This window comes from Tepidimonas aquatica (assembly GCF_007556585.1).
In the GTDB taxonomy this organism is placed as follows: Bacteria; Pseudomonadota; Gammaproteobacteria; order Burkholderiales; family Burkholderiaceae_C; genus Tepidimonas; species Tepidimonas aquatica.
In genome coordinates this window covers 1-112,963 of record NZ_VJNA01000004.1, presented here as the reverse complement: position 1 = coordinate 112,963, position 112,963 = coordinate 1, and the positions used below count along the sequence as shown (strand labels likewise).

Below are 112,963 nucleotides of genomic sequence, written 5' to 3'. Positions count from 1 at the left end.
GAAGGTGCTGATGAGGCTGCGCGCGCGGTTGGGGTTGCGCAGGTTGAAGTCCGGGTGCTGCAGCAGCGCCTGCACGCGTGGCAGCGCGTCGCCGTCGCGGTCGGGGGCGCCGGCTTGCAGCGCAAACCACTTGTCCAGCACCAGCTCTTCGGCGTGGAAGCGGTCGTGGAACTGCGCCAGCGCGCGCTGCCCCAGTTCGTGGCCGGCCGTCACCAGCGCGCTCAACGCCTGGTAGCGGTCGGTCATGTTGGTCGCGTCCTTGAAGCGCTGGTAGGTCTTGCCCGGCCACACCGGGTTGCCGTTGTCACGCGCGGCCAGGCACAGCATGTGCAGCGCCAGGCCCGTCAGCGCGCGTCGGCCAGCGCTGAAGGCGTCCGGGCGGTAGGCGCCGTTGTCCTTGTGCTGCTCGTAGGCCCACACCCAGTCGTCGTGCAGGGCGTGCGCCAGTTGACGCCGCATCGCTTCACGCACGGCGTGGATGCGCTGCGGGTCCACCTCGTCGAGCTGCTCGGCGATGTAGGTCTCGGCCGGCAGCGTCAGCACCAGCTCCTTGAAGGCCGCATCCAGCGCGGGGTGACGCAGCACGGCGCGCATCGCCTCGAGGAAAGCGCCGTCGAGCGGCTCGTGCACGGGGCCCGCGGCGCGCACCGCGGCCAAGGCACGGCGCAGCGCGAGTTGCTGGCCGGCTTCCCAGCGGTTGAACGGGTCGGTGTCGTGCGCCAGCAGCACCAGCAGCTCATCGTCGCTGAGGTCATGCTCCAGGATCACCGGCGCGCTAAAACCCCGCAGCAGCGACGGCACCGGGGCGGCGTCCATCCCCTCGAAGACGACGGTGGTCTCGGGCTCGTGCAGCACCACCAGCCGTTCGGTGCCGGGCAGGGCGTGGCCTTGATGGTCCAACAGGCCCATCGCCACGGGAATGACGAACGGCGCTTTGGTCGGCTGCCCCGGCGTCGGTGGGCAGCTTTGGCGCAGTGTCAGTGTGTAGGTGCCCCGCTCGGGGTCGAACTGGCCCTGGGCGCGCACGCGCGGTGTGCCGGCCTGCGCGTACCAGCGCTTGAACGCCTCCAGGTGTTGCGCCAAGGGGCTGTCGGGGTTGGCGTCGGCCATGGCCTGGGCGAAGTCGTCGCAGGTGACGGCCTGGCCGTCGTGGCGCTCGAAGTACAGCTTGAGTCCGCGCGCAAACCCCTCGCGGCCCACCAGGGTTTGCATCATGCGCACCACCTCAGCGCCTTTTTCGTAGACGGTGACGGTGTAGAAGTTGTTGATTTCGGCGTACTGGTCCGGGCGCACCGGGTGCGCCATCGGGCCGGCGTCCTCGGGGAACTGGGCGGTGCGCAGCACGCGCACGTCTTCAATCCGCTTGACCGCGCGCGCCGAGGGGCTGCCCGCCATGTCCTGGCTGAACTCCTGGTCCCGAAAAACGGTCAGGCCTTCCTTGAGGCTGAGCTGGAACCAGTCGCGGCAGGTGACGCGGTTGCCGGTCCAGTTGTGGAAGTACTCGTGCGCCACCACCGACTCGATGTTGGCGTAGTCGGTGTCGGTGGCGGTGGCCGGGTTGGCCAGCACGAACTTGGTGTTGAAGATGTTGAGGCCCTTGTTTTCCATCGCGCCCATGTTGAAGTCGCTGGTGGCGACGATCATGAAGCGCTGCAGGTCCAGCGGCAGGCCGAAGCGGGTCTCGTCCCACGCGATGGCGGCCATCAGCGACTGCATCGCGTGTTCGGTTTTGTCCAGGTCCGCCTGGCGCACGTAAATTTGCAGCAGGTGCTCGGTGCCGCTGCGGCTGATGATGGGCTGGCTGCGGCACACGAGCTTGCCCGCCACCAACGCAAACAGGTAGCACGGTTTGCGGTGCGGGTCTTCCCAGCGGGCGTAGTGGCGCCCGCCGTCCAGGTCGCCGCTGTCCACCAGGTTGCCGTTGGACAGCAGCACGGGGTACTTGGCTTTGTCGGCGCGCAGCGTCACGGTGTAAGTGGCCATGACGTCGGGCCGGTCCAGGAAGTAGGTGATGCGCCGAAAGCCCTCGGCCTCGCATTGCGTAAAAAACGTGCCCTGGCTGACGTACAGGCCCATCAGCTGGGTGTTTTTTTCCGGGCAGCAGGTGGTGAAGATCTCCAGCTCGAACGGCTCGGTGCCTTCGGGCAGCGCCTCCAGCACGAGCTGGCCGCCGTCCATCTTGAAGCTGGTGCCCTGGCCGTTGACCAGCACCCGGGCCAGGTTGAGCTCTTCGCCATCCAGGCGCAGCGGTTGCGCCGGCACGTCGGGGTTGCGGCGCACGCGCATGCGGTTGAGCACGCGGGTTTTGGCCGGGTCGAGGTCGAAGGTGAGATCGACGCTGTCGATCCAGTACGCCGGCGGCGCGTAGTCTTCGCGGCGCACGATGCGGGGGCTGCCTTCACGCAAAGCGGTCATGGGGTGGTTCCAGTGGGGGCGGTTGGGGGTCACACGCCTTGCTTGAGCGAGGCTTCGATGAACACGTCGAGGTCACCGTCCAGCACTTTTTGCGTATTGGAGACTTCGACGTTGGTGCGCAGGTCCTTGATGCGGCTTTGGTCCAGCACGTAGCTGCGGATCTGGTGGCCCCAGCCGACGTCGGTCTTGGTGGCTTCGAGCTGCTGCTGCGTTTCCATGCGCTTGCGCATCTCCATCTCGTACAGCTTGGAGCGCAGACGCTGCCACGCCAAGTCGCGGTTGGAGTGCTGGCTGCGGCTGTCCTGCGCGGTGACGACGATGCCGGTGGGGATGTGCGTCAGGCGCACCGCCGAGTCGGTTTTGTTGATGTGCTGACCGCCGGCGCCGCTGGCGCGGTAGGTGTCGACGCGCACGTCGGCGGGGTTGATCTCGACCTCGATCGAGTCGTCGATTTCAGGGTAGACGAACACCGAGGCGAACGAGGTGTGGCGCCCGCCGGAAGAATCGAACGGCGACTTGCGCACCAGCCGGTGCACGCCGGTTTCGGTGCGCAGCAGACCGAAGGCGTAGTCGCCCTCGACCTTGATGGTCGCGCTCTTGATGCCGGCGGTGTCACCGGGCTGCTCGTCTTCGACCGTGGCCTTGAAGCCCTTGCGCTCGGCGTAGCGCAGGTACTGGCGCAGCAGCATCTGCGCCCAGTCGCACGCTTCGGTCCCGCCCGCACCGGCCTGGATGTCGATGAAGCAGTTGTTGGGGTCGGCGGGGTTGTTGAACATGCGCCGGAATTCGAGCTTTTCGACCTCCGGCGCGATGCGCGCCACGTCGGCCTCGATGGTTTCCAGCCCGGCGTCGTCACCCTCGGCGCGCGACATCTCGAACAGTTCGGTGTTGTCGGCCAGCTCCTGTGCCAGCCGGTCCAGCACCAGCACCACGTCTTCGAGCGACTTCTTTTCTTTGGCCAGTTCCTGCGCGCGCTTGGGGTCGTTCCACACGCCCGGGTCTTCCAGCGCGGCGTTGACCTCGGACAGCTTCAGCGCCTTGGCATCGTAGTCAAAGAAACCTCCGCAAGTCGGCGACGCGCTGCGTCAGGTCTTGCAATCGGTTGGCAAGGGCGTTGAGGCGTTCGGCTTCCATCGTGCGTGTTCCCGTCGCAAACTGAGTCTGTGTTCAGTGGCTTGACAAACGTGCAATTTTCGCACGGCGTCCGCAGCCTTGCACGCCCCGTGCAGGGCGTGCCGGCGCACCACGGTGAAGCGGCGCGGGTCAGTCGCGCTGTCCGAGCTGCGCCACCACCATGCCTGCCACGATCAGCGCCGCGCCCGTCCAACCGCGCAGGCCGATGGCCTCACCCAGCACCCACCAGCCACCCAGCGCGGAAAACACCCCCTCGCTGCTGTAGATGATGGCCGCGTGGGTGGGGTGGGCGTGGCGCTGCGCGACCACCTGCAGGGTGTAGGCCACCCCGATCGACAGCACACCACCCCAGGCGATGGCGCCCGCGGCCGCCCACAGCGCCTGCGGTCCCATCGGCTCGGCGCGCAGCGCAGCCACCCCCCCACGACAACGCCGCCGCCACCGCGTACTGCACGACGGCCAGGCGCAGGGCGTCGTGGCGCCGTGCGTAGCGGCCCACCAGCAGTACATGCACCGCCCACAGCAGCGCGCCGCCGAGCTGCAACCAGTCCCCCGGGGCGATCGAGGCGTCGGGCTGCACACTGAGCAGGTACAGCCCCGCCGTGGCCAGCGCCACCGCCAGCCACACCGGCGCCGCCACGCGTCGCCCGCCCAGCGCCAGCAGCAGCGGCACCAACACCACGTACAGGCCGGTGATGAAGCCGGCGTTGGACACGCTGGTGCCCAGCAGCCCCACCTGCTGCAGGTTGATGGCGGCAAACAGCACCAACCCCAGCAGCGTGCCGTCGCGCCACAGCCCGGTGCTGTCCACGCGCGGCACGGCTGCAAACGGGCCGCCGCGCCACGACCACAGCGGCGCGATCAGCGCCAGCCCCAGTGTCATGCGCGCGGCGGTGTAGGCAAACGGCCCAACGCTGGCCATGCCCAGTTGCTGGGCCACGAAGGTGGAGCCCCAGATCGCGGCGGTCAGCAGCATCAGGACGTCGGTGCGCCAATGGTGTGTGTTGGGCAAGGTGCGGTCCTCGGTCGGCGCGCGGCCACGGCGCGCGGCAGATGGGATGCCGTCCCGCGGTGCGCGCTGCGCGGCGTCACGCCAGGTGTTGTTCGATCAACTCGGCCACGCGCTGCGGCTGGTCGTGGTGCAGCATGTGGCCGGCGTCGTTCACGTGGGCGATGCGGCAGTGCCGAACCACCTGCAGGCGCCGATGGTACTCGGCCAGCGAGTGCTCGCCGCGTGGAAACCACTGCGCCAGGCTGTCGTCGCTGGCCTGTACCGCCAGCACCGGCGCTTCGATGGCGGCCCAGATGGCCAGCACCTCGTCCAGCCGGTACGGCTGGCTGCCGCGCACCTTGTGCGCCACGTCACCCAGGATGACCCATTCGCCGTCGGGCTGCGTGGGGTCGGTCGGGCGCGCCCAGTGCTGCGCCAGCCACAGCGCGCGCTCCGGCGGCAGGCGGCGGTTGGTCTTCATCAGGCGTTGCGCCACGCCGTGCCGTCCGCGGTAGGTTTTCAGCACGATGTCGCCACGCCGCAGGGCCGCCAGCTCGTCCAGCCAGCGGGCCAGGTGGCGCGGCGCCTGGGCCGGATCGGTGGCGGGCAGCCCAAAGCCCTCCAGGTTGACCAGCCGGCGCACCCGCTGCGGACGCACCCCGGCGTACAGCATGGCCACGTTGCCGCCCATGCTGTGGCCCACCAGGTCTACCGGCGCGTCCAGCGCACGCCCCAAGCGTTGGTTGACCCGCTCGATCAGCGCGTCCAGGTCACCCAAGTAGTCGGCGAACAGGTAGTGGTCGCCCAAGCCGTAGGGCGGGGGTGCGTGCGCGACGTCCAGGTGGGCGGCGGTGCTGAGGCCAAAGCCGCGCCAGTCGGGCGCGATGCACAGCCGGGGTGTGCGCAGCGCATCGACGACGAACTGCCACGACGCCGACACGTCCATCCAGCCGTGCAGCAGCAGCACGGGGGGCTGCTGCGCCTGTGGCTGGCCCCAGTGGCGCAGGTGCAGCCGCACGCCGCGCAGCGTCTCGAAGGTGCTGTGCGAAGGTCGCAGGACTTGGTACATTGGCACCATTATCCCCACACCATGGAGCGCGTGCTGCCATGCCACGTCAACTGCACGACACCCCTGCTGCGGCGCCGGACCTGTACGCGGCGTTGCACGCCAACTTCCGCTGGCACGTGCCAGCGCGCTTCAACGTCGCGCAAGCGTGCGTGCACCGCTGGGCGCAGCGGCGCCGCCACGCTGGGGCGGTGGCCATCATCGAAGACGGCCCCGACCAGCGCCCGCAGCGACACACCTACGCCGAGCTGGCCGCCGAGGCCAACCGGCTGGCCAACGCGTTGCGGTTGCTGGGCGTGCAACGCGGCGAGCGCGTGGCCATCGTGTTGCCGCAGCGCTTCGAGACGGCGGTGGCTTACACCGCCGTGCTGCAACTGGGCGCGGTGGCGGTGCCGCTGTCGCAGCTGTTTGGCCCTGAAGCGCTGGCGTTTCGCTTGCAAGACAGCGCCGCGGTGGTGGCGCTGGTCGACGACGCCACCGGCCCCGGCGTGCAGGCGGTGCGCGCCCGCTGCCCGGCGCTGCGCCACGTGGTGGGGCTGACCGGCGCGTTCGAGCCCGACGTCATCGACTGGCCACGCGCCCGCGTCGGCCTGCGCAAGCGGGCCGCAGTCGAGGACACCGCGGCCGACGACCCCGCGGTGCTGATCTACACCAGTGGCACCACCGGCAACCCCAAGGGCGCGCTGATCCCTCACCGCGCGTTGATCGGCAACCTGAGCGGCTTCGTGTGCAGCCAGAACTGGTTTGGCTTCGACCCCTGGGACCCGCGTGTCAAGAGCGAGGCGGTGTTTTGGAGCCCGGCCGATTGGGCCTGGACCGGTGGTCTGATGGACGCCTTGCTGCCGACGCTGTATTTTGGGCGGCCAATCGTCGCGTGGCGGGGGCGGTTCGACCCGGTGCAGGCGTTTGCGTTGTTGCAGCGTCACCGCGTCACCCACACCTTTTTGTTCCCGACGGCGCTCAAAGCGATGATGAAGGCGGTGCCTGAGCCGCGCCGCCACCACCGCTTGCACCTGCAAGCCATCATGAGCGCCGGCGAGGCCGTCGGTGACGCCGTGTTCACCTGGTGCCAGGAGGCGCTGGGTGTCACCGTCAACGAGATGTTCGGTCAGACCGAAATCAACTACGTCGTGGGCAACTGCGCGCGCATCTGGCCGGCGCGCCCCGGCAGCATGGGCCGGGCTTACCCTGGCCACCGGGTGGCGGTGCTGGATGAAGCGGGCCAGCCCGTGCCGCCCGGCACGGTGGGCGAGGTGGCGGTGCACCGCCGCGACGTGCACGGTGAGCCCGATCCGGTGTTTTTCCTCGGTTACTGGGGCAACGACGCCGCCACCCGGGCCAAGTTCACCGGCGATCCGGCCGACAGCTGGTGCCGCACCGGCGACTTGGCCATCCAGGACGCCGACGGTTACCTGTGGTACCAGGGCCGCGCCGACGACGTGTTCAAGTCGGCCGGCTACCGCATCGGCCCCAGCGAAATCGAAAACTGCCTGCTCAAGCACCCGGCGGTGGCCAACGCCGCCGTCGTGCCCAAGCCCGACCCCGAGCGTGGCGCGGTGGTCAAGGCTTACGTGGTGCTGGCCCCAGCGTGGGCCGAGCGCCGGGCGCGCTGCGCCAACCCCGCCGAGACGTTTGACGCGCCGCTGGAGGCCGAGCTGCAACAGCACGTTAAAGGTCGGCTGGCGCCGTACGAGTACCCGAAAGAAATCGAATTCATCGACGCGCTGCCGATGACCGCCACCGGCAAAGTGCAGCGCCGCGTACTGCGCCTGCAGGAAGAGGCGCGCGCCCGCGAGCGCGCCACCCCCCAACCAAACCCTGACCGAACATGACGCAACCCACCGAGGACTCCGTGACGATGGCCATGACCCCTGTGACGCTGGCGCCCGACCTGCGCGTATCGCCCATTTGCCTGGGCACGATGACGTTTGGCGAACAAGTCGGCGAGGCCGACGCCCATGCCATCCTGGACCAGGCGCTGGCGTTGGGGATCGACTTCATCGATACCGCCGAGATGTATTCGGTGCCGGCACGCGCCGAAACCTACGGTGCCACCGAAACCATCATCGGTCGCTGGCTGGCCCAGCGGCCTGGCGTGCGGCAACGCATCGTGCTGGCCACCAAAGTCGCTGGCCCCTCGCGCGGCATGCCCTGGATTCGCGGCGAACAGGCTGGCCTGACCAAGGCCGAGATCATCGCCGCCTGCGAGGGCAGCCTGCGCCGGCTGCGCACCGACGTCATCGACCTGTACCAGATCCATTGGCCGGCGCGCAACGTGCCGATGTTTGGCGCGCTGGCGTTCGACCCCAGCAAAGACAAACCCTGCGCCAGCATCCTGGAGCAACTGGAAGCGATGGACACGCTGGTGCGCGCGGGCAAGGTGCGCTACGTCGGCCTGTCCAACGAGACGCCCTACGGCGTGCACGAGTTCGTGCGGTTGGCCGAGCAGCACGGGCTGCCGCGGGTGGTCAGCGTGCAAAACCCGTATTGCCTGATCAACCGCAGCTACGAAAACGCGCTGGACGAGACCTGCCACCGGTTGGGCGTGGGGTTGCTGGCGTACTCGCCGCTGGGTTTTGGGTTGCTGACCGGCAAGTACGACGACACGGGGTTGGCGCACGCCGGTCCGCCACAGGGTCGGCTGGCGCTGTTTGAGAGCATGCGCAAGCAGCGCTGGGGCCGTCCCGAGGCGCTGGCCGCGGCGCGCCGCTACAACGCGCTGGCGCGCCAGCACGGGCTGACGCCCACGCAGATGGCGCTGGCGTTTTGCTACCGCAACTGGCGCGTGGCCAGCACCATCATCGGTGTGACGTCGCTGCAGCAGTTGCACGACTGTGTTGCGGCCTGGCCGGTTGCGTTGTCGCCGGAGTTGCTGGGGGCCATCGACGCCATCCGCTGGGAGCTGCGCGACCCCGCGCAGTGAGCGCACGCTGGCACAATCGCGCCATCGCTTGGGCAACCGCAGGAGTATCGTTCGTGCCCGACCTGACCTCGTGGACCGCCGTGCTGGCGGTCGTGCTCGCCTACGCGATCGGTTCGTTGTCGTTTGCCGTGTTGGTCAGCCGCCTGATGGGGTTGGCCGACCCGCGCACCTACGGCAGCGGCAACCCCGGCGCGACCAACGTGCTGCGCTCGGGCAGCAAGGCCGCCGCGGCGCTGACCTTGCTGCTGGACGCTGCCAAAGGCTGGCTGCCGGTGTGGCTGGTGGCGCGCTGGGGCGCGGCGTGGGGCCTGGGCGATGGCGTCGTCGCCGCAGTGGGGTTGGCGGCGTTCGCGGGGCACTTGTTTCCGGTGTTTTTCCGCTTCCGCGGTGGCAAGGGCGTGGCCACCGCGGCCGGTGTGCTGCTGGCGCTGCAGCCCTGGCTGGGCGTGTTGGTCGTCGGCACCTGGATCGCGGTGGCGCTGACCACGCGCTACTCGTCGCTGGCGGCCATCGTGGCGGCGGTGGCTGCCCCGTTGCTGTACGGGTTGCTGGACGGCACGCTGTGGGATGCGCGCGGTCCGCAGGGGTTCACCGTGGCGGCGATGGCGGTGCTGCTGCTGTGGCGCCACGCGGGCAATATCCAGCGCCTGCTGGCCGGGCAGGAAAGCCGCATCGGCCAGCGCAACGGCGCGGCGTCACCCCCCGGCCCGCGCCGTTGAGGCACGGCGCGCCAGCCGCAGCAGGCTGGCGTGCGGCAGCCGCAGCCGTACCTCGGCGGCAGGCAGCGCCTCGGCGATGGCGTGCGCGGGGTCGGACGTGTCGAGCCACTGCGGCTCGGGCAGCGGTCGACCCTCGGCGTCCTGCACCCGCGCCACCCACGGTTCGGCAGGCCGGCCGCTGCGGCGCAGCACCACCGCCAGCGTGCCGTCGTGCAGCCGCACGAACGCCCCCGGCGGGCACACCCCCAACGTGGTCACCAAGGCGCGGTGGATCGGGTCGTCGGCGGGGCCGTGGGGCTGCAATTGCCGTGCCCCCTGCACCGCGTCGTGCCCACTGCGCGACACGCGCGGGCTCAGCAGGGCGGCGTAGCGGTCGATGCGCTGCAGCACCTGCGTGGGCAGGTCCGTGACGTCGGGCTCATGGTGGTGCTCGACGATGTGCAGCCAGGCCGCGTCGCGCACGCCGCACTCGCGCAGGCACTGCGCCCCGCGTGCCGCGTGGGTATCGATCAGCGCACGCTGTTGCGCGTCGGGCGGGTAGGGTTGCGCCGCCAAGGCGTCCTGCAGCGCCGTCATGCCAATGTTCATCGTCAGGGCCGCACGCTCCAGCGCGTCGGCCTGCTGCTCCGTCAGACCCAACGGCGCCGCCAGCAGCCGCGCCAGCGCCCAGCACGTCAAGGCATGGGCGGTGCTGTAGCCCACCGGTGTGGTGGCGCTGACGTGCAGCAGCCAATACAGCCCCGCATCTTCGTCCTCGCCCAGCAGGGCGCGGGCCTGCTGCAGCACGGCGTCCAACGCCGTGCTCCAATCGGCGCCGCGTTGCGGGTTGTGCAGCAAAGCGGCCAGGCGCAGCTCCAGCGTCAGCCAGCGGTCGGTCGGGTCGTCCATCGGTCAGCGGTGGGTTTGCGACAATGCCGTGCATGGTAGTCGAGAATCACGTGCCGCTGCAGCGGCTCAACACGTTCGGCATTGCCGCGCGCGCCATGCGGTTGGCGCGCGTACGCAGCGACGCCGATGTGCTGGCGCTGGTGCGCCACCCCGACTGGCGCTGGCAGGATACGTTCATTCTGGGCGGCGGCAGCAACATCGTGCTGACGGGCGACGTGCGCGCGCTGGTGCTCAAGGTCGAAATCCCAGGGCGGCGGCTGGTGCACGAGGACGCGCGCGGCTGGTTGGTCGAGGCGGGGGCTGGCGAGCGTTGGCACGACTTCGTCGCGTGGACCCTGCAACAGGGTTGGCCCGGCCTGGAGAACCTGGCCCTGATTCCCGGCACGGTAGGCGCGGCCCCGGTGCAAAACATCGGCGCCTACGGGGTGGAATTGCAGGATCGCTTCCATTCGTTGGACGCCATCGACCTGGAAACAGGGGCGCCGTTGACACTGCGCCATGAGCACTGTGCCTTTGGCTACCGTGATTCGGTGTTCAAGCACGAGCGCCCCCACGCCGGCGGCATGGGGCTCAAGGGCCGGGCGCTGATCACACGCGTGCGTTTTTGGTTGCCCAAGCGTTGGCGGGTCGAGCTGGGCTACCACGACCTGCAACGCAAGGTGGCCGAGACGGGCATCACCGAACCCTCACCGCAACAGGTGTTCGACTGGGTGTGCCAGATCCGGCGCGCCAAGCTGCCCGACCCGGCGGTGCTGGGCAACGCGGGCAGTTTTTTCAAAAACCCGACGGTCACGCCCGAGCAGTGCGCCGACATCATCGGGCGCGACCCGCACGTCGTGCACTACCCGATGCCCGACGGCAGTGTCAAACTGGCCGCCGGTTGGTTGATCGATGCCTGCGGCTGGAAGGGCAAAACCGTGGGCCGTGCCGGGGTCTACGAAAAACAGGCGCTGGTGCTGGTCAACCTAGGTGGCCCCACCAACCCCTGCACCGGGGGGGAGGTGATGACGCTGGCACGGCTGATCCAGACCAGCGTCTATGAACGTTTTGGTATTCGTCTGGAGCCTGAACCCGTCGTGGTCGGTTGAACGCGGGTCCGGGCGGACCATGGCGCAGTGGCCGCTGGTGGCCGCGTGCGTCAGGCGGCCAAGGCCAGTTCGGTGTCGGCGCCGGTGCTCACGCGCGGCGCCATCGCTTCCAGGGTGTCCACCATGGGCTGCGCGCTGAGCTGACCGCCCCGCACGAGGCGACGGAAGTCGTCCAGCGCGCTTTGCCGCGTGCGCTCAATGCGCATGGCCTGGGCGGCGGCGGACACATCGCCGGCACGCTCAGCCTGCCGCAGCACCGCGGCTGGCAGCCAGCTTTGCACATGGCCGCACGTCGGGCATACCAGCCCTTGCCGGTGCGCCACCAGCGTGCCCACGTAACCACCGGCCAGGGCGTGGCGGCCATCGCGTGCCTGCAGACAGACCAATGGGTGAACCGGGTCGGCCACCACGCCGGCCTGGGCGCGGTTGATGCGGTCGACGGTGGCGGGGTCAAACGGGGCGGTGAGCCACATGGATGCAATCTCCTGAAACGGGGCGTTTTGCCTTCACAATGATTGTTGGCGGCCGGCGCGCCGTTGCCAAGAGGAGGCTTGCAATGCGAAAGGCTTGTTACACGCGGTTACCCGGCCAGCGCGCCCAGCGTGGGTCGCTGCGCTGGGCGCGCTGGCTGTGGGTGCTGCCACTGGCGCTGGCGGCGCTGTGGTGGCTGGGGCCGCGCTACGACGCCGGCCCCGAGGCAGCGACTGCCCGGCCGGTGCCCCCATTGGCTGCGGCCGAACTGGACGCTTGGCTCGCAACGCAGGAAGCCCAGCACATGGGGCTGCGGCCCGGTGCGGCCAAGGGCATCGTCTGGCACGGTCCACCGGGGCAGCGCACACCGTGGGCGGTGGTGTACCTACACGGCTTCACCGCCAGCCGGGTGGAGACGGCCCCGTTGGCCGAGCAGGTGGCGCAGGCGCTGGGGGCCAACCTGTTTTATACCCGCCTGGCTGGTCACGGGCTGCCGCCGGATGCGCTGGGGGTGGCCACGATGCAGGACTGGTTGGCCGACGCCGTGGAAGCGGTGCGCATCGGCCGCGCGCTGGGCGAGCGTGTGCTGGTCATCGGTACCTCCACCGGGGCCACCCTGGGGGCGTGGTTGGCGCTGCACCCCGAGCTGGTCGACGCCACGGTCCACGCTCAAGTGTGGATCTCGCCCAACTTTGGCCCGGCCGACAAACGCACCGAGTGGCTGCTTGGCCCGTGGGGGCGGCAGATCGCCCACGCCATCACCGGCGGCACTGTCGGGGCGCCCAGCGGCGACGCACGTATCGACGCCGGTTGGACACGGGTTTATCCGGTGGACGCGCTGTTGCCGATGATGGCGCTGGTGCAGCGCGTGCGCGAGGCGGATCTGGGGCGGGTACGGACGCCGATCCTGTTGCTGTACAGCCCCGCCGACCGCACCGTGGACCCGGCGCTGACGCGCGCCGTGTTCAACCGGTTGGGTAGCCCGACCAAGCTGCTGGAGGAAGTGCACGACAGCACCGACCGCGACCAACACGTGTTGGCCGGCGCGCTGCGCTCGCCCGGCAACACCAAACGCCTGGCTCAGCGCATCGTGGCGTGGGTGCAGTTGGGTCAGTGAAGACGCTCGGCGGCACGCGTGGCCGCCCAACCATCACCCACCCAGCTTCAGCAAATCGCCGTCCTGGCCGATGGCCAGCAGCCCGGCCTGGGTGTAGATGGTGAGCTTGTCGCGCGTGTCGCTGATGTCGAGGTTGCGCATCGTCAGCTGGCCGATGCGGTCGCGCGGGGTGAACGCCGACGCGCCTTTTTCCATCGTCAGCCGCTCGGGGTGGTAGGTCAGGTTGGGGCTTTCGGTGTTGAGGATCGAGTAGTCGTTGCCGCGGCGCAGCTCCAGCGTCACTTCGCCGGTGATGGCGCGCGCCACCCAGCGTTGGGCGGCCTCGCGCAGCATGATGGCTTGCGGATCGAACCAGCGGCCTTGGTACAGCAGCCGCCCCAGCTTACGGCCGTTGTCGCGGTACTGCTCGATGGTGTCTTCGTTGTGGATGCCGGTGACCAGCCGCTCGTAGGCGATGAACAGCAGCGCCATGCCCGGGGCCTCGTAGATGCCGCGGCTCTTGGCTTCGATGATGCGGTTTTCGATCTGGTCGCTCATGCCCAGACCGTGGCGCCCGCCGATGCGGTTGGCTTCCATGAACAGCTCGACCAGGTCCGGGTATTCGCGGCCGTTGAGGGCCACCGGACGGCCTTCTTCGAAGCGCACCGTCACCTCTTCGGGCTGGATGACGCAGTCCTCGCGCCAAAACGGCACGCCCATGATCGGGTTGACGATGCGGATGCTGGCGCTCAGGTGCTCCAGATCCTTGGCCTCGTGCGTGGCGCCCAGCATGTTGCTGTCGGTGCTGTAGGCCTTTTCGACCGACATTTTGTAGTCGAAGCCGTTGCGGATCAGAAACTCGCTCATTTCCTTGCGGCCACCCAGCTCGTCGATGAACGCCTGGTCCAGCCACGGCTTGTAAATCTGCAACGCCGGGTTGGTCAGCAGCCCGTAGCGGTAAAAGCGCTCGATGTCGTTGCCCTTGTAGGTGCTGCCGTCGCCCCAGATGTGGACATCGTCTTCCTTCATCGCCGCCACCAGCATCGTGCCGGTGACCGCGCGTCCGATCGGGGTGGTGTTGAAGTACGTCACGCCCGCGGTGCTGATGTGGAACGCCCCGCACTGCAGCGCCGCCAGCCCCTCGGCAGCGAGCTGCGGGCGGCAGTCGATCAGGCGTGCCTTTTCGGCGCCGTAGGCCAGCGCACGCTGGGGGATGGCGTCGTAGTCCGGTTCGTCGGGCTGGCCCAGGTTGGCCGTGTAGGCGTAGGGGATGGCGCCCTTTTGGCGCATCCACAGCAGCGCGGCGCTGGTGTCCAGGCCGCCCGAGAAGGCGATGCCGACCTTTTGGCCGACCGGCAGGGATTGCAAAATGGTGGACATGGGACGTGCTCCACGGTTGGAAGCCAAACGGGGCCGCTGGCGCGGCGGCCGGGGGGCTTCAGCCGAAGTGACAGATGTAGTGGTACGGCTCGCCCTCGACGCGGATCTGGAAGCTGGACTGGCCCGGCACGGCGAAGCGCTCACCAGGGCCGAAGCGCTGCCACTGGGAGGCGCCGGGCAGCAGCACTTCGCAGTGACCGGCCACACCTTCCATGATCTCCGGCGCGCCGGTGTTGAAGGTCAGCGTGGCGGGCAGGATGACACCGACCGATTTGCGTGTGCCGTCGGACAGGGTGACGGTGTGGCTGACGCATTGGCCGTCGAAATACACATTGGCGCGCGCGCTGACGGCGACGCCGGACAGGGTTTCGGTGATGGCGTTCATGGTGCGCCGATTGTAGGCGTACCCACCGCCGCAGCCGACGCCGGGGTCAGACCCGGCGCGCCCAGTCTTCGGGGTCGAAGCCGGCGCTGACCGTGCCATCAGGCCACTCCACCACCGGACGGCGCACGACGCTGGGCTTGGTCAACATCAGCGCGCGGGCGCTGGCGGTGTCGGTCACGGCGGCGCGCGTGGCCTCGCCGAGCTGGCGCCACGTGGTGCCGCGGCGGTTCAGCAGCGCTTCCCAGCCCAGGGTGGCCAACCAGGCGTCGAGCCGCTCGGGCGGCAGCCCTTGTTTTTTGAAGTCGTGAAAGGTGTGGGCCACGCCTTGCGCCTGCAGCCAGGCCCGTGCCCGTTTGACCGTTTCGCAGTTGGGGATACCGTACACGCGCACCATGCGCCGATGGTACCCGACCCCGCGGTGGGCGTGCACCGCGTGGCGTCGGGCACAATGCGCGCTGCCTGCATGACCAAGCCGATGATCCCGCCCACCATGACCGCACCGATCGACCCGCCCACCGCCGATGCGTCGCTGGCCGACTGGCTGGCGCACCTGGAACGGCTGCATGGCCAGCGCATCACGCTGGGCCTGGAGCGCGTGCAGGCGGTGGCGCAGGCGCTGGGCGCCGCGGTGCGCCCGCGCTGCCCCGTGGTGACGGTGGCCGGCACCAACGGCAAGGGCTCCACCTGCGCGATGCTGGAGGCGATCGCGCGTGCAGCCGGCTACCGCACCGCGCTGTACACGTCGCCGCATCTGGTGCAGTTCGAAGAGCGCGCGCGCTGGCAGGGCGAGCCGCTGGCCAGCGCACGCCTGACTCCGTCGTTCGCGGCAGTCGAAGCGGCGCGGCGCCAAGCAGGCGACGTGCCGCTGAGCTACTTCGAGTTCACGACGCTGGCCTGTGTGCATGCGCTGCTGGCGTGCCAGCCCGATGTGCTGATTGTGGAAGTGGGCATGGGCGGGCGGCTCGACGCCGTCAACCTCTGGGACGCCGACTGCGCCATCATCACCAGCATCGACCTGGACCACATGGAGTACCTCGGCCCCGACCGCGAGGCCATCGGCTACGAAAAGGCTGGCATCCTGCGCACCGGGCGGCCCGCCATCGTGTCCGACCCGGTGCCGCCGCGCAGCGTGGTGGCGCGCGCCACCGAAATCGACGCCGACCTGTGGCTGGTGGGGCGTGACTTCCGCCACAGTGGTGATCGTCAGCAGTGGCACTGGCAGGGGCGCACGCGGCGCTACGCGGGCTTGGCGTACCCGGCGTTGCGCGGTGCCAACCAGCTGCTCAATGCCGCCGGCGTGTTGGCCGCGTTGGAGGCGTTGCACGCGCAGCTGCCCGTGCCGGCGCAGGCGGTGCGGCAAGGCCTGGCCAGTGTGCAGTGGCCCGGGCGCTTTCAGGTGGTGCCTGGCGAGCCGCTGTTGGTGCTGGACGTGGCGCACAACCCCCATGCGGTGGCGGCGCTGGGGCACAACCTGGACGACCAGGGGTATTACCCGCAGACGCTGGCGGTGTTTGGCGCGATGGCCGACAAGGACGTTGCGCCGATGCTAGCGCGCATGGATGCGCTGGTGGACGGCTGGTTTTTTTGTGACCTGCCGACCCCACGCGCCGCCCGTGCCGAGGCACTGCGCGAGCAGTGGCAGCGGTTGACGCAGCGGCGTGACCGTGTGGCCGAGGTGTATGCCGACCCGGTGACGGCGCTGCACGCCGCACTGGCCCAAGCCGACCCCGCTGGTAGAATCCTTGTTTTTGGATCGTTTTACACGGTGGGTGGCGTGTTGCAACATGGGTTGCCCCGCCTGGGCGCCAAGCACCTGCAGGCCTAAAGGCATGTTTCCATTCGGCTCGCGCGCGTCGCGCAACACCGCGGCCACAACCCCGGAAGCGGGCGGTCAAGCCCCCAGCGTCGACGCGCTGCGTCGGCAGGCGCGCCAGCGGCTCATTGGCGCTACGGTGCTGGTGGTGGCGGCACTGGTGTTGCTGCCTTGGCTGCTGGAAGCGCAGCCGCGCCCGGTGCCGGTCGATGTGACGATCGACATCCCTGCGCGCGAGCCGGCGTCCCCGTTGCCGGCGCCGGTGCTGCCGCCAGCGACCAACCCTGAGCCCGCACAGCCTGCGGCCAGCCCGAGTCCGCCCTCCACCCACGCTGCGGCCAGCGGCCAACCCGCGCAACCCGTGGCGGCACCGCAGCCGCCCGCCGCGCCGCCAGCGGCGGTCGCGCCCGCGCCCACACCACCCCAGCCGCCGCCGCCGCGGCCCGCCGAGGCCGCGGCCGAGCAGGTCAAGGTTCGCATCGTCGTGCAGGTGGGCGCCTACGCCGACCCAGCCCGCGCCCAAGAGGTGCGCAAGCGTCTGGAAAGCGCCGGGCTCAAGACCTACACCCACGTCGCCGACACCCCGCAAGGGAAGCGCATCCGGGTGCGCGTCGGGCCGTTTGAGAGCCGCGCCGAAGCCGACAAGGTGGCCGCCAAGGTCAAAAGCTTGGGGCTGCCGGCGGCGGTGTTGACGCTGTGAGCATGGCCGCCATCGACGTCGTGCTGCTGGTGGTGCTGGCCGCCTCGGTGCTGATCGGTGCATGGCGCGGCTTGGTGTACGAGGCGATCGCGCTGCTGGGCTGGGGCGCGGCGTTCGTGCTGGCGCAGCGCTGGGGATTGCAGGTCGCGCAACAGTTGCCGATGCACGACTGGGGTGAGCCGCTGCGCTACGCCGCGGGGTTTGCGTTGGTGTTCGTCGGCGTGGTGCTGGCTGCGGGGCTGTTGGCCTGGCTGGCGCAGCGCGGCGCGGCGGCGCTGGGTCTGCGGCCGGTGGACCGGTTGCTCGGTGCTGCGTTTGGGGCGTTGCGCGCCGTGGTGCTGCTGCTGGCGGTGGCGCTGCTGGTGCACCAGACGCCGCTGGCGTACGCCGCAGCCTGGCAGGCGTCGGTGGGGGCGCGCTGGCTGGCGGCCGCTTTGGCGGCGCTGCGCACGCTGGTGCCGGCTGACGTGGCGGTGTATTTTCCGTGAACTTATGGTGTGAAGGGACCAGGCCATGTGTGGCATCGTCGGGGTGGTCAGCACCCAACCGGTCAACCAGCTCATCTACGATGCGTTGCTGCTGTTGCAGCACCGCGGCCAGGACGCCGCCGGCATCGTGACGCAGCTTGGCTACAAATTTTTTATGCACAAAGCCAAAGGCATGGTGCGCGACGTCTTTCGCACGCGCAACATGCGTGCGCTGCCGGGCAACTGCGGCCTCGGGCAGGTGCGCTACCCCACCGCTGGCAACGCTGCCAGCGAAGAAGAAGCCCAACCCTTCTATGTCAACGCCCCCTTTGGCGTGGTGCTGGCGCACAACGGCAACCTGACCAACGCCCACGCGCTGCGGCGCGAGCTGGTGCAGACCGACCATCGCCACATCAACACCGAAAGCGACTCCGAGGTGCTGCTCAACGTGCTGGCGCACGAGCTGGGGCGTGCCTCGCGTGGGGCGGTGCTGCAGGTGGAGGAGATTTTCGAGGCCGTGCGCGCGCTGCACCGGCGCGTGCGAGGCAGCTACGCGCTGGTGGCGCTGATCGCCGGCCACGGCATGCTGGTGGTGCGCGACCCGTTCGGCATCCGGCCGCTGTGCATCGGGCGCGGCCCCGACGGCACCGTGATGGCCGCCAGCGAGTCGGTGGCGCTGGAGGGCACCGGTCACCGTTTCGAGCGCGACGTGGCCCCCGGCGAGGCGATCTTCGTGACGCTGGACGGCCAGATCCACGCCCGCCAGTGCGCCGACGACCCACGTCACCACCCGTGCATTTTTGAATTCGTTTACCTGGCGCGGCCCGACTCGGTCATCGACGGCATTTCGGTGTACCGGGCGCGGCTCAACATGGGCGAGGCGTTGGCCACGCGGGTGATTTCGACGGTGCCCCCACCCGACATCGACGCCGTCATCCCGATTCCGGAGTCCAGCCGTCCGGCGGCGATGGAGGTGGCGCGCTTGATCGGCCGCCCGTACCGCGAGGGTTTTGTCAAAAACCGCTACGTCGGGCGCACCTTCATCATGCCCGGGCAGGCGGTGCGCAAAAAGTCCGTGCGGCAAAAGCTCAACGTCATCGCCAGCGAATTCGCTGGCCGCAACGTGCTGCTGGTGGACGACTCCATCGTGCGTGGCACCACCAGCCGCGAGATCGTGCAAATGGCGCGTGAAGCGGGCGCGCGCAAGGTGTACCTGGCCAGCGCCGCGCCGCCGGTACGCTACCCCAACGTCTACGGCATCGACATGCCGACGCAGGAAGAACTCGTGGCGCACGGTCGCAGCGTCGAGGAAGTGCGCCAACTGATCGGCTGCGATGCGCTGATTTACCAGGATGTCGAGGCGATGAAGCGCGCCGTCGGTGCCCTCAACCCCACGCTGGCGGGGTTCGAGGCGTCGTGCTTCGATGGCGATTACATCACCGGCGACGTGACGCTGGAGACGGTGGCGGCCCTCAACGCCCCGCGCAGCGGCGCGGGCGACGACGATGACAGCGCCGCTGGCACGCGGCTGACGCTGCCTAACGCGCAGGAGGTGTGAGTGGAGCCAAGCCAACACCCGCCGGCGCCCGCGCCGGCGAACACCCCCTGCGCCTGGCACCCGCAAACCGCCGCGGTGAGGGTGGCGGTGCCGCGCTCGCCGTACGGCGAAAACGCCGAAGCGCTGTACCTGACCAGCGGTTACGTGCAGCCCAGCGCCGAAGCTGCCGCGGCGCGGTTTGCCGGCGACGAGGAGGGTTACACCTACGCCCGCTACGGCAACCCCACCACCAGCAGTTTCGAACAGCGCCTGGCGGCGCTGGAGGGCACCGAGGCGGCGATCGCCACATCATCGGGCATGGCGGCGATTCTGATGCTGTGCCTGGGCTTGCTGAAGGCCGGGGACCACGTGGTGTGCTCGCAGTCGATGTTCGGTGCCACGATCAAACTGATCGGCACCGACCTGGCCAAGTTCGGTGTGCAGTCCACCTTTGTGCCGCAGACCGACCTCGACGCATGGCGCGCCGCCGTGCGGCCCGAAACCCGCTTGCTGCTGGCCGAAACCCCCACCAACCCGCTGACCGAGGTGTGCGACATCGCCGCGCTGGCCGACATCGCGCACGCCGCCGGCGCGCTGCTGGCGGTGGACAACTGCTTTGCCACGCCGGCGCTGCAGCGGCCGGTGCAGTGGGGGGCTGACATCGTTGTGCACTCCGGCACCAAGTTTCTGGACGGGCAGGGGCGCGTCATGGCGGGTGCCCTGTGTGCCCGCCGAGCGCTGGTGGACGAGACCTTCTTGCCCGTGCTGCGCAGCGCCGGCATGACGCTGGCACCGTTCAACGCCTGGGTCGTGCTCAAGGGGCTGGAGACGCTGCAGATCCGCATGCAGGCGCAAAGCGCCACGGCGCTGGCGCTGGCGCAGTGGCTGCAGGCGCATCCGGCGGTGGCGCGGGTGCACCACCCCGGCCTGCCAAGCCACCCGCAGCATGCGCTGGCCATGCGCCAGCAGTCCGGCTGCGGCGGCGCCATCGTGGCCTTCGAGGTGCGCGCCGACACGCCCGAGCAGGGGCGCGTGCGGGCCTTTGCGGTGCTGGACGCGCTGCGAACCCTGTCGCTGTCGACCAACCTGGGCGACACCAAAACCCTGTGCTCGCATCCGGCCAGCACCTCGCACGGGCGCCTCAGCGAAGCGCAGCGCCAGGCCGCGGGCATCTCGCAGGCGCTCATCCGCATCTCGGTCGGCCTGGAGCACCTGGACGACATCGTGGCCGATCTGTCACGCGGCCTCGACGCGCTGGTCTGACGCTCCCTCCCATGCCCCAAGCGTAGCCATCATGACAACCCGTATCCGCACCCGATTTGCCCCGTCACCCACCGGCTTCATCCACCTGGGCAACATCCGCTCGGCGCTGTACCCGTGGGCGTTTGCGCGCCGCCATGGTGGCGACTTCATCCTGCGCATCGAAGACACCGACCAGGAGCGCTCCACGCAAGAGGCGGTGGACGTCATCCTGCAGGCCATGCAGTGGCTGGGCCTGACGCCCGACGAGGGGCCGTACTACCAGATGCAGCGCATGGCGCGCTACAAGCAGGTCATCGCCGAGATGCTGCAAGCCGGGCTGGCGTACCACTGCTACATGACGCCCGAGGAGCTCGACGCGTTGCGCGAGCGTCAGATGGCCGCCAAGCTCAAACCGCGCTACGACGGCACCTGGCGTCCGGAGCCGGGCAAGGCGCTGCCCACGCCGCCCGCTGGCGTGCTGCCGGTGATCCGCTTCAAAAACCCCCTGGGCGGCAGCGTCGTGTGGGTCGACAAGGTCAAGGGCCGCATCGAAATCCGTAACGACGAGCTGGACGACCTGGTGATCGCGCGCCAGGCGCCGCTGGGTGACATTGGCACGCCCACCTACAACTTTTGCGTCGTCGTCGACGACATCGACATGCGCATCACGCACGTCATCCGCGGCGACGACCACGTCAACAACACGCCGCGCCAGATCAACATCTTTCGCGCGCTGGGGCACGAGCCGCCGGTGTACGCGCACCTGCCCACGGTGCTCAACGAACACGGCGAAAAGATGAGCAAGCGCCACGGCGCCAAGCCGGTCACCTGGTACCGTGACGCGGGCTTTTTGCCCGACGCCATGATCAACTACCTGGCGCGCCTGGGCTGGAGCCACGGCGACGACGAGATCTTCACGCGCGAGCAGTTCCTGCAGTGGTTCGACCTCGACCACCTGGGCAAGAGCGCGGCGCAGTTCGACGAAGCCAAGCTGCGTTGGGTCAACGCGCAGCACATCAAGATGACGCCGGACGAGCGGCTCGCCCCGCTGGTGGCCGAGCAGCTCGCCCGCCGTGGGCTCGCGGCCGACGAGCGGCTGGCTGCCATTTGCGGCCTGTTCAAAGACCGCTGCGACACCACGGTGGCGCTGGCCGACTGGGCGCAGCCGTACTACGCCACGCCCACGCCGCGCGCCGAGGACCTGGCGCAGCACGTGACCGACGCCGTGCGCCCGGCGCTGGCCGAGCTGCGCCAGCGTTTGAGCGACGTGCCGTGGACGGCGGCCGACATCGCCGCGGCGCTGAAGGCCACGCTCGCCGCGCATGGCCTCAAGATGCCGCAGCTGGCCATGCCGGTGCGCGTGCTGGTGATGGGGGTGGCGCAGACGCCGTCGGTGGACGCGGTGCTGGCGCTGCACCGGCGCGAGGACGTGCTGGCGCGGCTGGCCGCGGCGTGAGGGCGCCTCGACCGTATTTGTGCCGCCCGCACGAAAAACGCGTCGATTTATGGCTATAATGCAAGTCTCGACAGCGCACAACGCTGCAGCGCTACAAGCAGCAGCCGCGTGCAAGCCATCGAGGCCCGTGGGGGTATAGCTCAGCTGGGAGAGCGCTTGCATGGCATGCAAGAGGTCAGCGGTTCGATCCCGCTTACCTCCACCACAGGATACATGACCCTATCGTCTAGAGGCCTAGGACATCACCCTTTCACGGTGAGTACCGGGGTTCGAATCCCCGTAGGGTCGCCACACAACTGGAGCGGTAGTTCAGTTGGTCAGAATACCGGCCTGTCACGCCGGGGGTCGCGGGTTCGAGCCCCGTCCGCTCCGCCAACGTTTTCGCATCGTCGACGACCCTATCGTCTAGAGGCCTAGGACATCACCCTTTCACGGTGAGTACCGGGGTTCGAATCCCCGTAGGGTCGCCACACAACTGGAGCGGTAGTTCAGTTGGTCAGAATACCGGCCTGTCACGCCGGGGGTCGCGGGTTCGAGCCCCGTCCGCTCCGCCAACGTTTTCGCATCGTCGACGACCCTATCGTCTAGAGGCCTAGGACATCACCCTTTCACGGTGAGTACCGGGGTTCGAATCCCCGTAGGGTCGCCACACAACTGGAGCGGTAGTTCAGTTGGTCAGAATACCGGCCTGTCACGCCGGGGGTCGCGGGTTCGAGCCCCGTCCGCTCCGCCAACGTCGTGGCCCTGCATGGGCCCACGGTGATCGCAAGCCGCCCCGCCGGGCGGCTTTGTGTTTTGTATTGGGGGCGCTGGGTTACGCGGCGACCACACCGGTGCGTCCGACGTAGTCAACCAAGCCGTCCCAGGGCAACGGGCGGGCGAACTGAAAGCCTTGCACGTCCAGCGGCGCGCGCGGTGCCAGAAATTCGAGCTGCGCCGCGCTCTCCACCCCCTCGACGACGACGCGGGCCTGCAGCGCGGCCGCCAGCTCCAACACCGCGGCCACGATGCGTTCGCTGGGGCCGCCCGTGCCCACGTGGTCGGTGAAGCGTTTGTCGACCTTGAGCACATCCACCGGCGTGCGCAGCAGGTACGCCAGGCTCGAGTACCCGGTGCCGAAATCATCGAGCGCCACGCGGCCACCGCCTTCGCGCACGCGCTGCAACCACGCCAACGTGGAGGGGCTGTCGGCCATCCACACGGATTCGGTGACTTCGATCGTCAGGTGCGGCAGCGCTGCACGGTGTTCCTCCAGCCAGTCGCGCAGCGTGCTGTCGCCAAACTGCGCCCCCGAGACATTGACCGCCAGCCGGAAACCCGGCCCCCAGCGCTGCGCGGCCTGCAGGGCCAGCCGCGCGCTCTCGCGCAGCACCCACGCGCCGATGCGGCGGATCTGGCCGCTGGCTTCGGCCACCGCGATGAACTCCACCGGTGACACCAAGCCCCGGGTCGGGTGGCGCCAGCGCAACAACACCTCGGCGCCACGCACACGCTGCTCGGGCAACGAGACCACCGGCTGAAACAGCAGCTCGAAGGCGCTGTCGGCCAGCGCTTGCTCCAGGCCGGTCTTGATTTCGGCCAGGTGGCGCGCCCGGCTTTCCATCTGCGGCGAGTAAAAGCGCATGCGGTCGCGCCCGCCGTTTTTGGCGGCGTACATCGCGGTGTCGGCCATGCGCAGTAGCTCTTCGGAGGTTTCGCCGTCTGAGGGATAGGCCGCCACCCCGATACTGGCGCTTAGCCGCAGCACGTTGCCGTGCAGGGTGTAGGGCTGGCGCAGCGCCTGCAGGATGTTGTCGGCCACCCGTTCGACCACCAGCGGCAAGTCGGCCGCCTCCAGCATCACGACGAATTCGTCACCGCCAAAGCGCGCCACGGTGTCGTTGGCTCGCAGGGCGCGGCGGATGCGCCCCGCCGTCTCCACCAACACTTCGTCGCCCAGCTCGTGGCCGTGGATGTCGTTGACCTCCTTGAAGCCATCAAGGTCGATGAACATGACGTACACCGCGCGCAGTTCGCGCTGGGCACGCAGCAGCGCCTGCTCCAGCCGGTCGCGGTACAGGGCGCGGTTGGGCAGCCCGGTGAGCGCGTCGTAGTTGGCCTGGCGGAAGATGGTCTGCTCGCGCGCCTTGGCCTCGTCGATGTTTTCCAGCAGCACCACCACGACGTCGTCCAGTGGCGCGGGGTGGCGCGCCAGCGACACGTGCTGGCGTGCCCAGCGCAGCGTGCCGTCGCGCGCCAGCAGGCGCTGTTCCTGCGCCGCCGGTTGACGGCTGCCCAGCATGGCGCGCCACTGGTGCTGCAGCGTGTCGCGGTCGTCGGGGTGGATCCACTGCTGCCACGGCGTGCCACGCATGTCTTCCGCGGGACAACCGAGCCGTTGCGCCAGCGCAGGGTTGCTTTCCATCACCGTCCCGTCGGGCGAGCACACCACCATGCCGACGCTGGGGTTGTCCCACGCCGCTTGCAGGCGGCTGTGCGCCACCTGTTCGCGGCGCTCCAGCACCATCAGCTCGGTCACGTCCAGCAGCGACACGGCGATCGGCCGTGCTGCGCCTTCGTCCGCAGGCAGGCGGGCGGCGCGTTCCTGCACGCAGCGCCAGCCCCCGTCCGGGGTGCGCAGCCGGTAGCGCTGGGTCCAGTGGTCACTGCGCTCGTCGTGCCAGCGCGCCTGCACGCGTCCTTGCTCCTCGGGGTGGATCGATTCCAGCAGCCAGGCCAGGGTGCCGGCGTCGGCCGGCGGCTGCGGCGGCGGCAACCATTCGCCCAACCGCCGCGAGGCGTATTCGATGCGGCCGTGCAGCGCGTCCATCAACACCACGGCTTCGTGCAAGGCATCGGTCAGCGCCGCCAGGCGTCGCTGCCATCCAGCAGCCGATGCATGGCCAACTGCACATCGCGTTGCCAGGCGGCATCGACCAGGTTGGGCATCGTCAGCGCGACGGTGGCCCCGGCCGGCCAACGCATCAGCCCGTCCATCGACCCGACCACGTGCAGCGGGTGGCCATCGCGGTCGAGCAACACGGTGGGGGGTGCGTGGCGCTGCAGCAGGTGTTGCAGCAGCCGCTCACGCAGGTCGGCTTCCAGGTGATCCACGGGGCGCAACTGGGGCGGCGCCGGGTGCACCGGGGTCGCCTTGGCGGCGGGACGCCGCGCGCGCATGGCCAGCGGCGGGGCGTGCGCGTCGGGGCGTTTGCGCCACAGGTGCTCCTGGGTCGAGACGGCTGTGAACAGCGTGCGTGTGCGCGCACTCAGCGCCTCGGAGCGGCCCAGCATCAGCAGCCCGTCGGGCAGCAGGGCGTGGTGCAGGCGGCGCAGCACCTCGTCCTTGGCGCTGCCCTTGAGGTAGATGAGCACGTTGCGACACGCCACCAGATCCATGCGCAAAAACGGCAAGTCCTGCAGCACGTCGTGGCGTGTGAAGATGCAGCGTCGGCGCAGCTCTTGCTGCAAGCGCAAGGTGTGGCCGATGCGGCTGAAGTAGCGTTCGCGCCACGCGGCGGGCAGGGCGCTGGCGCTGTCTTCGTCGAACAGCCCGCTGCGCGCCTGCTCCAGCGCCGCCGCGTTGACGTCGGTGCCCAGCACCATCCAGTCCAGCGATACGCCCAGCTCACCCAGCAACTCGTCGGTGAGCATGGCCAGCGTGTAGACCTCTTCGCCACTGGAGCAGCCCACCGACCAAAGGCGCAGCGTTGCGGCGCCGGCCGCGGCGCGGGCGCGGATGTGGTCACGCCACGCCACCCGCAGCGCCGCAAAGGCGCTGGGGTTGCGCAACCACTCGGTGACGCCGATCGTGACCGACTGCTGCAGGGCCTGCAGCAGCTCCGGGGTGCGTTCGGCTTCGGCGGCCAGTTGCACCAGGCTGGTGGCGCCATGCTGGCGCATCACGCGCTCGAACTGGCGCCGCAGCGTGGCCTCCTGGTACTGGCCCAACTCCAGCCCGGTGCTCGTGGCGACGCGATGCACCAGGGCCGCCATGGCCTGGCGTTCGTCGGTCATGGCGCTGTCGCTGGGCGCTTGGGGCGTGGCGGGTTTGTCCACCGCTTGCAACAACGTGCGCAGCCGCCGACCCAGCGCGACCGCGGTGTCCACGTGGTCGGCCAGGCCGCGTTCGATGATGGTTTGGGGCATCGAGGCAAACGGTGCTTCGGCAGGGGTTTCGGCCCATATGGCCCCCCCGCATCGCGCAGCACCCGTGCACCGACCGCACCGTCTTGCCCCGTGCCGGACAACACGATGGCTAGCGCGCGCGTGCCCAGCGAGCGGGCGGCGCTGGCAAACAGCCGATCCAGCGAGGGCGCTGGGCCTTGCCCCGGCACCGAGGCTTGCAGCCGCAGCCGCCGGCCATCGAGTTCCACATGGTGACCGGACGGAGTGACGTAGATCACGCCACCTCGCAGCTCCACGCCGTCACGCACCGTTTCGACCGGCGTGCTGGTGACCGATTGCAACAACCTCGCCAAGGCGCTGGGCTCGGCGGCGGCGATGTGCTGCGCGACGACGCAGCTCAAATGGGGGTCGCGCGGCATCGCTGCCACCAGTTCACGCAGCGGCTCCAACCCACCGGCCGATGCGCCGAGCAGGGCCACGAAGCGGGGAGCACGGGTGCGGTTCACGGTGGCCGTCCTGTTGCGGCCATTGTAGACCTGTTCCCCGCGCTGCGGCGCACGGAGCGCCTCGCGGCGGTGTCACGCGCGCCGAGGTAGCACGGTGGACGGGTCGTCCATCGCCAGCACGGCTGCGGCACGCACGACATCGCCGACGATGATGACGGCCGGGCTGCCCAGGCCCGAGTTTTGCAGCGTCGACACCAAGCGCTCCAATGTGGTGACGGCGTGCCGCCGTTGCGGCAGCGTGGCGTGCTGCGCAATCGCCACCGGTGTTGACCCCGGCATCGCCCGCAGCAGCTCGTGCTGAATGTGCGCCGCTTGCGCCACCCCCATGTAAATGATCATGGTCAGACCCGCTTGGCGCGCGCAGGCGCCGAGCGCCGCCCAGTCCAGCGGCGGCTCACCCGCTTGGCGGTGCCCTGTCAGCAGCATCACACCGTGGGCGAGTTGACGATGCGTGGGGGCGATGCCCAACTCGGTGGCCGCCGCCAAACCCGACGTGATGCCATTGACGCAGCGTACGGGGATCCCAGCGGCACGCAGAACCTCGTACTCCTCGCCACCGCGGCCGAACACGAACGGATCACCTCCTTTGAGTCGAACCACCGTCTCGCCGCGGCGCGCTACCCTGACCATGAACCGGTGGATGAACGACTGGGGTGTGCTCTTGCAGCCACCGCGCTTGCCGACACGCACGACGCGTGCTTTGGGGTTGGCGTAAGCGAGCACGGCGTCGTTGACCAAATCGTCGACCAGCAGCAACGTGGCGGCCGCGATGACACGTGCTGCTTTGAGGGTCAACAAATTGGGATCGCCCGGGCCGGCGCCCACGAGGGTTACGGTGCCCGGGGCGGGTGGGTCGTCGAGGTCGAGGTGGTGCGTTGGCTGGGCCATGGTCAGGATCCGTAGCGGGGTTGAGGGTGTGTCGCCGCCGCGGGCGCACGGACATGCAATTGCTGCAGAATGTGCTCCACCTGAAGGGACAGGGGGTGGGGGAGGGGGCGTTGTCCGTCGAGGATGGCGCGGATGAGATCCGCGTTGGCCTCGGGCGTGAGCTTGAGCGGCAGCGGCGGCACCGCGACAACCGGGCCTTCTTCGCCAACCTGCACGACACGCCGCGTGCCGTGCTCAATGATGTCGATCTGGGGGACACGGCGTGGGTCGGCCACCGGTTCCCCCTCACTGCCCCGCAGCAGCATGGCGTGTGCGCCCGCCGCCATCAGGGTGTCCGCGTAGACGGTGGCGTAGTCGGGGTGGGTGTAGCTGACCACCAGCAAGGCGCGGCCCGCACAGGGGTTGATGAGCTTGACCAGGCTGTGGGCGGGGTTGCGCACGCCCAAGGCACGCCGCAGATCCAACAAGCGCTGCAGCGCAGGGCACAGCACGTGGGTCGGGATGTATACACACTGGCCTGGCCCGGGCGCTTGCATGGCCCGGGCTGGCGTGATACCCAGCGCCTCGAAAACCTGGGCACTGCACACGCGGCCATCGACGGTTTGGCTGCCATGCACCACCACCGGCACCCCCGCGCGTGCCAACAGCAGTGCCAACAGTGGCGTGGCCAGGGGCAGACGGCGCGCGCCGTTGTGGCTGGGCAGCACCACGGTGGTGACGCCGAGGTCGGGCAGCCGCGCCAGACGAGCTTGCACGGCGTCCAGAAAACCCAGCATCTCGTCGCGCGTTTCGCCCTTGATGCGCATGGCGATGGCAAAGGCGCCGAGTTCGACGTCACTGACGCGGCCATCCAACACCCGGCTCAGCAGATCGTTGGCTTGGTCACGGCTGAGCGCGCGAGCGCCTTTTTGGCCGCGGCCGATCTCCTTGAGGTATGCAGCGATGCTCATGGGGTGGTGTGTCCAAGTCGGGCCATGCAAACGAGTTTCATGCGTCAGGCGACCTGCAAACTGGCTCGCACCAGACGGCGCAGCTCCGGCAAGCAAGAGCCGCACTGGGTGCCGCAGCGGCGCTGCGCCTGCAGCTGGGCCAGACGCTCCTCAGCGCTGCCGTGGCACTGCGCCAGGGTGGCGACGATGTCGGATTCGGTGACGTTGAGGCAGGTGCAGACCTGACGGCTGCGCGGGGCCAACGCCGAGGGCGGCTCGGCGCTGGGCACGAGCAAAGCGCGCCCATAGGCCTGCGCGGGCAGCTCGTCGTGCAGCAAGGCGCGCACCCAGCGCTCGGCGCGGGTGTCGCCGGCGAGCAAAAAAGCCTCCAAAAGCAGGTCGGGCTGCCCCTCGGCGCGCGGAACCAGGCGCATCGCGCGGCGTTGCCCACGGCGGCGGTCGGCGTAGCGCAGCACGTCGCTGGCATCCAGGCCCATGATCGCTTCGATGTGTGCCAGCAGCTCGTCGGCCGCGGGCTCGTAGGCCGCGGCACGCAGCTGCACGCCCAGCACGCCGCGCTCGTGGGGTTCGCGGCCAAACGGCACGCAAGTGGCGTAGGCGAACCGCGGCATCAGCGCCCGCAGCGCGGCCAGGGCCCGATGGGCCTGATCGAGCGGCAGCCAGGCAGCGGCCAGCAAGGTCCATGGCAGCTCGGCTTTGAGCACCTTGACAGCGGCGTGCTTGAGTTCGGGCTGTTTGGCGGTGGGGCAAAAGGTCGGCAGCGTCAGCGCATTGACGCCAGCAAGCCGCTCGCCGCTGCTGCTGGCGCCGCTGAGGCACTCCTCGCCCCAATGCATGGCCATGAAGGCTTGGCAGGGGCCGACTTGCTCGCTGCCTTGCGCCGGCAACACGATGGAGCCGCGCCGCGAGGTGAGGTGCACGAGGTCGCCATCTTGCAGCCCCAGCCGTGCCATGTCCTGCGGATGCAGTTGCACCGCTGGTTCGCTGACATGGCCAAACAGCCGCCCCAGCAGGCCGGTGCGGCTCATGCCATGCCAATGGTCGCGCAAGCGTCCGGTGATCAGGCTGAAGGGGTAGCGGGCGTCGCGCGGCTCGGCCACGGGGACGAAGTCCACGTCGGCAAAACGGGCACGGCCGTTGGCGGTGGCAAAGCGGCCGTCCATGTACAGACGTGCTTGCGGGCCGCCACCTTCCGGACAGGGCCACTGCTGTGGCGCGTGCTCCAGCAGCGCATAGCTCAGGCCGGTGATGTCCAGGTCGCGCCCGCGGGTGGATTCGCGGTGCTCGTTCCAGATGGCTTCGGGGCCGTCGTAGGGAAAGAGGGTGTGGCGGCCGTTGAGGCGCTGTGGCCAGCGCGCTTCGAGCCGGCGCGCCACGTCGACGACGATGCGCCAGTCCGGGCGGGCCTGACCGGGGGCGGGAATGGCCGCACGCACGCGGCTGATGCGCCGCTCGCTGTTGGTGACGGTGCCCTCCTTTTCGCCCCAGGTGCTGGCCGGCAGCAGCATGTCGGCGTAGGCGCCGGTGGCCGTGGTGGCGAAGGCTTCTTGCACCACCACGAATTCGCAGCGCTGCATCGCCCGGCGCACGGCGGCCTGGTCGGGCATGGATTGCGCGGGGTTGGTGCAGGCGATCCACAGCGCCTTGATCTCGCCGCGGGCGGCGGCCCCGAACATTTCCACCGCCGTTGTGCCGGGGGTGGCGGGGACCTCGGCCACCCCCCACAGGCGCGCGACTTCGGCGCGGTGTTCGGGGTTGGCCAGGTCGCGGTGTGCCGACAGCAGGTTCGCCATGCCGCCGACCTCGCGTCCGCCCATGGCGTTGGGCTGCCCGGTCAGCGAAAATGGCCCGGCGCCTGGGCGGCCGATGTGCCCCGTGGCCAGGTGCAGGTTGATGAGGGCGGCGTTTTTGGCGGTGCCGCTGTGACTTTGGTTGAGGCCTTGGCAGTACAGCGACAGCGTGGCGTGCGATTGCCCGAACCAGCGCGCCGCCTGGACCAGCGCAGCGGCGTCGATGCCACACAGCTGCGCGGCGCGGGCCGGGGGAAAGTCCAGCACACGCTGGCGCAGCGCGTCGAAGCCCTCGGTGTGCGCGGCGATGTAGCCGGGGTCGATGAGCTGCTCCCAAATCAGCACGTGCAGCATGCCGTGAAAGAGGGCGACGTCGGTGCCGGGCTGGAGCGGCAGGTACAGATCGGCCAGCTCGGCGGTTTCGGTGCGCCGCGGGTCGGCCACGATGAGGCGCAGCCGTGGGTTGGCGCGTTTGGCGTCTTCCAGGCGCCGAAACAGGATCGGGTGGGCCCAGGCAGGGTTGGCGCCCACGATGAAGATCACTTCGGCATGGTCGATGTCCTCGTAGCACGCCGGCGGCGCGTCGGCGCCCAAGGTGAGCTTGTAGCCGGCCACGGCGCTGCTCATGCACAGGCGCGAATTGGTGTCGATGTTGTTGGTGCCGATGAGCCCCTTGGCCAGTTTGTTGAAAACGTAGTAGTCCTCGGTGAGCAACTGGCCGGAGATGTAAAAGCCCACCGCATCCGGGCCGTGGCGGTCGACGATCTCGCCCAGCCGTTGGGCAACCTCGTCCAAGGCGCTGTCCCAGTCTATCGGCTGCGGAGGGTGCCCGCGCTGCGGTCTGCGCATGGGCTGCAGCAACCGGGTCTGTCGCGCCAGCGTTTCGGTGGCGGTCAGGTGCAGGGTGCTGCCCTTGGTGCACAGCCGGCCGAAGTTGGCCGGGTGGTCAGGGTCGCCGCGCACGCCGATGATCTGCGCCCCGCGGGACTCGATGATCACGCCGCAGCCCACGCCGCAGTAAGGGCAGGTGGAGCGCGTCAGCTGCACGGGTGCGGTGGTCATGCCGTTGCCTTGGCCTGGTCCACGGCCACGGTGTCGAGCTCGTGTTGGTCGAGGAAGACCTGACCGGCGTCGACCTTGACCGAAAAGCGCGGCGTGCAGCCCTCGTCGGGCGCCTTGGCGCAGCCGTCGTCCAAGCCAATGGTCCAGTTGTGCAGCGGGCAGGCCACGCTGGTGCCAAACACGATGCCCTGGCTGAGCGGACCGCCCTTGTGGGGACAGCGGTCCAGCAGGGCCAAGACCTGGTCGTCGGCGTTGCGGAAGACGGCCACGGCCTCACCGTGGCGGCGCAGTACGCGGCGCGCGCCCAGCACGGGGATGTCCTCGACGCGGCAGATGGGTTTCCACTGGTTCATGGGGGCTCCTTGACTCAGACGCTCAGCGCTTCGAATTGACGGGTGTCGACGCGGGCTTTGTCGAACTCGAACCAAGGGTCGGGTTCGCCGTCAAGGGCGAACTGCAGCCGCTCCCATAGGGCGCGGCGGCCTTGCGGATCGTCCAGCACCCGCTTTTTGACGTAGTCCAAGCCGACCCGGGCGACGTAGTGGCAAGTGCGCTCCAGGTACCAGCCTTCTTCGCGGTACAGCTGCAAAAACGCCCCGGCGTACTCCAGCACCTCTTGCGCGGTGCGCACTTTCACCAGGAATTGGGCGACTTCGGTTTTGATGCCGCCGTTGCCGGCCACGTAGATTTCCCAGCCGGAGTCGACACCAATCACGCCGACATCTTTGATGCCTGCCTCGGCGCAGTTGCGCGGGCAGCCGCTGACGGCGAGTTTGACCTTGTGCGGGGCGTACATGCGCCACAGCGCACGTTCCAAGTCTTTGCCCATTTGGGTGCTGTCTTGCGTACCGAAGCGGCACCATTCGCTGCCAACGCAGGTTTTGACCGTGCGCAGCGCCTTGGCATATGCGTGGCCCGAAGGCATGCCCAGGTCGCGCCACACTTTGGGCAGGTCTTCTTTTTTCACGCCCAGCAGGTCGATGCGCTGGCCACCGGTCACCTTGACCGTGGGGATCTTGTACTTGTCCACCACATCGGCGATGCGGCGCAGCTCTGCGGCGCTGGTCTCGCCGCCCCACATGCGCGGCACCACCGAATAGGTGCCGTCTTTTTGGATGTTGGCGTGGCTGCGCTCGTTGATGAAGCGCGATTGCGGATCGTCTTGCGCCTCTTTGGGCCAGGTGGAGATCAGGTAGTAGTTGAGGGCAGGGCGGCAGGTGGCGCAGCCGTTGGGCGTGCGCCAATTGAGCTGACGCATCACCGCAGCGATGGTCAGCAGCTTGCTGCCGTCCGGCAGCAGTGTGCGAATGGCTTGGCGCACGTCGTCGTGGCTGAGGTCGGTGCAGCCGCACAGGGCCTTTTTCTTCGGCGTGGCCGAGTAGTCTCCCCCGGCGGCGAACATCAGCAGCTGCTCCACCAAGCCGGTGCATGAGCCGCACGAGGCACTGGCCTTGGTGTGTTTGCGCACTTCTTCCAGCGTGAACAAGCCTTTTTCTTTGATGGCTTTGCAGATGGTACCTTTGGTCACCCCATTGCAGCCGCACACCTCGTCGTCATCGGCCATGGCGGCGGCTTTGTTGTGGCCCTCGTGGCCGGTGTCGCCGATGTTGGTTTCGCCAAACATCAGCCGGTCGCGGATGTCGCGGATCGGGCGTCCTTCGCGCAACAGCTTGAAGTACCAGGCCCCATCGACCGTGTCGCCGTACAGGCACGCGCCCACGAGCTTGTCGTCTTTGATCACCAGTTTTTTGTACACCCCGGCGTAGGGGTCGCTCAGCACAATGTCCTCGGTGCCTTCGCCGCCCATGAAGTCACCCGCCGAAAACAGGTCGATGCCGGTGACCTTGAGCTTGGTGGAAACTTGCGAGCCCAGGTAGCGGCCGATGCCAAGTTCGGCCAGGTGCGTGGCCAGCACCCTGGCTTGCTCGAACAACGGGGCCACCAAACCGTAAGTCACGCCGCGGTGTTCGGTGCATTCGCCGACGGCGTAAATGCGCGGGTCGGTGACGGTTTGCATCGTGTCGGTCACGACGACGCCACGTTGGCAATACAACCCCATGCTGCGTGCCAGCTCGATGTTGGGGCGTATGCCAGCCGCCATGACCACAAGGTCGGCCGGTATTTCCGTGCCGTCTTTGAACTGCACGGCCATGACGCGACCGTCCATGCCACCGATCAACGCCTGGGTTTGCGCACCGATCAGGAACTTCAGTCCCCGCTCCTGCAGCGACTTTTGCAGCATCTTGCCGGCCACCTCGTCGAGCTGGCGCTCCATCAGCCACGGCGCGATGTGCACCACGGTGACCTGCATGCCACGCAACATCAAGCCGTTGGCCGCCTCCAACCCCAGCAAACCCCCACCAATGACGACGGCGTGCTTGTACTTGGCCGCCGCCTCGATCATGGTGTTGGTGTCGGCAATGTCACGGTAGGTGATCACGCCGTCCAGCTCGCGGCCCGGCACCGGCAAGATGAAGGGGTTGGAACCGGTGGCCAGCAGCAAGCGATCGTAAGTGGCTTCGGTGCCATCGGCCGCGCGCACGATGCGGTGGCTTCGGTCGACCTCCACCACTTTCTTGCCCAGGTGCAAGATGATGCCGTGGTCTTCGTACCACGACACGGGGTTGAGGATGATCTCCTCCAACGTCTGCTCGCCGGCCAGCACGGGCGACAGGGCGATGCGGTTGTAGTTCGGGTACGGCTCGGCGCCAAAGACCGTGATGTCGTACAGATCGGGAGCGATTCTGAGCAGCTCCTCCAGGGTGCGGATACCGGCCATGCCGTTGCCGATCAGCACAAGCCGCTTGCGGGAGGGGCAGTGCGCGCGCATGTCCATGGGGCGATGCTCCTTTAGGCCACTTTTTCCACGTGACGTTGGCGGGTGTAGAGAAAATCGATGACGGCTTTGCGGCAGCGCACATACGTGTTGTCCACCGCCAGGCGTAGCCGATCGCGCGGCCGGGGCAGCGGCACCTCAAGCACCTCACCGATGGTGGCCGCTGGGCCATTGGTCATCATGACGATGCGGTCGGCCAACAACACGGCTTCGTCCACGTCGTGCGTGACCATCACCACCGTGCTGTGCGTGCGTGCCACGATGTCGAGCAACTCGTCTTGCAGCTTGGCGCGGGTCAGCGCGTCCAATGCGCCAAACGGCTCGTCCATCAGCAGCACTTTGGGCTCCATCGCCAGGGCGCGGGCAATGCCTACCCGCTGCTTCATGCCACCCGAAATTTCCCCCGGGCGCTTGTGGGCGGCGTGCGCCAGGCCCACCAGCTCCAGCGCGGCGCTGGTGCGTTCGCGTAGGCGGGCCTTGGGCTCGTTGGCGCCAAAGACGCGCTCCACCGCCAGGTACACGTTGTCAAAGCACGTCAGCCAGGGCAGCAGCGAGTGGTTTTGAAACACCACGGCGCGCTCCGGGCCTGGGCCGGTGATTTCCCGCCCGGCGCACAGCAGCACCCCCGCGCTGGGGCGGGTCAACCCGGCGATCAAGTTGAGCAGTGTGGACTTGCCGCAACCCGAATGCCCGATGAGCGCCACAAATTCGCCTTTGGCAATCGTCAGGTGGATGTCGCGCAGCGCCACGAACGCGCCTTTGGGGGTGCTGAACGTCTGCCCCACACCTTCGATTTGTATGTATTTGTTGTCGTTCATGGTTTGACCTCGTCGTAGGTGAAGGCGGTGGCGATTTTGATCAGCGCCAGCTCCAACAGCAACCCAACTGTACCGATGACAACGATGGCCACGATGATGTGGTTGACGTTCAGGTTGTTCCATTCGTCCCACACCCAAAAGCCAATACCCACGCCACCGGTCAACATTTCAGCTGCCACGATCACCAACCAGGCGGTACCGACGGCCAAGCGCACACCGGTTAGCATGTAGGGCAGTACGGCCGGCATCAAAATGCGGGTGATGATTTTCCATTCGTTTAGGTCGAGCACCCGTGCCACGTTGAGATAGTCCTGGGGCACACGTTGCACGCCGACTGCGGTGTTGATGATCATCGGCCAAATGGAGCAAATAAAAATCGTCCAGATGGCGGCTGGGTTGGCCGCCTTGAAAGCAAGCAACCCCAACGGAAGCCAGGCCAGTGGCGACACCGGGCGCAGCAAGCCGATGATGGGGCTGAACATGCTACCCAGGAATCGAAAACGTCCGATCAAAAAGCCCAGCGGAATGCCAACCAAGGCCGCCAGACCAAACCCCAGCGCGACCCGTTGCAACGACATCAACACGTTCCAGCCGATGCCCTGGTCGTTGGGCCCGTTGCGGTAAAACGGATCAGAAAAGAGCTCGACGGCGGCATCGAAGGTGGCTGCCGGCGTGGGAAAAGATCCACCAGGCTGCGTCAGCAGCGCCCAAACGCCCACCAGCAAGGCGATGCCCGCGCACGACGCGACAATGCGCGCCAGCGTACCGTTCGGGTTCGGACGCCGCGGCGGTGGCGCGCTGTCGGGCGCCGCACGGGGCACGGGCACGCTTGAGTCGGGTGCCGTCGGGTTGGGGGTCGAGCGGCTGTGCTCGGATGAGGCCGTGTCGTACCACGGACCGTGAAAAACGGCGCTGACCATGTGGATTCTCCTGTGGGCTCAGGCTTTGGCACGGATGGCAAAGCTGTCGGCGTACTGGGCAGGGTTTTTGCCATCCCAGACCACACCGTCGATCAATTTGTTGCTGCGCATCGGGTCTTTAGGAACACTGATGCCCAGCGCGCCGGCTACGCTTTTGTACAGCTCGATCTGGTTGATTTGTTTGGCAATGCCCAGGTAGTCGGGGTGATCTTTGATCAAACCCCAGCGTTTGTGCTGGGTCAGGAACCACATGCCGTCGGACAGGTACGGGAAATTGACCTTGCCATCGTTGAAGAATTTCATGTGGTTGGGGTCGTCCCAGGTTTTGCCCAAGCCGTTTTGGTAGCGCCCCAAGATGCGCTGGTTAATCGCGTCGACGCTGGTGTTGATATAGGACTTTTGTGCCACCACTTCGGCCATTTTGAGCTTGTTTTGCAGCCCGGCATCGATCCAGCGGCTGGCTTCCAGCACCGCCATCATCACTGCACGGGTGGTGTTGGGGTATTTTTTGACGAACTCGACGGTCGTGCCTAAAACCTTTTCAGGATGGTCCCGCCAAATGTCCTGGGTGGTGTTGGCGGTGATGCCGATGCCGTCCATGATGGCGCGGTGGTTCCATGGTTCACCCACACAAAAGCCATCCATGTTGCCCACCCGCATGTTGGCCACCATTTGCGGTGGCGGTACGGTGATCAGCTTGGCATCGGTGAGCGGGTTGATGCCAAACGAAGCCAGCCAGTAATGTATCCACATGGCATGGGTGCCGGTGGGGAAGGTGCCGGCAAACGTGTACTCGCGCCTGTTGGCGCGCATGTGTTTGGCCAGCGATGGGCCATCGGTAACGCCTTGGGTGGCCAGGGCCTTGCTCAACGTGATGGCCTGGCCGTTGTGGTTGAGTCCCATCAGGACGGCCATGGCTTTTTTGGGGCCAGCGGTGCCCATGTGCACGCCGTACACCAGGCCGTACAGCACGTGGGCCATGTCCAACTCGCCATTGACGAGTTTGTCGCGCACGCCTGCCCAACTCGCTTCTTTGGTGGGGATGATCGTGACGCCGTACTTTTTGTCGAAACCGAGCACGTTGGCCATCACGACACTGGCGCAGTCGGTCAGGGGGATGAAGCCGATCTTGACTTCGGTTTTTTCTGGCGCGTCGGAGCCTGCGGCCCACACGCCGTGGTGGCCTAGGCATGCAAACAAGGCAGCTCCCGTTTGCCCGAGCCATTGGCGGCGGTTGGGGCCCGCAGCCTGCGGCGCTGCCGCCGGGGCGGCGCCGTTGTTGGTGACGTTGGCATCATCAATGTGGGTCATGGCGTAGGCTCCAGGAAGGGTGTCGCAACAAAAAACGGCGTCGTTGCCCGTGCGCGCCGAAGCGCTGCCGGTGCAAGGACGCCGTTGTCCAAAATGCCCCCTCGTCGGGGCGCAGCGAGGTCGCCGTTGACCTGTGCTTGCTTGGTATCAAGCAAATGACGTGCCAGCCTTGCGGCCTATGCGCGCGCGCGTCATCGCCTCTTGCCTTGCTCCGCGTTGGTGCGCCGCGCTCAACGGTGGTGGCTGCGTGGCGCCGGGGTGCACTGCAGCAGTGCACCGTCGAGCACATCCGGCAGCGCCGCGGCGGTGGCGAGGATGGACTGGGCGACGTCGACCATGCGCTTGCCTTGGTTCATGGCCAGCTGACGCAGCGTGCGGTGCGCCTGCTCTTCGCTGAGGCGTCGGTGAGCCATCAGCAACCCTTTGGCGCGCTCGATCACTTTGCGGTCTTGCAAACTGGCGCGCACGGCGTCGAGTTCGGTGCTGAGGCGCTGCAGGCGTTGTTGTTGCTCATGCAGCAAGCCGGGCAGCGAGCGGTACGGGTAGCGCGCCACGGTGTCGGTGCAGGGCCAGTCGGCATCCGGGGGTTGTGAGGTCAGGCAGCTCAAGTCCTCGTCGGGGTCGTTGTCCAGGCCTGATGGCGGCAGGGCCTCGAGCTGGCGCAGCGCCGCCTCGGCCTGGGCACGCTTGTCGCGGCACAGGCGCTGCAGCGCTTCGCACAGCGCTTGCTCGACGTTGCGCAGTTGGTCGATGCGCCGACTGCACACGTCGAACCATACGGGACCGAGTTCGTTGGGGGCTGTTTGGCCAGGTGTGGACGTGCACAGGATGCGACGCAGACGTTCGTGTTCAGCGCTGTCCAGGGCGTTCAGCGGCCACGCGCCGCAGCGGTGCAAGTCGTCTGCAGCGTGCGTTTCGACCAAATCGAAACAACATTGCTGCGCGTCCATCAGGTGCAGCAACCGCCGCTGCAAGGCGGCGTCGAGGCGCTGAGCTGCCAGCATAGCCGTGCCCATCGCGCGCTCTTGCCCCAGGTATTCCTTGCCTTGCATCAGGTTGAACAGCGCAACCAGCCAGCGGGTGATGTCGGGATCGGCGGCGGTGTCGGCCGCCTCGAACACCCAGTCCAACAACACCGCCACCAGTTGGGTGTAGGCGCTGGTGCTGTGGGCGCTGTCCCACTGCCGCTGATCGATGCGCCGCCGCAACGCCGCCAGCGCCCCCAGACCTTGCAGCGCACGCGCGGCCTGGCTGTACAGGCGCGCGCCTTGCAGGGCGCGCAGCCGCTGGCCACGCAGCGCCTCGACGTGCGTGTACAGGTGTTGGATGGCGCGGTCGCTAACCTGACGTTGCCGCTGCAATTCGGTCTGGCCGCGTCGTCCGCCGGAGCCGAGGTACAGGTTGCTGAGGCCCCGCTCGCGTTGCAGAGCATGGATGACCTGAGCGATGACATCGACCCATTGGCTGGTGCGTTCGAGCTGTTCCAGTTCGGCCATTTCACACTGCCGCGCCGCGATCAACAACTGCAACGCATCGGGGGTGGTCATGGTGGTCGGTCTCCTGGTGATGCGGCATAGGTGTACGCAACATCCATGCCAGCCGCATCGCGGGGTTGTGGCGCGTCATCGGAGGACGCGACTACACTCGGGCCCCATGTTGATTTTGGGCATCGAATCCTCCTGTGATGAAACCGGCGTGGCGCTGGTGGACGCGGCGGCGCAAGGCGTGCCGCGGCTGCGCGGGGCGGCGTTGCACAGCCAAGTGGCCATGCACGAACAGTACGGTGGCGTGGTGCCGGAGCTGGCCAGCCGTGACCACATCCGCCGCATCCTGCCACTGACCGAGCGTGCCCTGGCCGAGGCTGGGGCGGCGTTGCACGACGTGCAGGCCGTGGCCTACACCCGTGGTCCGGGGCTGGCCGGCGCACTGCTGGTGGGCGCGGGCGTGGCGTGCGCGTTGGCGGCGGCCTTGGAGGTGCCAGTGGTCGGGATGCATCACCTGGAAGGGCACTTGCTGTCGCCGTTTCTGAGTGCCGATCCGCCGGAGTTTCCGTTCGTGGCGCTGCTGGTGTCCGGCGGGCACACGCAGTTGATGCGGGTGGATGGCGTGGGGCGCTACACGCTGCTGGGGGAAACCATCGACGACGCCGCCGGCGAGGCGTTTGACAAGTCGGCCAAGCTGCTGGGGCTGGGCTACCCCGGGGGGCCGGCGTTGGCGCGGCTGGCCGAGCAGGGCGACCCCGAGGCGTTTGCCCTGCCTAGGCCGCTGCTGCACAGTGGGGACCTGGATTTTTCGTTCGCCGGCCTCAAAACCGCGGTGTTGACCCAGGTGCGCAAGCTGGGCGACGCGCTGCCGCTGCGGCGGGCCGACCTGGCGGCGGCCACCCAGGCCGCCATTGTGGACGTGCTGGTGCACAAGGCGTTGGCGGCACTGCGCACCACCGGGTTGCGGCGGTTGGTGGTGGCCGGCGGGGTGGGGGCCAACCAGCGGCTGCGTGCGCAGCTGGGGCAAGCGGCCCAGCGCATCGGGGCGCGCGTGCACTACCCGGAGCTGCACTTGTGCACCGACAACGGGGCCATGATCGCGTTGGCCGCGGCGCTGCGCTGGCAAGCCGGGCTGTGGCCGGACGATGGGCGCAGCTACCGCTTTGATGTGCGACCGCGCTGGCCGCTGCAGGAGCTGGGTCACGCGGTGACCTGACAGCGCGCCGTGATGTGTCGGTTCGGGCGGACGCCCGGTGGCGACGATCGACGTCGGCTGGAACTTGATAATTATGAATTATAAACCCGGTTTCCCGCTACAATGCGGCTCCACGTTCTTCTCTACTGGCTGTGTCGATCATGAAGACATTCACTTGCGACGTGTGGGATCGCCGCCGTGCCATGGCGGCCCTCGTGAGCCTGGCGGCCGCGACCGCCACCTCGCCGCTGGGTGCGCAGGGCCGCGGCGGCGCGCCGATCCGTGTCGCCCTCATCGAGGGTCTGTCGGGGCCGTTTGGCAACACCGGTGAGGCGGTGTTTCGCAACCTGGTGTGGGCGTGCGAGCGCGTCAACGCCCGCGGTGGCGTCGACATGGGCGGCGGTGTGCGCCGGCCGTTGCAGATCGTGCGCTACGACAGCAAAAGCCAGCCGCAAGAGGCCCTCTCGGCGTTGCAGTCGGCGCTGGACGACGGCATCAGCCTGGTGGCGCAGGGCAACTCGTCGGCGGTGGCCGCCGCGCTGATCGAGGCGATCAACCGCCACAACGAGCGCGAGCCGCAGCGCCAGGTGGTGTTCCTCAACTACTCCGCCGTCGATCCGGTGCTGACCAACGAGCGCTGCAGCTTTTGGCACTTCCGCTTCGACGCGCACGCGGACATGCGCATGGCCGCGCTGATGAGCGTGCTCAAAGCGGATTCCGAGGTCAAAAGCGTGTACCTGATCGGGCAGGATTACAGCTTTGGGCAGGCGGTGTTGCGCGAGGCGAAGCGCCAACTCGCCGTGCAACGGCCGGACGTGCGCATCGTCGGCGAGGAGCTGCACCCGATGGCGCGCATCAAGGATTTCATCCCCTACGTGACCAAGATCAAAGCCAGCGGAGCGCAGGCCGTTATCACCGGCAACTGGGGCAACGACCTGACCCTGTTGGTGCGTGCCGCGCGCGAGCTGCAGTACGAGGGCAAGTTCTATACCTTTTATGGCAACGCGCTCGGCGCACCCGCCGCCATTGGTGAGGCCGGCGTGGGCAAGGTGCTGGCTGTGGCCGACTGGTTCCCCAACGCCCCCGGCGAAGCGTCGCGCCAGTTGGTGGAGGCGTTCCGGCGCCGCTTCCCAAATCCGGCCGACGACTACATCCACCTGCGCATGCAGTTGATGATCGAGGCGCTGGCGCAAGCCCTGCAGCAGGCCGCGCGCAACGGCGGCACCGGCGGCCCCGATGGCGTGTCGCCGGCATTGGCCGTGGCGCGGGCGCTGGAGCGGGCCGACGTGACGCTGGCGGGGCAGCGGCTGCGCATGCGGGCCGACGACCACCAGGCCCAACAACCGCTGATGGTCGCGGTGATGGAGCGCCAAGGCGCGCCCGGCGTGCCGTTCGACGTCGAGGGCTCGGGCTACGGCTTTCGCGTCATCCAGCGGCTGGAAGCCACGGCGGCCGAGCAACCGCACACCTGCCGCATGGCGCGGCCGTGAAGCACGGCCCGCGCTCGGGCCCGCTCAGCGGCTATAATCGGCGGCTGCCCTGCGAGCAGGGCTCACGCTGGTGGCGGCCCGTGATGCGCTGCTGCCTGACGCAAGTCCCTAAGGAGTTTTTTTGATGATTTCGTCCGAAGCCAAAGCCAAGGTGATCGCCGAGCACGCGCGTGGCGAGCGCGACACCGGCAGCCCCGAGGTGCAGGTGGCGCTGTTGACCGCCCGCATCAACGAGCTCACCCCCCACTTCAAAACCCACGCCAAGGACCACCACGGTCGCCGTGGCCTGCTTAAGCTGGTCAGCCGCCGTCGCAAGCTGCTGGACTACCTCAAGGCCAAGGACGCCGACCGCTACGTCGCGCTGATCAACAAGCTCGGCCTGCGCAAGTAACGTCTGACCGGTCTGCACGGGTGTGTGCCCGCGTCACCACCGCCGGCGCCCCGGGCCGCAGCAGGCCCTGGGCGCCGTTTGCCATGTGCAGCCGGCGTCATCGTTTTTTGTCGTCGCCGCCCAGAGCGAAGCTGTGTCATTCCAACGCCCGCCACGCGTCGGGCGCGCGCTGGAATGGCATCGTGTTCTGAGCTGGCGGCCCTACCCACCAACCGGAGTTTGAGCATGAGTCTCTTTCAAAAACACACCAAAACCTTCCAGTGGGGCCGCCACACGGTCACGATGGAAACCGGTGAAGTCGCCCGCCAGGCCACCGGCGCCGTGCTGCTGGACATGGACGGTACCGTGGTGCTGGCCACCGTCGTGGCCCGGCCCGAGGCCAAGCCCGGTCAGGACTTTTTCCCGCTGACCGTCGATTACGTCGAGAAGGCCTACGCCGCCGGCAAGATCCCGGGCAGCTTTTTCAAGCGTGAGGGGCGCCCCAGCGAGTACGAGACGCTGACCAGCCGCCTGATCGACCGCCCGATTCGCCCGCTGTTTCCGGACGGCTTTTTCAACGAGGTGCAAATCGTCGTCCATACGCTGTCGCTCAACCCCGACGTGGACGCCGACATCCCGGCGATGATCGCCTCCAGCGCGGCGCTGGCCATCAGCGGCATCCCGTTCAACGGCCCGATTGGCGCGGCGCGCGTGGGCTACATCAACGGCGAATACGTGCTCAACCCCAGCCCCAGCGAGCGCACCAACTCGCGCCTGGACCTGGTGGTGGCGGGCACTGAAGCGGCGGTGCTGATGGTCGAGTCCGAGGCCGACCAGCTCACCGAAGAGGTGATGCTGGGCGCGGTGGTGTTCGGCCACGAGCAGGGCAAGGTGGCCATCGACGCCATCCACGACCTGGTGCGTGTGGCCGGCAAGCCCGCCTGGGATTGGCAGCCGCCGCCGCGCGACGAGGCGCTGATCGCCAAGGTCACCGAGCTGGGCGAGGCGCGCCTGCGCGCCGCCTACCAGATCCGCAACAAACAGGCACGCACGCAGGCCTGCCGCGAGGCCTACGCGGCGGTCAAGGCGGGCCTGACCGAGCAGGGCATCGCGTTCGACGAGGTCAAGGTCGATGGGCTGCTGTTCGAGATCGAGGCGCGCATCGTGCGCCAGCAGATCCTCAATGGCGAGCCGCGCATCGACGGGCGCGACACACGCACTGTGCGTCCGATCGAGATCCGCACGGGCGTGCTGCCGCGCACGCACGGCTCGGCGCTGTTCACGCGCGGCGAAACGCAGGCGCTGGTCATCGCGACGCTGGGCACCGAGCGCGACGCGCAAATCATCGATGCGCTGTCGGGCGAGTACCAAGACCGCTTCATGCTGCACTACAACATGCCGCCGTTTGCCACCGGCGAGACGGGGCGGGTCGGCGCGCCGAAGCGGCGCGAGATCGGCCACGGCCGCCTGGCCAAGCGCGCGCTGGTGGCCTGCCTGCCGAGCAAAGATGAATTTCCGTACACCATCCGCGTGGTGTCGGAAGTTACCGAATCCAACGGCTCGTCGTCGATGGCCACCGTCTGCGGTGGCTGCCTGGCGCTGATGGACGCCGGGGTGCCGATGAAAGCGCACGTGGCCGGCATCGCGATGGGCCTGATCAAGGAAGGCAACAAGTTTGCCGTGCTGACCGACATCCTCGGCGACGAGGACCACCTGGGCGACATGGACTTCAAGGTCGCCGGTACCACGCAGGGCGTCACGGCGCTGCAAATGGACATCAAGATCCAGGGGATCACCAAAGAAATCATGCAGGTGGCGCTGGCGCAGGCCAAGGAGGCGCGACTGCACATCCTGGACAAGATGCAGCAGGCCATTGCCGGTGCGCGCGAGGACATCTCGGTGTACGCGCCGCGCCTGTACACGATGAAGATCAACCCGGAGCGCATCCGCGACGTCATCGGCAAGGGCGGCGCCACCATCCGTGCCATCACCGAAGAGACCGGCACCACCATCGACATCGCCGAAGACGGCACCATCACGATCGCGTCTACCGACCCCGACCGTGCCGCCCAGGCGCGCAAGCGCATCGAAGAGCTGACCGCCGACGTCGAGGTAGGGCAGGTGTACGAGGGGCCGGTGACCAAGATCCTGGACTTCGGGGCGCTGGTCAACATCCTGCCGGGCAAAGATGGCTTGCTGCACATCAGCCAGATCGCCAACCAGCGCGTCGAAAAGGTCACCGACTTCCTCAAGGAAGGACAAATCGTCAAGGTCAAGGTGATCGAGACCGACGACAAAGGGCGCATCAAGCTGTCGATGCGCGCGCTGCTGGAGCCGGGGGCGCAGCCCGAGGCTCCAAACGGGCAGTAAGCACCCGAACGGCATCTGCCGACACAGGGGGGCACACGATGGCCATGATGAACGCAATCGAGATCAGCGCCTACGGCGGCCCCGAGGTGTTGCGCCTGGTGCAGCGGCCGCGCCCCCAGCCCGGTGAGGGCGAGGTGCTGATCCGCGTCAGTGCCAGCGGCATCAACCGCCCGGATGTGCTGCAGCGCCGCGGCCACTACGCGCCGCCGCCGGGGGCGTCGGACCTGCCCGGGCTGGAGGTGGCCGGCGTCATCGAAAGCGGTGACGTGGAGGCGATGGAAGCCGCCGGGCTTCGCATCGGCCAGCGCGTGTGCGCGTTGCTGGCCGGTGGCGGCTACGCCGAATACTGCGTGGCCCCGGTGGGCCAGGTGTTGCCCGTGCCGCACGGCTGGAGCGACGTCGAGGCCGCCGGTTTGCCGGAGACGTTTTTCACCGTCTGGAGCAACGTGTTCGACCGCGGGCGGCTGCAAGCGGGCGAAACGCTGCTCGTACACGGCGGCGCCAGCGGCATCGGCGTGACGGCGATTCAAATGGCGCGTGCGATGGGCGCGCAGGTCATCGTCACCGTCGGCAGCCGTGACAAGGCCTCGGCCTGCCTGCGACTGGGGGCGGCGCACGCCATCCTGTACCGCGAGCAGGACTTTGTCGCCGAGGTCAAGCGTCATACCCAGGGGCGTGGCGCCGACGTGATTCTGGACATGGTGGCTGGCCCGTACGTGGCGCGCGACATCGAATGCCTGGCCGACGACGGCCGGCTGGTCATCATCGCCGTGCAGGGCGGCACCGACGCGCGCTTCGATGCGGGGCAGGTGCTGCGGCGGCGGCTGACCATCACTGGCTCGACGCTGCGGCCGCGTCCGGTGGCGTTCAAGGCCGCCATCGCGCGCGAGCTGCGCCGCCACGTGTGGCCGCTGATCGAGCGCGGCGCCATCCGTCCGGTGGTGCACCGGGTGCTGCCCGCCGCGCAGGCGGCCGAAGCGCATGCGCTGATGGAGGCCGACACCCACGTGGGCAAAATCATTCTCGACTGGACCCAGGCGCGCTGAGCGCCACACCCAAGGAGACCGATCCGTGACCCGCAAGCTGATCGCCGGCAACTGGAAGATGAACGGCTCGCTGGCCGACAACGAAGCCCTGCTGCGCGCGGTGCTGGCCGGGCTGCCCGCAACACCGACGGCCGACGTGGCCGTGTGCGTGCCGGCGCCGTACCTGGCGCAGGTGCAGGCGTTGTGCCAAGGCACGGCGCTGGCGTGGGGCGCGCAGGACGTGTCGGCGCACGAGCGCGGCGCCTACACCGGCGAAGTCAGTGCCGCGATGCTGCGTGACTTTGGTTGCCGTTACGTCATCGTTGGCCACTCGGAGCGGCGGCAGTACCACGGTGAGACCGACGAGGCGGTGGCGGCCAAGGCGCAGCGCGCGCTGGCCGCCGGCATCACGCCGATTGTCTGCGTGGGGGAAACCGAAGCCCAGCGCAACGCCGGGCAGACCGAGGCGGTGGTCAAGCGGCAGCTGGCCGCCGTGATCCACACCGTGGGGCACTGCGTCAGCGAAATCGTCGTGGCGTACGAGCCGGTGTGGGCCATCGGCACCGGCCGCACCGCGACCCCGGAGCAGGCCCAGGCCGTGCACGCGGTGCTGCGCGCCCAACTGCGCGCGGCCACGCCATCCGAGCGCCGTGTGCGTATCCTCTACGGCGGCAGCATGAACGCGGCCAACGCCGCGGCGCTGCTGGCACAGCCCGACATCGACGGCGGGCTCATCGGGGGCGCGTCGCTGAAGGCTGAGGACTTTTTGCGTATCGTCGCTGCGGCCGCCTAAAGCGTGGCCGGCGCCGGACCGGTGGGCGTGCTTCAGCCCGCCGTGGGTTGGTTCCATCAGGAGCTTTGAAGATGAATGTTTTGCATACCTTGCTTGTCATCGTGCAGGTGCTGGCGGCGCTGGCCATGATCGGTTTGGTGCTGATGCAGCACGGCAAAGGCGCCGACGCCGGTGCGGCCTTCGGGGGCGGCGCGTCGGCCAGCCTGTTCGGCGCCAGCGGCGGCGCCAACTTCCTGTCGCGCAGCACGGCGGTGCTGGCCACCGTCTTTCTGGCTTCGACGCTGGCGTTGGCGTTTATTGGCTACCAGCGCCCCAGCGCGCCAGCGGCGTCGGGCAGCGTGCTGGAAAGTGTGCCTGCCGCTCCCTCCACACCGGCGGCCGAGGGCGCGGCCGGCGGCGCCAACCAAATCCCCGGCAAGTGACGCCAGCCACGCCCCGGGCTGGTGCAGCCGAGGCTGACAGGCGCACGAAGCCGGGGCGTTTTGCAGGTACAATGCGCAAGTTGTCGTCGAGAACGCAGTGACCAGGCCGGTGAGGTGCAGCCAGATCCGGCGCTCGACGATGCTCCCCCTGCCGACGTGGTGGAATTGGTAGACACGCTATCTTGAGGGGGTAGTGGCGAAAGCTGTGCGAGTTCGAGTCTCGCCGTCGGCACCAAAGCGATCATCACCACAGGCGCCTCCAGGGCGCCTTTTTCCGGAGACACGACCGTGAGTCTCGAGCAGTACCTGCCCGTTCTCCTGTTTCTCCTCGTGGGCTTGGCGGTCGGGGTACTCCCCCAGGTATTTGGCTACCTGTTGGGGCCGAACCGTCCCGATCCGGAAAAAAACTCCCCCTACGAATGCGGCTTCGAGGCCTTCGAGGACGCGCGCATGAAGTTCGATGTGCGCTACTACCTCGTGGCCATCCTGTTCATTCTGTTCGACCTGGAAATCGCCTTCCTGATCCCCTGGGCGGTGGCGTTTGCCGACATCGGCGCCACCGGCTTTTGGGCCGGGGTCATGTTCCTCATGATTCTGGTGGTTGGCTTTGTCTACGAATGGAAAAAGGGCGCGTTGGACTGGGAATGACCGACCACGCCGCCGCGCGCTGCCGTTGGTAAGCGCCCGCACACTGACCAGGAGCAGCCCATGATCGAAGGTGTGTTCAAGCAAGGCTTCGTCACCACCAGCTACGACGCGGTGATGAACTGGGCCAAAACCGGCTCGCTGTGGCCGATGACATTCGGCCTGGCCTGCTGCGCCGTGGAAATGATGCACGCGGCCACCGCGCGCTACGACATCGCGCGCTTTGGCGCCGAGGTGTTTCGCGCCAGCCCGCGCCAGTCCGACCTGATGATCGTGGCCGGCACGCTGTGCAACAAGATGGCGCCGGCGCTGCGCAAGGTGTACGACCAGATGGCCGAGCCGCGCTGGGTGTTGAGCATGGGCTCGTGCGCCAACGGCGGTGGCTACTACCACTACAGCTACAGCGTCGTGCGTGGCTGTGACCGCATCGTGCCGGTGGATGTGTACGTGCCGGGTTGCCCGCCGACGGCCGAAGCGCTGCTGTACGGCATCATCCAGCTGCAGCACAAGATCCGTCGTACCCACACCATCGCGCGGGTGTGAGCGCCGCGCACCCACTGAGGAGGGAAATCCGATGACCACGAGCTTCGACGCCGCACGCTGGTCGGCGCTGGCGCAGCAAACCGAGCGGCCGGCGCCCGAGGCTGTGCGCGACGCCGTCGCGGCGGCCTTGCAGGGCGTGGCCGAGCGCGTCGAGCTGCAGCGCGGCGAGGTCACCGTCGTCGTGCCCGCGGCACGCTACCACGACGCCATGCAGACGCTGCGCGACGCGCCAGGTTGCCGCTTCGAGCAGCTCATCGATCTGTGCGGCGTGGACTACTCCGCCTATGGCAACGGCGCGTGGGAGGGGCCACGCTTTGCCGTCGTCGTGCACCTGTTGTCGGTGACGTTGAACCAGCGCGTGCGCGTGCGCACCTTTTGTCCGGATGACGACTTCCCGGTCGTGGACTCGGTCATCGACGTGTGGCCGTCGGCCAACTGGTTCGAGCGCGAGGCGTTCGACCTGTTCGGCATCGTCTTCGAAGGCCACCCGGACCTGCGCCGCATCCTGACGGACTACGGCTTCATCGGCCACCCGTTCCGCAAAGACTTCCCGCTGTCGGGGCACGTCGAAATGCGCTACGACCCCGAGCGCCGGCGCGTGGTGTACGAGCCGGTGACGATCGAGCCGCGCGAAATCACCCCACGCATCATCCGCGAAGACGCCTACGGAGGCCTGCACTGACGCGCCCGCCGCGCCGCAGTCGGATCGCACATGGCAGAGATCAAAAACTACACCCTCAACTTCGGTCCGCAGCACCCCGCCGCGCACGGTGTGTTGCGCCTGGTGCTGGAGCTCGACGGCGAGGTGGTGCAGCGCGCCGACCCGCACATCGGGCTGTTGCACCGCGCCACCGAAAAGCTCGCCGAGCACAAGACCTACATCCAGGCGCTGCCCTACATGGACCGCCTGGACTACGTGTCGATGATGTGCAACGAGCACGCGTACTGCCTGGCGATCGAAAAGCTGTTGGGCATCGAAGTGCCGATCCGCGCCCAGTACATCCGCGTGATGTTCGCCGAAATCACCCGGCTGCTCAACCACCTGATGTGGTTGGGCTCGCACGGCAACGACTGCGGCAGCTCCACGATTTTGCTGTACTGCTTCCGCGAGCGCGAAGACCTTTTTGACATGTACGAAGCGGTGTCGGGCGCGCGCATGCACGCGGCGTACTTCCGCCCCGGCGGGGTGTACCGCGACTTGCCCGACACGATGCCGCAGCACAAGCCCAGCCGCGTGCGCAGCGCGCGCGCCACCGAGGCGCTCAACCGCAACCGCCAGGGTTCGCTGCTGGACTTCATCGACGACTTCACGCAACGCTTTCCGAAGTACCTGGACGAGTACCACACGCTGCTGACCGACAACCGCATCTGGAAGCAGCGCACGGTGGGCATAGGCGTCGTGCCGCCGGAAAAGGCGCTGGCCATGGGCATGACCGGGCCAATGCTGCGCGGCTCGGGTATCCCGTGGGACCTGCGCAAAAAGCAGCCCTACGAGGTGTACGACCGCCTCGAGTTCGACATTCCGGTGGGCACCAACGGCGACACCTACGACCGCTACCTGGTGCGCATGGAGGAAATGCGCCAGTCCAACCGCATCATCAAGCAGTGCGTTGACTGGTTGCGTGCCAACCCCGGTCCGGTGATCACCGACAACACCAAGGTGGCGCCGCCGCCGCGCGAGCGCATGAAGGCCGACATGGAGGCCTTGATCCACCACTTCAAGCTGTTCACCGAAGGCATGCACGTGCCGCCGGGTGAGGCGTACGCAACGGTGGAGCACCCCAAGGGCGAGTTCGGCATTTACATCGTCAGCGACGGCGCCAACAAGCCGTACCGCCTCAAGATTCGCGCGCCCGGCTTTGTGCACCTGTCGTGCCTGGACGAAATGGCACGCGGGCACATGCTGGCCGATGCGGTGGCCATCATCGGCACGCTGGACATCGTGTTTGGAGAGATCGACCGATGAGCACCGACACCCGCACCGTGGAGCCGATGGTGCTGTCCGAGGCCACGCTGGCGCGCTTCGCGCGCGAGGTGGCCAAATACCCGCCGGACCAAAAGCAGTCGGCCGTGATGGCGTGCCTGGCCATCGTCCAGCAAGAGCAGGGCTGGGTCAGCCCCGCCGCGGAGCTGGCGGTGGCGCAGTACCTGGGCATGGCGCCAATGGCCGTGCACGAGGTCACGACCTTTTACAACATGTACAACCAGCAGCCGGTGGGGCGCTTCAAGCTCAACGTCTGCACCAACCTGCCGTGCGCGCTGCGCGATGGCGCCAAGACGTTGCGCTACCTGGCGGACAAGCTGGGTGTCGAGCCCGGCGGCACCACGGCCGATGGCTGCTTCACGCTGCAGCAGTCCGAGTGCCTGGGGGCGTGCGCCGACGCGCCGGTGATGCTCGTCAACGACCGCCATATGTGCAGCTTCATGACGCCCGAGCGCCTCGATCAGCTCATCGACGGCCTGCGCGCGGCCGCTGCGGAGGACAAGGCATGAACGTCGAGCGACTGCTGCAGCAGTTTCAGGCCACGGGGGTGCAGACGTGCTTCCACGGCCGCCACATTCAGCCCCAAATTTACGCCGGGCTGGACGGCACCAACTGGCGCCTGAAGGATTACGAAGCGCGCGGCGGCTACCAGGCGCTGCGCAAAATCCTGGGCAAGGACGGCGGGCCCGGCATGACGCCGGACGAAGTGATTGCCGAGGTCAAGACCAGCGCGCTGCGCGGTCGCGGCGGTGCCGGCTTCCCCACCGGCCTCAAATGGAGCTTCATGCCGCGCCAGTTCCCGGGCCAAAAGTACCTGGTGTGCAATTCCGACGAGGGCGAGCCCGGCACCTGCAAGGACCGTGACATCCTGATGCACAACCCGCACATCGTCATCGAGGGCATGGCGATCGCGGCGTACGCCATCGGGGCCAGCGTCGGCTACAACTACATTCACGGCGAGATCTTCCAGGTCTACGAGCGCTTCCAGGAGGCGCTGGAAGAAGCCCGCGCCGCCGGCTACCTGGGCGACAACATCCTGGGCAGCACGTTCAGCTTCCAACTGCACGCCCACCACGGTTGGGGCGCCTACATCTGCGGCGAGGAAACCGCGTTGCTGGAGTCGCTGGAGGGCAAAAAAGGCCAACCCCGCTTCAAGCCGCCGTTTCCGGCCAGCTACGGCCTGTACGGCAAGCCCACCACGATCAACAACACCGAGACGTTTGCCGCGGTGCCGTGGATCATCCGCCATGGGGGGCAGGCCTACCTGGAGGTCGGCAAGCCCAACAACGGCGGCACGAAAATCTTTTCCGTCAGCGGCGACGTCGAGCGCCCCGGCAACTATGAAATCCCGATGGGCACCCCGTTTGCCAAGCTGTTGGAGCTGGCCGGCGGCGTGCGCGGCGGGCGCAAGCTCAAGGCGGTGATTCCGGGCGGGTCGTCGGCGCCGGTGCTGCCGGCCGACATCATGATGGACTTGACGATGGACTACGACGCCATCGCCAAGGCGGGTTCGATGCTGGGCTCGGGGGCCGTCATCGTGATGGACGAGACGCGCTGCATGGTCAAGTCGCTGCAGCGGCTGAGCTACTTTTACATGCACGAATCCTGCGGCCAGTGCACCCCGTGCCGCGAGGGCACCGGTTGGCTGTGGCGGGTGGTGGACCGCATCGAGCGCGGTTTGGGCCGTCCGCAGGATTTGGAACTGCTGGACAACGTGGCCGAAAACATCATGGGCCGCACCATCTGCGCGCTGGGCGACGCGGCGGCGATGCCGGTGCGCGGCATGATCAAGCACTTCCGCCACGAATTCGAATACCACGTCGAACACAAGACCTGCATGGTCCCGGCGTATGTCTGAGGGAAGCCCCACCATGGTGGAAATCGAACTCGACGGCAAAAAGGTGGAGGTGCCGCCCGGCAGCATGGTCATGCATGCGGCCGAAAAGGCGGGCGTGTACATCCCGCACTTTTGCTACCACAAGAAGCTGTCCATCGCGGCCAACTGCCGCATGTGCCTGGTGGACGTCGAAAAGGCGCCCAAGCCCATGCCGGCGTGCGCCACCCCGGTGACGATGGGCATGGTGGTGCGCACCAAGAGCGACAAGGCCATCAAGGCGCAAAAGGCCGTGATGGAGTTTTTGCTCATCAACCACCCGCTGGACTGCCCGATCTGCGACCAGGGCGGCGAGTGCCAACTGCAGGATCTGGCGGTGGGTTACGGCGGCACCCAGTCGCGCTACGAGGAAGAAAAGCGCGTCGTTTTCCACAAAAACGTCGGCCCGCTCATCTCGATGGAGGAGATGAGCCGCTGCATCCACTGCACGCGCTGCGTGCGCTTCGGTCAGGAGATCGCGGGGGTGATGGAGCTCGGCATGAGCCACCGCGGCGAGCACTCCGAGATCGAAACCTTCGTCGGGGCCACGGTCGACTCGGAGCTGTCGGGCAACATGATCGATCTGTGCCCGGTGGGCGCGCTGACCAGCAAACCGTTCCGCTACGCCGCGCGCACCTGGGAGCTGGCGCGGCGCAAGAGCATCAGCCCGCACGACGCTACCGGCGCCAACCTGGTGGTGCAGGTCAAGGGCGACCGCGTGCTGCGCGTGGTGCCGCTGGAAAACGAAGAGGTCAACGAGTGCTGGATCGCCGACCGAGACCGCTTCAGCTACGAAGCGCTCAACAGCCCTGATCGCCTGACGCAGCCCATGGTCAAGCAAGGCGGCCAGTGGCACACGGTGGACTGGAAGACGGCGCTGGAGTTTGTCGCCAACGGCCTGCGGGGTGTCCGCGAGCAGCACGGCGCCGCCGCCATCGGGCTGCTGGCCAGCCCCCACGCCACGGTGGAGGAGCTGGCGCTGGCGCGCGCGTTGATGGAGGGGTTGGGCAGCCCCAACATCGACCATCGGCTGCGCGCGCACGCGTTCGACAACGTGGCCCCGGCCGGCAAGGCGCGCTGGCTGGGCCTGCCGATTGCGCAGCTGTCGACGCTGGAGCGCGCGCTGGTCGTCGGCTCCAACCTGCGCAAAGACCACCCGCTGTTCGCGCAGCGCATCCGCCAGGCGGTGCGCCATGGCGCGCAGGTGTCGGCGCTGGTGGAGGCGCAACCCGACTGGGCCATGCCGCTGCACGCGGTGTTGACCGCGCCCGCCACCGACTGGGCGGCGGCGCTGGCGCGCGTGGCGGTGGCGGTGGCCCAGGCGAGCGGGGTCGCCGCGCCGGCGGGCACCGAGGGTGTCCAAGCCGACGACGCGGCGCAGCGCATCGCCGCCAGCTTGATGGGCGGGCAGCGCAAGGCGGTGCTGCTGGGCAACGCGGCGGCGCACCACGAACGGGCCGCCACGCTGCTGGCGTTGGCCCAGTGGATCGCGCAGCACACCGGCGCGGCGTGGGGCTACCTGACCGAAGCGGCCAACACCGTGGGCGCACAGCTCGTCGGCGCCGTGCCGGGCGCTGGCGGCTTGGATGCCGCCCACATGCTGGACGGTGGCACGCTGAAGGCGGCGCTGCTGCTGGGGGTGGAGCTGGGCGCCGACACCGCCAGCGCCGGCCAAGCGCTGGCGCAAGCCGATCTGGTGGTGACGCTGAGCCCGTTCAAGACCAACCTCGACGTCAGTGACGTGCTGCTGCCGGTGGCGCCGTTCACCGAAACGTCGGGGTCGTTCGTCAACGCCGAGGGTCGGTTGCAGAGCTTCGCCGCTGTGGTCAAGCCGCTGGGCGAAACGCGGCCGGCCTGGAAGGTGCTGCGCGTGCTGGGCAACATGCTGCAACTGCCGGGCTTTGAGCAGACGTCGTCGCAGGAGGTGCTCGCTGCGGCGCTGCCCGGCGTGGCCGACGGTGCGTTTGTGCCCGCCGAGCGGCTGGACAACACCACCACCGCGGCGCTGAACCTGGCGCCGGCGCGTCGCGCGCCGTGCGTGGCGTCGATCTACCAGCTCGACGCCCTGGTGCGCCGTGCTCCGGCGCTGCAAGCCACCGCCGACGCCCGCGCCGCGCGCGCGGCGGCCGCTACAGGAGTGTGCGCATGATCGACGCGATTTACCAAGGTGGCCTAGGCCTGAGCAACGCCGCGTGGTGGACGCAGGCGGGCTGGCCGGTGGTGTGGATCCTGCTGAAAATCGTGGTGCTGCTGGTGCCGCTGATGCTGCTGGTGGCCTACCTGACGTGGTGGGAGCGGCGGCTGCTGGGTTGGATGCAGGTGCGGCTGGGGCCCAACCGCGTCGGGCCGTTTGGCCTGTTGCAGCCAATCGCCGACGCGCTCAAGCTGCTGACCAAAGAGCTGATCCGGCCCACCGCCGCCAACGGCGGGCTGTTCCGGTTGGGGCCGGTGCTGGCCATCATGCCGGCGCTGGCGGCCTGGGTGGCGGTGCCGTTCGGTCCGGACGTCGTGCTGGCCAACATCAACGCGGGCTTGTTGGTGATTTTGGCCATCACCTCGATCGAGGTGTACGGCGTCATCATCGCCGGCTGGGCGTCCAACTCCAAATACGCGTTCCTCGGCGCGTTGCGCGCGTCGGCGCAAATGGTCAGCTACGAAATCGCCATCGGTTTTTGTTTCCTGGTGGTGGTGATGACCGCGGGCAGCCTGAACCTGGCCGATATCGTCGCGTCGCAGTCGCGCGGGGTGGCGGCCGACATGGGGCTCAACTTCCTGTCGTGGAACTGGCTGCCGCTGTTGCCGATTTTTATGGTGTACCTGATTTCGGCCGTGGCCGAAACCAACCGCCACCCGTTCGACGTCGTCGAAGGTGAAGCCGAGATCGTGGCCGGTCATATGGTCGAGTACTCCGGCATGGGCTTTGCAATCTTCTTCCTGGCCGAATACGCCAGCATGTGGCTGGTGTCGATCCTGGCGGTGCTGATGTTCCTGGGCGGCTGGCTGCCCCCGATCGACAGCGAGCTGTTCAACGCCATCCCCGGCTGGGTGTGGCTCGGGCTCAAGACCGCCATCGTGGTTTCGATGTTCATCTGGATCCGCGCCACGTTCCCGCGGTTCCGCTACGACCAGATCATGCGCCTGGGCTGGAAGGTGTTCATCCCGGTGACGCTGATTTGGCTGCTGGTGGTCGGCGCCGTGATGCAGACCGCCTGGAACCCGTGGAAGTGAAGGAGGGCTGTCGCATGTCCCCCACCGCCGTTGCCCCGTTTTCGCTGAAAGATTTTTTCAAGAGCTTTTTGCTGCTGGAGCTGTTCAAGGGCATGGCCCTGACCGGGCGCTATGCGTTGCGGCCCAAGGTGACGCTGCAGTACCCGGAAGAAAAGACGCCGCTGTCGCCGCGCTTCCGTGGGTTGCATGCCCAGCGCCGTTACCCCAACGGCGAGGAGCGCTGCATCGCGTGCAAGCTGTGCGAAGCGGTGTGCCCGGCGATGGCCATCACGATCGAGTCGGCGCAGCGTGACGACGGCACCCGCCGCACGACGCGCTACGACATCGACCTGACCAAGTGCATCTTTTGCGGCTTTTGCGAAGAAGCGTGCCCGGTTGACGCCATCGTCGAGACGCACATCTTCGAGTACCACGGCGAAAAGCGCGGCGACCTGTACTTCACCAAAGAGATGCTGCTGGCCGTGGGTGACCGCTACGAAAAAGAGATCGCGGCGGCCAAGGCGGCCGACGCCAAGTACCGCTAATACGACAAGGGGCCTGCGGGCGAACAGACCATGGATTTCGTCGCTGGATTTTTCTACCTGTTTTCAGCGGTGCTGCTGCTGGCGGCGCTGCGCGTCGTCACAGCGCGCAACCCCGTGCACGCGGTGCTGTACCTGATGCTGGCGTTTTCGCAAGCCGCGGCGCTGTGGCTGCTGCTGAAGGCGGAGTTCCTCGGCATCGCGCTGGTGCTGGTGTACCTGGGCGCGGTGATGGTGTTGTTCCTGTTCGTCGTGATGATGCTCGACATCAACGTCGACGCGATGCGCGCGGGCTTTTGGAAACACCTGCCCCTGGCGCTGCTGCTGGGCGCGGTGGTCAGCGCCGAGCTGATCGCGGTGGTGTGGGCGGGCTTTCCCACCGCCACGGCCGACCCCGCGGTGGCCAGCCGCGCGATGCACGCGCCGGACCACAACAACACGCTGGAGCTGGGTCGGCTGTTGTACCGTGACTACCTGTACCCGATCCAGGTCGCCGCGGTGATCCTGTTGGTGGCCATGATCGCGGCCATCGCGCTGACGCTGCGCGGCCGCAAAGACACCAAGACCGTCGATCCGTCGCTGCAGGTGCGCGTCAAGGCGACGCAGCGGCTGCGCGTGCTGTCGGTGCCGCCGGCGCGCGTGGCGAGCGCACCCGCCGCCGGCCAGGAGGAGGGGGCATGAACACATTGGGCAGCCTGGGTATCGGGCACTTTCTGTCGGTGGGCGCGATCCTGTTCGCGCTGTCGGTGGTGGGGATTTTTCTCAACCGCAAAAACCTCATCGTGCTGTTGATGGCCATCGAGCTGATGCTGCTGGCGGTCAACCTCAATTTCGTCGCGTTTGCCCACTACCTGGGTGACTTGCACGGGCAGGTGTTCGTGTTTTTCATCCTGACCGTGGCGGCGGCCGAGTCGGCGATCGGCTTGGCGATCCTGGTGCTGTTGTTCCGCAACAAGTCGTCGATCGACGTCGAAACGCTCAACACCCTCAAGGGTTGAGCCCACCACCCGAGCCTCTGTACAGACCATGACGACACTTTCCGCAAGCATGCTGCTGGCCGTGCCGCTGGCCCCGCTCGCCGGGGCGGCCGCGGCCGGCATCTTCGGGACCCGCCTGGGGGGCAACTGGATCGGGCGGCGCTGGGCGCACAGCCTCACCATCCTGGGGGTGCTGGTCGCGTTCATCCTGTCGGCCATCACGCTCAAGCGTGTGGCGCTGGACGGCGCGTATTTCGACCAGACGATCTACGAATGGATGGTCATCGGCGGCCTCAAGATGGAAATCGGCTTCCTGGTCGATGGCCTGACCGCGATGATGATGTGCGTGGTGACCTTCGTGTCGCTGATGGTGCACATCTACACCATCGGCTACATGGAAGACGACCCGGGCTACAACCGCTTCTTCGCCTACATCTCGCTGTTCACGTTCTCGATGCTCATGCTGGTCATGAGCAACAACCTGCTGCAGCTCTTTTTCGGCTGGGAGGCGGTGGGCCTGGTGTCGTACCTGCTGATCGGGTTCTGGTTCAACAAGCCCACGGCCATCTTTGCCAACATGAAGGCGTTTTTGGTCAACCGCGTGGGTGACTTCGGCTTCATCTTGGGCATTGGCCTGCTGGCGGCGTACACCGGCACGCTGAACTACAACGAAATCTTCGACAAGGCGCCGCAGCTGGCCGGTATCGAGTTTCCGTGGTACGTGCTGGGGCAGGACGTGATGCTGGTGACCGTCATCGGCATCTGCCTGTTCATCGGCGCGATGGGCAAAAGCGCCCAGTTCCCGCTGCACGTCTGGCTGCCCGACTCGATGGAAGGCCCCACGCCGATCTCGGCGCTGATCCACGCGGCGACGATGGTGACGGCGGGCATTTTTATGGTCGCGCGCATGTCGCCCATTTACGAGCTGTCCGATGCGGCGCTGAACTTCATCCTGGTCATCGGGGCGATCACGGCGTTTTTCATGGGGCTGCTGGGCATCATCCAAAACGACATCAAGCGCGTGGTGGCCTACTCGACGCTGTCGCAGCTGGGCTACATGACGGTGGCGCTGGGGGCGTCGGCGTACTCGGTGGCGGTGTTTCACCTGATGACGCACGCGTTTTTCAAGGCGCTGCTGTTCCTGGCGGCCGGCTCGGTCATCATCGGCATGCACCACAACCAGGACATCCGCTACATGGGTGGGCTGCGCAAGTACATGCCGATCACGTGGATCACCTTCCTGCTGGGCACGCTGGCGCTGATCGGCACGCCGCTGTTTTCGGGCTTTTATTCCAAGGACGCGATCATCGAGGTGGTGCACGCCAGCAACCTGCCGGCCTCGGGCCTGGCCTACGCCGCGGTGCTGGCGGGTGTGTTCGTGACGTCGTTTTACTCGTTCCGGGTGTACTTCCTGGTCTTCCACGGGCCTGAGCGCTACGACCAAAACCCCGACGCGCACCACGGCCATGACGACCACCACGACGACCACGGCGACGGCAAGCCGCACGAGTCGCCGTGGGTCGTGACCGCGCCGCTGCTGTTGCTGGCGGTGCCGTCGGTGGTCATCGGCTACTTGACCATCGAGCCGATGCTGTTCGGCGAGTTCCTCGCCGCGTCGATCGAGGTCCATGCCGACAGGCACCCGGCGATGGCGGCGTTTGCCGAAGCGTTCCACGGCCCGCTGGCGATGGCGCTGCACGCCTTCAGCACGCCGCCGCTGTACCTGGCGCTGGCCGGCGCCGTCAGCGCCTGGTACCTGTACCTGGTGCGCCCGGACTTGCCAGGCCGCATCGCGCAGGCGCTGCGTCCCATCGTTGTGGTGCTGGAAAACAAGTACTACATGGACTGGATCAACGAGCACATCATCGCCCGCGCGGCGCGCGCGCTGGGCGTGGGACTGTGGAAGGGCGGCGACCGCGGGGTCATCGAGACCGGCGTCGTCAACGCCAGCTGGAAGCTCGTGGGCGCGCTGGCCAGCGTGGTGCGGCGGCTGCAAACGGGCTTTTTGTACCACTACGCCTTCGTGATGATCCTGGGCGTGTTGGCGTTCATGATGTACTTCGTCTGGCTCGCCCGATAAGGAGAACGACAGCATGGGTTTGTTGAGTCTGGCGATTTGGACGCCGATCCTGTTTGGCGCGGTGCTGCTGGCGCTGGGGCGTGACGAGCATGCCGGCGCCGTGCGCTGGACCGCGCTCATCGGGGCGCTGCTCGGGCTGGCCGTGACGGTGCCGCTGATCACCGGCTTTGACACGAGCACGGCGGCGATGCAATTCGTCGAAAAGGCGCCGTGGATCGAGCGCTTCAACGTGCACTACCACCTGGGCGTGGACGGCATTTCGCTGTGGCTGATCCCGCTGACCGCCTTCATCACGGTGATCGTTGTCATCGCCGGCTGGGAGGTCATCACCGAGCGCGTCAACCAGTACATGGGGGCGTTTTTGATCCTGTCGGGGTTGATGATCGGCGTGTTCGCGGCGCTGGACGCGATGCTGTTTTACATCTTCTTCGAAGCCACGCTGATCCCGATGTACATCATCATCGGTATCTGGGGTGGCCCGAACAAGATTTACGCGGCGTTCAAGTTCTTCCTGTACACGCTGCTGGGCTCGCTGCTGATGCTGGTGGCGCTGCTGTACCTGTACAACGTGTCGGGTGGCAGCTTTGACCTGGCCACCTGGTGGAAGCTGCCGCTGGGCGCGGACGTGCAGTCGGCGCTGTTCTTCGCCTTCCTGGCGGCGTTTGCCGTCAAGGTGCCGATGTGGCCGGTGCACACCTGGTTGCCGGACGTGCACGTCGAGGCGCCCACAGGTGGCTCAGCGGTGCTGGCGGCCATCATGCTCAAGCTGGGCGCGTACGGGTTTTTGCGCTTTTCGCTGCCGATCACGCCGGACGCCGCGCATCAGTGGGCGCCGCTGATCATCGGCCTGTCGCTGGTGGCGGTGATTTACGTCGGCCTGGTGGCGATGGTGCAGCAGGATATGAAAAAGCTCGTGGCCTACTCGTCGGTGGCGCACATGGGCTTCGTCACGCTGGGGTTGTTCCTGTTCAACGACCTGGGCGTCAGTGGTGCGCTGGTGCAGATGATCGCGCACGGGTTTGTGTCGGCGGCGATGTTCCTGTGCATTGGCGTGCTGTACGACCGTGTGCATTCGCGCGAAATCAAGGACTACGGCGGTGTGGTCAACACGATGCCGGCGTTTGCCGCCTTTGCCGCGCTGTTCGTGATGGCCAACGCGGGGCTGCCGGGCACGGCCGGCTTTGTCGGTGAGTGGATGGTGATCCTGGCCGCCGTGCGTGAAAACTTCTGGATCGCGATGCTGGCTGCAACGTCGCTGATCCTGGGCGCCGCGTACTCGCTGTGGATGTTCAAGCGCGTGTACCTGGGCGCACCGGTGCATGAGCACGTCAAGGCGCTCAAGGACATCAACGCGCGCGAATACCTGATCCTGGCGCTGCTGGCGGTGATGGTGCTGTACCTGGGCATCCACCCCAAGCCTTTCACCGACGCAATGGACCCGGCGGTGCAGCAACTGCTCAAGCATGTGGCCGTGTCCAAGCTGGGCTGACCGTTGCCTAACCTTTTGCAAGAAAGCGACCTCACGATGATCGATGCCGTCAGTTGGGCCACCGCCACGCCGGAGCTGCTGTTGCTCGGCATGGCGTGCGTGATCGCCCTGTACGACCTGTTCGTCGACACGCCGCTGCGCGATGCCACCTACCGCTTGACCCAGTTGACGCTGGCGGTGGTGGCGGTGTTGGAAGGCTACCTGGCCAGCAGTGGCCAGACGCTGGTGGGCTTTGGTGGCATGATCGTCAGTGACCCGCTGGCCGCGTGGCTCAAATGCTTTGCCACCGTGGCGCTGATGGTGACGCTGGTGTACGCGCGGCCGTACGCCGGCGCGCGCGACATGCTGCGTGGCGGCGAGCTGTTCACGTTGTCGATGTTTGCGCTGCTGGGCATGTTCATCATGATCAGTGGCCACCACTACCTGGTGCTGTACCTGGGTCTGGAGCTGTTGACGCTGTCCAGCTACGCGCTGGTGGCGTTGCGCCGCGACGAGGTGCGCGCCACCGAGGCGGCGATGAAGTACTTTGTGTTGGGGGCGCTGGCCAGCGGTTTCCTGCTGTACGGGTTGTCGCTCGTGTACGGTGCCACCGGCAGCCTGCACGTACCCGCGGTGGCGCAGGCGGTGGCCGGCGGCGTGCGCGAGCCGCTGGTGTTGACGCTGGGCATTGTGTTCGTCGTTGCCGGGCTGGCGTTCAAGCTGGGCGTGGTCCCGTTCCACATGTGGGTGCCGGACATCTACCACGGTGCGCCCACGGCGGTGACCTTGCTGATCGCCGGCGCGCCCAAGCTGGCGGCGTTCGCCATCGTCGTGCGGTTGCTGGCCGAGAGCCTGCCGCTGGCCGCGGCGCAGTGGCAGCCCATGCTGGCCACGCTGGCGGTGGCGTCGTTGCTGGTGGGCAACCTGGCCGCGATCGCGCAGCGCAACGTCAAGCGCATGCTGGCGTTTTCGACGATTGCGCAGATGGGCTTCATGCTGTTGGCGCTGGTGGGCGGTGTGGCCGATGGCGGCCGTGGCGGCATGGCCGACGCCTGGGGCGCGGCGATGTTTTACATCGTTACCTACATGCTGACGACGCTGGCGACCTTCGGCGTGCTGTTGCTGCTCACCCGCGCCGGCTTCGAGTCCGAGGACATCGAGGACTTCGCCGGGCTCAACCAGCGTAGCCCCCTGTACGCGGGCGTGTTGGCGGCGTGCCTGTTTTCGCTGGCCGGTGTGCCGCCGCTGGTGGGCTTTTACGCCAAACTGGCCGTGCTGCAGGCGCTGCTGGCTTCGGGTGCCGAAGCGGCCGTGGGCTTGGCGGTGTTTGCCGTGCTGGCCTCGCTGGTGGGGGCGTTCTACTACCTGCGCCTCATCAAGGTGATGTACTTTGATGCGCCGGTGCAGACCGCGCCCATCGAAGCGCCACTGGCCACCCGCGCGGTGCTCACCGTCAACGGCGCGCTGGTGCTGGTGCTGGGGGTGTTGCCGGGCGGCCTCATGACCCTGTGTGTCCAGGCGCTGCGCGCGGTCTTGTAAGCCCCGCTAGACTAAGGGCATGGGGCTACAAACCGCCGTCTGGACCGTGATTGGGTTGGCCATCGTGGGGGCCAACCTGCCGTTTGTCAACCAACGCTGGTTGGCGTTGCTGCCGGCCCGCGGCGGCGTCAAGCCGTTGTGGGGGCGCTTGCTGGAGCTGGTGCTGCTGTATTTCGCCGTGGGTGGCGTGTCGCTGGCGCTGGAAGCGCAGGTGGGCCAGATCTACCCGCAGCGTTGGGAGTTTTACGCCGTGACCGCGGCCATGTTTGCCACGCTGGCCTTTCCCGGCTTCGTGTGGCGCTACCTGGTGCGCCACTGACGTGCCGTGGAGCCACCCGCGTGCACCCGCAACCCGACGACCTGACTGAGACGCCGCTGCTGCAACGTACGTTGTGGCAGGGCAGTTTTCTGTCGTTGCACCAGGATGACGTGCGCCTGCCGGACGGTGGGCAAGCCCGGCGCGTCTATGTGCGCCACCCGGGCGCGGTGATGGTCGTGCCTATGCTGGATGCGACGCGGCTGGTGGTGGAGCGGCAGTTCCGTTACCCCGTGGGGCGGGTGTTCATCGAGCTGCCCGCCGGCAAGCGGGACCCCGGTGAGACGGGCTGGGCGTGCGCCGCGCGCGAGCTGCGCGAGGAAACCGGTTACGAGGCCGACGAGTGGGCGCGCGCCGGCGTGCTGCACCCGTGCATTGGCTACTCCAACGAGGTGATCGAAATCTGGTTTGCCCGTGGTTTGCGGGCCGGAGCGCGCACGCTCGATGAGGGCGAATTTTTGGACGTGTTGACGGTGTCGGGCGACGAGCTGCTGGCTGCGGTGGCGCGCGGCGAACTGACCGATGGCAAAACACTGGTCGGCCTGCTGTGGTGGCAACAGGTTGTGGCGGGCCGCTGGGCGCTGTCCTGGCGGCCGACGTCGGCCTGGATGCAGGAGACGCGTCCATGAAGGTGCTGGACTTGGTCTGCGAGCACGGGCACATTTTCGAAGGCTGGTTTGGCTCGGAAGACGATTACACGCACCAACGCGAAACCGGCCTGTTGGCGTGCCCGGTGTGTGGCAGCCGCGCCGTGCACAAGGGGGTGAGCGCCCCGTACGTCCAAACCCGCCGGGCCGCTGAGCGTGCGCCCGCGCCGTCGGCCGAGGCGCCCGCTGAGCCCGTCGCACCGATGAGTCGCCAGGCGCAGGCCGAGCTGCTGCGGCGCCTGCGGGCCTGGGTGCGCAGCGCGGAGGACGTGGGCGAGCGCTTCGTCGACGAAGCGCGGGCGATGCACGCCGGCCAGGCGCCCGAGCGCCGCATCCGCGGCCGCGCCACGCTGGCCCAGGCCGCCGAGCTGTGGGAGGAGGGCATCGCGGCGCTGCCGCTGCCCGACACCCCCTTGCTGGACGACGGCGCGCTGCATTGAGGCTCAGGGGTACAACCCGCGTAGGTCGCGCGCGCGCAGGATGCGCTCGCAGGCCACGATGAAGGTGGCCGTGCGCAAGGTGACGCCCTTGTCGTCGGCCACGTGCCACACGGCGTCCAGCGCGTTGTTCATCACCGCCACCAGGCGCTGGTTGATCTCCTCCTCGGTCCAGAAAAAGCTGGAAAAATCCTGCACCCACTCAAAGTAGCTCACCGTGACGCCACCGGCGTTGGCGATGACGTCGGGCACGATCAGCACGCCGCGCTCGTTCAGGATGTCGTCTGCCGTGGGGGTGGTGGGGCCGTTGGCGCCTTCGATGATCAGGCGCGCCTGGATGCGGTGGGCGTTGGCTTCGGTGATTTGCTGCTCCAACGCGGCGGGGATCAGGATGTCGCACGGGGTGTCCCAGAACTGCTCGCGCGGCAGCGCCTGCGCCCCCTCGAAGCCCGCCACCGACCCGGTGGCTTTGGCATGGCGCAGCAGCGCGGGCACGTCCAGACCCGCCTCGGCGTAAACGCAGCCGGCGTGGTCTTGTACGGCGACGACGCGCGCGCCCGCTTCGGCAAACAGTTTGGCGGCGATGCCGCCCACGTTGCCAAAACCTTGCACAGCCACGCGCGCGCCGGCGATGTCGAGCCCCATGCGCCGCGCCGCTTGCACACCCACCGTGTACACGCCGCGCCCGGTGGCTTCGTGGCGGCCCAGCGAGCCACCGAGGCTGATGGGTTTGCCGGTGACCACGCCGGTGGCGGTTTCGCCGACGTTCATCGAGTAGGTGTCCATCATCCAGGCCATGACGCGCTCGTTGGTGTTGACGTCCGGGGCCGGGATGTCTTTGGTGGGACCGATGATGATGCCGATTTCGCTCGTGTAGCGGCGTGTCAGCCGCTCCAGTTCGGGCAGCGACAGCTTGCGCGGGTCAACCCGGATGCCTCCTTTGGCACCTCCGAAAGGCACGTTGACAGCGGCGTTTTTGATCGACATCCACGCCGCCAGCGCCATCACTTCGGACAGGGTCACATCCTGGTGGTAGCGCACGCCGCCCTTGCCCGGGCCGCGCGAGGTGTTGTGCTGCACGCGGTAGCCTTCGAAGTGCGCCACCGTGCCGTCGTCCATCTGGATGGGGACATCGACGACCAGGATGCGTTTGGGGCGCTTGAGGGTTTCGACCCAGCGCGCCAGGTTGCCCAGGTAAGGTGTGACGCGGTCGACCTGTTGCAGAAAAATCTCCCACGGACCCAGGTGGTGCGGGTCGAGGTAGGAGGGCAGGGCGTGGCTGGTGGCCACGCGGATTGGGTTGTCGCTCATGGCAGACGTCTACAGGGTTGAACACGGCGCGCAGCATAGCCGCGCGGTGGGGCGCTGTCCAGCGCCGTTGGGGGATGGCGTTATGCACGGCATGCATGGGTGTGCCCTGCGGTGGGCAGGGCACAATGGGGGCCCCAGGAGCAAGCGATGAGCAGGCCCAGTTTCGACCCGCGCCAAGTGCCCGTGGTGGCGGTGGACACGCATTTGCCGCGTGTGGCGGTGGAGCGCCTCACGCCCGCGTGGTTGCGGCAGGTGTTTCAGGCCCCCCCTGCGTGGACCCCGGAGCTGCGTGCCGAGCCACGCTGGGTGGACGGACCGGCGCGCCCGGCGGCCGTGCTGGTGCCGCTGGTGTGGCGCGCGGGCCCGCAGGTGCTGCTGACCCAGCGCCCGTTGCACCTGCCCACCCACGGGGGGCAGGTGGCGTTTCCGGGTGGCAAGCTCGACCCGGCCGACGGCGGCGACCCGGTGCGCTGCGCGCTGCGCGAAGCGGCCGAGGAGGTGGGCATGCCGCCGGCGTGGGTTGAGCCGCTGGGGGCGCTGCCGACGTATAGCACCGGTTCGGGCTTTGATATCACGCCGGTCGTCGCACTGGTGCGTCCCGAGGGGGCTTGGCGGCCCGACCCGCGCGAGGTGGACGACGTGTTCGAGGTGCCGCTGGCGCATCTGATGGACCCGCGCCACCACCGGCACCATGAGCTCGTGCTGGGCGATGTGCGCCGGCGCTGGCTGTCGATGCCGTACGACGACGGTGGCACCGAGCGCTTCATTTGGGGGGCCACCGCCGGCATGCTGCGCAACCTGTACCGGTTTTTGCTGGCGGCCAGCACCGCTATCATGCAGCCATGACGTTGTTTGCCCTGCTGTTGGCGTTGCTGATCGACCAGGCCTGGCGGCCCGCGGCGCCGCTGTCGGCCTCGGCCCCGTTGGCGGGCTGGGCGGAGACGGTGCGCCGCCAGCTCGACGCGGGGCACAGCGCCCAGGGGTGGTTGGTGTGGGCGGTGGCGGTGGTGGTGCCGGCGCTGTTGGTGGCGCTGGTGCATGGGTTGCTGTGGCAGCTGCACGGGCTGTTGGCGCTGGCCTGGAGCGTGGCGGTGTTGGTCAGCTCGCTGGGGTTTCGGCATTTCAGCCACCCGTTCACCGAGATACGCTTTGCCCTGGAAAGCGGTGACGAGGCACGCGCCCGCACGCTGTACGCCCAGTGGCGTGGCGTGCCGGCGGTGGATTGGCCGCGCGAGGAGCTGCTGCGCCGGGTGATTGCCCATGGCGTGCTGGATGCGCACCGGCACGTGCTGGGGGTGGCGGTGGCCTACGTGGTGTTGGCGGCGTTGGGCCTGGGGCCGGCGGGGGCCGTGCTGTACCGGCAGGCCGAGCGCCTGGGCCGCGCGTGGGCAGGCGAGGCATCCTGCGCACCGATGGAGCCGGTCAGTCCGGCGGTGGCGTCGGCGGCGCGGCAGGGCTGGTGCTGGGTGGACGCGTTGCCGGCGCGGGCCACCGCATTGGCGTTTGCCGTCGTCGGCCACTTCGAGGATGTGCTGGAGCGCTGGCGCGCACACGCCACGCCCTGGAACACGCCCAGCGATGCGCTGCTGCTGGCCGCCACCGAAGGTGCGATCCACGTGCGCTTGCTACCGGGCGAGCTGGCCGAGCTCGACACCCAGGCGTGGCCCGCACCGCAGTTGAGCCATCTGGCGGCCCTGGTGGGGTTGGTGTGGCGCAGCGTGGTGCTGTGGATGCTGCTGTTGGGCCTGACGGTGCTGGTGCGGCTGTTCTGAGCGCGGGGCTGGCGCGTCAGCCGTGCGCCCGGGCGCGGCTCAGCTCGTCGTACAACGCCTGGTACAGCTGCCAGCGGCGTGGGGACAACGGGCCCTGCGGCGCCAGCGCTGCGCGCACGGCGCAGCCCGGTTCCTGGCGGTGGGTGCAATTGGCAAAGCGGCACCCCCCGACCAGCGCGGCGATGTCCGGCATCAGGCTGGCCAGGCGGCGCGGCTCGATGTGGTGCAGCCCAAACGCGTGGAACCCGGGCGAGTCGACGATGGCGCCGCTGCGCGCCTCGTCCAGCCAGTACCACGTGGTGTGGGTGGTGGTGTGGCGCCCGGTGCCGAGCGCGCGCGAAATGGCCTGGGTTTGCGCCTGCGCAGATGGCACCAGCCGGTTGACCAGCGTGCTCTTGCCCACGCCTGAAGCGCCGATGATCAGCGTGGCGCGTCCGCGCAGATGGGACACCAGCGTATCGAGGCCGTCGTCGGGCAGCGCGCCGCCCACGCACAGCGGCAGCACCGTTTCGCCCATCGCGCGGTACGGCTCCAGACGCTGCCAGGCGTCGTCGAAGGCGGGTTGCACGTCGCGTTTGTTCAGCACGATCAGCGGTGCGACGTCGGCGTCGCGAGCGGCGATCAATGCGCGCGTGAGGTGTTCGTCGGAAAACACCGGCTCGGCCGCCAGCATGATCAACACCTGGTCCATGTTGGCCGCCAACGTCTTGGTGCGCAGCTCGTCTTGGCGCCGCAGCAGGCTGCGGCGCGGGTGGATGGCGGTGATGACGCCCTCATCCCCGGAGGGCAGCCAGTCCACCATGTCGCCGACCACGGCATCGGTGCGTTTGCCGCGCGGGTGGCAGCGCACGCGCCGGCCATCGTCCGTTTCCACCAGCAGGTGCCGTCCGTAGCTGGCGACCACGCGCCCGCGGGCGCTGGTGACGTGGATGGGGCTGTGGGGGCGTGCACTCATGCGGCGTTGGGCAGCCGTTGCAGGCGCTGCAGCAACGGTGGGTGGGTGTAAAAAAAGCGCACGTACCACGGGTCGGGCGTGACCGTGGCGGCGTTGTCACGGTGCAACCGCAGCAGCGCGTCACGCAGCGCCCGGGCGTCGGCGTGCCGGGTGGCGTAGGCGTCGGCGGCGAACTCGTCGCGGCGTGACCAGGCGGCCATCAACGGCGCGGCCCAAAAGCCCGCCTGCGGCAGCACCAGCAAAAACAGCAGCAGCGCGCGGGCAGCGTTGCCCCCGGCCAGGTCGGGCGTGACGCCCAGCCCGAAGTAGAACCACGGCTGCTGCCCAAGCCACGCCAGCAGTGCCAACGCCGCGGCGCTGCCGGCCCCGAGCAGGGCCAGCCGCCGTGGGATGTGGCGCAGTTGGGCGTGGCCCAGTTCGTGCGCCAGCACCGCCTCGATCTGCGCGGGAGCCAGTTGCTGCAGCAGCGTGTCGAACAGCACGACGCGCTTGGATCGCCCCAGGCCGGTGAAATAGGCGTTGGCATGGGCGCTGCGGCGGCTGCCGTCCATCACATACACCCCTTGCGCCTGCAGCCCGCAGCGTTGCAGCAGCGCGGTCAGGCGCTGGTGCAGCTCACCGTCGGGCGGCAGGGGCTCGAAGCGGTTGAACCACGGCGCGATCCAGCGCGGCCACACCACCATCAGCAGCAGGTTGAAGCCCATCCACAGGCCCCACGCCCACACCCACCACCACGGGCCGGCATGCTCCATCAGCGCCAGCAGGCCCAGCACCAGCGGCAACCCCAGCAGCGCCGCCACCACGGCGGCTTTGAGGCCGTCGGCCAGCCACAGCGCCAGCGTCGTGCGGTTGAAGCCGAAGCGCGCTTCCAGCCGGAACGTGCGCCACCATGCCAGCGGCAGCTCCAACAGCGCCCCGATCAGCGTGAACGCGGCCACCAGCGCCACCTGTTGCAGCAGCCCCGGCCCGAGCCAGGCCAGCAAGGCCTTGTCCAGCGCTTCCAGCCCCCCCAGCAGTGTCCAGCCGACCACGATGGCGGTTTGCGCGGTGGCTTCCCACAGCGCAAGCCGGCTGCGCGCCAACGTGTAGTCCGCCGCGCGGCGGTGCGTGGTGAGGTCGAGGTGATCCGCCAGCGGGGGCGGCACGTGCGCGCGGTGGCGGGCCACGTGGCGCATCTGGCGCGTCAGCAACCAGGCGCGCACCAACCACTGCGCCAGCAGCAGCGCGGCAAAGGCTGCGCTGCACAGCAACGCTGCAGGTATACCATTGTCCATGGGCAAGAAGTCTAGTGCAAGCCCGGGGCGGGGGCGCCATCGGCGACAATCGCCCCATGGACAACCCGCAACACCTGCCTGAAACCTTGGACACCGAAGCGCTGGCGTTGCCGCGCAGCGACCAAAACCTGGTGTGGATCGATTGTGAGATGACCGGGCTGGACCCGGAGCGCGACCGTCTGCTGGAGGTGGCCGTGGTGGTCACCGGTCCCAACCTGACGCCGCGCATCGAGGGGCCGGTGCTGGTGATACACCAAGACGACGCCGTGCTGGACGCCATGGACAGCTGGAACAAGGGCACCCACGGCAAAAGCGGTCTGATCGACAAAGTGCGCGCCAGCACCACGACCGAGGCCGAGGCCGAGGCGTTGCTGCTGGATTTCATCGCCCGCTACGTGCCCAAGGGCAGCTCGCCGATGTGCGGCAACAGCATCGGGCAGGACCGCCGTTTTCTGGTCAAGTACATGCCGCGGCTGGAGGCGTTTTTCCACTACCGCAACCTGGACGTCAGTACGCTCAAAGAGCTGGCCAAGCGTTGGCGGCCCGAGGTGTACAAGGCGTTCCAGAAGCAGCAGCGCCACACGGCGCTGGCCGACGTGCACGAGTCGATCGACGAGCTGCAGCACTACCGCGATCACTTTTTGCGTTTGCCGGGGTGAAGCGCCGCGCTGCGGCCGGGGTTTCAGGGTAAGCTTGCGCGTTTTTTGACAAACGCGTGACGTGTCATGACACCCATTTTGACCCCCGTGACCCGCTCCGGGCGGGAGCATTTGGAACAATCGCTGCGCTTGGCGGCGGCGGTGGCGGCGCTGGTGGCCGCCGGGCTCGTGGCTGCCCTGATGGTGCGCGGCACACCTGGCCTCAGCCCCCAGGCGCTGTGGTTTTTGGTCATTGCCGCCGCCGTGGGCGGCTACATGGCCATGAACATCGGGGCCAACGATGTGGCCAACAACATGGGGGCGCCCGTCGGGGCTGGCGCCATCAGCCTGGGCGGTGCGGTCATGCTGGCGGCGTTGTTCGAGGCGCTGGGCGCCATCATCGCCGGCGCTGAGGTGGTGGGCACCATCAAGGGCGGCATCATCGATATGAAGGCCTTTGCCCAGGCCGAACGCTTCACCTGGCTGATGCTGGCAGCGCTGCTGGCTGGCGCCCTGTGGCTGAACCTGGCCACGGTTCTGGGCGCGCCGGTGTCGACCACGCACTCGATCATCGGCGCGGTGGCCGGCGCCGGCATTGCGGCGGGGGGCTGGGGCATCGTCAACTGGGGCACGATCGGCTCCATCGTGGCCAGCTGGGTGGTGTCCCCGCTGTTTGGCGGGGCGGTGGCGGCCGGGGTGCTGTACGTCAGCAAGCGCCTTATCACGTACCAGGCTGACATGGGTGCGGCGGCCGCGCGGCGTGTGCCGCTGCTGATCGCCGCGATGGCATGGACCAGCGCGACGTACCTGCTGCTCAAGGGCCTCAACAACGTGATGAAGATCTCGTTTGGGCAGGCGCTGTTGGCGGGCCTGGCGGTGGCGGTGGTGGTGTTTGCCGCGCTGCGCGGCCCGGTGGCGCGGCTGGCGGCGCAACTGCCCAGCAGCAAAGACGGGGTCAACCAACTGTTCACCTGGCCGCTGGTGTTTGCCGCGGCGCTATTGAGCTTTGCGCATGGCGCCAACGACGTGGCCAACGCCATTGGTCCGCTGGCGGCCATTTACGAGGCCGTGCTCAGCGGGGTGGTGGTGGCCAAGGCGGCCACGCCGATGTGGATCATGGTGCTGGGGGCGCTGGGCCTGTCGATCGGGTTGGCGCTGTACGGCGGCAAGTTGATCATCACGGTGGGCAAAGAAATCACCGAGCTCGACCGCATGCGTGCGTACGCCATCGCGATGGCGGCCACGATCACCGTCATCATCGCCTCGCAGCTGGGCATGCCCGTGTCGACGACGCACGTATCGATCGGTGCGGTGTTCGGCGTCGGGTTTTTGCGCGAGCTGCTCAAGGTCAACTACGCCAAGATGGAAGCGGTGGTGCGCGCCGCCCACCAGGGCGAAGACCGCGAGATCGTCGAAGCCTACCTGCAGCGCTTCGAAGCGGCGCCGGTGCACGAGAAAAAGCGCATGCTGGCCGAGATGAAAAAGCGCGCCAAGGAGATGGAGCGTCGGGGCGAGCTGGCGCCGGGCTGGTTCAGCAAGAAAGAGCGCAAGGCGTTCAAAAAAGCTTACAAGCAAGAAGTCGTCAAGCGCTCGGTGGTGATGCGCATCATCGCGGCCTGGATCGTCACGGTGCCGGCCACGGCCGTGCTGGCGGCGGTGTGTTTCCGCGTGGTGGAGTGGCTGCTGACTGCCTGAAGCGGTTTCGTGGCATAATGCGCGCAGCCGACCACGTTGGTGTGGTCGGCTTTTTCGTTGCATCTGCTGCTGGCGTGCCTGGTTGAGTTGGGTTTGCGTGGGGTGGTCGATGTGATGTTGCCCACCCTCCCAACGGAGTCATCAGGATGACCAGCCTAGCCCTCCAGGCGGCCGCCGTGCGCGCGTCTGCCGACACTTCCTTTGCCACGTTTGACCAACTCGGGCTGCACCCGGCGCTGTTGCGCGCCGTGGCCGACCTGGGTTTTGCCACCCCAACCGCCGTGCAGCAGGCTGCCATCCCTGCGGCGTTGCCCGACGCGACCGGCGCTGCAGCCGACCTGATGGTGTCGAGCCAGACCGGCAGCGGTAAGACCGCCGCCTACCTGCTGCCGCTGCTGCACGCGTTGCTGCAGGCTAGCGTCGACGCCGCCCCGCGCAGCGCACCTCGCCGCGGTGCCCGTTGGCAGCCGGCCCGCCCGCGGGTGCTGGTGCTGTGCCCGACGCGTGAACTGGCGCAACAGGTCAGCGCCGACGCCATCGACCTGCTGCGCCACGCCCGTGCCTTGCGCGTGGCCACGGTGGTGGGCGGCTTGCCGTACCAGCAGCAGTTGCAGCGCCTGCAGGGCGCCGACGTGCTGGTGGCCACGCCCGGCCGCTTGCTCGACCTGCAGCGCGGTGGACACGTGGAGCTCGACGCCGTGCAGCACCTGGTGCTGGACGAGGCCGACCGCATGCTCGACCTGGGCTTTGCCGACGACCTGGCGGCGATCCACGCGCTGACGCAGTCGCGCGGCCAGACGCTGATGTTTTCGGCCACGTTCGCGCCGCGCGTGCAGCAACTGGCTGCGGGCATCATGCGCGAGCCGCGCCAGCTGACGTTGGCCACGCCACAGCAACGCCATCAGCACATCGAGCAGCGCCTGCACTGGTGCGACGATGCCGGCCACAAGCGCCGTTTGCTGCAGCACTGGCTGCGCGACGGCGAGCTGCAGCAGGCCATCGTGTTTGCCAGCACCCAGGTGGAATGCGACGCCTTGGCCGACGAGCTGCAACAAGCGGGCTTTGCTGCCGTTGCCCTGCACGGCGCGATGCCGCAAGGGGTGCGCCAACGCCGCCTGCAAGCGCTGCGTGAGGGGCGTGTGCAGATCCTGGTGGCCACCGACGTGGCCGCGCGTGGCATCGACGTGCCCACCATCACGCACGTCTTCAACTACGGCTTGCCGATGAAGGCCGAGGACTACGTGCACCGTATCGGCCGCACCGGTCGCGCCGGGCGCAGCGGCATCGCGGTCACGATGGCCGAACCGCGCGATCGGCGCCGCATCGCGGCCATCGAGGCGCTGCGCCGCGAACCGATCCCCGAGCACACCATCGCTGGCCTGGAGCCGCGCCTGCGCCCGCAGGCGCACCGTGGCACAGGCGCCGGCCGTGGCCGTGGCCGCCCCGGCGCTGGTGGTTGGCGCAGCGAGGGCGCCCGGCGGGCTACATCAACAGGTGCTCGCCGGCGTTATTGACGCCCAGGATCACGTAGTTGACGCGGCGGATGTCCATCAGCTGCGTGCCGCCGGCGTAGCTGATCGAGCTTTGCAGGTCTTCGCGCATCTCGCGCAGCGTGTCGGCCAGCTTGCCCTTGATCGGCTCCAGGATGCGCTTGCCTTCGACGTGGCGGTACTCGCCCTTGTTGAAGTCGCTGGCCGAGCCGTAGTACTCTTTGTACAGCCGCCCGTCGACCTCGACGGTTTGGCCGGGGGACTCCTCGTGGCCGGCCAGCAGCGAGCCGATCATCACCATCGTAGCGCCAAAGCGAATGCTTTTGGCGATGTCGCCGTGCTCGCGGATGCCACCGTCGGCAATGATCGGCTTGGTGGCCACGCGCGCGCACCACTTCAGCGCGCTCAATTGCCAGCCGCCGGTGCCAAAGCCGGTCTTCAGCCGCGTGATGCAGACCTTGCCCGGCCCGATGCCGACCTTGGTGGCGTCGGCGCCCCAGTTTTCCAGGTCGATGACCGCCTCGGGCGTGCCAACGTTGCCGGCGATGACAAAGCTGCCCGGCAGCTTCTCTTTCAGGTGCGCGATCATGCGCTGCACGCTGTCGGCATGGCCGTGAGCGATGTCGATCGTGATGTACTGCGGCGCCAGCCCTTCGGCCACGAGCCGGGCCACGGTGTCGTAGTCGCCTGCCTTGACGCCCAGCGAGATCGAGGCGTACAGCCCCTGCGCGTGCATGCGCCGCACGAACGCCACGTTGTCGACGTCGAAGCGGTGCATCACGTAAAAGTACCCGTTGGCGGCTAGCCACTCGGCGATCGGCTCGCTGATGACGGTTTTCATGTTGGCCGGCACCACCGGCAGCACGAAGCGGCGCGGCCCGAACTGCACGCTGGTGTCGCACTGGGAGCGGCTTTCCACGCGGCACTTGCGCGGCAGCAACAGGATGTTGTCGTAATCGAAGATTTCCATGACAGGCACAAAAAAACCGGGCGCTGCCCAACGCAGGCCCGGTGTCTGATTCTAGTCCAGCGGTGCTAGGATGGGGGCTGTCCGTGGCTGCCGTCGATCGCTTACCCATGAACCCGTCCACCCTCATCGGCATGATCGCCAGCGTCGTGTTGCTGGCGGTGCTGATTCTGTTCGCCGCCGACGATCCGTGGCTGTTCATCGACCTGCCCAGCATCGGCATCGTGCTCGTGGGCACGATGGCGGCCACGTTCCTGTCGTACCCGATGAAGGAAGTGTTGCGCGTGTTCGGGCTGATCCGCATCGTCATGCGCAACGAGCGGCTGTACACGCAAAAGGACATCGAGGAGCTGGTGGACATCTCGCGCCTGTGGATGCGCGACGACCCGGTGGCGGTGGAGCGGGCGCTGCCGCGGGTGACCAACCCCTTTTTGCGCACCGGCGTGCAGTTGGTCATCGACCGCATCCCCGAGGAGGATATTCTGGACCTGCTGCAGTGGCGCATTTCGCGCATGAAGGCCAAGGAGGCGGCCGAAGCGCAGTTGTTTCGCGTCATGGCCAGCTACGCCCCCGCGTTTGGCATGATCGGTACCCTGGTCGGGCTGATCAACCTGATGGACGTGGTGGCCAGCGGCGACCTGGTGGTGATCGGGCGCCACCTGGCCGTGGCGCTGATGACGACGTTTTATGGCATTTTGCTTGCCAACCTGGTGTTCAAGCCCGTGGCGGTCAAGCTGGAGCGGCGCACCGAGCAGCGCATCGTGCTGATGAACATGGTGCTGCAGGGCATCTCGATGATGTGCGCCAAGCGCAGCCCCTCGCTGATGCGCGAAACGCTCAACTCGTTCGTCGCCCACGTGGACGATGAAATCTACGACTCGAGCGGTGCCCGGGGTGGCGGTGGGGCTGCGGGGAGCCAACGTGCGGCGCCACGGCGGGCACGCCCCGTGGCGCCGGGCGGCCCGGCGGCTAGCCCCAAAGGCGCGGCCGGTGGTGCCATACCCCCCCCACCGCCGCAGGGGTGATGAACGATGGCGCTGGCATCCAACCCCAACAACGGCGCGCTGCCCGGCCGCAACGGTGCTGCTGCGGCCACGCCCGGCGGCGCGCCGGTGCGCACCAGCCCGCTGCAGCGTGGCCGCTACCAGCGCTGGCACGCCGAGCCCGACCCGCCACAGGAGGAGGAAACGTGGCTGATCACCTACCTGGACGTGATGACGCTGCTGCTGGTCATGCTGGTGGTGATGCTGGCGTTTTCCGAGCCGATTTCGCGCAAGCCCCCGCTGGGCCGCCCGCAGGCGCAGGGGCAGGCCGCGCCCGCCGTGGGTCAGCCGTTGCCTGGTGGTGGGGGCAGCATCGTGCCGCCGGTGGGCCTGCCAGCTCCTTCGCCGGGGCCGGGTGAGCAGCCGGTCGAGCGCCGCGCCGAGCAGGCCGCGCCGGTGCCGGGGGCGGCCTCGGCACCCTCGGTCTCGCCGGAGCCCCTGGCGCTGCCCGCGGACGAGGAGGTGCAGCTGCTGCGCCGCGAGGACGGGTTGATCTTTCGCATCCCGTCGGAGGTGCTGTTTGCCGTCAGCGAGGCCGAGCTGACGCCGGCCGGGCGCGCCGTCATCGACCGCCTGCTGCCGACGATCAACCGTCTGCCGGACTACACCATCGTCGTCGAGGGACACACCGACAACGTGCCGATCCAGACGGTTCGCTTCCCCTCCAACTGGGAGCTGTCGGCCGCGCGCGCCGGCAGCGTCGTGCGTCACTTGGAGGCGCGCGGCATCAACCCGACGCGGCTGCGTGCCACCGGCTACGCCGACACGCGTCCCATCGCGCCGAACGACACACCCGCCAACCGGGCGCAGAACCGGCGCGTCGAAATCACGCTGGAGCCGCCGTTGCGGCCCGCGGCGCCGGCGCGTTGAACCACCGCGCCCCCCGGCAGTTGGGCCGGGCGGTGCTGTGCTGTGCTGTGCCTACAATGCCGCCCATGCATGACGCTTCGGCTTGGGCGAGCGAGGACCGTCCACCCACCCCCGCACTCGATGCCAGCCACCCGTTGTTGGCAGGTCTCAACCCGCAGCAGCTGCGCGCCGTGACGCTGCCGCCGGTGCACGCGCTGGTGCTGGCCGGCGCTGGCTCCGGCAAGACGCGCGTGTTGACGCACCGCATCGCCTGGTTGCTGGCCACCGGGCAAGTCAGCCCCGGCGGGGTGCTGGCGGTGACGTTCACCAACAAAGCCGCGCGCGAAATGTTGGCGCGCCTGGGGGCGTTGCTGCCGCTGAACCCGCGTGGCCTGTGGATCGGCACGTTCCACGGGCTGTGCCACCGGCTGCTGCGGGCGCACGCCCAGCGCGCTGGCCTGCCGCCCACGTTCCAAATCCTGGACGTACAAGACCAGCTCAGCGCCATCAAACGCCTGCTCAAAGGCCTGGGCATCGACGAGGAGCGCGTCGCGCCCAAGGCGTTGCAGGGGTTGATCAACAACGCCAAGGAAGAGGGCCAGCGACCGCAACATCTGGCGGCACGCGACCCCGACACGCGCCTCAAGATCGAGCTGTACCAGCGCTATGAGGAGCAGTGCCAGCGCGAGGGTGTGGTGGACTTTGGCGAGCTGATGTTGCGCAGCTACGAGCTGCTGCGCGACCACGCCGAGCTGCGCCAGCACTACCAGCGGCGCTTTCGCCACATCCTGGTGGATGAGTTCCAGGACACCAACCGCTTGCAGTACGCATGGCTCAAGCTGCTGGCGGGGCAAACGGACGACGCGGGCCGCTTCGTGCCGGGCGACAACGCCGTGATGGCCGTCGGCGACGACGACCAAAGCATTTACGCTTTCCGCGGCGCGCGCGTGGGCAACATGGCCGACTTCGTGCGCGAGTTCGGCATCGATGTCCCGATCCGCCTGGAGCTGAACTACCGCAGCGTCGGCCACATCCTGCACGCGGCCAACCACCTGATCGACCACAACCGCCAGCGCCTGGGCAAAAACCTGCGCACCGAACGCGGCGACGGCGAACCGCTGCGCGTGGTCGAGCTGCCCAGCGACTTCGATGAAGCGCAGTGGGTGGTGGATGAAATCCGCCAGTTGCGGCGCGACGGTGTGCCTGCGCGCGAAATCGCCGTGCTGTACCGCAGTAACGCGCAAAGCCGTGCGCTGGAGGGTGCCTTGTTCCAGGCCGGGGTGCCGTACCGTGTCTGGGGCGGGCTGCGCTTTTTCGAGCGCGCCGAAATCAAGCACGCGCTGGCCTACCTGCGCTTGTTGGACAACCCGCGCGACGACACGAGTTTTTTGCGCGTGGTCAATGTGCCGCCGCGCGGTATCGGGGCGCGCACGGTGGAACAGCTGCAGCAGGCTGCGCGTGAAGCCGGCTGCGCGCTGGCCGACGCCGTCACGCTGGTCGGTGGGCGCGGCGGCGCCGCGCTGGGGGCCTTCGTGGCGCGGCTGGAGGTGATGCGCGAGCGCTGCGCCGACATGCCGCTGGGCGACATCGTGCGCACCGTGCTGCACGACAGCGGCTTGCTGGAGCACTACCGTGCCGAGCGCGAGGGCGCCGAGCGGGTGGAAAACCTGCAAGAGCTGGTGGCCGCGGCGCACAGCTTTGTGCAACAGGAGGGGTTTGGGCACGGCACGCAGGACGCCGCCGCCGATGCGGCCGGCGAGACCCTCAGCCCGCTGGCAGCGTTCCTTACCCATGCCGCGCTGGAGGCGGGCGACCACCAGGCCAACGCCGGGCAGGACGCGGTGCAGCTGATGACGGTGCACGCCGCCAAGGGGCTGGAGTTCGACGCCGTCTTCATCACCGGGCTGGAAGAGGGCTTGTTCCCGCACGAAAACAGCCTGGCCACCCACGATGGGCTGGAGGAAGAACGCCGCCTGATGTACGTGGCGATCACGCGCGCGCGCCAGCGCCTGTACCTGACGTGGGCGCAAACCCGCATGCTGCACGGCAGCACGCGCTACCACATCCCGAGCCGCTTTCTGGATGAATTGCCGCCCGCGAGCCTGCACTGGCTCAGCCCGCCGCGCGCCCGCGGCGCGGGCTCAGGGTGGGGCGGAGCGCAGCCGGCGTGGGGGCGCAGCGCCCTGGGGGAGGAGACGCGCCCCGCTGGCATGGCCGGGTTGCCCGCGGCCGCGCCACGCCGCGATGCGTCCGTGGTCAGCGCCAGCGGCGCCCCGATCCGGGTCGGCATGACGGTGTTTCACACCAAGTTCGGCGAAGGCGATGTGCTGGCCATCGAAGGCCAGGGCAGCGACGCGCGGGCGCACGTCCAGTTCCGCCGCCACGGCCCCAAGTGGCTGGCACTGGCGGTGGCCAAGCTCACGCCGGTGGAGTGACGCACCCGACGGCCACCACGGGCGCGCCTCATGCGGGCGGTGTGCCGTCGTCGTTGACGAAGCTGTCGCGGAACGTGTAGTACAGCGAGGTGAAAAACGCCGCGCTCAGCAGCGCCGCCACCGGGAACAGCAGGGCCTGGATCACGGCCACGCCGCCCAGCAGGCTGCTCACCAGCACCAGCAGCAGCGCCACAGCAAAGAAAATTGCGGTCCAACCCAGCATGAACACGGTCAGCGCCCCCTTGTTGGTCCAGCACGCCACCAGGCTGAAAAACAGCGCCTTGATGGGGTGCACCCCATGCCAGTGCACCAGCGCCGGGGCATGCCAAAACAGCAGGCCCAGCGGCAGGTACAGCACCGCCTGCCAGGCCAGGTTGCGCAGCAGCACCGGGTCGTCCAACGCGGTGGCGCCGTCGGCGCTGGCCATACTGCCACTGCCGCCGGCCAGCACCGACGACAGTGCGATGACCGCCAGCGAGCCCAGCGCGTACAACGCCCCCAGCAGCAGCATGGCGCGGGCGCGCTCGCGTCCGGCGGCAAACGCGCTGGCCAGCACCGTGGGCATCGGGAAGTGGCCGCGGTCGGCCTGCTGGGTGGCGGCCATGATGCCTAGCGTGGCCGCCGGCAGCAGCGCCAACGCCAGCGGCGCGCCCAGCAGTGGCACCAACGCCAGCACACTGACCAGCAGGATGAACATAAAAAACAGCCCGCCCATGGCCAGCGGCTGGCGCATGAAGGTGCGCAGCCCCAGACGTACCCACTGCCAACCGACGCGCGCCGGCACCCGCTGCAGTTTCATGCCGCGACCTCCTGCCGGCGCGCGCGCAGCACGCGCTCAAAATGCGTCGGATCGTGCGGCTTGAGCACACTGGCCTGCCGCGGCAGGTACCAGTCCCACAGCCGCGAAATCCAAAACCGCAGCGCTGCTGCCCGGCGCAGCGCCGGCAACAGCGCGGTCTCGTCCGCCTGCAGCGGCCGCACCGACTCGTACGCTTGCAGCAGGGCCGCCACGCGCTCAGGGTCGTCGTGGCCGCTGGCCAGGTCGATGCACCAGTCGTTGAGCGCCACCCCCAGGTCGAACAGCCAGGTGTCGCAGCCGGCGAAGTAAAAGTCGAACACGCCGCTGAGGCGACCGTCTTCGAACATCACGTTGTCGCGGAACAGGTCGGCATGCACCGGACCGGCCGGCAGGCGACGGTAGGCGTCGGTGCCAGCCAGCGCGTTTTGATACGCCAGCTCGTCGCGCAGCAGCTCGGCCTGTTCGGGTTGCAGATAAGGCAGCACCACCGGCACGGTTTCGTTCCACCACGCCAGGCCACGCAGGTTAGGCTGCTGGCGCGGGTAGTCGCGCGCGGCCAGGTGCATGCGCGCCAGCATCGCGCCCACCTGCGCGCAGTGCTGCGGGCCGGGGTCCAGCACGCTGGCGCCGCGCAGCCGGTTGACCACCGCCGCCGGTTTGCCGCGCACCGTGTGCAGGATGGCGCCGTCGCCGTCGGCTTGCGGGTCGGGCACCGGGATGCCCTTGGCCGCCAGGTGCTGCATCAGGTACAGGTAAAACGGCAGCTGCGCGTGCGTCAGGCGCTCGAACAGCGTCAGCACCCACTCGTGCCGGGTGCCGTCGCGCAGCGTGCTGACGAAGTAGTTGGTGTTTTCGATGCCGCCGGCGCAGCCCGCCATGGCGACGAGCTGGCCCAGCCCCAGCCGCTGCATCAGCGCCGCGGCCTCGTCGCGGCTGACTTCGGTGAACACCGCCATGGCGTCAAAAGGCCAGCACGCGCCACTGCCGCTGGCCGGCGCCGGAGCGGCGGTCGTCCTGCCCGGGATCGATCGGGCGCACCTCGTAGCCCGGCAGCGCGGAGCGGGTCTGGACCTCGATGCTGCGCGTGCGCCCACCGACGCGCAGCTCCTCGATGTGGCTCAGGCCGTCGTGGTGCACGATGCGCTCGACCTTGGGCTCAGGCGCGGCGGGGCGGGGCGTGTGGCCCTCGGGCGCGCTTTGGGCATGGGCCGCATGGGCCACCAGCGCCGCTGCGCCGATGGCAGCGAGGCGCACCAACAAAAAGGGGCGGGCAGGGCTGGACATGACCCCCCGATTGTAGGCAAAGCCAAGCGCGCGCCCGGTTACCATTGCGCGATGACCCACGCCGACAATGCCCCGCTGCTGGTGCTGGTGGACGGCTCCAGTTACCTGTACCGCGCGTTTCACGCCATGCCCGATTTGCGTGCGGCGCCGGGCGACCCCAACAGCGCACCCACCGGTGCCATCCGCGGCATGCTCAACATGCTGCAGGCGTTGCACAAAAGCTATCCCACCGAACACCTGGCGGTGGTGTTCGACGCCCCCGGGCCGACGTTTCGCGAGCAGCTTTACCCCGAGTACAAGGCCCATCGAGCCCCGATGCCCGACGCGCTGCGGGCGCAGATCGAACCGATCCTGGAGCTGGTGGCGCTGCAGGGCTGGCCGGTGCTGCGCGTGCCCGGCATCGAGGCCGACGACGTCATCGGTACGCTGGCGCGCACGGCGGCCGAGCAGGGCTGGCGCGTCATCATCTCCAGCGGCGACAAAGACCTGGCCCAGTTGGTGGACGAGCGCATCACCATCGTCGATACGATGAGCGGCAAGGTGCGCGACGTGGCCGGCGTGCAGGCCGAGTTCGGCGTGCACCCGCAGCAGATGCTGGACTACCAAACGCTGGTCGGTGACGCGGTCGACAACGTGCCCGGCGTCGACAAGGTTGGCCCCAAAACCGCAGCGAAGTGGCTGCAGGCCTACGGGTCGTTGCAGGGCATCGTGCAGCACGCTGACGCCATCCCAGGGGCGGCCGGGGCCAACCTGCGCCGGGCGCTGCCGTGGCTGCCGACCGCGCGCGAGCTGCTGCGCATCCGCACCGACTGCGATTTGGGCGACCACGTGCCCGGCTTGCCGAGCCTGGAGGCGCTGCGCCGCCGCCCGGTGGACCTGGAGGCGCTGCGTGCGTTTTACGAGCGCTACGGTTTTCGCAGCCTGGCGCGCGCGCTGCAGCCCGGTGCCGCCAGCGGGGACGTGCCGCCGCGCGGTGACACCGGGGCGGCGCAAGGGGAACTGCTGCCGGCGCCGTCGGACGCGCCGCTGCGCTGCACGACGATCACCGACCGCGCCACGCTGCAGGCGTGGCTGCAGCGGCTGCGCGCCGCGGCGCTGGTGGCGCTGGACACCGAGACCACGTCATTGGACGAGCAGCGTGCGCGGCTGGTGGGGATTTCGCTGGCGGTGGCGCCGGGCGAGGCCGCCTACATCCCACTGGCGCACGAAGGCCCCGAGGCACCCGTCCAACTGCCGCTGGAGGAGGTGTTGGCGACGCTGCGCCCCTGGCTGGAGGACGCGGCCGCGCCCAAGCTCGGCCAGCACGTCAAGTACGACCTGCACGTGCTGGCCAACCATGGCGTGCAGGTGCGTGGCTACGTGCATGACACGCTGCTGCAGAGCTACGTGCTGGAGGTGCACAAGCCGCACAACCTCGACAGCCTGGCCGAACGCCACCTGGGGCGCAAGGGCTTGAGCTACGAGGACGTGTGCGGCAAGGGCGCGCACCAGATCCCTTTTGCCCAGGTGCCGCTGGCGCGCGCCGCGCAGTACGCCTGCGAAGACGCCGAGATGTGCCTGGCCGTGCACCAGGTGCTGTGGCCGCGGCTGCAGGCGCAGCCGGCCCTGCAGCGCATTTACGAGCTGGAAATCGACGTCACCCACGTGCTGCAACGCATGGAGCGCCACGGGGTGTTGATCGACGCCGACGAGCTGCGCCGTCAAAGCCAGGCGCTGGGCGAGCGCATCGCCCAGCTCGAAGCCGAGGCCCACCGCCTTGCCGGGCAGCCGTTCAACCTTGGCTCGCCCAAGCAGATTGGCGACATTTTTTTTGGCAAGCTGGGGCTGCCGGTGGTCAAAAAAACCGCCACCGGCGCGCCCAGCACCGACGAGGAGGTGCTGGAAAAGCTGGCGGAAGACTACCCCTTGCCGGCCATCGTGTTGCAGCACCGCAGCCTGTCCAAGCTGAAAAGCACCTACACCGACAAGCTGCCCTCGATGGTCAACCCCGCCACCGGGCGCGTACACACCCACTACGCGCAGGCGGTGGCGGTGACCGGACGGCTGGCCAGCAACGACCCCAACCTGCAAAACATCCCCATCCGCACGCCTGAGGGACGGCGCATCCGCGCCGCGTTCGTCGCGCCGCCAGGGTGGTGGATCGCCAGCGCCGACTACTCGCAGATCGAGCTGCGCATCATGGCGCACCTGAGCGAGGATGAGGCGCTGCTGCGTGCCTTCGCGCAAGGGCTCGACGTGCACCGTGCCACCGCGGCCGAAGTGTTCGGCGTGGCGCCCGAGCTCGTCACGCCCGAGCAGCGCCGCTACGCCAAGACGATCAACTTCGGCCTCATCTACGGCATGAGCGCCTACGGGCTGGCCAAAGCGCTGGGCATCGACCCCACGGCGGCCAAGAACTACATCGAGCGCTACTTCGAGCGCTTTGCCGGCGTGCGCGCTTACATGGAACGCACGCGCCAGCAGGCCAAAGCGCAAGGGTACGTGGAAACGGTGTTCGGGCGGCGCCTGTACCTGCCCGAAATCAACTCGCCCAACGGCCCGCGACGCAGCGCGGCGGAGCGCGCCGCCATCAACGCGCCGATGCAGGGTACGGCCGCCGACCTCATCAAGATGAGCATGGTGGTGGTGCAGCGCGCGCTGGATGCGGCCGGCGTGCGCACGCGCATGATCCTGCAGGTGCACGACGAGCTGGTGTTCGAATGCCCGGTCGACGAGGTGGATTGGGTGCGCACCGAGGTGCCGCGCCTGATGGCCGCCGTGGCCACGCTGCGCGTGCCACTGGTGGTCGAGGTGGGGGTCGGCCCCAACTGGGAGCAGGCGCACTGAGCGCGGCGCCGCCGGGGGGGCGCCCGCCGCTCAACGTTCGGTGGCCAGCCCCAGGGCGAGGGCCTGGGCGGCGTCCAGCCGCGGCGGCGCGCGGCAGTCGGCCTCCACGACGCGCCGGTGCAACGCCACCGCGGTGGGGTCGGGCAACATGGCCCCGAGGTAGCGGGCCAGGGTCAGTTGCTGGGCGCGGCTCGGTTCCCCGCCACACGGACCGCGGGCGAAATCCGGGTCTGGCGGCAGGGGGGGTAAGCACCACCGTGGCGCCGGTTTCGACGCGCCGCGGCTGCCCACCCGCCAGCACCAGCCAGCAAGGCGTCGTGCAGACGGTGGCGGCGGGCACGGCGGTGCCCCAGCCGCGGTTGCGCAGCATGGCCCCGGCGGTGACGGCGTCGTTGAGCGCACCGTCCAGTCTGTGCAGCCAGGCGCGCCGTTGGTGGCAAGCGCGGGCGGCATCGCTGTCCAGCGCTTGCCGCAGACGCTGCAGCGCGCCCGCGTGCAGGGCGCCTTGCCAGCGCAGCGAGCACACCGCGCCGTCGCGCGTCAGCGTCACACGCCCGCCGTCGTAGGGCAGCTCCAACGCCGTGGGGGGCGGTACCGGTGCCGACGGCATGGGCCTGGGGGGGCGCCCCGCAACCGACCAGGCCAGCGGCCAGCGCGGCCACGGCCAGCGCCCGCCGTTGCGCGTCCCCCACCACCGACGACGGGGCGGCGGTTGCCCCGCCATGTCGCCGTCCCACGGTCGCTGTACCGCTCACAGCCGGAACCGCGCCACGCGCTGCCGCAGTTGCTGCGCTTGGTCACGCAGCGCGGCCGCCGCGGCCGACGCCTGCTCCACCAGCGCCGCGTTTTGCTGCGTGACGCCGTCCATCGTTGCCACGGCCTGGTTGATCTGGGCCAGGCCCTCGGCCTGCTCGGCGGAGGAGGTGGCGATCTGGCGCATCAGCTCGGTCACGCGCTCGATGCTTTGCACGATTTCGCCCATCGTGGCGCCGGCGGCGTCCACCTGCTGCGTGCCGCTGCCGACTTTGTTGACCGATTCTTCGATCAGGGCTTTGATCTCGCGCGCCGCTTCGGCGCTGCGCTGGGCCAGCTGCCGGACCTCGCCAGCGACGACGGCAAAGCCGCGGCCGGCCTCGCCGGCGCGGGCCGCCTCCACCGCAGCGTTGAGCGCCAGGATATTGGTCTGGAAGGCGATCCCATCGATCACGCTGATGATGTTGGCGATGCGCTGCGACGACGTGTGGATGTCGTTCATCGTTTGCACCACTTGCGCCACGACGCTGCCGCCGCGCTCGGCCACCTGCGAGGCCCTCTCGGCCATGTCGTCCGCCGCGCGCGCGTGGTCGGCGTTGAGACGCACGGCACTGTTGAGCTCCTCGGTGGCCGAGGCCGTCTCCTGCAGCGAGCTGGCCTGCTGCTCGGTGCGTTGCGACAGGTCCAGTACCCCACTGGCGACCTGGTTGGCCGCGCTGGCGATGCTGTCGGACGCCTGAACCACGCTGCCGATGAGGTCGCGCAGGTTGATGCGCATGCGCTCCATTTGCTGCAACAGATGCGCGATTTCGTCGCCACCGTCGTCGCGCAGCGGCTGCGACAGGTCGCCGCCCGCGATGGCCGTGGCGCTGGCGTCGGCACGCGCAAAGCCGTGCGACATGCGCCGCTGTGTGGACCACATCAGCAGCGTCAGCGGCAGCGCGCCCAGCACCAGCGCCACCAACACGACGCCCAGCGCGAGCTGGTAGCGGCGCTCGGCCGCGTGCGCCTCGTCCTCGGCACGCTGCAGTTGGTATTGCCGCAGTTCGCGCATGGCGTTTTCGAACGCCAACCCTTCGGTGCGGCCGGCGACCAAAAAGGCCTGCATCACTTCGACCGAAAAGTTCTCCGCGCGAATCGCCTGCAGCACATCGTCGCGCTTGGCCTGCCATGCCTGCCGTGCCGCCAGCACCGCTTCGTACAAACGTTGCTCCTCGGGGTCCATGCGCGGCTTTTGTGCTTCGATCGCCTGAAGGGCCTGGTCCTTGCTTTCGCGCTGCTTGGCGATGGCATCCAGGTGCATCTGCGTGGGGTGGTCGTGCAGCGCGCGGGTTGGGCTGTCCGGCGCGTGCTGGAAGGCCAGCAGGACGTGCAAGCGGTTGTCGTAGTAGTTGCGCAGCAGCGTGACCAGTGCTTCGCTGATCGCCATGCGGTGGGCATGCACCTCGCGCAGGCTGGTCTTGGCCGTGTACAGCCCCCACAGCCCGGCACTGACCACGAGGGCGAGCACGACCAGATAGCCGACGATGACGGCAAAGACCCGCTGGGTCAGGCGCAGACGGTTCAGCAAAGCGTTCATGGATGGGTGAGTCAGGGGGAGGCCGAGCCGGGGGCCGCAAAACCCGCTTTGCACCCGGGTTATCCCCCGTGCGCCGATGCGTGGCGGCCAGACCAGACAATAGCACTGTCAGGATATCGAAGGCCCAGGCGCCGATTCTGACCTGCGTCAAACCCTCGCGCCGCACGTATCGTTTTGGAGGCCATGCCATGCCCGTCACCGACACCCCTGCCGACCACGAACGCGATCTGCGTGCCCTGCTCGACGCCCGTCCCGGCGCGGGTGTGCCACGGCGGGCCGTCCTGCGCGGTGCGCTGGGCGTGGGGTATGCCGCGGCCGCAGCCCCCATCGTCGCGTCGGCTGCCATCAAGACGCCGGCCGACGGGCTGGTGGCCGGTGAGGTGCAGGTGCCGGTGGGTGGCGAGAGCATTCCCGTCTACCGCGCCGCACCCGCCGGGCGCACGGGCCTGCCCGTCGTGCTGGTGCTGTCCGAGATTTTTGGCGTCCACGAGTACATTGCCGACACGGCCCGGCGCTTTGCGCGGGCGGGCTACCTGGCGCTGGCGCCGGAGCTGTTCGTGCGCCAGGGCGACCCCCAGAGCTATGGCGAGATGGCGCGGCTGATCGCCGAGGTCGTCTCCCAGGTGCCCGATGCGCAGGTGGCGCGCGATCTGGATGCCTGTCTGGTGTGGGCGGGCGCCCATGGCGGAGATCTGTCGAAGGCTGCCGTCACCGGGTTTTGCTGGGGCGGGCGCCAGACGTGGCTGTATGCCGCGCACAGCCCGCGCCTGAAGGCCGCCGTGGCCTGGTACGGCCGCCTGGAGGGCGAGCGCACGCCCCTGCAGCCCCAGCATCCGCTCGATCGGGCGGGGGAGCTGAAAGCGCCCGTGCTCGGGCTCTACGGCGGGGCCGACACGGGTATCCCGCTGGCGTCGGTCGAGCGCATGCAGGCCGCCCTGGCGCAGGGCAGTCCGGCGGCGCGGGCCTCCACCTTCGTGGTCTATCCCGATGCGCCGCACGCCTTCCACGCCGACTACCGCCCCAGCTACCGCGAGGGGCCAGCCCAAGACGGCTGGCAGCGCTGCCTGGCATGGCTGCAGCGCCACGGTGTCGGCGCGACGTGAGCGTGCAGGCTCAGACCGACCGCGCGCACGGCAGGCCGGGTGTGGCGCACCATTCGCTCCAGCTGCCGGCCATCAGCGCGGGCGCGGGCAGACCGGCCAGCGCCATCGCCACCACGTGGGGCACGGCGCTGACGCCGCTGCCGCAGTGCACGACGACGCCGTGAGGATCGCGCCCAGCCAACAGCGCTTGCCACTCGGCGCGCAGTTGCGCGGCGCCTTTGTAGCGCCCATCGGGGGCGAAGTTGTCGGTGTAGGGGCGGTTGAGGGCACCGGGGATGTGCCCGGCCACGGGATCCAGCGATTCCACCTCGCCACGGTAGCGTGCGGCGGCGCGCGCATCCACCAAGGTCAGCGTCGGGTCGCCCAGCCGCGCGGCGACGTCGGCCACGCTGCACAGCCGCACCAACGGCTCGCGCAGCGTCCACGGGCCCGTGCTGTCCGCTGGGGTGGCCATGGGGTCGCCACTGGCCACCTCGCCCCCCGCGGCCAGCCACGCCGCCCAACCGCCATCGAGCAGTTGCACGCGCGCGTGGCCGCACCAGCGCAGCATCCACCACAGCCGGCCGCACACCATCCCGCCTTGTCGATCGTACACCACCACCGTGTCGTCGTCGCGCACGCCCCAGGCGCGCAGCCGCTGGGCCAACGCTTCGCGCGACGGCAGCGGGTGGCGACCGCCGCTGGCGCATCGCTCGCCGGGGCGCGCGCTCAGGTCGCGGTCCAAGTGCAGGTAGCGCGCGCCGGGGATGTGCTGCTGCGCATACTGGCGCGCGCCTGCGTCCGGGTCGGCCAGGTCGAAGCTGCAGTCAAACACCTTCGGGGGCTGCGGCCCGCCCAGCGCGCGGCGCAGCGTGGCGGCGTCGATCAGGGGGTGGGGCAGGGCAGGCACAGTCATGCATGTTCCTCGGCGGGCAGGCGTGGCACGGCGCGCTCGCGCAGCAACGTGGCCGCCACGCCGCTGGCCACGATCAACAACATGCCAAGCCAGCCTTGCCAGGGCAGCCGGTCGTCGAACAGCAGCAGGCCGTACAGCGCCGCGAACGCGATGCCGAAGTATTGCAGATTGGCCACCACCAGCGTCGCACCGCTGGCGTAGGCGCGTGTCATGCACAGCTGCCCCAGCATGGCCAGCACGCCGATGGGCAGCAGCCACAGGGCCTGCGGCCACACCCAGGCGCTGGCACCCAGCACCGCCGTGCCGGCCAACCCCAGCACCGCCGCCGCCACCGAAAACCAAAACACCGTACGCGTTTCCGGCTCGCCCGCGCGCGCCAGCGCCGCCACCTGCAGGTACGCCAGCGCCGACGTCAGCCCCGACAGCAAGCCGCTCAAGCCGCCCAGCGCCGCTGCACCCTCGAACGACGGGCGCAGCACCAGCGCCACGCCAGCAAAGCCGACCAGCACCGTGGCCAGCAGCGGGCCTTGTTGCCGCAGCGGTTGGGCCGGGCGTTGCAGCAGCAAGCTGCCTCCGACCAGAAACGCCGCCACCCACACGCTGCTCATGTAGTTCAGCGTCATGGCGGTGGGCAGAGGCAGCGTGGCGATGGCGTAAAACCACGCCAGCAACGACACCGTGCCGACGATGCTGCGCCACAAGTGCATCGCGGGTACGCGGGTGGCCAGCGCGACACCCTGTTGGCGCGCCAGTACCGCCAGCAGAACGACGCCGATCAGGCCACGGTAGCCGACGATTTCAAAGCTGTGAAAGTACGGCGCGGCTTTTTTGATGCACACGCCCATCGTGGCAAACAAAGCCGCGCCCAGCACCATCCACAGGGCCTGGGCAGGGTGGCGTTGCGCCGGCCCGCCAGGGGCCGGCGCCGTGCGCCGCGCCGGAATGCGCGAGGGCCGGCCCAGGCGTCAACCCCCGATCGCGCCTTGCAGCGGCCAGCCCATCTTGGCGCGGTACCACTCGTGGAAGTGCTGCATGCCGTCTTCCATCGGGCTCTGGTACGGCCCCACCTCGCTGGTGCCGCGCTGCAGCAGCGCTTTGCGGCCCGCATCCATGCGCTCGGCGATTTCATCGTCTTCGACGGCTGTTTCCATGTACGCGGCGCGCTGCGCTTCGATGAACTCCGGCTCGAACGCAGCGATTTCTTCCGGGTAGTAAAACTCCACCAGGTTCAGCGTTTTGTCCACCGCGATCGGGTGCAGGGTCGAAACCGTCAGCACGTGCGGGTACCACTCGACCATGATGTGCGGGTAGTAGGTCAGCCACACCGCGCCGTGCTCGGGCAGCTTGCCGTCGCGGTGGCGCAGCAGCACCTCGTGCCAGCGCTGATAGACGGGGCTGCCGGCCTTGGCGGCCAGGTTTTGCACCCCCACCGTCTGCACCGAGTATTCGGTGCCGAATTGCCAGCGCAGGTCGTCGCAGGTGACGAAGTTGCCCAGGCCCGGGTGGAACGGCACGACGTGGTAGTCCTCCAGGTACACCTCGATGAAGGTTTTCCAGTTGTAGTTGCACTCGTGCAGCTCGACATGGCCCAGCACCATGCCGTCGAAGTTGAACGCCTCGCCCACCACCATGCCGGCCAGGTCGGCGGCGATGTCACGCCCGTTGTCTTCGAACAGCAGACCGTTCCATTCGCGCAGTTTCCAACGCTGCAGGTTCAGGCACGGGTCTTGGGCAAAGTGCGGTGCCCCCACCAGCGTGCCGACCTCGGCCATGCCGCGCTGGCCGCCGCTGTAGGTCCAGCGGTGCAACGGGCACACGATATGGCCGCCGGCGTGTGCCTTGCCGTCGCTCAGCAGGTTGCCGCGCCCTTTCAGCATGACCGCCTGGCGGTGGCGGCACACGTTGCTGACCAGTTCGACGCCGTGCTCGGTGCGCACCAGCACCCGACCTTCGCCCTCTTGGGGCAGGGCGAAGTAGTCACCCACGTTGGGCACGGCGTTGGCGTGCCCAACGTAGCGGGGGCCGGACTGAAAGATGGTCTCCAGCTCGCGCTTGAACAGCGCCTCGTCAAAGTACACGGACACCGGCAACTGGCTCTTGGCCTGCTGCATGGAAAGGCTCAAATCGGACATGATGGACCTGACCTCGACGATCCCGCCGCAGCGGGGCTGGGCGCGCCGCCGTGGCGGCACGCGGGGACGATCAAACAACGGTGACGCAGCACCTCCTGGGTTGCAAAGCATTGCCCCCGCTGGCCCGGGGGTAAGGTACCCAAGGCCGCGGGGGCGGTCCGAATTGTACCCGCGGGGTTGCGCGCTGGCAAGGTTCACTACAATGCTAAGTTTGCGCTGCGTCAACCCGCGTGTTCGGCGGGGTGGTCGCAACGCACCCAAGGGACACGACCACACTGCACGCCATGCCGCGCCCAACCCCGACCACGTCAGCGGCCCCCGCCGAGGGCGAGCCGATGCCCGCCACCTACGAAGCCGCCGTGCAGGAGCTCGAAGCCCTGCTGGCGCGGCTGGAGTCGGGTCAGTTACCGCTGGATGAGCTGCTGACCGCGTACCAGCGCGCCAGTGCGTTGCTGGACTTTTGCCGCCAGCGGCTGGAGGCCGTGGAGCAACAAATCCGCGTCATCGACAACGGCCAGGAAAAGCCCTGGAACGGGGGCGGCGCATGACGCAGGCTGAGCTTGCGCTGGACACGTCGGCCTGGATGGGGCGTGCGCAGCAGCGTCTGGAGGCGTTTTTGCACGCCCACCTGCCCGACCGCGACGTGCCGGCCGGTCTGGGCGAGGTGATGCGTTACGCGGTGCTGGACGGTGGCAAGCGGCTGCGCCCGCTGTTGGCGCTGGCGGCGTGGGAGGCGGCTGGTGGCCAGCCCTGGCCCGACGACGACGTGCCGCTGTGGTGGGTGGCCGGCGCGGTCGAGTTGATCCACGCGTATTCGCTGGTGCACGATGACCTGCCGTGCATGGACAACGACGTGCTGCGCCGCGGCAAGCCCACCGTGCATGTGCGCTTCGGGCAGGCACCGGCGTTGCTGGCCGGTGACGCGCTGCAGGCCCTGGCCTTCGAATGGTTGGTGGCGCCGGCCTGGGCCCAACGCGCCCCGCGGCAGGCGGTGGCGCTGGCGCGCGAGCTGGCGTTGGCCGCCGGCTGCCATGGCATGGCGGGGGGGCAGGCGATCGACCTGGCGGCGGTGGGGCAGCGGCTGAACCAAGCGGCGTTGGAAGAGATGCACCGGCGCAAAACCGGCGCGCTGCTGCTGGCCAGTGTGCGCATGGGCGCGCTGGCGGCCGGCGCCGACGCGGTCACGCTGCAGGCGCTGGACGTGTATGGCCGTGCGCTGGGCCTGGCGTTTCAGGTGATGGACGACGTTCTGGACAGCACTGCTGACACCGCCACGCTGGGCAAAACCGCCGGCAAAGACGCCGCCGCCGGCAAGCCGACCTTCGTCTCGCTGCTGGGCGTGGCCGGGGCGCGCGGCTACGCCGACGGCTTGCTTGGGCAGGCATTGCAGGCACTGCAAGCGTTGCGCGCCGACACCACGCGGCTGGCCGACCTGGCGCGCTGGGTGGTGCAGCGGCACCACTGAACCCTGGCCCACCATCGGTAGGAGATGGTCACGATGACGGGATTGCTGACTTCCATTGACAGCCCGGCCGACCTGCGCCGCCTGCCACGCGCGCAGCTGCGTGCGCTGGCCGACGAGCTGCGCGAGTTCCTCGTGCAAAGCGTGGCGCGCACCGGGGGGCACTTCAGCTCCAACCTGGGCACGGTGGAGCTCACGATCGCGGTGCACTACGTGTTTGACACCCCGCACGACCGCCTGGTATGGGACGTGGGGCACCAAACCTACGCGCACAAGGTGCTGACCGGCCGGCGTGAGCGCATGGCCACGCTGCGCCAGCTCGGGGGGCTGAGCGGCTTTCCGGTGCGCAGCGAAAGCGAATACGATGCCTTTGGCACGGCGCATTCCTCCACCAGCATTTCGGCGGCGCTGGGCATGGCGGTGGCCGCGCACGCCAAGGGTGAGCGGCGCCGCTGCATCGCCATCATCGGCGATGGTGCGATGACGGCGGGCATGGCCTTCGAAGCGCTCAACAACGCCGGTGTGACCAAGCTGCCGCTGCTGGTCATCCTCAACGACAACGACATGTCGATCAGCCCGCCGGTGGGGGCGCTCAACCGCTATCTGGCCCAGCTGATGAGCGGTCGCTTCTATGCCGCAGCCAAGCAGGTCGGCAAGCAGGTGCTCAGCGTCGCGCCGCCGCTGCTGGAGCTGGCGCGCCGCTTCGAGGAGCACGCCAAGGGCATGGTCGTGCCGGCGACCTTGTTCGAAAAATTCGGCTTCAACTACATCGGGCCGATCGACGGGCACGACCTGGAGGCGCTGATCCCGACGCTGGACAACATCCGCCGCCTGCTGGACGACGGCGCCGGCCCGCAGTTCCTGCACGTGGTCACGAAAAAGGGGCAGGGCTACAAACTCGCCGAGGCCGACCCCGTCACCTACCACGGGCCCGGCAGGTTCGATCCGAAGGTGGGCATCGTGCCGCCGGCGCAGCCGCCCAAGCCGACCTTTTCGCAGGTGTTCGGGCGCTGGCTGTGCGACATGGCCGCGCGCGACAAGCGGCTGGTGGGCATCACCCCGGCGATGCGCGAGGGCTCGGGCATGGTGGAATTTCACGAGCGCTTCCCCGACCGTTACCACGACGTGGGCATTGCCGAGCAGCACGCGGTCACGTTCGCCGCCGGGCTGGCGTGCGAAGGGCTCAAGCCGGTGGTGGCGATCTACTCCACCTTCTTGCAGCGCGCCTACGACCAGGCGATTCACGATGTGGCGCTGCAAAACCTGCCGGTCATCTTCGCGCTGGACCGAGCCGGCATCGTCGGTGCCGACGGGCCCACGCACTGCGGTGCGTACGACATCGCCTACCTGCGCTGTGTGCCCAACGTCGCCATCGCCTGCCCAGCGGATGAGGCCGAGTGCTACCAGCTGCTGACCACCGCTTACCAGCAAAACCACCCGGTGGCGGTGCGCTACCCGCGCGGTGCCGGTGTTGGGGTGGCGCTGCCGCCGGAGCCGATTGCGCTGCCGTACGGGCAAGGTGAAGTGCGCCGGCAAGGGCGTGGGGTGGCCATCCTGGCCTTTGGCACGCTGCTGTACCCGGCGCTGCAGGCGGCCGAAGCGCTGGACGCCACGGTGGCCAACATGCGCTGGGCCAAGCCGTTGGACCGTGCGCTGGTGCTGCAACTGGCCGCCGACCATGACGCGCTGGTGACGTTGGAAGAAGGCAGCATCGCCGGCGGCGCGGGCTCGGCGGTGCTGGAGCTGCTGGCCGCCGAGGGGCTGGTCAAACCGGTGCTGCAGCTGGGGCTGCCGGACCGCTTCATCGAGCACGGTGACCCGGCGGTGCTGCTGGCGCGGCTGGGGCTGGACGCCGCGGGCATCGAGCGCAGCGTGCGCGAGCGCTTCGGTGCCTGGGTGGCCCAGCGCCCTGCGCTGCAAGTGGTGCGGTCAGTCGCGACCTGATGCCGGTCGCGCGCCGCGCCGCTGTTGAACGAGGTTGCGGGTGGCGTGAAAACATTTCAAAGCGCCTCCGCCAACGTGTCGCCCTAGGGTAAATCCGCCCCAAGGTTGATGTTGCGTTGCACTACACTAGCGCGGCGTCGTTCTTGTCATGGCTGGCAGGGTGCTTTGACGCCCGCCGGCCGTCAACCTGAGGAGATTGTCTTTATGGATCGTCGTTCCGTCATCAAACATGCCGGTATCGCCGGTGTTTTGGCCGCCGGTGCCGCCCCGGCCGTGCATGCGCAGCCCACAGTGCGCTGGCGCCTGACCTCCAGCTTCCCCAAGTCGCTGGACACCATCCACGGCGCGGCCGACGTGTTCGCCAAGAAGATCGGCGAGATGTCCGGTGGCAAGTTCCAGGTGACGGTGCATGCTCCGGGTGAACTGGTGCCCGCCTTGGGCGTGGTGGACGCGGTGCAGCAAGGCACGGTGGAGGCGGGTCACACGTGCGCGTATTACTACTTTGGCAAAGATGACACTTTCGCCATCGGCACAGCCATTCCGTTCGGCCTGAACAGCCGCCAGCTCACGGCGTGGTACTACGAAGGCAACGGCCTGAAGCTGTTCCGTGAGTTCTACGATCAGTACAGCATCGTCAACTTCCCGGGCGGCAACACCGGCGCCCAGATGGGCGGCTGGTTCCGCAAGGAGATCAAGGGCCCGCAGGACTTCAAGGGCCTGAAGTTCCGCATGGGCGGCTTCGCCGGCAAGGTGCTCAGCCGTCTGGGCGCGGTGCCGCAGAACATCCCGGGTGGTGAAATCTACCAGGCGCTGGAGAAGGGCACGATCGACGCCTGCGAATGGATCGGACCGTACGACGACGAGAAGCTCGGCTTCAACAAGGTCGCCAAGAACTATTACTACCCGGGCTTCTGGGAAGGTGGCGCCCAGGTCGACTTCTACATCAACAAGAAGGCCTACAACGACCTGTCGGCCGAATACAAGGCCATGGTCGAGTCGGCGGCGGCCTATGCCCACGCCGAAATGCAGGCCCGCTACGACGCCCGCAACCCGGCAGCGCTCAAGCGTCTGGTCGCGGCTGGCACCAAAGTGGCGCCGTTCCCGAAGACGGTGATGGACGAGGCCTTCAAGCAGGCCATGGCGCTGTACGACGAGCTGAGCAACTCCAACCCCAACTGGAAGAAGATCTACAGCGACTACGCGGCTTTCCGTCGCGACCAGAACCTGTGGTTCCGCCTGTCGGAAGCGGCGTTCGACCGCTACATGCAGGGCACCAAGCTGTAATCGACGAGGGCGGTCATCCCCAGCCCCGCGCAAGCGGGGTTTTTTGTGGGTGACCGTTGGGTGTGGTGCCGGGCGGCACCGGCACGCCCTGCGGGCCGTGCCGGTTGGTTGGTATACTGCCCGGCTTTCTCGTTCGGGACCCTGAACCAGGGGATAGGAATGCAAGCGCTGCTCACCTTCTCTCGGCTGATCGATGCCATCAGCGACCGCATCGGCAAGCTCGGCATGTGGCTGATCCTGGCGACCACGCTGATCAGCGCCGGTAATGCTGTTATGCGCAAAGCGTTCGACATGAGTTCGAACGCCTTCCTCGAGATCCAGTGGTACCTGTTCGCAGCCGTGTTCCTGCTCGGCGGCGGCTATGCCTTCCTGCGCAACGCCCACGTGCGCATCGACTTCGTGTCCAGCAAGTTCTCCGACCGCACCCGCAACTGGGTCGACATCGTCGGCATCCTCGTCTTCGTCCTGCCGCTGTGCTACATGATGGTGGTGCTGGGCTGGCCGCTGTTCGAGCGCGCCTGGCAGTCCGGTGAGATGTCGTCCAACGCCGGGGGGCTGATTCGCTGGCCGGTCTATCTGCTCATTCCGGTGGGCTTCGTCATCCTGTTTCTGCAGAGCGTGAGCGAGTTGATCAAGCGCATCGCCTTCCTCACTGGGCACGGCCCCGACGTGCTGGCGCATACGGGCCCGAGCGAGGCGCAGCAGCTCGCCAAGGACATCGCCGAAGCCGAGAAGCGCCATGAAGAAGAGGTCGCCGCGGCGGCCCGCCAACACTGAGCGACGAGACGACCATGGTCGAATTCCTCACCAACAACTTCGTCCCGGTGATGTTCGCCGGGCTGCTGGTCTTTCTGCTGAGCGGCTTCCCCGTGGCCTTCGGGCTGGCGGCGACAGGGCTGTTCTTCGGCTTCATCGGCATGGAGATCGGCCTGTTTGCGGACACGCTGTTTCAGGCGCTGCCGCTGCGCGTGTTCGGCATCATGCAAAACGACACGCTGCTGGCCATCCCGTTCTTCACGCTCATGGGCATCATCCTGGAGCGCAGCGGCATGGCCGAGGATCTGCTGGAGACCGTCGGCCAGGTGTTTGGCCCGGTGCGCGGCGGGCTGGCGGTGGCCGTGGTGCTGGTCGGTGCCCTGCTGGCAGCCACCACCGGCGTCGTGGCCGCGGCCGTCATCTCGATGGGCTTGATCTCCCTGCCCATCATGCTGCGTTACGGCTACAACCGCACCATCGCCACCGGCACCATCACCGCCTCGGGCACGCTGGCGCAGGCCATTCCGCCGTCGCTGGTGCTGATCGTGTTGGCCGACCAACTGGGCCGCTCGGTCGGGGACATGTATGCCGGCGGTCTGGTCCCCGGCCTGATGCTGGTGGGCCTGTATCTGCTGTTCATCGCGGCGGTGGCGATCTTCCGGCCGTCGTGGGTCCCCCCGCTGCCTCCCGAGGCGCGTATCTACAACGAGCCCAATGGCGCCAGCGGGCACCGCTCGCTTCTCGTGCTGATGGCGGTGGCGGCGGTGGCCGGCTTCGCCTGGGCGCACAACCACGAGGCGCTGATCAACCCGCTGACTGGCCGTGAAGGGGCTGCGCCGGGGGATGAGGTCGTGATCTTCTCGATCGCCATCGCGTCCTTCGTGGCCCTCGGGCTGGCGATTCTCAACCGCGTGGTGCGGCTGGGTCTGCTGTCGCGTCTGGCCGAGCGCGTCACCTTTGTGCTCATTCCGCCGCTGATCCTGATCTTCCTGGTGCTCGGGACCATCTTCCTGGGCATCGCCACGCCGACGGAAGGCGGTGCGATGGGCGCGGTGGGGGCGCTGATCATGGCGGCCTCGCGCGGGCGCTTGTCGCTGTCGCTGCTGAAGCAGGCGATGGAGAACGCCACCAAGCTGACCATCTTCGTGATGTTCATCCTGATCGGCTCCACGGTGTTCAGCTTCACGTTCAACGCGGCTGACGGCCACGTCTGGGTCGAGCATCTATTCGACAAGCTGCCGGGTGGCGCGCTCGGGTTCCTGATCGTCGTGAACCTGCTGGTGTTCATCCTCGGCATGTTCATCGACTTCTTCGAGATCGCCTTCATCGTGATCCCGCTGCTGGCGCCGGTGGCCGACAAGATGGGCATCGACCTGATCTGGTTCGGTGTGATCATCGCGATGAACCTGCAGACCTCCTTCCTGACGCCGCCGTTTGGCTTTGCGCTGTTCTATCTGCGCAGCGTCGCGCCGCGCGAGGACTACACGGATCGCGTGACCAAGCAGCGCATTCCCGCGGTAACCACGGCCCAGATCTACAAGGGTTCGATCGCCTTCATCACGCTGCAGCTCATTATGGTGGCCGTCATCATGGCTTTCCCCGGGCTGGTCGTCGACCACCTGGGCCCCAAGACGAAGGTGGACGATGCCGCCGTGATGGAAAAACTCGACCAGTTGGGTGACAATGGCGCCTCGCCGTGGGGCGACGAAGCACAGGCCAACCCCGACGAGGCGCAGGACGAATCCGCCCCGAACGAGCAGGTCGAGGAACTCGACCCCATCAAGGCGCTCGAGGAAGCCGCCAAGAAGGCCCAGCAGTGACCCCGCCGGGGCGGCCCGATGCCAGTGCCGCCCCGCGCATGCCACCCCCATGCACGTCGACGTCAAGATCCTCGACCCCCGGCTGCACGGACAGCCGCCCGCCTACGCCACACCGGGCAGCGCCGGGCTGGACCTGCGCGCCTGCTTGGATGTCCCGCTGACGCTGGCGCCCAACGCCTGGCAACTGGTGCCCACGGGGCTGGCCATCCATTTGGCCGACCCCGGCTACGCGGCGCTGATCCTGCCGCGCTCCGGTCTGGGCCACAAACACGGTCTGGTGCTGGGCAATCTGGTCGGGCTGATCGACAGTGACTACCAGGGGCAGCTCATGGTCAGCGCCTGGAACCGCAGTCCCGTGCCCTTCACCATCGAGCCGCTGGAGCGCATCGCGCAACTCGTGATCGTGCCAGTGGTGCAGGCGCAGTTTCGTGTCGTCGAGGCGTTTGCCGAGGCGACGGCGCGCGGCGAGGGCGGCTACGGCTCGACCGGCCGCGCGTGAGCGGCGTCAGTCGCCGACCCGGATCTGAAAAAACCCCGTGCCGGTGCTGCCACGGCCCACCTCGTCGACGGTGGGCTCGCGCACATCGTGCAGCGTCAGCTGCAGCCGCAGCGCCATGCCGGCCAGCGGGTGGTTGCCGTCCAGCACCACGTGCTCGGGGTAAATCTCGCTGACGAAGTACAGCCGATCGCGCGGCGCGTCGGCGCTGCAGCCCGGCGGCAGCCCCTCAAACGCCATGCCGACCTCCAGTTCCGCAGGGAAGGCGCTGCGTGGCTCCAAAAAAATCAGCTGGTCGTCGAAATCGCCAAACGCGTCTTTCGGCTCCAGGTGCAGGTCCAGGCGCGCGCCGGGCTCCTTGCCCTGCAAGGCCTGTTCGATGGCGGCCAGCAGGTCACGCCCACCGACGAAAAATTCGACCGGTTCGTCCGACGCGTCCAGCACGTCGCCCAGGGTGTCGGTGAGCTTCCAGCTCAGGCTCACCACGCAAGGAGGGGTCACTTTCATTGGACAATTGTCCCATGAAGTCTTCCAACCGCCGCACGACCGCCGGTCACACGCCGGGCGCCGGGGCGCACGCCGCCTTGGACACGCCCACGCCCCTGCTTGGGGGTCTGACACCGCGCCAGTTCATGCGCCGCCACTGGCAGCGCAAGCCCTTGCTGGTGCGCCAGGCGATCCCGGGGTTTGCGCCGCTGCTGTCGCGTGAAGCGTTGGTAGCGCTGGCCGCGCGCGACGACGTCGAGTCGCGCGTGATCGAGCAGCACCCCCAAGCCGCCGATCCGGCCGGCGCGTGGACCCTGCGCCACGGGCCGTTCGACCCAAACGCGCGGCGCGGGGCCGCCGCGCTGCCACCGCGCCGACGCCCCGGCTGGACGCTGCTGGTGCAGGGGGTGGACCTGCACGACGACGCCGTGCACGCGCTGATGCAGCGCTTTCGCTTCGTGCCCGATGTGCGGCTGGACGATGTGATGATTTCGTGGGCCAGCGACGGCGGCGGCGTGGGGCCGCACTACGACAGCTACGACGTCTTTTTGTTGCAGGCCCAGGGTCGGCGCCGTTGGCGCATCGGGCGGCAGCGCGACCTGTCGCTGCGCCCGGACCTGCTGTGCAAAATCCTGCAACGCTTCGAGCCGCAGCACGAGTGGGTGCTGGAGCCTGGCGACATGCTGTACCTGCCGCCGCGCTGGGCGCACGATGGCGTGGCCGAAGGCGGCGAGTGCATGACGTACTCGATCGGCTTTCGCGTGCCGCAACGCGGGGGGCTGGCGGCCGAGCTGGTGCAACGCCTGGCCGATGAATGGGACGACGACGTGCTGTACCGCGATGCCGGCCAGCCCGCCACCGCGCAGCCAGCGCGCGTGCCAACGGCGTTGTTGGCCTTTGCCCTGGAGGGCGTGCACCGCCTGCTGGCGGATCAGCGCGCGCTGGCGTGCGCGCTGGGCGAGGTGATGACCGAGCCCAAGCCACGTGTGTGGTTCGACCCACCGGCGCAGGCGTGGCGCCCAAGCGCGGTGGTGCTGGACCGGCGCACGCGCATGGCCTACGATGACGAGCACGTGTTCATCAACGGCGAGTCCTACCGTGCGCGGGGGCGCGACGCTGCGTTGTTGCAGCGTCTGGCCGACGAGCGCGCGCTGCCGGCGGCGGCGGTGCGCCGGGCCAGCGCGTCGGTGCAGCACGCGTTGCAACAGTGGCACGAGGCGGGCTGGCTGCACGTCACCGACGACGCTGACTGAAAATGCTAACCAACGTAGCATTCGTTACGATTGCTTACAATGGTAAACCCTAGGTTGGGCGATAATCTGGGTTGTCAGCCCTTTGGCTCCTGAACGAGCGAAAGGGCACGGGATCATCCCAGGGCCGAGCCGGCGGTGCCTGGGAACGCGATGCATCCGGTAACCCTAACCCGAACGATACGAAGATGAACAAGACCACCCTGCTGGCCGCTTTGCTGGCCGCCGCTGCTCTGACCGCTTGTGGCAAGAAGGAAGAGCCCGCGCCCGCCGCTGCGCCGGCCCCCGCTCCGGCCGCTGCGCCGGCTGACCAGGCCGTGCAACCCGCCCAACAGCCCGCCACGCCTGCGGCCGACCAAGCGCAGCAACCCGCGCAGCAGCCCGCTGGCGAGGAAAAGCCGGCCGAGCAGAAGCAGTGATGTCGGCGCGCGTCGGCAAGCATGCCGGCGCCTGAGCGATCGGGCACGCCGGGCCGTAACCCGGCTGCCACCGAGCCGCCTCCCACGGAGGCGGTTTCGTTTTTTCGGGATGCCGTTACGGGGGCTGGCGGCATGCTGCAGCAGCCGTTGCACCAGCGGGTGTTGGCGCATGCGCCGGCTCAGGATGGCGTGGATGTCTTCCCGCACGCCCTCGCATGCCCCCAGCGGCAGCAGTCCCGGCAGCGGCCCGTCGCTGTCCAAGCCCAGGCGGCTGGCGGGGAAGACCCCCAGCCCGCGCGCGGCAAACACGGCCATCAGGGCGCTGTCCTCGAACTCTCCGGCGACCCGGGGGCACAGGCCGTGCTCGTCCAACCAGCGGTCCAGCAGTGGGCGCAAGGGCGAATGCGCGGTCGGCAGCAGCACGGGCAGCCCCTGCAGCGTGTGGGGAAAGCCGCGCCGGGCGTCGGGCGTGACCAGCGTCGCCGGACCGTACCAGTCCACGGGTGAGCTGGCCGGGCGCTCGCTGTCCACGGCAAAGGTGGGCAACGGCGTCGCTGGCTGGCCGGTCAGCACCAGGTCCAGGCGGTGCAGCGCCAGTTCCGCGAGCAAGGCCGCAGGCTCGCCTTCGTGGCAGACGAGGTGCAGATCGGGCGCATCCAGCAGCGGCTGCAACAGCGCGTGCGCCGCCAGTTTGGACAGGCCGTCCGACAGCCCCACGGCCAGGCGCAGCGCCGGGCGGCTGGCTGCCTCGCGCACGGCCTGGGGCAGGCTGCTGCCGATGCGAAAAATCTCGTCCGCCCGCGCAAAGGCGGCCCGGCCGGCGTTGGTCAGGGCCACGGTGCGGCCGGCCGGGCGCAGGAGCTGGTGGCCCAGCGCCCGTTCCAACTCGCGCACCTGGACGCTGACCGTCTGCACCGCCATGTCCAGGCGCTCGGCCGCACGGGCAAAGCCGCCTTCGCGCGCGACCATCCAAAAGTAGTACAGGTGGCGGTAGTTGAGCATCTGACGTTTCGGTTTTTTCGAACCTATTATCCGTGTCATCGGTATTTTTTTTCGGACCGTGCCGTTCGTATAATCGCGGCTTCCGACACTTATCCGAGCACCGCATGGACGCTTTGCTTGCTTTGGGGGCCGCCGATTTCATGGGCAAACCCGCCTGGATCTGGGCGGTGTTCATCGGCATCGTCATCGCCTTGCTGGTCTTTGACCTGGGCGTGCTGCACCGCGAGCAGCGCGAGATTGGCGTGCGCGAAAGCCTGCTGCTGTCGGTGGGTTACATCACGGCGGGCCTGCTGTTCGGCACCTGGGTGTGGTGGTACCTGGGTGCCGACAGCGGCATGGCGTACTACACCGGTTTTCTGATCGAGAAGTCGCTGTCCATGGACAACGTCTTCGTGATCGCGCTGATCTTTGGCTTTCTGGGCATTCCGCGCCTGTACCAGCACCGGGTGCTGTTCTGGGGCATTTTGGGCGTGATCGTTCTGCGTGCGCTGATGATCGGTCTGGGCGCGGCGCTGGTCCAGAAGTTCGCGTGGATCCTGTACGTGTTCGGCGGCTTTTTGGTCATCACGGGTGTGAAGATGTGGTTAGCGGCGGATGAGGAGCCCGACATCGCCCACAACCCGTTGCTGAAATTTCTGCGCCGGCGCATGCGCGTGACGGATGGTCTGCGCGGCAATGCCTTCGTGGTGCGCGAGCCGCACCCCGCGACCGGGCAGCCCGTGCTGTGGGCGACGCCCCTGCTGCTCGCGCTGGTGCTGGTGGAGACGGCCGACCTGATCTTCGCCGTCGACTCGGTGCCGGCCATCTTTGCCATCACCACCGACCCGTTCATCGTCTACACCAGCAACATCTTTGCGATTCTGGGCCTGCGGGCGCTGTACTTTGCGCTGGCGGCGATGATCCACCGCTTCTACTACCTCAAGTACGCGCTGGCGCTGGTGCTGGTGTTCATCGGGGCGAAGATTTTCCTGGTCGGCATCGTGGGCAAGATCCCGGCGGTGGTTTCGCTGTCGGTGACCTTGGGCTTGATCGCGGGGGGCGTGTTGTACTCCCTGTGGAAGACGCGCCAGGACGAAGCTGCCCGCGGCGGCCCGCACCGTGTCATGTGATGGACCGGCTTGAGTTCAGCTCAGGCGCTTGACCAGCACCTGGCTGCGCCGGTCCCAGTTGTATTTGCGCTTGCGCGCCTCGGGCAGCCAGTCAGGCGACACCGGTTGAAAGCCGCGCTTGAGGAACCAGTGCATCGTGCGCGTGGTGAGCACGAAGATGCTTTGCAACCCCATCAAGCGCGCGCGCTGCTCGATGCGCTTGAGCAAACGCTCGCCGTCACCCTGGCCCTGGGCCTGCGGCGCCACGGTCAACGCCGCCATCTCGCCGGTCTTGGCTTCGGGGTAAGGGTACAGCGCCGCGCAGCCGAAGATGACGCCGTCGTGCTCGATGATGGTGTAGTTGGCGATGTCGCGCTCGATTTCGGTGCGGCTGCGTTTGACCAGCGTGCCGTCGCGTTCGAACGGCTCGATCAACTGCAGGATGCCCCCGACGTCGTCGGGCGTGGCCTCGCGCAGGTTTTCGAGTTTTTCGTCCACCACCATCGTGCCGATGCCGTCGTGCACGTACACCTCCAGCAGCAACGACCCGTCCACTGCGAACGGGATGATGTGGCTGCGTTCCACCCCGCCCAGGCAGGCGCGCACGCAGTGCTGCAGGTAAAAGGCCGGCTCGGTGGGCTGGGTCGGTGTGGGGGCCTGCGCCAAAATGGCCTGCGCGTCGGCCAGCGACAGTTCGGTGTCGATGGGGTTGTCCTCGCCCGGCGGATCGAACGGCCGCACGCGGATGCCGGGGATCTCGGTGACGAAGATCAGCTTGTCGGCCTGCAGCGCCACGGCCACGCTCGTGGCCACCTCTTCCATCGTCAGGTTGAACGCTTCGCCGGTCAGCGAAAAGCCAAACGGCGACAGCAGCACCAGCGCGCCCATGTCCAGCGCGCCCTTGATGCCGGCCACGTCCACCTTGCGCACCAGGCCCGAGTGCTGAAAATCCACGCCATCGACAATGCCGATAGGCCGGGCGGTGATGAAGTTGCCCGAAATCACGCGCACCTTTGCGCCGGCCATCGGGGTGTTGGGCAGCCCCATGCTGAAGGCCGCCTCGATTTCGAAGCGCAGTTGGCCGGCGGCCTCCTGCGCGCAGTCCAGCGCCACCGGGTCGGTGATGCGGATACCGCTATGAAAGCGCGCGGCGTGTCCTTTGGCGCGCAGTTGCTCGTCCACCTGCGGGCGAAAGCCGTGCACCAGCACCACGCGCACGCCCATGCTTTGGATCAGCGCCAAGTCCTGCACCAGATTGGGCAGCTTGCCCGCCGCGATGGCCTCCCCGGGCACGCCCACCACAAACGTTTGGTGGCGAAATTTGTGGATGTACGGCGCCACCGCACGAAACCAAGGCACGAAGGTGAAGTTGAAAACGGTGGACATGGCGCAGGTTGGGGATAATCGCGCACCCATGCGCGACGAAGCGATAGTGTGCCATCAGCCGGCGGGCGCGCCGGTGCTGACCTTTCCCGACCACCTGCCGGTGTCGGCGCGGCGCGCCGACATCGAGGCCGCGCTGCGCGAGCACCAGGTCATCGTGGTGTGCGGCGAGACGGGGTCGGGCAAAACGACGCAACTGCCCAAGATCGCCTTGGGGCTGGGGCGTGGCGGTGGTCTGGCGTGGCAGCCGGGCTCGGGGCGCCGGCCGCTGATTGGCCACACGCAGCCGCGGCGCATCGCGGCCATGTCGGTGGCGGCGCGCATCGCCGAGGAGACGCAAACTGAGCTGGGACGGCTGGTCGGCTACCAGATCCGGTTCCACGACCGGCTGCAGCCCGGCACGGCGATCAAGCTGATGACCGACGGCATTGTGCTGGCCGAAACGCAGCGCGATCCGCTGCTGCGCGCTTACGACACGCTGATCATCGACGAAGCGCACGAGCGCAGCCTCAACATCGATTTTTTGCTGGGCTACCTCAAGCAGTTGCTGCCGCGGCGGCCAGACCTGAAAGTCATCGTCACCTCGGCCACCATCGACGCCGAGCGCTTTGCGCAGCACTTTGCCGGGCCGCGCGGGCCGGCGCCGGTCATCCACGTCAGCGGGCGCACCTACCCGGTGGAAATCCGCTGGCGGCCGTTTGAGGAGTCGCGCGACCACGGACTCAACGACGCCATCGCCGAGGCGGTGGATGAGCTGTGGCGCGGCGGTGCGCACGATGGCGACATCCTCGTGTTTTTGCCGGGCGAGCGTGAAATCCGCGACGCCGCCGACCACCTGCGCCGCCACCTCAGCCACCAGCCGGCGCTGCGCGGCACCGAGGTGCTGCCCCTGTACGCGCGCCTGAGCGCCGCGGAGCAAAACCGCATCTTTCACCCCAGCGGTGCGCGCCGCGTGGTGCTGGCCACCAACGTGGCCGAAACGTCGCTGACCGTGCCCGGCATCCGCTACGTCATCGACTCGGGCCTGGCGCGCGTCAAGCGCTACAGCCTGCGCAGCAAGGTCGAGCAGTTGCAGATTGAACCCATCAGCCAGGCCGCGGCCAACCAGCGCGCGGGGCGCTGCGGTCGCGTGGCCGAGGGCATCTGCATCCGCCTGTACGACGAACAGGACTTCGCGCGCAGCCCGCGCTACACCGACCCGGAAATCCTGCGCTCGTCGCTGGCGGGGGTGATCCTGCGCATGAAGGCGCTGGGGTTGGGCGACATTGAGGCGTTTCCGTTTTTGGAAGCGCCGTCGCGGCGCGCGGTGGCCGACGGGCTGCAAACGCTGACCGAGCTCGGCGCGCTGGACGAGCAGGGCATGCTGACGGCGCTGGGGCGCGAGCTGGCACGGTTGCCGCTGGATCCGCGCATCGGCCGCATGCTGGTGGAGGGGCAGCGCCGCGGTGCGCTGGCCGAGGTGCTGGTGGTGGCCAGCGCGCTGTCCCTGCAGGACGTGCGTGAGCGGCCGCTGGAACACGCCGCCAAGGCCGACGCCGCGCACGCGCGCTTCGACGACGAGCGCAGCGAGTTTGTCGGCCTGCTCAAGCTGTGGACGTGGCTGGATCAAGCGCGCGGTGGTCACCCGGGGCCGGACGGGACGCCGACGCACAAACTGTCGCACCGCCAGTACGAGGCGCTGCTGCGCGAGCATTTCATCAACGTCAAGCGTGTGCGCGAATGGCGCGACGTGCACCAGCAGCTGCACCAGATCGCCGCCGAGCACGGGTGGCGCCCCAACGGCACACCCGCCAGCTACGAACAGTTGCACTGCAGCCTGTTGGCCGGCTTGATCGGGCACGTCGGCCTCAAGCACGACACCGAAGACCACTGGCAGGGCGCGCGCGGCATCAAATTCTGGCCGCACCCTGGTGTGCGCCTGCGCAAAAAGCCGGCGCGCTGGATCGTGTGCGCCGAACTGGTCGAGACCACGCGCCTGTACGGACGGGGCATTGCGGCCATCGAGCCGCCGTGGATCGAGCAGGTGGCGCCGCACCTGATCCGGCGCGAGCTGGGCGAGCCGCACTGGGACCCCCGCAGCGCCGAGGTGATCGCGCACGAGCGCGGCACGCTGTGGGGCCTGGCGGTGTACAGCGGGCGGCGCGTGGCCTACGAGCGCATCGACCCAGCCGGCGCGCGCGAGGTGTTCATTCGCGAAGCGCTGGTGGCGGGACTGACCGAGGACACGTGGGAGACGCGGCTGCCCTTTTGGCAACACAACCGCCGCGTGCTGCGCGAGGTGCAGCAACTGGAGCACAAGGCGCGCCGCCAGGACGTGCTGGTGGACGAGGCGCTGATTTACGCCTTCTACGACCGCCAGTTGCCGGCCGACGTCTGCAGCGGCCGGGCGTTGGAGCGTTGGTGGCGCAGCGCCAGCCGCCAGCAGCCCGAGCTGCTCAAGCTCAGCCGCGACGAGTTGATGCGCCACGAGGCTGCCGGCATCACCACCGACGCCTACCCCGCGCTGGTGCGCCTGGGCGGGGTGGACTGCCGGGCGCACTACCTGCACGAGCCTGGGCACGTCCGCGATGGCGTCACGGTGGACGTGCCGCTGTTCGCGCTCAACCAGGTCGATCCCCAGCGGCTGGAGTGGCTGGTGCCCGGCATGCTCAAGGACAAGGTGGCGGCGCTGCTCAAGAGCCTGCCGCAAAAGCCCCGCGCCCGCCTGGTGCCGCTGCCGGCCACCGCCGAAGCGATCACGCAGCGCTTAAGCGCGCCCGAGCGCTTTGGCCAGGGCAGCCTGCTGCAAGCGGTGCTGGACGAGGTGCGCGCGCGCACGGGGCTGCCCGTGCAGGTCAGCGACTTCAAGCTGGAGACGCTGCCGGCGCACCTGAGCATGAACGTGCGCGTGCTCGACGAGCACGGGCGCCAACTGGCCATGGGGCGCGACGTGGCCGCCCTCAAAGCCCAGTGGGGCGAGCAGGCGCGCGGGGCGTTTGCCGCGTTGGCCACGCTCAAGCGTGCCGCGCAGGCAGCTCCCGCGGCACCGGCCGCTGCCGCGCCACCACCGTCTGCGTCGCCGGCCACCGCCCCGGGCGGTGCGGCGGTGGAGCTGCCGCCCACGCCGCCGGCGGCCGGGGTGTGGGACACCGAAGCGCGCCACACCCGCTGGGTGTTTGGGTCCTGGCCCGAGCTGGTGGAAATCCGTCACGGACGCCAGACCCTGATCGGCTACCCTGCGCTGCAAGACGCCGGGGACGCCGTGCGCGTGGCGGTGTTTGACGAGCCCGAGGTGGCCGCGCGCGAGCACCGCATCGGGCTGCGTCGCCTGGTCGCGTTGCAGGTGCGCGACACGCTCAAGCTGCTGCAGCGCCAGCTGCCCGAGCAGGCCACGCTGGGCGTGCTGTACATGCCGCTGGGCACCGCCGACGAGCTGCGCGAGCAGATCCTGGCGCTGGCTGTTGAGCGCGCGTTTTTGCAGTCGCCCCCCCATGACGAGGCCTCGTTCGAGGCTTGCGTGCAGCAAGGGCGCACGCGCCTGGCGCTGGTGGCACACGAGGTGGCACGCCTGACGCTGCAGATTCTGACCGAGTGGAGCGCTGCGCAGCGCAAGCTGAAAGAAGCGCGCGGCCTGCCAGGCGTCACCGTGGCGGACGTGCAGCAGCAACTGCAGCGCCTGGTGGGGCCACGCTTCGTGCTGGACACGCCGTGGGCGCAGCTCGTGCACCTGCCGCGCTACCTCAAGGCCGTGCAGATGCGCCTGGACAAATGCCGTCAAGACCCGGCGCGCGACCAGCAACGGCTGGCCGAGTTGCAGCCGCTGCAGCAGCGCGTGTGGCGCCTGCTGGCCGAGCGCCGCGGGGCGCCGGACGAGCGCCTGACGGCGTTGCGCTGGATGCTGGAAGAGCTGCGCGTGAGCCTGTTCGCCCAAGAGCTGCGCACCCCGTACCCGGTCAGCGTCAAACGCCTGGACAAGGCACTGGCGGCGCTGCAGGGGTCATAGCCGCGCCAGCCGCTGCAGGGCCTCGTCCAGCGTGGCGTCGCGCTTGGCAAAGCACAGCCGCACCAGCTGTTGGTTGCGCCCGTCGCCATAAAACGCCGACAGGGGGATCGCCGCCACGCCCACCTCGCGTGTGAGCCACTGGCAGAACTCAGCCACGGGCAGGTGGCGTTCCGGCACCGCCAGCGCCCCGTAATCCACGCACTGGAAGTAGGTGCCCTCGCACGGCAGCAGGCGCAGCCGCGTGCCGGCCAGCCCCGCGCGGAAGCGGTCGCGCTTGGCCTGGTAAAAGGCTGCCAGCCCCAGGTATGGGGCCGGGTCGGCCATGTACGCCGCCAACGCGTGCTGCATCGGCGTGTTGACCGTGAACACGTTGAATTGGTGCACCTTGCGGAACTCGGCCATCAGCGGCGCTGGCGCCAGGCAGTAGCCCACTTTCCAGCCGGTGACGTGGTAGGTTTTGCCAAAACTGCTGACGATGAGGCTGCGCGCCGCCAGCCCGGGGTGGGTGGCCAGGCTGGCGTGCGGCTGGCCGTCGTAGACCATGTGCTCGTACACCTCGTCGCCGATCAGCAGCACGTCGGTGTCGGCCACCACGTTCCACAAGCGCTGCAGGTCGTCGGCGCGCCACACGGTGCCGCTGGGGTTGTGCGGGGTGTTGACGATGATGGCGCGCGTGCGCGCCGTCAGCGCCGCGGCCAGCCGGTCGAAGTCCGGCCGCAAGCTGCCGTCGGTCAGCGGCACCCGCACGACGGTGCCACCGGCCAGCTCGATGCCGGGCACGTAGCTGTCGTAGCATGGCTCCAGCACGATGATCTCGTCACCCGGCTGCACCAGCGCCAGCAGCGCTGTCAGGATGGCTTGCGTGGCGCCTGCGGTGACGGTGATTTCGTTGATCGGGTCGTACGCGCGCCCGTACAGCGTGGCGACCTTGCGTGCGATGGCCTCGCGCAGCGCCGGCACACCCGCCATCGGCGGGTACTGGTGGTGGCCGGCGGCCATCGCCGCGCCCACCGCCTGCGCCAGCGCCGGGTCCGGGTCGAAGTCCGGGAACCCCTGCCCCAGGTTGACCGCGCCCACCTGCTGCGCCAACGCGGACATCACGGTGAAGATGGTCGTGCCAACCTGTGGCAGGCGGCTGGGGGGCACCGGGGTGCGCACGGTGGGGTCAGAGCTGGTCGTCATGGCCTTGGCCCTCCAGGGCTTTGTAGATCAGGTCGCGCGACAGCCGCTCGCTGAGCAGCTCGGCAAACCGCAGCACGAACTGGCGCAGGTAGACCCCGCGCTTGAACGCCACCCGCGCCACGTTGGTGCCGAACAGGTGGCCGGCCGGGCGCACGGCCAGCTCCGGCGTGCGCTCGTCACCGGCCACGGCCATTTCCGCCACGATGCCGACGCCCATGCCGAGCTTGACGTAGGTCTTGATGACGTCGGAGTCGATCGCTTCCAGCACGATGTGCGGGGTGAGGCCCCGCTGGGCAAAGGCCTGGTCGATGCGGGTGCGTCCGGTGAAGGTAGGGTGGTAGGTGATCAGCGGCACCTGCGCCAGATCCTCCAGCCCGATGCGCTCGAGTTGCAGCAGCGGGTGGCCGGGCGGCAGCACCAGCGCGTGCTGCCATTCGTAGCAGGGCAGGGTGACGAGGTCTGGGTACTGCGTCAGCGATTCGGTGGCGATGCCGATGTCGGCCACTTCCTCCAGCACCCAGCGCGCCACCTGATCGGGCGCGCCTTGGTGCAGGCTGATGCCCACTTTGGGGTAGATCTGGCGCAGCCGCGCCACCGGCGCCGGCAGCACGTAGCGCGCCTGCGTGTGCGTGGTGGCGATCGACAGCGTGCCGCTGTCTTGCGCCGCGTACTGCTCGCCGATGCGCTTGAGGTTGGCCACCTCGCGCATGATGATTTCGATGCTGCGCAGCACGTGCTGCCCGGGCTCGGTCAGCCGCTTGATGCGTTTGCCGTGGCGGGCAAAGATATCGACGCCGAGCTCGTCTTCCAGCTCCAAGATGGCCTTGGACACGCCCGGCTGTGAGGTGTGCAGCGCCTTGGCCGCCTCGGTCAGGTTGAGGTTGCGGCGCACGGCCTCCAGCACAAAACGAAATTGATGTAGGTTCATGGTGCAATGGGTGATCGGGTGGGGCCGAGGTTCAGCGTCGCAGCACCATCCAGCCCAGCGCCGCCAGCGACAGGGTCAGGTACAGCACCGGGGTGGCCCCGGCCGCCAGCCACGGTGCCCAGCCCAGCAGGTTGCCCATGTGGCTGAAAATACCGTTGACCAGCACGAAGCTGATGCCAATCATGATGCCGCCAAACACGTAGCCGGCCAGGCCCTGCTGGCGGAAGTGCAGGTAGGCAAACGGCAGCGCCAGCACCACCATCACCACGCAGCCTAGCGGGTACAGCAGCTTGCGCCAGAACTCGATGGCGTAGCGTTGGGCGTTTTGGTCGTTGCGTTCCAAGTGGCGCATGTACTGCCACAGGTCCAGCGTGCGCATGCGCTGCGGCTTGAGTAGCGCGACGTTGAGCATGTCGGCGCTCAGGCTGGTGTGCCAGTCGAGCGTCGGCAGCGTCGCTGTGTGCAGTGTGCCGTCGGCCTCCCAGTGGTCGCGCCGAACCTCGGCCAGCCGCCACACGCCCGCCCCCCGGTCGATGGTGCCGCGCGCGGCCTCGGTGATGGCCTGCAAGCGGCCATCGGCGCCCAGCGTCAGCACACGCACGCCGCGCAGCTCGCCGTCGGGTGTCAGGGCGCGCACGTTGACCACGTGCACCTCGGTGCCGTCGGTACGCTCGCGCAGCCATGCCCCGGTGCTGCCAATGCTGAGGTTGCCCCGGTACTGGGCTTTCAGCAGCTGCGCCTGTCGCGCCGCCGGCGGTGCCACGTAGTCGCCAATGGCAAACGTCAGCGCCGCGCAGCCCACGCCCAACACCAGCACCAGCCGCAGCACCAGCCCTGGCCCGAGGCCGCTGGCGCGCAGAATGGTGAACTCGGAGTCGCGCGCCAGCCGCGTCAGCGCGTACACGGTGCCGATCAGCACACCAATGGGCATCAGTTCGTACAGCCGCGCAGGCAACCACAGCAACACCACGAGCAGGGCCTGCGGCACGCCGTACACCGCCCCTGGCTGCGTCAGCGACGGCGCGCCGAGCGAGCCCAGCTCATCGACGAAGTCGAAAAAGGCAAACAACGCCAAAAAGCCCGCCAGCACGAACGTGATGGCCCCCAGGGCTTCGCCATGCAGCAGCCGGCGTACGGTTTTCATGCGGGCGCCTCCGCACGGGCGCGCCGCCAGCGCGGGCGCGGCAGCTCACGCCACGCCAGCCATGCCAGCGTCAGCAGGGCCACACCCCCGTGCAGGGCCGCCACAAAGCCCCAGGGCGACACGCGGCCACGGGTGGCCCAGTCCTGCCCGACCCCGAGCATGTTGTAGTACACGACAAACGCCAGCAGCATGAACAGCAGGTTGCCGCTGCGCCCCAGGCGTGGCTGCGCGCTGGTAGCGGCCAGCGCCAGCAACACCAGGTTGACCGCGCACACCACCAACCCCACCCGCCAGGCCAGCTCGGCCTGCAGCGCCGCATCGGTGCTGGCCCACAGCATCCAGGTCGGCATCGCGCTACGGCGGCGCAGCTCCACGGCCGCTACAGGCGCATCGGCCACGCGTACTGTGTAGCGCTCAAAGGCTGCCCCTTCCCACACCCGCGCGTCGGCGCTGCGCCGCCAGCGCTGGCCATCGTGCAGCGTCAGGTGGGTGCCGCGTTCATCGGCATGCAGCTCGCCGGCGCGCGCGGTAACGATGCTGTAGGCGCCGTCGGGTTCATGGTCGAAGATAAAGATGTGTCGCCCGCTGTGGCCGGCCTCGGCGTCGCGGTCGACGAACAGCACCCGCCGGCCGTTGGCCGATTCCTGAAACTGCCCCGGGGCGATGCGCTGCAGGTCGTTGCGCTGCTCGTAGCGTTGACGCAGCTCGTCGGTTTGCTGCCGTGCCCATGGCCCCACCAGCAACGCCAGCACCGCCACGGCCAGCCAGACCGGCCAGGCAAAGCGCAGCACCGGCGGCACAAAACGTGTCAGCCCCAGCCCGGCGGTGTGCCAAACCACCATTTCACTGTCGCGGTACAGCCGCGCCAGCGTGCCGACCACGGCCGCCATCAGCGCCACCGTCAGCACGATCGGCAGCTGTCCGGTGACTGCCAGCGTCAAAAACAGCAACAACGCCTGCGGGTCGACCTCGCCGCGGCTGGCTTGACCAAGGGTGCGCACCAGCAACATGGTCAACACCACGGTCAGCATCACCACCAGCGCCGCGCCAAAGGAGCGTGCCAACTCGCGGCGCAGCGACGATTCGAATAACATCACCAACTCTCGATCCGAGGTACGACAGGTTGGAATTATGGACTTTGAATTGCGACCCCTGAGCCGAACCGAAGCCGCCGTGGCCGACGCCGACGCGCTGATCGTGCTGTGGCGTGACGCCGACGACCAAGACGCCCCGTCCGCCGAGGACGCGCTGGGGGTGTGGGTGCAGCAGGCCGTGCGTGATGGCGACCTAGCGCGCGACGCGGGGCAATGGCTGGCGGGCCACCGGGTGCACGGTGTGCGCGCGCGCCGTGTCGTGGCGGTGCGTTGCGGCGATGGCGCGGCGCGCAAGGTGCGCCAGGCGGTGGCGGCGGCGTGGGGGGCGCTGAAGGGCGCGGCACCGCGCACGGTGCTGATCCAGCTGGGGGCGGCGGACGCGGCGGCGCTGGCGGCGGCGGTGTTGGGCATCGCCGAAGCGAGCTACCGCTACACGACCACCCTGACCAAGCCGCAGCCGCGCGCGTTGCAGCGCGTCATCGTCGGCGTGGCCGATGCGCCTTCGTTGCACGAGGCGTTCGAGTGGGCCGTGGCCACCGTGCACGGGCAGGAACTGGCCAAAGAATGGGCCAACCGCCCGGCCAACCACGCGCGGCCGGTGGACCTGGCACGTGCGGCGCAGGCGCTGGCGGGGCCCGACGTCGAGGTCGAGGTGCTGGGGCCCAAGGAAGTCGAAAAGCTCGGCATGGGGGCCCTGCTGGCGGTGGCGCGTGGCAGCCACGAGCCGCTGCGCTTCATCGTGCTGCGCTACCAGGGCGCACCCAAGCGCGAAGCGCCGGTGGTGCTGGTCGGCAAAGGCATCACGTTCGACACCGGCGGCATTTCGCTCAAGCCCGCCGCCGACATGGATGAAATGAAGTTCGACATGAGCGGCGCGGCCAGCGTGCTGGGGGTGTTCGCGGCGCTGCCGCGGTTGCGCCCGGCGCTCAACGTGGTGGGGCTGATTCCGGCGTGCGAAAACATGCCCGGTGGCGGGGCGACCAAGCCCGGCGACGTCGTGCGCAGCATGAGCGGGCAGACCATCGAAGTCCTCAACACCGACGCCGAGGGGCGCCTGATCCTGTGCGACGCGCTGACCTACGCGCAGCGCTTCAAGCCGCGCGCGATCGTGGACGTGGCCACATTAACCGGGGCGTGCGTCATCGCACTGGGTGCGGTGCGCAGCGGCTTGTACGCCAACGACGACGCGTTGGCGCAGGCGTTGCTACAGGCCGGTGAGGCGGCGCTTGATCCCTGCTGGCGCATGCCGCTGGACGACGACTATGCCGAGGCGCTCAAAAGCAACTTTGCCGACGTGGCCAACGTTGGCGGGCGTCCGGCCGGTTCGGTGACGGCGGCCAAGTTTTTGCAGCGCTTCGTCGGCGACACGCCATGGGCGCACCTGGACATCGCCGGCACGGCGTGGAAGGGCGGCAAGGACAAGGGCGCCACCGGCCGCCCGGTGCCGCTGTTGCTGCGCTACCTGGCCGAGCTGGGGCGCCAGGGCGGCGCGACGCGCCGCGGGCGCCGCAAGGGGGCGGCGGCGTGACCCAGGTGGCGTTCCACCTGAACGTGCCCGCCGCGCCGCAGGGCTGGCGGGCTTATCTGTGCCGGCTGTTGGCCAAGGCGCACGCGTCGCGCGCGCGGGTGTGGGTGGCGGTGGCCGACGACGAGCTGACGGCGCTGGACGAAGCGTTGTGGACGCTGCCGGCCGACGACTTCGTGCCGCACGTGCGCTATGACGCTCCCGCTCTGTTGGTGCAGCGCTCGCCGATCGTGCTGGCACCGCCGACGGTGCCGCCGCAAGGGCAGCGCGGGGTGGTGGTGAACGCGCAGCCTCAGTGGTTGAACTGGCTGGACCAAGCCGTGCAGCCCGCGCGGGTCATCGAAATCGTCAGCACCGACGACGAGGCCAAAGCGGCCGCACGGCAGCGCTGGCGCCGCTACCAGCAGTTGGGTTGGGAACCCCAAGCCCATGACCGGGCCGCCCGCGCCGGTGCGCCCGCCCAGGCGTGATGGACAACCGGCGCGCCCCACCTGCGTTGGTGCCCACGTTGACCGACGTGGTGGCGCCCGTCGTGTTGCCGCAACGCACAGCGCCCGCACCGAACCCCACCCTGCCGCTTGACCCGACGCCGCCCGCAGCCGCAGGGGCGGCCGTGCCGGCGCCGGATGTGGACGAAGCGCTGATCGACGCGCTGGTGGACCGCACGGTGGCGCGCCTGATGCCGCTGCTGCAGCAACGGCTGCACACCGCGTGGGTGCAGTGGTTGCAGCAACTGCAGCATCAGGCACCGCCGCTGCCACCGACGCTGACGAACGACCTGGCCGACATCGTGCGTGACGAGGTGCTGCGCCACCTAGCAGGCCGTTGAAAAACGTCGCGAGGATGGCCAGATGCAAGGCGCACGGGGCACAGCGACCCCATAATCATCCGGGACATGACAGCCACGACGTCGCGATCCTTGCGGCTCGGCACCAGGTCTACCTCCAGGCTCGCGAACGCAACCCCGCGCGCTGGTCACGCGGCACACGCGACTGGTCGCACATCCGGGCCGTTACCCTCAACCCTGAACGCGACTCTGTGGTCACAACGGCTGTGAGCCGAGGAGACATTCAGCCGATTGCTGCGTGACAGAGGCGACAAGTAGCTTGACGCGCGCCGACACTTCACGCTACAATTTGTCAAACCCATCAACCCGGAGAAATCAATGCTCAAGAAGCTCGCAATCATGGCCTCGATGCTCGCAGTCGCAGGCACCGCCTTCGCAGTCGACATGGACAATGTCGCCCAGAAGTTTGACCTCAAGGACGGTTCCACCGTGTACGTGTTCAAGGACGGCAAGATGGCCATGGAGGATCGGCTCGGCCGGACCGTGGGCATGAAGGCCGGACAGGTCATGGAAACCAAGGACGGCCAGAAGATCATCATGGTCGGCAACGAACTCGCCCGCCTCGAGATGATCAAGGTGGAAAAGCGCGGCAACTAACATCGGCAGTTTCGCCGGAGGGCAATTGCCCTCCCCGACGCGCCGTCGCGCGAACGTCACCGCAGCTCAGCCCAGTGCCAGCGCCGCTCCGACACCGACGAGCGCCAT

97 protein-coding genes, 8 tRNA genes and 4 pseudogenes (1 of these 109 cut by a window edge) are annotated in these 112,963 nt (G+C 68.4%); 69 read left to right on the top strand and 40 right to left on the bottom strand.

Annotated elements, in window-relative coordinates; genetic code table 11:
* The 5 genes and pseudogenes from pepN to Taqua_RS02435 form a co-directional block, all read right to left on the bottom strand.
* On the bottom strand, window positions 1-2,415 hold the 5' portion of the coding sequence (pepN, locus tag Taqua_RS02450) for an aminopeptidase N (protein ID WP_425472575.1). The gene continues 249 nt to the left of window position 1, outside the view; 2,415 of the gene's 2,664 nt are visible here — the first part of the coding sequence; it begins with the start codon at window positions 2,413-2,415; its stop codon lies off the left edge, out of view.
* Window positions 2,416-2,444: 29 nt separating this feature from the next.
* Window positions 2,445-3,549 (bottom strand): peptide chain release factor 2 gene (prfB, locus tag Taqua_RS02445; RefSeq protein WP_144324428.1). Its coding sequence is split into 2 segments (ribosomal slippage): window positions 2,445-3,467 and window positions 3,469-3,549, totalling 1,104 coding nucleotides; the frame shifts between segments, so codons are not numbered across the junction.
* Window positions 3,550-3,678: 129 nt separating this feature from the next.
* On the bottom strand, window positions 3,679-3,942 hold the full coding sequence (locus Taqua_RS13425; RefSeq protein WP_246094582.1) for an EamA family transporter: 264 nt from the start codon (window positions 3,940-3,942) through the stop codon (window positions 3,679-3,681).
* 478 nt (window positions 3,943-4,420) lie between these two features.
* Window positions 4,421-4,525: pseudogene (locus Taqua_RS13420) on the bottom strand (EamA/RhaT family transporter); the annotation flags it as partial.
* Between the two features lie 112 nt (window positions 4,526-4,637).
* Window positions 4,638-5,609, bottom strand: coding sequence for an alpha/beta fold hydrolase (locus Taqua_RS02435; RefSeq protein WP_132961293.1), 972 nt, complete (start codon window positions 5,607-5,609; stop codon window positions 4,638-4,640).
* A 38-nt stretch (window positions 5,610-5,647) separates the two neighbouring features.
* Here Taqua_RS02435 and Taqua_RS02430 point away from each other — a divergent pair, with 38 nt between their 5' ends.
* The 3 genes from Taqua_RS02430 to plsY all read left to right on the top strand — a co-directional run bounded on the left by Taqua_RS02430 (window position 5,648) and on the right by plsY (window position 9,248).
* Window positions 5,648-7,438, top strand: coding sequence for an acetate--CoA ligase (locus tag Taqua_RS02430; protein ID WP_132961294.1), 1,791 nt, complete (start codon window positions 5,648-5,650; stop codon window positions 7,436-7,438).
* Window positions 7,439-7,470: 32 nt separating this feature from the next.
* A complete protein-coding gene (locus tag Taqua_RS02425) occupies window positions 7,471-8,529 on the top strand; it encodes an aldo/keto reductase (protein WP_132961463.1) in 1,059 nt (352 codons plus the stop codon).
* Between the two features lie 62 nt (window positions 8,530-8,591).
* Window positions 8,592-9,248, top strand: a complete 657-nt coding sequence (gene plsY, locus Taqua_RS02420) for a glycerol-3-phosphate 1-O-acyltransferase PlsY (RefSeq protein WP_132961464.1) — start codon at window positions 8,592-8,594, stop codon at window positions 9,246-9,248.
* Here the strand turns inward: plsY and Taqua_RS02415 are convergent.
* The gene (locus tag Taqua_RS02415) at window positions 9,225-10,136 is read right to left on the bottom strand and encodes an HD-GYP domain-containing protein (RefSeq protein ID WP_132961295.1); all 912 of its coding nucleotides are present in this window, start codon (window positions 10,134-10,136) and stop codon (window positions 9,225-9,227) included. The two genes, plsY and Taqua_RS02415, sit on opposite strands and share 24 nt — an antisense overlap.
* 32 nt (window positions 10,137-10,168) lie before the next feature.
* On the opposite strand from Taqua_RS02415, the gene murB reads away from it, so the two are divergent.
* Complete coding sequence (gene murB / locus Taqua_RS02410) at window positions 10,169-11,224, top strand: UDP-N-acetylmuramate dehydrogenase (RefSeq protein WP_144324427.1); 1,056 nt, start codon at window positions 10,169-10,171, stop codon at window positions 11,222-11,224.
* Between the two features lie 50 nt (window positions 11,225-11,274).
* On the opposite strand, the gene Taqua_RS02405 is transcribed toward murB, so the two are convergent.
* On the bottom strand, window positions 11,275-11,697 hold the full coding sequence (locus Taqua_RS02405) for a hypothetical protein (RefSeq protein WP_144324426.1): 423 nt from the start codon (window positions 11,695-11,697) through the stop codon (window positions 11,275-11,277).
* Window positions 11,698-11,780: 83 nt separating this feature from the next.
* Between Taqua_RS02405 and Taqua_RS02400 the strand changes: the two genes are divergently transcribed.
* A complete protein-coding gene (locus Taqua_RS02400) occupies window positions 11,781-12,812 on the top strand; it encodes an alpha/beta hydrolase (RefSeq protein WP_185969536.1) in 1,032 nt (343 codons plus the stop codon).
* A 33-nt stretch (window positions 12,813-12,845) separates the two neighbouring features.
* Here the strand turns inward: Taqua_RS02400 and argG are convergent, their stop codons facing one another.
* Genes argG through Taqua_RS02385 form a run of 3 tightly spaced genes read right to left on the bottom strand, consistent with a single transcriptional unit; the run spans window position 12,846 to window position 14,950 of the window.
* Complete coding sequence (gene argG / locus Taqua_RS02395) at window positions 12,846-14,171, bottom strand: argininosuccinate synthase (RefSeq protein WP_144324424.1); 1,326 nt, start codon at window positions 14,169-14,171, stop codon at window positions 12,846-12,848.
* A 58-nt stretch (window positions 14,172-14,229) separates the two neighbouring features.
* Window positions 14,230-14,556 carry a pyrimidine/purine nucleoside phosphorylase gene (gene ppnP, locus Taqua_RS02390; RefSeq protein WP_144324423.1) on the bottom strand — a complete coding sequence of 109 codons (327 nt, stop codon included), beginning with the start codon at window positions 14,554-14,556 and terminating at the stop codon, window positions 14,230-14,232.
* A gap of 46 nt (window positions 14,557-14,602) precedes the next feature.
* Window positions 14,603-14,950 (bottom strand): ArsC family reductase, encoded by a 348-nt coding sequence (locus Taqua_RS02385; protein WP_144324422.1) that lies wholly within the window; start codon window positions 14,948-14,950, stop codon window positions 14,603-14,605.
* 96 nt (window positions 14,951-15,046) lie between these two features.
* Here Taqua_RS02385 and folC point away from each other — a divergent pair, with 96 nt between their 5' ends.
* From folC to Taqua_RS02320, 13 genes are all read left to right on the top strand, one after another.
* Window positions 15,047-16,381: a bifunctional tetrahydrofolate synthase/dihydrofolate synthase gene (gene folC / locus Taqua_RS02380; protein ID WP_144324421.1), complete on the top strand. Its 1,335-nt coding sequence runs from the start codon at window positions 15,047-15,049 to the stop codon at window positions 16,379-16,381.
* A 4-nt stretch (window positions 16,382-16,385) separates the two neighbouring features.
* A complete protein-coding gene (locus Taqua_RS02375; RefSeq protein WP_144324420.1) occupies window positions 16,386-17,069 on the top strand; it encodes an SPOR domain-containing protein in 684 nt (227 codons plus the stop codon).
* A gap of 2 nt (window positions 17,070-17,071) precedes the next feature.
* On the top strand, window positions 17,072-17,557 hold the full coding sequence (locus tag Taqua_RS02370; RefSeq protein WP_144324419.1) for a CvpA family protein: 486 nt from the start codon (window positions 17,072-17,074) through the stop codon (window positions 17,555-17,557).
* Between the two features lie 25 nt (window positions 17,558-17,582).
* The gene (purF, locus tag Taqua_RS02365) at window positions 17,583-19,094 is read left to right on the top strand and encodes an amidophosphoribosyltransferase (protein WP_144324418.1); all 1,512 of its coding nucleotides are present in this window, start codon (window positions 17,583-17,585) and stop codon (window positions 19,092-19,094) included.
* Window positions 19,095-20,336 carry an O-succinylhomoserine sulfhydrylase gene (locus Taqua_RS02360; RefSeq protein ID WP_144324417.1) on the top strand — a complete coding sequence of 414 codons (1,242 nt, stop codon included), beginning with the start codon at window positions 19,095-19,097 and terminating at the stop codon, window positions 20,334-20,336.
* A gap of 31 nt (window positions 20,337-20,367) precedes the next feature.
* Window positions 20,368-21,771, top strand: a complete 1,404-nt coding sequence (gene gltX / locus Taqua_RS02355) for a glutamate--tRNA ligase (protein ID WP_144324416.1) — start codon at window positions 20,368-20,370, stop codon at window positions 21,769-21,771.
* Window positions 21,772-21,900: 129 nt separating this feature from the next.
* A tRNA-Ala gene (locus Taqua_RS02350) sits at window positions 21,901-21,976 on the top strand.
* 10 nt (window positions 21,977-21,986) lie between these two features.
* Window positions 21,987-22,062: transfer RNA gene (locus tag Taqua_RS02345), tRNA-Glu, on the top strand.
* Window positions 22,063-22,069: 7 nt separating this feature from the next.
* Window positions 22,070-22,146 (top strand) — tRNA-Asp (locus Taqua_RS02340).
* 19 nt (window positions 22,147-22,165) lie between these two features.
* Window positions 22,166-22,241, top strand: a tRNA-Glu gene (locus Taqua_RS02335).
* A 7-nt stretch (window positions 22,242-22,248) separates the two neighbouring features.
* Window positions 22,249-22,325 (top strand) — tRNA-Asp (locus Taqua_RS02330).
* A 19-nt stretch (window positions 22,326-22,344) separates the two neighbouring features.
* Window positions 22,345-22,420: transfer RNA gene (locus Taqua_RS02325), tRNA-Glu, on the top strand.
* 7 nt (window positions 22,421-22,427) lie between these two features.
* Window positions 22,428-22,504, top strand: a tRNA-Asp gene (locus Taqua_RS02320).
* 81 nt (window positions 22,505-22,585) lie between these two features.
* Here the strand turns inward: Taqua_RS02320 and Taqua_RS02315 are convergent.
* From Taqua_RS02315 to Taqua_RS13760, 3 genes and pseudogenes are all read right to left on the bottom strand, one after another.
* Window positions 22,586-24,601 (bottom strand): putative bifunctional diguanylate cyclase/phosphodiesterase, encoded by a 2,016-nt coding sequence (locus tag Taqua_RS02315; RefSeq protein WP_144324415.1) that lies wholly within the window; start codon window positions 24,599-24,601, stop codon window positions 22,586-22,588.
* An 8-nt stretch (window positions 24,602-24,609) separates the two neighbouring features.
* The gene (locus tag Taqua_RS02310) at window positions 24,610-25,899 is read right to left on the bottom strand and encodes a CheR family methyltransferase (RefSeq protein ID WP_144324414.1); all 1,290 of its coding nucleotides are present in this window, start codon (window positions 25,897-25,899) and stop codon (window positions 24,610-24,612) included.
* Window positions 25,900-26,000: 101 nt separating this feature from the next.
* Window positions 26,001-26,297, bottom strand: a pseudogene (locus Taqua_RS13760) (chemotaxis protein CheB); the annotation flags it as partial.
* Here Taqua_RS13760 and Taqua_RS13170 point away from each other — a divergent pair.
* Window positions 26,200-26,412 (top strand): hypothetical protein, encoded by a 213-nt coding sequence (locus Taqua_RS13170; protein WP_185969537.1) that lies wholly within the window; start codon window positions 26,200-26,202, stop codon window positions 26,410-26,412. The pseudogene Taqua_RS13760 and the gene Taqua_RS13170 sit on opposite strands and share 98 nt — an antisense overlap.
* A 44-nt stretch (window positions 26,413-26,456) precedes the next feature.
* Here the strand turns inward: Taqua_RS13170 and cobA are convergent, their stop codons facing one another.
* From cobA to Taqua_RS02260, 9 genes are all read right to left on the bottom strand, one after another.
* Window positions 26,457-27,272 carry a uroporphyrinogen-III C-methyltransferase gene (gene cobA / locus Taqua_RS02300; protein WP_144324412.1) on the bottom strand — a complete coding sequence of 272 codons (816 nt, stop codon included), beginning with the start codon at window positions 27,270-27,272 and terminating at the stop codon, window positions 26,457-26,459.
* Window positions 27,273-27,274: 2 nt separating this feature from the next.
* Window positions 27,275-28,222, bottom strand: coding sequence for a DNA-binding protein YbiB (ybiB, locus tag Taqua_RS02295; RefSeq protein WP_144324411.1), 948 nt, complete (start codon window positions 28,220-28,222; stop codon window positions 27,275-27,277).
* A 44-nt stretch (window positions 28,223-28,266) separates the two neighbouring features.
* Complete coding sequence (locus Taqua_RS02290) at window positions 28,267-31,074, bottom strand: nitrate reductase (protein ID WP_246094581.1); 2,808 nt, start codon at window positions 31,072-31,074, stop codon at window positions 28,267-28,269.
* Entirely contained in the window at window positions 31,071-31,427 is a 357-nt protein-coding gene (gene nirD / locus Taqua_RS02285; protein ID WP_144324410.1) for a nitrite reductase small subunit NirD, read from the bottom strand. The genes Taqua_RS02290 and nirD overlap by 4 nt, the downstream gene beginning before the upstream one ends.
* A 14-nt stretch (window positions 31,428-31,441) precedes the next feature.
* Window positions 31,442-33,910 carry a nitrite reductase large subunit NirB gene (gene nirB / locus Taqua_RS02280; protein WP_246094580.1) on the bottom strand — a complete coding sequence of 823 codons (2,469 nt, stop codon included), beginning with the start codon at window positions 33,908-33,910 and terminating at the stop codon, window positions 31,442-31,444.
* Between the two features lie 14 nt (window positions 33,911-33,924).
* The gene (locus Taqua_RS02275) at window positions 33,925-34,728 is read right to left on the bottom strand and encodes an ABC transporter ATP-binding protein (RefSeq protein ID WP_144324409.1); all 804 of its coding nucleotides are present in this window, start codon (window positions 34,726-34,728) and stop codon (window positions 33,925-33,927) included.
* Complete coding sequence (gene ntrB / locus Taqua_RS02270) at window positions 34,725-35,648, bottom strand: nitrate ABC transporter permease (protein WP_144324408.1); 924 nt, start codon at window positions 35,646-35,648, stop codon at window positions 34,725-34,727. Before ntrB ends, Taqua_RS02275 begins: the two co-directional genes overlap by 4 nt.
* Window positions 35,649-35,666: 18 nt before the next feature.
* The gene (locus Taqua_RS02265) at window positions 35,667-36,959 is read right to left on the bottom strand and encodes a CmpA/NrtA family ABC transporter substrate-binding protein (protein ID WP_144324407.1); all 1,293 of its coding nucleotides are present in this window, start codon (window positions 36,957-36,959) and stop codon (window positions 35,667-35,669) included.
* Window positions 36,960-37,189: 230 nt separating this feature from the next.
* On the bottom strand, window positions 37,190-38,506 hold the full coding sequence (locus tag Taqua_RS02260) for a nitrate regulatory protein (RefSeq protein WP_144324406.1): 1,317 nt from the start codon (window positions 38,504-38,506) through the stop codon (window positions 37,190-37,192).
* Window positions 38,507-38,612: 106 nt separating this feature from the next.
* Between Taqua_RS02260 and tsaD the strand changes: the two genes are divergently transcribed.
* The 25 genes from tsaD (at window position 38,613) to Taqua_RS02135 (ending at window position 62,369) form a co-directional block, all read left to right on the top strand.
* Window positions 38,613-39,659, top strand: coding sequence for a tRNA (adenosine(37)-N6)-threonylcarbamoyltransferase complex transferase subunit TsaD (gene tsaD, locus Taqua_RS02255; RefSeq protein WP_144324405.1), 1,047 nt, complete (start codon window positions 38,613-38,615; stop codon window positions 39,657-39,659).
* A gap of 140 nt (window positions 39,660-39,799) precedes the next feature.
* On the top strand, window positions 39,800-41,128 hold the full coding sequence (locus tag Taqua_RS02250) for a branched-chain amino acid ABC transporter substrate-binding protein (RefSeq protein WP_144324404.1): 1,329 nt from the start codon (window positions 39,800-39,802) through the stop codon (window positions 41,126-41,128).
* A gap of 124 nt (window positions 41,129-41,252) precedes the next feature.
* Window positions 41,253-41,519 carry a 30S ribosomal protein S15 gene (rpsO, locus tag Taqua_RS02245; protein ID WP_144324403.1) on the top strand — a complete coding sequence of 89 codons (267 nt, stop codon included), beginning with the start codon at window positions 41,253-41,255 and terminating at the stop codon, window positions 41,517-41,519.
* A 225-nt stretch (window positions 41,520-41,744) separates the two neighbouring features.
* Complete coding sequence (gene pnp / locus Taqua_RS02240; RefSeq protein WP_144324402.1) at window positions 41,745-43,868, top strand: polyribonucleotide nucleotidyltransferase; 2,124 nt, start codon at window positions 41,745-41,747, stop codon at window positions 43,866-43,868.
* A 47-nt stretch (window positions 43,869-43,915) separates the two neighbouring features.
* Entirely contained in the window at window positions 43,916-44,914 is a 999-nt protein-coding gene (locus Taqua_RS02235) for an NAD(P)H-quinone oxidoreductase (RefSeq protein ID WP_144324401.1), read from the top strand.
* Window positions 44,915-44,939: 25 nt separating this feature from the next.
* On the top strand, window positions 44,940-45,686 hold the full coding sequence (gene tpiA, locus Taqua_RS02230; protein WP_144324400.1) for a triose-phosphate isomerase: 747 nt from the start codon (window positions 44,940-44,942) through the stop codon (window positions 45,684-45,686).
* A 71-nt stretch (window positions 45,687-45,757) separates the two neighbouring features.
* Entirely contained in the window at window positions 45,758-46,108 is a 351-nt protein-coding gene (secG, locus tag Taqua_RS02225; protein ID WP_144324399.1) for a preprotein translocase subunit SecG, read from the top strand.
* A gap of 150 nt (window positions 46,109-46,258) precedes the next feature.
* Window positions 46,259-46,343, top strand: a tRNA-Leu gene (locus Taqua_RS02220).
* 53 nt (window positions 46,344-46,396) lie between these two features.
* Window positions 46,397-46,756, top strand: coding sequence for an NADH-quinone oxidoreductase subunit A (locus Taqua_RS02215; RefSeq protein ID WP_144324398.1), 360 nt, complete (start codon window positions 46,397-46,399; stop codon window positions 46,754-46,756).
* A 60-nt stretch (window positions 46,757-46,816) separates the two neighbouring features.
* Window positions 46,817-47,296, top strand: a complete 480-nt coding sequence (locus tag Taqua_RS02210; protein WP_132961323.1) for a NuoB/complex I 20 kDa subunit family protein — start codon at window positions 46,817-46,819, stop codon at window positions 47,294-47,296.
* A 31-nt stretch (window positions 47,297-47,327) separates the two neighbouring features.
* The gene (locus Taqua_RS02205) at window positions 47,328-47,978 is read left to right on the top strand and encodes an NADH-quinone oxidoreductase subunit C (protein WP_144324397.1); all 651 of its coding nucleotides are present in this window, start codon (window positions 47,328-47,330) and stop codon (window positions 47,976-47,978) included.
* Between the two features lie 30 nt (window positions 47,979-48,008).
* On the top strand, window positions 48,009-49,262 hold the full coding sequence (locus tag Taqua_RS02200) for an NADH-quinone oxidoreductase subunit D (protein ID WP_144324396.1): 1,254 nt from the start codon (window positions 48,009-48,011) through the stop codon (window positions 49,260-49,262).
* Window positions 49,259-49,789 carry an NADH-quinone oxidoreductase subunit NuoE gene (gene nuoE, locus Taqua_RS02195; RefSeq protein WP_185969535.1) on the top strand — a complete coding sequence of 177 codons (531 nt, stop codon included), beginning with the start codon at window positions 49,259-49,261 and terminating at the stop codon, window positions 49,787-49,789. The genes Taqua_RS02200 and nuoE overlap by 4 nt, the downstream gene beginning before the upstream one ends.
* On the top strand, window positions 49,786-51,138 hold the full coding sequence (nuoF, locus tag Taqua_RS02190) for an NADH-quinone oxidoreductase subunit NuoF (protein WP_144324395.1): 1,353 nt from the start codon (window positions 49,786-49,788) through the stop codon (window positions 51,136-51,138). Before nuoE ends, nuoF begins: the two co-directional genes overlap by 4 nt.
* Window positions 51,139-51,151: 13 nt before the next feature.
* Entirely contained in the window at window positions 51,152-53,302 is a 2,151-nt protein-coding gene (gene nuoG, locus Taqua_RS02185) for an NADH-quinone oxidoreductase subunit NuoG (RefSeq protein WP_144324394.1), read from the top strand.
* Window positions 53,299-54,381 (top strand): NADH-quinone oxidoreductase subunit NuoH, encoded by a 1,083-nt coding sequence (gene nuoH / locus Taqua_RS02180; RefSeq protein WP_132961327.1) that lies wholly within the window; start codon window positions 53,299-53,301, stop codon window positions 54,379-54,381. Before nuoG ends, nuoH begins: the two co-directional genes overlap by 4 nt.
* Window positions 54,382-54,395: 14 nt before the next feature.
* The gene (gene nuoI, locus Taqua_RS02175) at window positions 54,396-54,905 is read left to right on the top strand and encodes an NADH-quinone oxidoreductase subunit NuoI (protein ID WP_132961328.1); all 510 of its coding nucleotides are present in this window, start codon (window positions 54,396-54,398) and stop codon (window positions 54,903-54,905) included.
* Between the two features lie 30 nt (window positions 54,906-54,935).
* Window positions 54,936-55,583 (top strand): NADH-quinone oxidoreductase subunit J, encoded by a 648-nt coding sequence (locus Taqua_RS02170; protein WP_132961329.1) that lies wholly within the window; start codon window positions 54,936-54,938, stop codon window positions 55,581-55,583.
* Window positions 55,580-55,900, top strand: coding sequence for an NADH-quinone oxidoreductase subunit NuoK (nuoK, locus tag Taqua_RS02165; RefSeq protein WP_132961330.1), 321 nt, complete (start codon window positions 55,580-55,582; stop codon window positions 55,898-55,900). Before Taqua_RS02170 ends, nuoK begins: the two co-directional genes overlap by 4 nt.
* Window positions 55,901-55,928: 28 nt before the next feature.
* Window positions 55,929-57,959: an NADH-quinone oxidoreductase subunit L gene (gene nuoL / locus Taqua_RS02160; RefSeq protein ID WP_144324393.1), complete on the top strand. Its 2,031-nt coding sequence runs from the start codon at window positions 55,929-55,931 to the stop codon at window positions 57,957-57,959.
* Window positions 57,960-57,972: 13 nt separating this feature from the next.
* Window positions 57,973-59,448, top strand: a complete 1,476-nt coding sequence (locus tag Taqua_RS02155; RefSeq protein WP_132961332.1) for an NADH-quinone oxidoreductase subunit M — start codon at window positions 57,973-57,975, stop codon at window positions 59,446-59,448.
* A 36-nt stretch (window positions 59,449-59,484) separates the two neighbouring features.
* A complete protein-coding gene (gene nuoN, locus Taqua_RS02150; protein ID WP_144324392.1) occupies window positions 59,485-60,966 on the top strand; it encodes an NADH-quinone oxidoreductase subunit NuoN in 1,482 nt (493 codons plus the stop codon).
* Between the two features lie 19 nt (window positions 60,967-60,985).
* Window positions 60,986-61,285 (top strand): DUF2818 family protein, encoded by a 300-nt coding sequence (locus Taqua_RS02145; RefSeq protein ID WP_144324391.1) that lies wholly within the window; start codon window positions 60,986-60,988, stop codon window positions 61,283-61,285.
* Window positions 61,286-61,305: 20 nt separating this feature from the next.
* Window positions 61,306-61,911 (top strand): NUDIX domain-containing protein, encoded by a 606-nt coding sequence (locus tag Taqua_RS02140; protein ID WP_144324390.1) that lies wholly within the window; start codon window positions 61,306-61,308, stop codon window positions 61,909-61,911.
* A complete protein-coding gene (locus tag Taqua_RS02135; protein WP_144324389.1) occupies window positions 61,908-62,369 on the top strand; it encodes a DUF1178 family protein in 462 nt (153 codons plus the stop codon). The genes Taqua_RS02140 and Taqua_RS02135 overlap by 4 nt, the downstream gene beginning before the upstream one ends.
* Window positions 62,370-62,372: 3 nt before the next feature.
* Here Taqua_RS02135 and Taqua_RS02130 read toward each other — a convergent pair whose 3' ends face one another.
* A complete protein-coding gene (locus tag Taqua_RS02130) occupies window positions 62,373-63,677 on the bottom strand; it encodes a Glu/Leu/Phe/Val family dehydrogenase (RefSeq protein WP_144324388.1) in 1,305 nt (434 codons plus the stop codon).
* A 147-nt stretch (window positions 63,678-63,824) separates the two neighbouring features.
* On the opposite strand from Taqua_RS02130, the gene Taqua_RS02125 reads away from it, so the two are divergent.
* A complete protein-coding gene (locus tag Taqua_RS02125; protein ID WP_144324387.1) occupies window positions 63,825-64,523 on the top strand; it encodes a CoA pyrophosphatase in 699 nt (232 codons plus the stop codon).
* Window positions 64,520-65,449, top strand: coding sequence for a CobD/CbiB family protein (locus Taqua_RS02120; protein ID WP_144324386.1), 930 nt, complete (start codon window positions 64,520-64,522; stop codon window positions 65,447-65,449). The genes Taqua_RS02125 and Taqua_RS02120 overlap by 4 nt, the downstream gene beginning before the upstream one ends.
* Before the next feature lie 16 nt (window positions 65,450-65,465).
* Here Taqua_RS02120 and rsgA read toward each other — a convergent pair whose 3' ends face one another.
* Complete coding sequence (gene rsgA, locus Taqua_RS02115; protein WP_144324385.1) at window positions 65,466-66,404, bottom strand: ribosome small subunit-dependent GTPase A; 939 nt, start codon at window positions 66,402-66,404, stop codon at window positions 65,466-65,468.
* Window positions 66,401-67,678, bottom strand: a complete 1,278-nt coding sequence (locus Taqua_RS02110; RefSeq protein WP_144324384.1) for a M48 family metallopeptidase — start codon at window positions 67,676-67,678, stop codon at window positions 66,401-66,403. The genes rsgA and Taqua_RS02110 overlap by 4 nt, the downstream gene beginning before the upstream one ends.
* Window positions 67,679-67,734: 56 nt before the next feature.
* Here Taqua_RS02110 and orn point away from each other — a divergent pair, with 56 nt between their 5' ends.
* The 3 genes from orn to Taqua_RS02095 all read left to right on the top strand — a co-directional run bounded on the left by orn (window position 67,735) and on the right by Taqua_RS02095 (window position 71,525).
* The gene (gene orn, locus Taqua_RS02105; RefSeq protein WP_144324383.1) at window positions 67,735-68,337 is read left to right on the top strand and encodes an oligoribonuclease; all 603 of its coding nucleotides are present in this window, start codon (window positions 67,735-67,737) and stop codon (window positions 68,335-68,337) included.
* Between the two features lie 66 nt (window positions 68,338-68,403).
* Entirely contained in the window at window positions 68,404-70,011 is a 1,608-nt protein-coding gene (locus Taqua_RS02100; RefSeq protein ID WP_144324382.1) for an inorganic phosphate transporter, read from the top strand.
* A gap of 146 nt (window positions 70,012-70,157) precedes the next feature.
* Window positions 70,158-71,525, top strand: a complete 1,368-nt coding sequence (locus tag Taqua_RS02095; protein ID WP_144324381.1) for a DEAD/DEAH box helicase — start codon at window positions 70,158-70,160, stop codon at window positions 71,523-71,525.
* On the opposite strand, the gene Taqua_RS02090 is transcribed toward Taqua_RS02095, so the two are convergent.
* A complete protein-coding gene (locus Taqua_RS02090) occupies window positions 71,494-72,471 on the bottom strand; it encodes a GMP reductase (protein WP_144324380.1) in 978 nt (325 codons plus the stop codon). The genes Taqua_RS02095 and Taqua_RS02090 overlap by 32 nt on opposite strands.
* 107 nt (window positions 72,472-72,578) lie before the next feature.
* On the opposite strand from Taqua_RS02090, the gene Taqua_RS02085 reads away from it, so the two are divergent.
* The 3 genes from Taqua_RS02085 (at window position 72,579) to Taqua_RS02075 (ending at window position 76,795) form a co-directional block, all read left to right on the top strand.
* Entirely contained in the window at window positions 72,579-73,493 is a 915-nt protein-coding gene (locus tag Taqua_RS02085) for a motility protein A (protein ID WP_144324379.1), read from the top strand.
* A 6-nt stretch (window positions 73,494-73,499) separates the two neighbouring features.
* Window positions 73,500-74,381: an OmpA/MotB family protein gene (locus tag Taqua_RS02080; protein ID WP_144324378.1), complete on the top strand. Its 882-nt coding sequence runs from the start codon at window positions 73,500-73,502 to the stop codon at window positions 74,379-74,381.
* Window positions 74,382-74,446: 65 nt separating this feature from the next.
* On the top strand, window positions 74,447-76,795 hold the full coding sequence (locus Taqua_RS02075) for a UvrD-helicase domain-containing protein (RefSeq protein ID WP_144324377.1): 2,349 nt from the start codon (window positions 74,447-74,449) through the stop codon (window positions 76,793-76,795).
* Window positions 76,796-76,823: 28 nt separating this feature from the next.
* On the opposite strand, the gene Taqua_RS02070 is transcribed toward Taqua_RS02075, so the two are convergent.
* The 3 genes from Taqua_RS02070 to Taqua_RS02060 are packed head-to-tail and all read right to left on the bottom strand — an operon-like array spanning window position 76,824 to window position 78,878.
* Entirely contained in the window at window positions 76,824-77,594 is a 771-nt protein-coding gene (locus Taqua_RS02070; RefSeq protein WP_144324376.1) for a BPSS1780 family membrane protein, read from the bottom strand.
* Window positions 77,591-78,550 (bottom strand): homoserine kinase, encoded by a 960-nt coding sequence (locus Taqua_RS02065; protein ID WP_144324375.1) that lies wholly within the window; start codon window positions 78,548-78,550, stop codon window positions 77,591-77,593. The genes Taqua_RS02070 and Taqua_RS02065 overlap by 4 nt, the downstream gene beginning before the upstream one ends.
* A 4-nt stretch (window positions 78,551-78,554) precedes the next feature.
* The gene (locus Taqua_RS02060) at window positions 78,555-78,878 is read right to left on the bottom strand and encodes a hypothetical protein (RefSeq protein ID WP_144324374.1); all 324 of its coding nucleotides are present in this window, start codon (window positions 78,876-78,878) and stop codon (window positions 78,555-78,557) included.
* 51 nt (window positions 78,879-78,929) lie between these two features.
* Between Taqua_RS02060 and polA the strand changes: the two genes are divergently transcribed.
* The gene (gene polA, locus Taqua_RS02055) at window positions 78,930-81,704 is read left to right on the top strand and encodes a DNA polymerase I (RefSeq protein WP_144324373.1); all 2,775 of its coding nucleotides are present in this window, start codon (window positions 78,930-78,932) and stop codon (window positions 81,702-81,704) included.
* A 751-nt stretch (window positions 81,705-82,455) separates the two neighbouring features.
* On the opposite strand, the gene Taqua_RS13685 is transcribed toward polA, so the two are convergent.
* On the bottom strand, window positions 82,456-84,036 hold the full coding sequence (locus Taqua_RS13685) for a methyl-accepting chemotaxis protein (RefSeq protein WP_144324372.1): 1,581 nt from the start codon (window positions 84,034-84,036) through the stop codon (window positions 82,456-82,458).
* Between the two features lie 188 nt (window positions 84,037-84,224).
* Between Taqua_RS13685 and Taqua_RS02045 the strand changes: the two genes are divergently transcribed.
* Window positions 84,225-85,139: a dienelactone hydrolase family protein gene (locus Taqua_RS02045; protein WP_144324371.1), complete on the top strand. Its 915-nt coding sequence runs from the start codon at window positions 84,225-84,227 to the stop codon at window positions 85,137-85,139.
* A 10-nt stretch (window positions 85,140-85,149) separates the two neighbouring features.
* On the opposite strand, the gene Taqua_RS02040 is transcribed toward Taqua_RS02045, so the two are convergent.
* The 3 genes from Taqua_RS02040 to Taqua_RS02030 all read right to left on the bottom strand — a co-directional run bounded on the left by Taqua_RS02040 (window position 85,150) and on the right by Taqua_RS02030 (window position 88,166).
* Window positions 85,150-86,034, bottom strand: a complete 885-nt coding sequence (locus tag Taqua_RS02040) for a sulfurtransferase (protein WP_144324370.1) — start codon at window positions 86,032-86,034, stop codon at window positions 85,150-85,152.
* Window positions 86,031-86,909, bottom strand: a complete 879-nt coding sequence (locus Taqua_RS02035) for a DMT family transporter (protein ID WP_144324369.1) — start codon at window positions 86,907-86,909, stop codon at window positions 86,031-86,033. The genes Taqua_RS02040 and Taqua_RS02035 overlap by 4 nt, the downstream gene beginning before the upstream one ends.
* A gap of 90 nt (window positions 86,910-86,999) precedes the next feature.
* On the bottom strand, window positions 87,000-88,166 hold the full coding sequence (locus Taqua_RS02030) for an aromatic ring-hydroxylating oxygenase subunit alpha (protein WP_144324368.1): 1,167 nt from the start codon (window positions 88,164-88,166) through the stop codon (window positions 87,000-87,002).
* A 284-nt stretch (window positions 88,167-88,450) separates the two neighbouring features.
* On the opposite strand from Taqua_RS02030, the gene xseB reads away from it, so the two are divergent.
* The 7 genes from xseB to dut all read left to right on the top strand — a co-directional run bounded on the left by xseB (window position 88,451) and on the right by dut (window position 95,931).
* Entirely contained in the window at window positions 88,451-88,714 is a 264-nt protein-coding gene (gene xseB, locus Taqua_RS02025) for an exodeoxyribonuclease VII small subunit (RefSeq protein WP_144324367.1), read from the top strand.
* Window positions 88,711-89,631 carry a polyprenyl synthetase family protein gene (locus tag Taqua_RS02020; RefSeq protein WP_185969534.1) on the top strand — a complete coding sequence of 307 codons (921 nt, stop codon included), beginning with the start codon at window positions 88,711-88,713 and terminating at the stop codon, window positions 89,629-89,631. The genes xseB and Taqua_RS02020 overlap by 4 nt, the downstream gene beginning before the upstream one ends.
* A gap of 33 nt (window positions 89,632-89,664) precedes the next feature.
* Window positions 89,665-91,572: a 1-deoxy-D-xylulose-5-phosphate synthase gene (dxs, locus tag Taqua_RS02015; RefSeq protein ID WP_144324366.1), complete on the top strand. Its 1,908-nt coding sequence runs from the start codon at window positions 89,665-89,667 to the stop codon at window positions 91,570-91,572.
* Between the two features lie 204 nt (window positions 91,573-91,776).
* The gene (locus Taqua_RS02010; protein ID WP_144324430.1) at window positions 91,777-92,856 is read left to right on the top strand and encodes a TRAP transporter substrate-binding protein; all 1,080 of its coding nucleotides are present in this window, start codon (window positions 91,777-91,779) and stop codon (window positions 92,854-92,856) included.
* Between the two features lie 159 nt (window positions 92,857-93,015).
* Complete coding sequence (locus Taqua_RS02005) at window positions 93,016-93,633, top strand: TRAP transporter small permease subunit (protein ID WP_043699096.1); 618 nt, start codon at window positions 93,016-93,018, stop codon at window positions 93,631-93,633.
* 14 nt (window positions 93,634-93,647) lie between these two features.
* On the top strand, window positions 93,648-95,432 hold the full coding sequence (locus Taqua_RS02000; RefSeq protein WP_144324365.1) for a TRAP transporter large permease: 1,785 nt from the start codon (window positions 93,648-93,650) through the stop codon (window positions 95,430-95,432).
* A 49-nt stretch (window positions 95,433-95,481) separates the two neighbouring features.
* The gene (dut, locus tag Taqua_RS01995; RefSeq protein WP_144324364.1) at window positions 95,482-95,931 is read left to right on the top strand and encodes a dUTP diphosphatase; all 450 of its coding nucleotides are present in this window, start codon (window positions 95,482-95,484) and stop codon (window positions 95,929-95,931) included.
* 6 nt (window positions 95,932-95,937) lie between these two features.
* Here the strand turns inward: dut and Taqua_RS01990 are convergent, their stop codons facing one another.
* Window positions 95,938-96,435, bottom strand: a complete 498-nt coding sequence (locus tag Taqua_RS01990) for an FKBP-type peptidyl-prolyl cis-trans isomerase (protein ID WP_144324363.1) — start codon at window positions 96,433-96,435, stop codon at window positions 95,938-95,940.
* A gap of 125 nt (window positions 96,436-96,560) precedes the next feature.
* On the opposite strand from Taqua_RS01990, the gene Taqua_RS01985 reads away from it, so the two are divergent.
* On the top strand, window positions 96,561-97,667 hold the full coding sequence (locus tag Taqua_RS01985; RefSeq protein ID WP_246094583.1) for a JmjC domain-containing protein: 1,107 nt from the start codon (window positions 96,561-96,563) through the stop codon (window positions 97,665-97,667).
* A 545-nt stretch (window positions 97,668-98,212) separates the two neighbouring features.
* Here the strand turns inward: Taqua_RS01985 and Taqua_RS01975 are convergent.
* Window positions 98,213-99,085, bottom strand: a pseudogene (locus tag Taqua_RS01975) (LysR family transcriptional regulator); the annotation flags it as partial.
* Window positions 99,086-99,189: 104 nt separating this feature from the next.
* Between Taqua_RS01975 and Taqua_RS01970 the strand changes: the two are divergent.
* Entirely contained in the window at window positions 99,190-100,194 is a 1,005-nt protein-coding gene (locus Taqua_RS01970) for a TerC family protein (RefSeq protein WP_144324361.1), read from the top strand.
* Window positions 100,195-100,209: 15 nt separating this feature from the next.
* On the opposite strand, the gene argA is transcribed toward Taqua_RS01970, so the two are convergent.
* Window positions 100,210-101,559, bottom strand: coding sequence for an amino-acid N-acetyltransferase (gene argA, locus Taqua_RS01965; RefSeq protein ID WP_144324360.1), 1,350 nt, complete (start codon window positions 101,557-101,559; stop codon window positions 100,210-100,212).
* Window positions 101,560-101,587: 28 nt separating this feature from the next.
* Here argA and hrpA point away from each other — a divergent pair, with 28 nt between their 5' ends.
* Window positions 101,588-105,538 carry an ATP-dependent RNA helicase HrpA gene (gene hrpA / locus Taqua_RS01960; protein ID WP_144324359.1) on the top strand — a complete coding sequence of 1,317 codons (3,951 nt, stop codon included), beginning with the start codon at window positions 101,588-101,590 and terminating at the stop codon, window positions 105,536-105,538.
* Here the strand turns inward: hrpA and Taqua_RS01955 are convergent.
* From Taqua_RS01955 to lptF, 4 genes are read right to left on the bottom strand one after another with little or no spacing between them, the layout of a single operon-like run.
* Window positions 105,533-106,720, bottom strand: a complete 1,188-nt coding sequence (locus Taqua_RS01955; protein WP_144324358.1) for a pyridoxal phosphate-dependent aminotransferase — start codon at window positions 106,718-106,720, stop codon at window positions 105,533-105,535. The genes hrpA and Taqua_RS01955 overlap by 6 nt on opposite strands.
* Window positions 106,704-107,648 carry a CysB family HTH-type transcriptional regulator gene (locus Taqua_RS01950; RefSeq protein ID WP_144324357.1) on the bottom strand — a complete coding sequence of 315 codons (945 nt, stop codon included), beginning with the start codon at window positions 107,646-107,648 and terminating at the stop codon, window positions 106,704-106,706. The genes Taqua_RS01955 and Taqua_RS01950 overlap by 17 nt, the downstream gene beginning before the upstream one ends.
* A gap of 31 nt (window positions 107,649-107,679) precedes the next feature.
* Window positions 107,680-108,792, bottom strand: a complete 1,113-nt coding sequence (lptG, locus tag Taqua_RS01945; RefSeq protein WP_144324356.1) for an LPS export ABC transporter permease LptG — start codon at window positions 108,790-108,792, stop codon at window positions 107,680-107,682.
* Window positions 108,789-109,886 (bottom strand): LPS export ABC transporter permease LptF, encoded by a 1,098-nt coding sequence (gene lptF / locus Taqua_RS01940; protein WP_144324355.1) that lies wholly within the window; start codon window positions 109,884-109,886, stop codon window positions 108,789-108,791. The genes lptG and lptF overlap by 4 nt, the downstream gene beginning before the upstream one ends.
* A gap of 37 nt (window positions 109,887-109,923) precedes the next feature.
* Between lptF and Taqua_RS01935 the strand changes: the two genes are divergently transcribed.
* From Taqua_RS01935 to copK, 5 genes and pseudogenes are all read left to right on the top strand, one after another.
* A complete protein-coding gene (locus Taqua_RS01935; RefSeq protein WP_144324354.1) occupies window positions 109,924-111,414 on the top strand; it encodes a leucyl aminopeptidase in 1,491 nt (496 codons plus the stop codon).
* Complete coding sequence (locus Taqua_RS01930) at window positions 111,411-111,881, top strand: DNA polymerase III subunit chi (RefSeq protein ID WP_185969533.1); 471 nt, start codon at window positions 111,411-111,413, stop codon at window positions 111,879-111,881. The genes Taqua_RS01935 and Taqua_RS01930 overlap by 4 nt, the downstream gene beginning before the upstream one ends.
* Complete coding sequence (locus tag Taqua_RS01925) at window positions 111,881-112,240, top strand: hypothetical protein (protein WP_144324352.1); 360 nt, start codon at window positions 111,881-111,883, stop codon at window positions 112,238-112,240. The genes Taqua_RS01930 and Taqua_RS01925 overlap by 1 nt, the downstream gene beginning before the upstream one ends.
* A 50-nt stretch (window positions 112,241-112,290) precedes the next feature.
* Window positions 112,291-112,500: pseudogene (locus tag Taqua_RS01920) on the top strand (IS3-like element ISAzo10 family transposase); the annotation flags it as partial.
* A gap of 76 nt (window positions 112,501-112,576) precedes the next feature.
* On the top strand, window positions 112,577-112,855 hold the full coding sequence (gene copK, locus Taqua_RS01915; RefSeq protein WP_144324351.1) for a periplasmic Cu(I)/Cu(II)-binding protein CopK: 279 nt from the start codon (window positions 112,577-112,579) through the stop codon (window positions 112,853-112,855).
* Window positions 112,856-112,963 lie beyond the last annotated feature (108 nt).

Excerpts from the sequence above, each read along its gene's own strand:
- Taqua_RS13425 (WP_246094582.1), bottom strand. The coding sequence starts at position 3,942 with ATGGGACCGCAGGCGCTGTGGGCGGCCGCGGGCGCCATCGCCTGGGGT.
- Taqua_RS02435 (WP_132961293.1), bottom strand. The coding sequence starts at position 5,609 with ATGTACCAAGTCCTGCGACCTTCGCACAGCACCTTCGAGACGCTGCGC.
- Taqua_RS02430 (WP_132961294.1), top strand. The coding sequence starts at position 5,648 with ATGCCACGTCAACTGCACGACACCCCTGCTGCGGCGCCGGACCTGTAC.
- Taqua_RS02425 (WP_132961463.1), top strand. The coding sequence starts at position 7,471 with ATGACCCCTGTGACGCTGGCGCCCGACCTGCGCGTATCGCCCATTTGC.
- Taqua_RS02415 (WP_132961295.1), bottom strand. The coding sequence starts at position 10,136 with ATGGACGACCCGACCGACCGCTGGCTGACGCTGGAGCTGCGCCTGGCC.
- murB (WP_144324427.1), top strand. The coding sequence starts at position 10,169 with ATGGTAGTCGAGAATCACGTGCCGCTGCAGCGGCTCAACACGTTCGGC.
- Taqua_RS02405 (WP_144324426.1), bottom strand. The coding sequence starts at position 11,697 with ATGTGGCTCACCGCCCCGTTTGACCCCGCCACCGTCGACCGCATCAAC.
- Taqua_RS02400 (WP_185969536.1), top strand. The coding sequence starts at position 11,781 with ATGCGAAAGGCTTGTTACACGCGGTTACCCGGCCAGCGCGCCCAGCGT.
- argG (WP_144324424.1), bottom strand. The coding sequence starts at position 14,171 with ATGTCCACCATTTTGCAATCCCTGCCGGTCGGCCAAAAGGTCGGCATC.
- ppnP (WP_144324423.1), bottom strand. The coding sequence starts at position 14,556 with ATGAACGCCATCACCGAAACCCTGTCCGGCGTCGCCGTCAGCGCGCGC.
- Taqua_RS02385 (WP_144324422.1), bottom strand. The coding sequence starts at position 14,950 with ATGGTGCGCGTGTACGGTATCCCCAACTGCGAAACGGTCAAACGGGCA.
- folC (WP_144324421.1), top strand. The coding sequence starts at position 15,047 with ATGACCGCACCGATCGACCCGCCCACCGCCGATGCGTCGCTGGCCGAC.
- Taqua_RS02375 (WP_144324420.1), top strand. The coding sequence starts at position 16,386 with ATGTTTCCATTCGGCTCGCGCGCGTCGCGCAACACCGCGGCCACAACC.
- Taqua_RS02370 (WP_144324419.1), top strand. The coding sequence starts at position 17,072 with ATGGCCGCCATCGACGTCGTGCTGCTGGTGGTGCTGGCCGCCTCGGTG.
- purF (WP_144324418.1), top strand. The coding sequence starts at position 17,583 with ATGTGTGGCATCGTCGGGGTGGTCAGCACCCAACCGGTCAACCAGCTC.
- gltX (WP_144324416.1), top strand. The coding sequence starts at position 20,368 with ATGACAACCCGTATCCGCACCCGATTTGCCCCGTCACCCACCGGCTTC.
- Taqua_RS02310 (WP_144324414.1), bottom strand. The coding sequence starts at position 25,899 with ATGCCCCAAACCATCATCGAACGCGGCCTGGCCGACCACGTGGACACC.
- cobA (WP_144324412.1), bottom strand. The coding sequence starts at position 27,272 with ATGGCCCAGCCAACGCACCACCTCGACCTCGACGACCCACCCGCCCCG.
- ybiB (WP_144324411.1), bottom strand. The coding sequence starts at position 28,222 with ATGAGCATCGCTGCATACCTCAAGGAGATCGGCCGCGGCCAAAAAGGC.
- Taqua_RS02290 (WP_246094581.1), bottom strand. The coding sequence starts at position 31,074 with ATGACCACCGCACCCGTGCAGCTGACGCGCTCCACCTGCCCTTACTGC.
- nirD (WP_144324410.1), bottom strand. The coding sequence starts at position 31,427 with ATGAACCAGTGGAAACCCATCTGCCGCGTCGAGGACATCCCCGTGCTG.
- nirB (WP_246094580.1), bottom strand. The coding sequence starts at position 33,910 with ATGGACATGCGCGCGCACTGCCCCTCCCGCAAGCGGCTTGTGCTGATC.
- Taqua_RS02275 (WP_144324409.1), bottom strand. The coding sequence starts at position 34,728 with ATGAACGACAACAAATACATACAAATCGAAGGTGTGGGGCAGACGTTC.
- ntrB (WP_144324408.1), bottom strand. The coding sequence starts at position 35,648 with ATGGTCAGCGCCGTTTTTCACGGTCCGTGGTACGACACGGCCTCATCC.
- Taqua_RS02265 (WP_144324407.1), bottom strand. The coding sequence starts at position 36,959 with ATGACCCACATTGATGATGCCAACGTCACCAACAACGGCGCCGCCCCG.
- Taqua_RS02260 (WP_144324406.1), bottom strand. The coding sequence starts at position 38,506 with ATGACCACCCCCGATGCGTTGCAGTTGTTGATCGCGGCGCGGCAGTGT.
- tsaD (WP_144324405.1), top strand. The coding sequence starts at position 38,613 with ATGTTGATTTTGGGCATCGAATCCTCCTGTGATGAAACCGGCGTGGCG.
- Taqua_RS02250 (WP_144324404.1), top strand. The coding sequence starts at position 39,800 with ATGAAGACATTCACTTGCGACGTGTGGGATCGCCGCCGTGCCATGGCG.
- rpsO (WP_144324403.1), top strand. The coding sequence starts at position 41,253 with ATGATTTCGTCCGAAGCCAAAGCCAAGGTGATCGCCGAGCACGCGCGT.
- pnp (WP_144324402.1), top strand. The coding sequence starts at position 41,745 with ATGAGTCTCTTTCAAAAACACACCAAAACCTTCCAGTGGGGCCGCCAC.
- Taqua_RS02235 (WP_144324401.1), top strand. The coding sequence starts at position 43,916 with ATGAACGCAATCGAGATCAGCGCCTACGGCGGCCCCGAGGTGTTGCGC.
- secG (WP_144324399.1), top strand. The coding sequence starts at position 45,758 with ATGAATGTTTTGCATACCTTGCTTGTCATCGTGCAGGTGCTGGCGGCG.
- Taqua_RS02210 (WP_132961323.1), top strand. The coding sequence starts at position 46,817 with ATGATCGAAGGTGTGTTCAAGCAAGGCTTCGTCACCACCAGCTACGAC.
- Taqua_RS02205 (WP_144324397.1), top strand. The coding sequence starts at position 47,328 with ATGACCACGAGCTTCGACGCCGCACGCTGGTCGGCGCTGGCGCAGCAA.
- Taqua_RS02200 (WP_144324396.1), top strand. The coding sequence starts at position 48,009 with ATGGCAGAGATCAAAAACTACACCCTCAACTTCGGTCCGCAGCACCCC.
- nuoE (WP_185969535.1), top strand. The coding sequence starts at position 49,259 with ATGAGCACCGACACCCGCACCGTGGAGCCGATGGTGCTGTCCGAGGCC.
- nuoF (WP_144324395.1), top strand. The coding sequence starts at position 49,786 with ATGAACGTCGAGCGACTGCTGCAGCAGTTTCAGGCCACGGGGGTGCAG.
- nuoG (WP_144324394.1), top strand. The coding sequence starts at position 51,152 with ATGGTGGAAATCGAACTCGACGGCAAAAAGGTGGAGGTGCCGCCCGGC.
- nuoH (WP_132961327.1), top strand. The coding sequence starts at position 53,299 with ATGATCGACGCGATTTACCAAGGTGGCCTAGGCCTGAGCAACGCCGCG.
- nuoI (WP_132961328.1), top strand. The coding sequence starts at position 54,396 with ATGTCCCCCACCGCCGTTGCCCCGTTTTCGCTGAAAGATTTTTTCAAG.
- Taqua_RS02170 (WP_132961329.1), top strand. The coding sequence starts at position 54,936 with ATGGATTTCGTCGCTGGATTTTTCTACCTGTTTTCAGCGGTGCTGCTG.
- nuoK (WP_132961330.1), top strand. The coding sequence starts at position 55,580 with ATGAACACATTGGGCAGCCTGGGTATCGGGCACTTTCTGTCGGTGGGC.
- nuoL (WP_144324393.1), top strand. The coding sequence starts at position 55,929 with ATGACGACACTTTCCGCAAGCATGCTGCTGGCCGTGCCGCTGGCCCCG.
- Taqua_RS02155 (WP_132961332.1), top strand. The coding sequence starts at position 57,973 with ATGGGTTTGTTGAGTCTGGCGATTTGGACGCCGATCCTGTTTGGCGCG.
- nuoN (WP_144324392.1), top strand. The coding sequence starts at position 59,485 with ATGATCGATGCCGTCAGTTGGGCCACCGCCACGCCGGAGCTGCTGTTG.
- Taqua_RS02145 (WP_144324391.1), top strand. The coding sequence starts at position 60,986 with ATGGGGCTACAAACCGCCGTCTGGACCGTGATTGGGTTGGCCATCGTG.
- Taqua_RS02135 (WP_144324389.1), top strand. The coding sequence starts at position 61,908 with ATGAAGGTGCTGGACTTGGTCTGCGAGCACGGGCACATTTTCGAAGGC.
- Taqua_RS02130 (WP_144324388.1), bottom strand. The coding sequence starts at position 63,677 with ATGAGCGACAACCCAATCCGCGTGGCCACCAGCCACGCCCTGCCCTCC.
- Taqua_RS02125 (WP_144324387.1), top strand. The coding sequence starts at position 63,825 with ATGAGCAGGCCCAGTTTCGACCCGCGCCAAGTGCCCGTGGTGGCGGTG.
- Taqua_RS02120 (WP_144324386.1), top strand. The coding sequence starts at position 64,520 with ATGACGTTGTTTGCCCTGCTGTTGGCGTTGCTGATCGACCAGGCCTGG.
- rsgA (WP_144324385.1), bottom strand. The coding sequence starts at position 66,404 with ATGAGTGCACGCCCCCACAGCCCCATCCACGTCACCAGCGCCCGCGGG.
- Taqua_RS02110 (WP_144324384.1), bottom strand. The coding sequence starts at position 67,678 with ATGGACAATGGTATACCTGCAGCGTTGCTGTGCAGCGCAGCCTTTGCC.
- orn (WP_144324383.1), top strand. The coding sequence starts at position 67,735 with ATGGACAACCCGCAACACCTGCCTGAAACCTTGGACACCGAAGCGCTG.
- Taqua_RS02100 (WP_144324382.1), top strand. The coding sequence starts at position 68,404 with ATGACACCCATTTTGACCCCCGTGACCCGCTCCGGGCGGGAGCATTTG.
- Taqua_RS02095 (WP_144324381.1), top strand. The coding sequence starts at position 70,158 with ATGACCAGCCTAGCCCTCCAGGCGGCCGCCGTGCGCGCGTCTGCCGAC.
- Taqua_RS02090 (WP_144324380.1), bottom strand. The coding sequence starts at position 72,471 with ATGGAAATCTTCGATTACGACAACATCCTGTTGCTGCCGCGCAAGTGC.
- Taqua_RS02085 (WP_144324379.1), top strand. The coding sequence starts at position 72,579 with ATGAACCCGTCCACCCTCATCGGCATGATCGCCAGCGTCGTGTTGCTG.
- Taqua_RS02080 (WP_144324378.1), top strand. The coding sequence starts at position 73,500 with ATGGCGCTGGCATCCAACCCCAACAACGGCGCGCTGCCCGGCCGCAAC.
- Taqua_RS02075 (WP_144324377.1), top strand. The coding sequence starts at position 74,447 with ATGCATGACGCTTCGGCTTGGGCGAGCGAGGACCGTCCACCCACCCCC.
- Taqua_RS02070 (WP_144324376.1), bottom strand. The coding sequence starts at position 77,594 with ATGAAACTGCAGCGGGTGCCGGCGCGCGTCGGTTGGCAGTGGGTACGT.
- Taqua_RS02065 (WP_144324375.1), bottom strand. The coding sequence starts at position 78,550 with ATGGCGGTGTTCACCGAAGTCAGCCGCGACGAGGCCGCGGCGCTGATG.
- Taqua_RS02060 (WP_144324374.1), bottom strand. The coding sequence starts at position 78,878 with ATGTCCAGCCCTGCCCGCCCCTTTTTGTTGGTGCGCCTCGCTGCCATC.
- polA (WP_144324373.1), top strand. The coding sequence starts at position 78,930 with ATGACCCACGCCGACAATGCCCCGCTGCTGGTGCTGGTGGACGGCTCC.
- Taqua_RS13685 (WP_144324372.1), bottom strand. The coding sequence starts at position 84,036 with ATGAACGCTTTGCTGAACCGTCTGCGCCTGACCCAGCGGGTCTTTGCC.
- Taqua_RS02045 (WP_144324371.1), top strand. The coding sequence starts at position 84,225 with ATGCCCGTCACCGACACCCCTGCCGACCACGAACGCGATCTGCGTGCC.
- Taqua_RS02040 (WP_144324370.1), bottom strand. The coding sequence starts at position 86,034 with ATGACTGTGCCTGCCCTGCCCCACCCCCTGATCGACGCCGCCACGCTG.
- Taqua_RS02035 (WP_144324369.1), bottom strand. The coding sequence starts at position 86,909 with ATGGTGCTGGGCGCGGCTTTGTTTGCCACGATGGGCGTGTGCATCAAA.
- Taqua_RS02030 (WP_144324368.1), bottom strand. The coding sequence starts at position 88,166 with ATGTCCGATTTGAGCCTTTCCATGCAGCAGGCCAAGAGCCAGTTGCCG.
- xseB (WP_144324367.1), top strand. The coding sequence starts at position 88,451 with ATGCCGCGCCCAACCCCGACCACGTCAGCGGCCCCCGCCGAGGGCGAG.
- Taqua_RS02020 (WP_185969534.1), top strand. The coding sequence starts at position 88,711 with ATGACGCAGGCTGAGCTTGCGCTGGACACGTCGGCCTGGATGGGGCGT.
- dxs (WP_144324366.1), top strand. The coding sequence starts at position 89,665 with ATGACGGGATTGCTGACTTCCATTGACAGCCCGGCCGACCTGCGCCGC.
- Taqua_RS02010 (WP_144324430.1), top strand. The coding sequence starts at position 91,777 with ATGGATCGTCGTTCCGTCATCAAACATGCCGGTATCGCCGGTGTTTTG.
- Taqua_RS02005 (WP_043699096.1), top strand. The coding sequence starts at position 93,016 with ATGCAAGCGCTGCTCACCTTCTCTCGGCTGATCGATGCCATCAGCGAC.
- Taqua_RS02000 (WP_144324365.1), top strand. The coding sequence starts at position 93,648 with ATGGTCGAATTCCTCACCAACAACTTCGTCCCGGTGATGTTCGCCGGG.
- dut (WP_144324364.1), top strand. The coding sequence starts at position 95,482 with ATGCACGTCGACGTCAAGATCCTCGACCCCCGGCTGCACGGACAGCCG.
- Taqua_RS01990 (WP_144324363.1), bottom strand. The coding sequence starts at position 96,435 with ATGAAAGTGACCCCTCCTTGCGTGGTGAGCCTGAGCTGGAAGCTCACC.
- Taqua_RS01985 (WP_246094583.1), top strand. The coding sequence starts at position 96,561 with ATGCGCCGCCACTGGCAGCGCAAGCCCTTGCTGGTGCGCCAGGCGATC.
- Taqua_RS01970 (WP_144324361.1), top strand. The coding sequence starts at position 99,190 with ATGGACGCTTTGCTTGCTTTGGGGGCCGCCGATTTCATGGGCAAACCC.
- argA (WP_144324360.1), bottom strand. The coding sequence starts at position 101,559 with ATGTCCACCGTTTTCAACTTCACCTTCGTGCCTTGGTTTCGTGCGGTG.
- hrpA (WP_144324359.1), top strand. The coding sequence starts at position 101,588 with ATGCGCGACGAAGCGATAGTGTGCCATCAGCCGGCGGGCGCGCCGGTG.
- Taqua_RS01955 (WP_144324358.1), bottom strand. The coding sequence starts at position 106,720 with ATGACGACCAGCTCTGACCCCACCGTGCGCACCCCGGTGCCCCCCAGC.
- Taqua_RS01950 (WP_144324357.1), bottom strand. The coding sequence starts at position 107,648 with ATGAACCTACATCAATTTCGTTTTGTGCTGGAGGCCGTGCGCCGCAAC.
- lptG (WP_144324356.1), bottom strand. The coding sequence starts at position 108,792 with ATGAAAACCGTACGCCGGCTGCTGCATGGCGAAGCCCTGGGGGCCATC.
- lptF (WP_144324355.1), bottom strand. The coding sequence starts at position 109,886 with ATGTTATTCGAATCGTCGCTGCGCCGCGAGTTGGCACGCTCCTTTGGC.
- Taqua_RS01935 (WP_144324354.1), top strand. The coding sequence starts at position 109,924 with ATGGACTTTGAATTGCGACCCCTGAGCCGAACCGAAGCCGCCGTGGCC.
- Taqua_RS01925 (WP_144324352.1), top strand. The coding sequence starts at position 111,881 with ATGGACAACCGGCGCGCCCCACCTGCGTTGGTGCCCACGTTGACCGAC.
- copK (WP_144324351.1), top strand. The coding sequence starts at position 112,577 with ATGCTCAAGAAGCTCGCAATCATGGCCTCGATGCTCGCAGTCGCAGGC.